Origin of the sequence: Nocardia jinanensis, assembly GCF_014645735.1 — a bacterium.
GTDB classification, from domain to species: domain Bacteria; phylum Actinomycetota; class Actinomycetes; order Mycobacteriales; family Mycobacteriaceae; genus Nocardia; species Nocardia jinanensis.
In genome coordinates, this window is sequence record NZ_BMMH01000013.1 from 1 (window position 1) to 115343 (window position 115343).

Annotated in this window: 97 protein-coding genes and 4 pseudogenes (1 of these 101 running past the window's edge); 38 read left to right on the forward strand and 63 right to left on the reverse strand. The window is 68.4% G+C overall.

Annotation, left to right across the window (positions count from 1 at the left end; all coding sequences use genetic code 11):
• Positions 1-285: 285 nt before the first annotated feature.
• The 4 genes from IEY68_RS25545 to IEY68_RS25560 all read right to left on the reverse strand — a co-directional run bounded on the left by IEY68_RS25545 (position 286) and on the right by IEY68_RS25560 (position 3649).
• Positions 286-1095 carry an ABC transporter ATP-binding protein gene (locus tag IEY68_RS25545; RefSeq protein ID WP_058856457.1) on the reverse strand — a complete coding sequence of 270 codons (810 nt, stop codon included), beginning with the start codon at positions 1093-1095 and terminating at the stop codon, positions 286-288.
• Positions 1088-1837 (reverse strand): ABC transporter permease, encoded by a 750-nt coding sequence (locus tag IEY68_RS25550; RefSeq protein WP_156426355.1) that lies wholly within the window; start codon positions 1835-1837, stop codon positions 1088-1090. The genes IEY68_RS25545 and IEY68_RS25550 overlap by 8 nt, the downstream gene beginning before the upstream one ends.
• Positions 1838-1919: 82 nt before the next feature.
• Entirely contained in the window at positions 1920-2942 is a 1023-nt protein-coding gene (locus tag IEY68_RS25555; RefSeq protein WP_058856456.1) for an ABC transporter substrate-binding protein, read from the reverse strand.
• Entirely contained in the window at positions 2939-3649 is a 711-nt protein-coding gene (locus tag IEY68_RS25560; RefSeq protein WP_058856455.1) for a TenA family protein, read from the reverse strand. Before IEY68_RS25560 ends, IEY68_RS25555 begins: the two co-directional genes overlap by 4 nt.
• Positions 3650-3970: 321 nt before the next feature.
• Here IEY68_RS25560 and IEY68_RS36965 point away from each other — a divergent pair, with 321 nt between their 5' ends.
• A complete protein-coding gene (locus IEY68_RS36965) occupies positions 3971-4612 on the forward strand; it encodes a VldE C-terminal domain-containing protein (RefSeq protein WP_058856454.1) in 642 nt (213 codons plus the stop codon).
• 155 nt (positions 4613-4767) lie between these two features.
• Here IEY68_RS36965 and IEY68_RS25570 read toward each other — a convergent pair whose 3' ends face one another.
• The 12 genes from IEY68_RS25570 to IEY68_RS25625 form a co-directional block, all read right to left on the reverse strand.
• The gene (locus IEY68_RS25570; protein ID WP_058856453.1) at positions 4768-5412 is read right to left on the reverse strand and encodes a LysE family translocator; all 645 of its coding nucleotides are present in this window, start codon (positions 5410-5412) and stop codon (positions 4768-4770) included.
• Positions 5413-5513: 101 nt separating this feature from the next.
• On the reverse strand, positions 5514-5819 hold the full coding sequence (locus IEY68_RS25575) for a gas vesicle protein K (RefSeq protein WP_058856452.1): 306 nt from the start codon (positions 5817-5819) through the stop codon (positions 5514-5516).
• Positions 5816-6007: a gas vesicle protein gene (locus IEY68_RS25580; RefSeq protein WP_058856451.1), complete on the reverse strand. Its 192-nt coding sequence runs from the start codon at positions 6005-6007 to the stop codon at positions 5816-5818. The genes IEY68_RS25575 and IEY68_RS25580 overlap by 4 nt, the downstream gene beginning before the upstream one ends.
• Positions 6004-6798 (reverse strand): GvpL/GvpF family gas vesicle protein, encoded by a 795-nt coding sequence (locus IEY68_RS25585; protein WP_058856450.1) that lies wholly within the window; start codon positions 6796-6798, stop codon positions 6004-6006. The genes IEY68_RS25580 and IEY68_RS25585 overlap by 4 nt, the downstream gene beginning before the upstream one ends.
• Positions 6795-7226, reverse strand: a complete 432-nt coding sequence (locus IEY68_RS25590; RefSeq protein ID WP_058856449.1) for a gas vesicle protein — start codon at positions 7224-7226, stop codon at positions 6795-6797. The genes IEY68_RS25585 and IEY68_RS25590 overlap by 4 nt, the downstream gene beginning before the upstream one ends.
• The gene (gene gvpO, locus IEY68_RS25595; protein ID WP_058856448.1) at positions 7223-7552 is read right to left on the reverse strand and encodes a gas vesicle protein GvpO; all 330 of its coding nucleotides are present in this window, start codon (positions 7550-7552) and stop codon (positions 7223-7225) included. The genes IEY68_RS25590 and gvpO overlap by 4 nt, the downstream gene beginning before the upstream one ends.
• On the reverse strand, positions 7549-7815 hold the full coding sequence (locus IEY68_RS25600; protein WP_058856447.1) for a gas vesicle protein GvpG: 267 nt from the start codon (positions 7813-7815) through the stop codon (positions 7549-7551). The genes gvpO and IEY68_RS25600 overlap by 4 nt, the downstream gene beginning before the upstream one ends.
• A gap of 4 nt (positions 7816-7819) precedes the next feature.
• The gene (locus IEY68_RS25605) at positions 7820-8611 is read right to left on the reverse strand and encodes a GvpL/GvpF family gas vesicle protein (RefSeq protein ID WP_058856446.1); all 792 of its coding nucleotides are present in this window, start codon (positions 8609-8611) and stop codon (positions 7820-7822) included.
• Positions 8611-9015 carry a gas vesicle protein GvpJ gene (gvpJ, locus tag IEY68_RS25610; protein ID WP_058856445.1) on the reverse strand — a complete coding sequence of 135 codons (405 nt, stop codon included), beginning with the start codon at positions 9013-9015 and terminating at the stop codon, positions 8611-8613. The genes IEY68_RS25605 and gvpJ overlap by 1 nt, the downstream gene beginning before the upstream one ends.
• Positions 9012-10253 carry an SRPBCC family protein gene (locus IEY68_RS25615; protein WP_058856480.1) on the reverse strand — a complete coding sequence of 414 codons (1242 nt, stop codon included), beginning with the start codon at positions 10251-10253 and terminating at the stop codon, positions 9012-9014. Before IEY68_RS25615 ends, gvpJ begins: the two co-directional genes overlap by 4 nt.
• Positions 10254-10258: 5 nt before the next feature.
• On the reverse strand, positions 10259-10831 hold the full coding sequence (locus IEY68_RS25620) for a hypothetical protein (protein ID WP_229718983.1): 573 nt from the start codon (positions 10829-10831) through the stop codon (positions 10259-10261).
• 391 nt (positions 10832-11222) lie between these two features.
• Complete coding sequence (locus IEY68_RS25625; RefSeq protein ID WP_082681587.1) at positions 11223-12602, reverse strand: cytochrome P450; 1380 nt, start codon at positions 12600-12602, stop codon at positions 11223-11225.
• A gap of 100 nt (positions 12603-12702) precedes the next feature.
• Between IEY68_RS25625 and IEY68_RS25630 the strand changes: the two genes are divergently transcribed.
• Positions 12703-13314, forward strand: coding sequence for a TetR/AcrR family transcriptional regulator (locus IEY68_RS25630; protein ID WP_058856443.1), 612 nt, complete (start codon positions 12703-12705; stop codon positions 13312-13314).
• Between the two features lie 28 nt (positions 13315-13342).
• On the opposite strand, the gene IEY68_RS25635 is transcribed toward IEY68_RS25630, so the two are convergent.
• Together IEY68_RS25635 and IEY68_RS25640 are read right to left on the reverse strand one after the other, a co-directional pair.
• Entirely contained in the window at positions 13343-13810 is a 468-nt protein-coding gene (locus IEY68_RS25635) for a hypothetical protein (RefSeq protein WP_058856442.1), read from the reverse strand.
• A 118-nt stretch (positions 13811-13928) separates the two neighbouring features.
• A complete protein-coding gene (locus IEY68_RS25640) occupies positions 13929-14915 on the reverse strand; it encodes an SDR family NAD(P)-dependent oxidoreductase (protein ID WP_058856441.1) in 987 nt (328 codons plus the stop codon).
• Positions 14916-15013: 98 nt separating this feature from the next.
• On the opposite strand from IEY68_RS25640, the gene IEY68_RS25645 reads away from it, so the two are divergent.
• A complete protein-coding gene (locus tag IEY68_RS25645; RefSeq protein WP_058856440.1) occupies positions 15014-15607 on the forward strand; it encodes a TetR family transcriptional regulator in 594 nt (197 codons plus the stop codon).
• Positions 15608-15635: 28 nt separating this feature from the next.
• Here IEY68_RS25645 and IEY68_RS25650 read toward each other — a convergent pair whose 3' ends face one another.
• The 6 genes from IEY68_RS25650 to IEY68_RS37175 form a co-directional block, all read right to left on the reverse strand.
• A complete protein-coding gene (locus tag IEY68_RS25650) occupies positions 15636-16397 on the reverse strand; it encodes an ABC transporter permease (RefSeq protein ID WP_229718984.1) in 762 nt (253 codons plus the stop codon).
• Positions 16394-17551 carry an ABC transporter substrate-binding protein gene (locus tag IEY68_RS25655; RefSeq protein WP_373293015.1) on the reverse strand — a complete coding sequence of 386 codons (1158 nt, stop codon included), beginning with the start codon at positions 17549-17551 and terminating at the stop codon, positions 16394-16396. Before IEY68_RS25655 ends, IEY68_RS25650 begins: the two co-directional genes overlap by 4 nt.
• On the reverse strand, positions 17545-18276 hold the full coding sequence (locus IEY68_RS25660; RefSeq protein WP_058856437.1) for an ABC transporter ATP-binding protein: 732 nt from the start codon (positions 18274-18276) through the stop codon (positions 17545-17547). The genes IEY68_RS25655 and IEY68_RS25660 overlap by 7 nt, the downstream gene beginning before the upstream one ends.
• Entirely contained in the window at positions 18252-19280 is a 1029-nt protein-coding gene (locus IEY68_RS25665; RefSeq protein ID WP_058856436.1) for an acyl-CoA dehydrogenase family protein, read from the reverse strand. The genes IEY68_RS25660 and IEY68_RS25665 overlap by 25 nt, the downstream gene beginning before the upstream one ends.
• Entirely contained in the window at positions 19277-19798 is a 522-nt protein-coding gene (locus IEY68_RS25670) for a DUF4242 domain-containing protein (RefSeq protein WP_058856435.1), read from the reverse strand. The genes IEY68_RS25665 and IEY68_RS25670 overlap by 4 nt, the downstream gene beginning before the upstream one ends.
• Positions 19799-19897: 99 nt before the next feature.
• Positions 19898-19978: a putative leader peptide gene (locus IEY68_RS37175; protein ID WP_373293016.1), complete on the reverse strand. Its 81-nt coding sequence runs from the start codon at positions 19976-19978 to the stop codon at positions 19898-19900.
• A gap of 62 nt (positions 19979-20040) precedes the next feature.
• Between IEY68_RS37175 and IEY68_RS25675 the strand changes: the two genes are divergently transcribed.
• From IEY68_RS25675 to IEY68_RS25700, 6 genes are all read left to right on the forward strand, one after another.
• Positions 20041-20634, forward strand: coding sequence for a TetR/AcrR family transcriptional regulator (locus tag IEY68_RS25675; RefSeq protein WP_082681586.1), 594 nt, complete (start codon positions 20041-20043; stop codon positions 20632-20634).
• 215 nt (positions 20635-20849) lie between these two features.
• Positions 20850-22445, forward strand: coding sequence for an AMP-dependent synthetase/ligase (locus tag IEY68_RS25680; RefSeq protein WP_058856433.1), 1596 nt, complete (start codon positions 20850-20852; stop codon positions 22443-22445).
• 55 nt (positions 22446-22500) lie between these two features.
• The gene (locus tag IEY68_RS25685; RefSeq protein WP_058856432.1) at positions 22501-23814 is read left to right on the forward strand and encodes a substrate-binding domain-containing protein; all 1314 of its coding nucleotides are present in this window, start codon (positions 22501-22503) and stop codon (positions 23812-23814) included.
• The gene (locus IEY68_RS25690) at positions 23811-24686 is read left to right on the forward strand and encodes an ABC transporter permease (RefSeq protein WP_058856431.1); all 876 of its coding nucleotides are present in this window, start codon (positions 23811-23813) and stop codon (positions 24684-24686) included. Before IEY68_RS25685 ends, IEY68_RS25690 begins: the two co-directional genes overlap by 4 nt.
• Positions 24687-24706: 20 nt before the next feature.
• Positions 24707-25510, forward strand: coding sequence for an ABC transporter ATP-binding protein (locus IEY68_RS25695; RefSeq protein WP_063916413.1), 804 nt, complete (start codon positions 24707-24709; stop codon positions 25508-25510).
• A complete protein-coding gene (locus IEY68_RS25700; RefSeq protein WP_058856429.1) occupies positions 25507-26388 on the forward strand; it encodes an ABC transporter permease in 882 nt (293 codons plus the stop codon). Before IEY68_RS25695 ends, IEY68_RS25700 begins: the two co-directional genes overlap by 4 nt.
• Positions 26389-26442: 54 nt before the next feature.
• Here the strand turns inward: IEY68_RS25700 and IEY68_RS25705 are convergent, their stop codons facing one another.
• The gene (locus tag IEY68_RS25705; protein WP_058856428.1) at positions 26443-27219 is read right to left on the reverse strand and encodes an IclR family transcriptional regulator; all 777 of its coding nucleotides are present in this window, start codon (positions 27217-27219) and stop codon (positions 26443-26445) included.
• A 231-nt stretch (positions 27220-27450) separates the two neighbouring features.
• Between IEY68_RS25705 and IEY68_RS25710 the strand changes: the two genes are divergently transcribed.
• From IEY68_RS25710 to IEY68_RS25730, 5 genes are all read left to right on the forward strand, one after another.
• Complete coding sequence (locus IEY68_RS25710; protein ID WP_058856427.1) at positions 27451-29508, forward strand: hydantoinase/oxoprolinase family protein; 2058 nt, start codon at positions 27451-27453, stop codon at positions 29506-29508.
• Entirely contained in the window at positions 29505-31238 is a 1734-nt protein-coding gene (locus tag IEY68_RS25715; protein ID WP_058856426.1) for a hydantoinase B/oxoprolinase family protein, read from the forward strand. The genes IEY68_RS25710 and IEY68_RS25715 overlap by 4 nt, the downstream gene beginning before the upstream one ends.
• Before the next feature lie 72 nt (positions 31239-31310).
• Complete coding sequence (locus IEY68_RS25720; RefSeq protein ID WP_199804989.1) at positions 31311-32657, forward strand: aminotransferase class III-fold pyridoxal phosphate-dependent enzyme; 1347 nt, start codon at positions 31311-31313, stop codon at positions 32655-32657.
• A gap of 271 nt (positions 32658-32928) precedes the next feature.
• A complete protein-coding gene (locus tag IEY68_RS25725; protein ID WP_229718986.1) occupies positions 32929-33891 on the forward strand; it encodes an endonuclease/exonuclease/phosphatase family protein in 963 nt (320 codons plus the stop codon).
• 377 nt (positions 33892-34268) lie between these two features.
• Complete coding sequence (locus IEY68_RS25730) at positions 34269-35144, forward strand: sulfurtransferase (RefSeq protein ID WP_058856424.1); 876 nt, start codon at positions 34269-34271, stop codon at positions 35142-35144.
• Between the two features lie 350 nt (positions 35145-35494).
• On the opposite strand, the gene IEY68_RS25735 is transcribed toward IEY68_RS25730, so the two are convergent.
• Positions 35495-36421: an NmrA/HSCARG family protein gene (locus IEY68_RS25735; RefSeq protein ID WP_082681584.1), complete on the reverse strand. Its 927-nt coding sequence runs from the start codon at positions 36419-36421 to the stop codon at positions 35495-35497.
• Between the two features lie 83 nt (positions 36422-36504).
• Here IEY68_RS25735 and IEY68_RS25740 point away from each other — a divergent pair, with 83 nt between their 5' ends.
• Together IEY68_RS25740 and IEY68_RS25745 are read left to right on the forward strand one after the other, a co-directional pair.
• A complete protein-coding gene (locus IEY68_RS25740; RefSeq protein ID WP_058856423.1) occupies positions 36505-37257 on the forward strand; it encodes a TetR/AcrR family transcriptional regulator in 753 nt (250 codons plus the stop codon).
• Between the two features lie 167 nt (positions 37258-37424).
• Positions 37425-37802, forward strand: coding sequence for an MmcQ/YjbR family DNA-binding protein (locus tag IEY68_RS25745; protein ID WP_058856422.1), 378 nt, complete (start codon positions 37425-37427; stop codon positions 37800-37802).
• Between the two features lie 99 nt (positions 37803-37901).
• Here IEY68_RS25745 and IEY68_RS25750 read toward each other — a convergent pair whose 3' ends face one another.
• Entirely contained in the window at positions 37902-38462 is a 561-nt protein-coding gene (locus IEY68_RS25750; RefSeq protein ID WP_058856421.1) for a TetR/AcrR family transcriptional regulator, read from the reverse strand.
• Positions 38463-38564: 102 nt separating this feature from the next.
• Between IEY68_RS25750 and IEY68_RS25755 the strand changes: the two genes are divergently transcribed.
• Positions 38565-39488: an NmrA/HSCARG family protein gene (locus IEY68_RS25755; protein WP_058856420.1), complete on the forward strand. Its 924-nt coding sequence runs from the start codon at positions 38565-38567 to the stop codon at positions 39486-39488.
• A 219-nt stretch (positions 39489-39707) separates the two neighbouring features.
• Here IEY68_RS25755 and IEY68_RS25760 read toward each other — a convergent pair whose 3' ends face one another.
• From IEY68_RS25760 to IEY68_RS25790, 7 genes are all read right to left on the reverse strand, one after another.
• Positions 39708-40505, reverse strand: a complete 798-nt coding sequence (locus tag IEY68_RS25760) for an ABC transporter ATP-binding protein (protein ID WP_058856419.1) — start codon at positions 40503-40505, stop codon at positions 39708-39710.
• Entirely contained in the window at positions 40502-41299 is a 798-nt protein-coding gene (locus IEY68_RS25765; protein WP_058856418.1) for an ATP-binding cassette domain-containing protein, read from the reverse strand. Before IEY68_RS25765 ends, IEY68_RS25760 begins: the two co-directional genes overlap by 4 nt.
• Entirely contained in the window at positions 41296-42192 is an 897-nt protein-coding gene (locus IEY68_RS25770) for an ABC transporter permease (protein WP_058856417.1), read from the reverse strand. Before IEY68_RS25770 ends, IEY68_RS25765 begins: the two co-directional genes overlap by 4 nt.
• On the reverse strand, positions 42189-43139 hold the full coding sequence (locus tag IEY68_RS25775; protein ID WP_058856416.1) for an ABC transporter permease: 951 nt from the start codon (positions 43137-43139) through the stop codon (positions 42189-42191). Before IEY68_RS25775 ends, IEY68_RS25770 begins: the two co-directional genes overlap by 4 nt.
• Positions 43140-43142: 3 nt before the next feature.
• Positions 43143-44705, reverse strand: a complete 1563-nt coding sequence (locus tag IEY68_RS25780; RefSeq protein WP_229718987.1) for an ABC transporter substrate-binding protein — start codon at positions 44703-44705, stop codon at positions 43143-43145.
• Positions 44706-45002: 297 nt separating this feature from the next.
• Positions 45003-45209, reverse strand: coding sequence for a hypothetical protein (locus IEY68_RS25785; protein WP_058856414.1), 207 nt, complete (start codon positions 45207-45209; stop codon positions 45003-45005).
• 20 nt (positions 45210-45229) lie between these two features.
• On the reverse strand, positions 45230-45928 hold the full coding sequence (locus tag IEY68_RS25790) for a nitroreductase (protein WP_082681583.1): 699 nt from the start codon (positions 45926-45928) through the stop codon (positions 45230-45232).
• A gap of 119 nt (positions 45929-46047) precedes the next feature.
• Between IEY68_RS25790 and IEY68_RS25795 the strand changes: the two genes are divergently transcribed.
• Entirely contained in the window at positions 46048-46548 is a 501-nt protein-coding gene (locus IEY68_RS25795) for a winged helix-turn-helix transcriptional regulator (RefSeq protein WP_058856475.1), read from the forward strand.
• A 145-nt stretch (positions 46549-46693) separates the two neighbouring features.
• On the opposite strand, the gene IEY68_RS25800 is transcribed toward IEY68_RS25795, so the two are convergent.
• The 9 genes from IEY68_RS25800 to IEY68_RS25840 form a co-directional block, all read right to left on the reverse strand.
• On the reverse strand, positions 46694-48181 hold the full coding sequence (locus IEY68_RS25800; protein ID WP_058856413.1) for a flavin-containing monooxygenase: 1488 nt from the start codon (positions 48179-48181) through the stop codon (positions 46694-46696).
• Complete coding sequence (locus IEY68_RS25805) at positions 48178-48627, reverse strand: PaaI family thioesterase (protein WP_082681582.1); 450 nt, start codon at positions 48625-48627, stop codon at positions 48178-48180. Before IEY68_RS25805 ends, IEY68_RS25800 begins: the two co-directional genes overlap by 4 nt.
• Before the next feature lies 1 nt (position 48628).
• Positions 48629-49774 carry an acyl-CoA dehydrogenase family protein gene (locus IEY68_RS25810; RefSeq protein ID WP_058856412.1) on the reverse strand — a complete coding sequence of 382 codons (1146 nt, stop codon included), beginning with the start codon at positions 49772-49774 and terminating at the stop codon, positions 48629-48631.
• Positions 49775-50240: 466 nt separating this feature from the next.
• Positions 50241-51893: an AMP-binding protein gene (locus IEY68_RS25815; protein ID WP_058856411.1), complete on the reverse strand. Its 1653-nt coding sequence runs from the start codon at positions 51891-51893 to the stop codon at positions 50241-50243.
• 16 nt (positions 51894-51909) lie between these two features.
• Complete coding sequence (locus IEY68_RS25820) at positions 51910-52560, reverse strand: response regulator transcription factor (RefSeq protein ID WP_156426350.1); 651 nt, start codon at positions 52558-52560, stop codon at positions 51910-51912.
• Between the two features lie 46 nt (positions 52561-52606).
• Positions 52607-59800 (reverse strand): type I polyketide synthase, encoded by a 7194-nt coding sequence (locus IEY68_RS25825; RefSeq protein WP_058856409.1) that lies wholly within the window; start codon positions 59798-59800, stop codon positions 52607-52609.
• Between the two features lie 162 nt (positions 59801-59962).
• The gene (locus IEY68_RS25830) at positions 59963-60640 is read right to left on the reverse strand and encodes an alpha/beta fold hydrolase (RefSeq protein ID WP_058856408.1); all 678 of its coding nucleotides are present in this window, start codon (positions 60638-60640) and stop codon (positions 59963-59965) included.
• 325 nt (positions 60641-60965) lie between these two features.
• Entirely contained in the window at positions 60966-70184 is a 9219-nt protein-coding gene (locus IEY68_RS25835) for a fatty acid synthase subunit beta domain-containing protein (protein ID WP_373293013.1), read from the reverse strand.
• 689 nt (positions 70185-70873) lie between these two features.
• On the reverse strand, positions 70874-71290 hold the full coding sequence (locus IEY68_RS25840; protein WP_229718990.1) for a winged helix-turn-helix transcriptional regulator: 417 nt from the start codon (positions 71288-71290) through the stop codon (positions 70874-70876).
• Positions 71291-71383: 93 nt separating this feature from the next.
• Here IEY68_RS25840 and IEY68_RS25845 point away from each other — a divergent pair, with 93 nt between their 5' ends.
• The gene (locus tag IEY68_RS25845; RefSeq protein WP_229718992.1) at positions 71384-72190 is read left to right on the forward strand and encodes an alpha/beta fold hydrolase; all 807 of its coding nucleotides are present in this window, start codon (positions 71384-71386) and stop codon (positions 72188-72190) included.
• A 404-nt stretch (positions 72191-72594) separates the two neighbouring features.
• Here IEY68_RS25845 and IEY68_RS25850 read toward each other — a convergent pair whose 3' ends face one another.
• Positions 72595-72993: a helix-turn-helix domain-containing protein gene (locus IEY68_RS25850; RefSeq protein WP_058856405.1), complete on the reverse strand. Its 399-nt coding sequence runs from the start codon at positions 72991-72993 to the stop codon at positions 72595-72597.
• A gap of 301 nt (positions 72994-73294) precedes the next feature.
• Between IEY68_RS25850 and IEY68_RS25855 the strand changes: the two genes are divergently transcribed.
• The 4 genes from IEY68_RS25855 (at position 73295) to IEY68_RS25870 (ending at position 77126) form a co-directional block, all read left to right on the forward strand.
• Complete coding sequence (locus tag IEY68_RS25855) at positions 73295-73870, forward strand: TerD family protein (RefSeq protein WP_058856403.1); 576 nt, start codon at positions 73295-73297, stop codon at positions 73868-73870.
• A 23-nt stretch (positions 73871-73893) separates the two neighbouring features.
• Positions 73894-74583: a TerD family protein gene (locus IEY68_RS25860; protein WP_058856402.1), complete on the forward strand. Its 690-nt coding sequence runs from the start codon at positions 73894-73896 to the stop codon at positions 74581-74583.
• 148 nt (positions 74584-74731) lie between these two features.
• Positions 74732-76096, forward strand: a complete 1365-nt coding sequence (locus IEY68_RS25865) for a hemolysin family protein (RefSeq protein ID WP_058856401.1) — start codon at positions 74732-74734, stop codon at positions 76094-76096.
• A complete protein-coding gene (locus tag IEY68_RS25870; RefSeq protein WP_058856400.1) occupies positions 76089-77126 on the forward strand; it encodes a hemolysin family protein in 1038 nt (345 codons plus the stop codon). Before IEY68_RS25865 ends, IEY68_RS25870 begins: the two co-directional genes overlap by 8 nt.
• Before the next feature lie 201 nt (positions 77127-77327).
• On the opposite strand, the gene IEY68_RS25875 is transcribed toward IEY68_RS25870, so the two are convergent.
• The 5 genes from IEY68_RS25875 to IEY68_RS25895 all read right to left on the reverse strand — a co-directional run bounded on the left by IEY68_RS25875 (position 77328) and on the right by IEY68_RS25895 (position 82273).
• Entirely contained in the window at positions 77328-77855 is a 528-nt protein-coding gene (locus tag IEY68_RS25875; protein ID WP_058856399.1) for a GNAT family N-acetyltransferase, read from the reverse strand.
• Positions 77856-77858: 3 nt separating this feature from the next.
• On the reverse strand, positions 77859-78839 hold the full coding sequence (locus IEY68_RS25880; protein ID WP_058856398.1) for an ABC transporter substrate-binding protein: 981 nt from the start codon (positions 78837-78839) through the stop codon (positions 77859-77861).
• A 46-nt stretch (positions 78840-78885) separates the two neighbouring features.
• Entirely contained in the window at positions 78886-79671 is a 786-nt protein-coding gene (locus IEY68_RS25885; RefSeq protein WP_058856397.1) for an amino acid ABC transporter ATP-binding protein, read from the reverse strand.
• Positions 79672-79714: 43 nt separating this feature from the next.
• Positions 79715-80671 (reverse strand): amino acid ABC transporter permease, encoded by a 957-nt coding sequence (locus tag IEY68_RS25890; protein WP_058856396.1) that lies wholly within the window; start codon positions 80669-80671, stop codon positions 79715-79717.
• Positions 80672-81130: 459 nt separating this feature from the next.
• Positions 81131-82273: a Glu/Leu/Phe/Val dehydrogenase dimerization domain-containing protein gene (locus IEY68_RS25895; protein ID WP_058856473.1), complete on the reverse strand. Its 1143-nt coding sequence runs from the start codon at positions 82271-82273 to the stop codon at positions 81131-81133.
• Between the two features lie 334 nt (positions 82274-82607).
• Here IEY68_RS25895 and IEY68_RS25900 point away from each other — a divergent pair, with 334 nt between their 5' ends.
• The 3 genes from IEY68_RS25900 (at position 82608) to IEY68_RS25910 (ending at position 85102) form a co-directional block, all read left to right on the forward strand.
• Complete coding sequence (locus IEY68_RS25900; protein WP_058856395.1) at positions 82608-83606, forward strand: LysR family transcriptional regulator; 999 nt, start codon at positions 82608-82610, stop codon at positions 83604-83606.
• Positions 83607-83727: 121 nt separating this feature from the next.
• Positions 83728-84825, forward strand: a complete 1098-nt coding sequence (locus IEY68_RS25905) for a WD40/YVTN/BNR-like repeat-containing protein (protein WP_058856394.1) — start codon at positions 83728-83730, stop codon at positions 84823-84825.
• A gap of 4 nt (positions 84826-84829) precedes the next feature.
• Positions 84830-85102: a MoaD/ThiS family protein gene (locus IEY68_RS25910; protein WP_229718993.1), complete on the forward strand. Its 273-nt coding sequence runs from the start codon at positions 84830-84832 to the stop codon at positions 85100-85102.
• A gap of 29 nt (positions 85103-85131) precedes the next feature.
• On the opposite strand, the gene mug is transcribed toward IEY68_RS25910, so the two are convergent.
• Entirely contained in the window at positions 85132-85722 is a 591-nt protein-coding gene (gene mug, locus IEY68_RS25915; RefSeq protein ID WP_058856392.1) for a G/U mismatch-specific DNA glycosylase, read from the reverse strand.
• Positions 85723-86162: 440 nt separating this feature from the next.
• On the opposite strand from mug, the gene IEY68_RS25920 reads away from it, so the two are divergent.
• A complete protein-coding gene (locus IEY68_RS25920; RefSeq protein WP_058856391.1) occupies positions 86163-86516 on the forward strand; it encodes a hypothetical protein in 354 nt (117 codons plus the stop codon).
• Between the two features lie 52 nt (positions 86517-86568).
• Here the strand turns inward: IEY68_RS25920 and car are convergent.
• Positions 86569-90083, reverse strand: a pseudogene (gene car / locus IEY68_RS25925) (carboxylic acid reductase).
• Positions 90084-90198: 115 nt separating this feature from the next.
• On the opposite strand from car, the gene IEY68_RS25930 reads away from it, so the two are divergent.
• Together IEY68_RS25930 and IEY68_RS25935 are read left to right on the forward strand one after the other, a co-directional pair.
• The gene (locus IEY68_RS25930; protein WP_189094501.1) at positions 90199-90813 is read left to right on the forward strand and encodes a TetR/AcrR family transcriptional regulator; all 615 of its coding nucleotides are present in this window, start codon (positions 90199-90201) and stop codon (positions 90811-90813) included.
• Positions 90814-91413: 600 nt separating this feature from the next.
• Positions 91414-92034, forward strand: a pseudogene (locus IEY68_RS25935) (MFS transporter); the annotation flags it as partial.
• A 62-nt stretch (positions 92035-92096) separates the two neighbouring features.
• On the opposite strand, the pseudogene IEY68_RS36435 reads toward IEY68_RS25935, so the two are convergent.
• From IEY68_RS36435 to IEY68_RS25950, 4 genes and pseudogenes are all read right to left on the reverse strand, one after another.
• Positions 92097-92264, reverse strand: a pseudogene (locus tag IEY68_RS36435) (TetR family transcriptional regulator); the annotation flags it as partial.
• Between the two features lie 331 nt (positions 92265-92595).
• Positions 92596-93000, reverse strand: a complete 405-nt coding sequence (locus tag IEY68_RS25940) for a hypothetical protein (RefSeq protein WP_058856389.1) — start codon at positions 92998-93000, stop codon at positions 92596-92598.
• 117 nt (positions 93001-93117) lie between these two features.
• The gene (locus IEY68_RS25945; protein ID WP_063000095.1) at positions 93118-93474 is read right to left on the reverse strand and encodes a hypothetical protein; all 357 of its coding nucleotides are present in this window, start codon (positions 93472-93474) and stop codon (positions 93118-93120) included.
• Positions 93475-93513: 39 nt separating this feature from the next.
• Complete coding sequence (locus tag IEY68_RS25950) at positions 93514-94317, reverse strand: peptidoglycan recognition protein family protein (protein ID WP_058856387.1); 804 nt, start codon at positions 94315-94317, stop codon at positions 93514-93516.
• A 260-nt stretch (positions 94318-94577) separates the two neighbouring features.
• On the opposite strand from IEY68_RS25950, the gene IEY68_RS25955 reads away from it, so the two are divergent.
• Positions 94578-94853 carry a helix-turn-helix domain-containing protein gene (locus IEY68_RS25955; RefSeq protein WP_189094502.1) on the forward strand — a complete coding sequence of 92 codons (276 nt, stop codon included), beginning with the start codon at positions 94578-94580 and terminating at the stop codon, positions 94851-94853.
• On the opposite strand, the gene IEY68_RS25960 is transcribed toward IEY68_RS25955, so the two are convergent.
• On the reverse strand, positions 94815-94979 hold the full coding sequence (locus tag IEY68_RS25960; protein WP_156426347.1) for a hypothetical protein: 165 nt from the start codon (positions 94977-94979) through the stop codon (positions 94815-94817). The genes IEY68_RS25955 and IEY68_RS25960 overlap by 39 nt on opposite strands.
• 988 nt (positions 94980-95967) lie before the next feature.
• Positions 95968-96435: a nitroreductase/quinone reductase family protein gene (locus IEY68_RS25965; RefSeq protein WP_058856385.1), complete on the reverse strand. Its 468-nt coding sequence runs from the start codon at positions 96433-96435 to the stop codon at positions 95968-95970.
• Positions 96436-96899: 464 nt separating this feature from the next.
• Here IEY68_RS25965 and IEY68_RS25970 point away from each other — a divergent pair, with 464 nt between their 5' ends.
• From IEY68_RS25970 to IEY68_RS25975, 3 genes and pseudogenes are all read left to right on the forward strand, one after another.
• The gene (locus IEY68_RS25970; RefSeq protein ID WP_058856384.1) at positions 96900-98939 is read left to right on the forward strand and encodes an ATP-binding protein; all 2040 of its coding nucleotides are present in this window, start codon (positions 96900-96902) and stop codon (positions 98937-98939) included.
• A pseudogene (locus IEY68_RS37180) lies at positions 98881-99258 on the forward strand (hypothetical protein); the annotation flags it as partial. The gene IEY68_RS25970 and the pseudogene IEY68_RS37180, both read left to right, overlap by 59 nt.
• Positions 99259-99436: 178 nt before the next feature.
• Entirely contained in the window at positions 99437-99640 is a 204-nt protein-coding gene (locus IEY68_RS25975; protein WP_058856383.1) for a hypothetical protein, read from the forward strand.
• A gap of 45 nt (positions 99641-99685) precedes the next feature.
• On the opposite strand, the gene IEY68_RS25980 is transcribed toward IEY68_RS25975, so the two are convergent.
• Positions 99686-100375, reverse strand: coding sequence for a YoaK family protein (locus IEY68_RS25980; protein WP_058856472.1), 690 nt, complete (start codon positions 100373-100375; stop codon positions 99686-99688).
• Positions 100376-100590: 215 nt separating this feature from the next.
• Entirely contained in the window at positions 100591-102894 is a 2304-nt protein-coding gene (locus IEY68_RS25985) for a M28 family peptidase (protein ID WP_063916411.1), read from the reverse strand.
• Positions 102895-103150: 256 nt separating this feature from the next.
• On the opposite strand from IEY68_RS25985, the gene IEY68_RS25990 reads away from it, so the two are divergent.
• Positions 103151-104362 (forward strand): LLM class flavin-dependent oxidoreductase, encoded by a 1212-nt coding sequence (locus tag IEY68_RS25990; RefSeq protein WP_058856381.1) that lies wholly within the window; start codon positions 103151-103153, stop codon positions 104360-104362.
• An 11-nt stretch (positions 104363-104373) separates the two neighbouring features.
• Positions 104374-105753: an NtaA/DmoA family FMN-dependent monooxygenase gene (locus IEY68_RS25995; RefSeq protein WP_058856380.1), complete on the forward strand. Its 1380-nt coding sequence runs from the start codon at positions 104374-104376 to the stop codon at positions 105751-105753.
• Here the strand turns inward: IEY68_RS25995 and IEY68_RS26000 are convergent.
• A complete protein-coding gene (locus tag IEY68_RS26000; protein ID WP_156426346.1) occupies positions 105723-107648 on the reverse strand; it encodes a hypothetical protein in 1926 nt (641 codons plus the stop codon). The two genes, IEY68_RS25995 and IEY68_RS26000, sit on opposite strands and share 31 nt — an antisense overlap.
• A gap of 208 nt (positions 107649-107856) precedes the next feature.
• Here IEY68_RS26000 and IEY68_RS26005 point away from each other — a divergent pair, with 208 nt between their 5' ends.
• The 3 genes from IEY68_RS26005 (at position 107857) to IEY68_RS26015 (ending at position 111091) form a co-directional block, all read left to right on the forward strand.
• Positions 107857-108669: an alpha/beta fold hydrolase gene (locus IEY68_RS26005; RefSeq protein WP_229718994.1), complete on the forward strand. Its 813-nt coding sequence runs from the start codon at positions 107857-107859 to the stop codon at positions 108667-108669.
• A complete protein-coding gene (locus tag IEY68_RS26010; protein WP_058856377.1) occupies positions 108666-109940 on the forward strand; it encodes a SpoIIE family protein phosphatase in 1275 nt (424 codons plus the stop codon). The genes IEY68_RS26005 and IEY68_RS26010 overlap by 4 nt, the downstream gene beginning before the upstream one ends.
• 71 nt (positions 109941-110011) lie before the next feature.
• Positions 110012-111091, forward strand: coding sequence for a saccharopine dehydrogenase family protein (locus tag IEY68_RS26015; protein ID WP_058856471.1), 1080 nt, complete (start codon positions 110012-110014; stop codon positions 111089-111091).
• Positions 111092-111226: 135 nt separating this feature from the next.
• Here the strand turns inward: IEY68_RS26015 and IEY68_RS26020 are convergent, their stop codons facing one another.
• The 3 genes in view from IEY68_RS26020 to betT are tightly spaced (at most 47 nt apart) and all read right to left on the reverse strand, a layout consistent with a single transcriptional unit that may run on beyond the window.
• Entirely contained in the window at positions 111227-112771 is a 1545-nt protein-coding gene (locus IEY68_RS26020; protein WP_058856470.1) for a GMC family oxidoreductase, read from the reverse strand.
• A gap of 47 nt (positions 112772-112818) precedes the next feature.
• Entirely contained in the window at positions 112819-114324 is a 1506-nt protein-coding gene (locus IEY68_RS26025) for an aldehyde dehydrogenase family protein (RefSeq protein ID WP_058856376.1), read from the reverse strand.
• Positions 114321-115343, reverse strand: the 3' portion of a protein-coding gene (gene betT, locus IEY68_RS26030; RefSeq protein ID WP_058856375.1) for a choline BCCT transporter BetT. It continues 1191 nt past the right edge of the window; only the last 1023 of its 2214 coding nucleotides appear in the window; its start codon lies off the right edge, out of view — the gene reads right to left on this strand; it ends in the stop codon at positions 114321-114323. Before betT ends, IEY68_RS26025 begins: the two co-directional genes overlap by 4 nt.

The window sequence follows — 115343 nt, forward strand, 5'->3', positions numbered from 1 at the left end:
ACGATCGGGTGTTCACCCCCACTCCGCCGGTCGCGCCCGCGGCTTGACATCTTCATTGAGACTCCTAGGAGATCTTGCGCGCCCGGAGGCGATTCTTCGGGCCTTCCGGCGGTCCGACGATTGTCTCCCTGAACCGGTCCCGGCGGGCCGGAATTCTTGCGGTGGTCCTGCCGCGGTCCGGTATGCACCGATTCCGCTGCCACCGGTGAGACCACCGCCGCCACCGAGGTCGCGGTGCAGCCGGTCGGGAATCCGCGCCAAATCCCTCGGCGCCGCGCGTGGAACTCAGGCGTCGCGCTGGGCCAGCGCGTGGCGTGCTTCTTCGTGGAGCACATCGAGCAGTTCCTGCTCCAGTGCGACGAACTCGGGAGCCGTGATCATCGACAGTTCCCGCGGCCGGGGCAGCTCGACGCACACCTCGCGGCGCACGGTGGCCGGTCGCGCAGACAGCACGATCACCCGGTCCGACAGGTACACGGCCTCACGGATGTCGTGGGTGATCATCAGCACCATCCACCGGTACCGCTGCCAGACATCCTGTAGCCACGACTGCATCTCGGTGCGGGTCAGCGAGTCGAGCGCACCGAAGGGCTCGTCGAGCAACAGCAGTTCGCGCTCCTGCACCACGGTCCGCAGCAACGCCGCCCGCTGCCGCATCCCGCCGGAGAGCTGGGACGGGCGGGCATCCTCGAAACCGGATAAACCGAAAACAGGGAAAAGTTCGCGGGCCCGGCGCCGGGCCTCCGGCTTCGCGACACCGTGCACTTGCAGGCCCAGGACGGTGTTGTCGAGGACCGTGCGCCACGGGAACAACAGATCCTTCTGCGGCATATACGCACAATGCGCCGCAGTCGGCTCCCCGTCGCTCGTGCCGAAATGGATACTGCCCGAGTCGGGGGTCTCCAGACCCGCCAGCATGTTGAAGACGGTGCTCTTGCCACAGCCGCTCGGGCCGATCACGGATACGAACTCACCCGGCTGCGCGGTGAACGACACTCCGCCCAGAACATGCCGGTCGGGGCGTCGTCGACCGGGCTGAGGGAACGATTTGACGAGGGTGTCGACAACGATGCGGTTGCCACGTGCCTCAGTCACGCCGGCTCCTGTTCTCCGCGCGTGACCACGGCGCGACGATACGTTCGATCGCGAAGGTCAGCAGGTACAGCGCGATGCTGATGAGCGCGGTCACGAGCACGGCCGCCAGTACCAGGTCGGTGCGGAAGGAGTTCTTCTGCAGGCTCATATAGATGCCGAGGCCTTCGCTGGCGCCGACGTACTCGGCGAACACGGCGCCGACAACGGCATAGGTGATCCCGATCCGCAGCGCGGTGAAGAACCGCGGGATCGCGGACGGCAAGCGCACATACCGGAAGACCTGTACGCGTGACGCGCCCATACTGCGCAGCAGCGCGCCGGCTTCCCGGTCGGCCGCGGCGAACCCCTCGATCAGCCCGATCGCCATCGGGAAGAAAGTGACGAGCGCGACGACGAGGATCTTCGGGAGCAGCCCGAACCCGAACCAGATGATCATCAACGGCGCTATCGCGATGATCGGCAAGGTCTGGGAGGCCACGAACAGCGGTACGAACGCGCGCCGCAGCCAGGGCGAGAAGTCGACCACGACGGCCAGCAGCCAGGCCAGGCTCAGCGATACCGCGAAACCGATCAGTGTCACCTGCAGGGTGGCGGCGGCATGGGTCGCGATCTCGGCACGGTGGGCCCACCCCTGCTCCACGACCCGTACGGGGGACGGCAGCAACTGTGGGCGGATCCCGCTGATCTCGACGTAGACCTGCCAGAGTGCGACGAGTACCGCCACAGTCAGGACGGACGGTATCGCCCAGCCGATCTCCGCCGCTCGGCCGGATGCGGGGCGGCCGGCGGTGTTCTGCTCGCGCGGGACACCGTGCACAGTATCGCTATGGGGCCGCGAGGAATTCATCGGTGAAATAGCTCGACCAATCCGGTTCCTCGGTGAGCGGGGCACCGTCGGGGCCGGTGAGCAGGCCCTTCTCGTACAGGAAACCGGAATTCGCTGCCCACTGTTCCCGGGTCTGGGTGCCCACCCGACCCTCGGGACTCTTCATGAACCGCTCGGCGAGCATGCGCTGGCTCTCGAACACCAGGCTCTCGTCGTTGAACGCGCCGGGGTTGGCGTCGAGGAGATCCTGGGCCGCCACATCCGGGTTGTCCGCGGCGAACTGGTACCCGCGCTGCAACGCTTGCACGAACTTGCGCGCGCGGTCCGGGTCGGCGTTCAGCCAGTCTTCGTTGGCGTCGATCACGATGGCGTACGCGTCGGGAAAGCCGAAATCGGTGTACCGGAAGTACCTCATCGGCGTGCCGTGATGCTCGGCCTCGATACCCTCCCAGGCGAGGTAGGAGACGGTGAAATCGGCTCTGCCCGAATAGACTGCTTCGTAGGCCGACGTGCCGAGAGTGACCGTCGTGAAATCACCTGTGCCGCCGTCGTTACGAATGACCTGCTGTAGCGCCTCGACCTCACCGGGGTCACCGAATCCGGCGTAGGTCTTGCCGTCCAAGTCCTTCGGCCGCGTGATATCGGTACGGTCGGCCTTCACCCCGATACCCGTCGCCCAGTGTTGCAGGGGCGCGAGCACCGACACCGTATGCGCCCCGGAAGCGCGGGCGAAGGTCGACGAATTATGGGTGCTCACGCCGAATTCCGCGTTCCCGGCATCGATAACCGTATCGACCGCGGTGTTGTTGTACGGCAGGATCTGCACGTCGAGACCGGCGTCGGCGAAGTAGCCACGCTGCTGCGCGACGAAGAAACCGGTGTGATTGGTGTTCGGAGTCCAGTCCAGCGCGAATCGGATGGTCCCGTCGCCGCCGGGGCCCGCGGTGCAGGCCGTGAGCGTGGACAGTGCCGCCACCGCCGCGACCGCGACGGCGAGGAAGCGGCGCGCTCGGCCGCTCATGCGGAGGGCCAGGGCTGGGGGTGCAGGGCGGTATCCCAGAACATCAGCTCGTACCGGGTGGCGACGGTGAACGCCGTCGCCATCGCCGCGCGATCCCGGTCGCTCGCGGCGTCGGCCGCCACATCGACCAGGGACCGGGCCGTCGCCGCGGACTCCTGGAACTCCGGGGCGCCGTAGGTGGACACCCACTGTGCGTAGGGGTGATCGGGGTCGGCCGCGAGAACCTCGGCCGCGCTCGCGGCGAGGCCGCGACCGACCTCGGCGTAGATCCAGAAGCACGGCAGCGCGGCGGCCGCACCCACGGCATACGACGCGGTCGCGGCGGTCGCGATCAGATAGGAGACATACCCCAGGCAGGCCGCCGACGGCTCCGGCTCGCCTTCCCGGGCCGGGAGGCGACTGTCGCTGAGCAGTTCGTCGTGCAGACCCGATTCGACGGCGACCGCCGTCGCGGCGGAGCCTGCCCAGAACTGCGCGGTCTGCGCGTCGGGCGACTTCGCCGAGAGGAGGGCCAGCACCTTCGAGTATCCGGCGAGGTACAGCGAATCCTGCTCCACATAGGTGCGGAACACGTCGAGCGGCAGGGTGCCGTCGCCGAGGCGGCGCAGGAACTCGAGCTCATCGATGGCGCCGCGCAGAATCTTCGTCCGATCCCAGAGGTGCTCGGTGAATCTGCCGGTGTCGGTGGTGTGCGCGCGTAGAGCCAAGACATTCCTTCGTCAGCATTACCTGGACAGGTTCTCGGGTATGTTCTCAGCCCCGCATTCGCGGAGCACCCCGTGTCAGAACGAATCCGACCATAGCAGTGGCGCGGCCCGCTGTGGCGGGCAGGTACGCCGGTGAGGGTGCGCAGGCGACGCCGGCGAGCCGGCGCACCCGGCCTCGCCCTGACGGGTGGACGGCCGACCGGCGCCGTAGGCCGACCGGCGCGACTGTGGCTTATGTGCGCCAGCCGTCGTGACTTTGCCGCGACCGTTTCGTAATCTAACAGTGATCTTGTCAGCCGAGCGTTACGAGTGGTCATCATTATGCCTGGTCAACACCGCAAACCGGCCCGCGCCAAGAAGATCGCTCCGCTGGCCGGAAGCGCGATCGCGGCGACGGCGGCGATCGCCCTGTCGATGACGGCCCGGCCCGGCCCGGCTGCTCAACCGGCCGCCGCGGCGGTCGATTCGCCCGCGATACCCGTCGGTATGGGCAAGGCCACGGAGGAACCGGCGCCGGCGACGCCCGGCGGCCTGCTACCGGTCGCCGCGGTCGATCGACCGCAGGAACCGGCCAGGTACGCGAAGCGGCACGCGCCTCCGCCGATCCCCTGCTCCACGGAACTCGCCGGCGCGCAGCCGCAGGTGGCACAGGTGGGCAACCTGATCGACAAGACGTTCGGGATCGCCGAGATCGGCGGCGCCAACGGCCGGTACGACGGCGAACACGGGGCCGGCCTGGCGCTCGATTTCATGACCTCCGATCCCGCGCGCGGCGATGCGATCGCCGACTTCGTACTGGCCAACAAGGAGCGGTTCGGTGTGTCGTATGTGATCTGGCAGCAGCGGTACAACGACGGCAGCGGCTGGTCCTACATGGAGGATCGCGGAAGCCCGACCCAGAATCACTACGACCACGTGCACGTATCCTTCGACTCGGCCGCCGATGTGCACGTGACCTGCTGATCGCGAACGACGGCTCGGCCCGTGTCGCGCGGCCCACTGTTCCGGCACGACCTGCACCGGACCGCCACACGGTTGCCCGACAGACCGATCGAACGCGGTCCCCGAATCTCGGACCTTCACCGCCCGCACCGTGCATCGGCACGGAGGCGCATCGATCAGCGTCCGGCGAACCCCTGCTCCACCGCGACCGACGCACCGAGCCCGACGATCAGCGCCCCACCCGTGCCGCCGACTGCTTCCAACCGCTTCGGCGACCGTGCGAACCAGTTGCGTGCCGCCGACGCGAGCAGCGCCCACGCGCTATCGCTCACCAGCGCGATCACCAGGAATATCGATCCCAGTACCAGCAGTTGCCACGGCAGTGAGCCCGAGGCCTTGTCGGCGAAATGCGGTAGCACTGCCGCGAAGAAGACGATCGCTTTCGGGTTCGTCACCCCGACCACCACGCTCTGCCGGAATACCCGGCGCCCACTCGCCGGTGCTATGGGCGAACCCAGTACCTCACACAGCGCCTTCCGCTCCCGGATCGCTTGGATCCCGAGATGGATCAGGTAGAGCGCGCCCGCCACTTTCACGATCGCCATGGCCGTAGCCGACGCCGCCAGGACCGCGCCCAGGCCGACCGCGACGAACAGCAGCGCGATCTGCACCCCCAGGGAGTGGCCGAGCACCGAGATCAACGCCGCCCGCCGCCCCAGGGTGAGCGCGCGACCGATGGTGAACAACACCCCCGGTCCGGGAACGACGACGATGAGCGTGGCCGCGGCCACGAAGGCGAGCAGATTGGTGGCAGGGACCATCTCCGGATTCTAAGCGCGGCTGCGTTTTACGGCTCGCCAAAATTCGTGCCGGGCCGCTCTCCCATATGCAGGCCGGCCGAACGGGATCGCCGGCCGTGCGGTCACCCGCCGGAAGGATTCTCGGGGAGCAGGGGCCCGAGCGGGCCGAGGTCGATATTGAGGTCCTCGGGGGTGAGGCCGAAATGTTCGCGCAGCTCGTCCATACGCTGTTCCAGGAGCATCAGTGTGGTGCCGATGCGTTCGACCTGATCGTCGCTCAGATCGCCGGCGTCCACGCGCCGCAGGGCCTGGCGTTCCATCAGCTGGCGCAGGAGTTCCACCAGCGTGAGGACGAGGGTGACCAGACCGCGTTCGACCGATTCGGGGTCGGTGTCGATACGCGGTGATATCCCGTCGAATTCGGTCATCGGGGTCGTTCCGGTGCGGGTCCGTACAGAGTGCTGACCGAGGAGATGAGGGCGCGCAGCGAGATCTGGACGAGGTCCACGTCGGCGATGGCGAGCTTGATATCGCCGGAAACGACCACTCCGCCGGCCAGCACCCGGTCCAGTAGGTCGACGAGCGCGATACGGCGCTCGCTGTCGACGGTGCTCACGGTGGCTCACGTTCCACGCCCGCGAACGAGTACGGGGGCCACGGGCCGGTGAGCTCGAGTCGGATACCAGGAAATTCGGCGCCGAGGCCCGCCACGATCGCGGCGAAATCGTCGGCGCGGTCGTCGTCCACCAGATAGGTGCCGTTGAGCAGCATCCAATCGCTGCGACCGCTGAGTGCCGGATCGGTCGTGGCCTGGCGCCGACCGGCCGCGGCCCGGCGACTCAAGCGCGTGTGGATCTTCTCCGCGCGATGTGCCGCATCGTTTTCCACGGTTTCCTGGGCGGACAGTTGAGCGCGACGCCGAGCCAGGTAGGCCGCACCTGTGCCTTTCCCGGAGGCGTCACCCCCGGTCCTGGCCTCTGCTACTGCCGTGGTGAGTGCGGCGCGGTCGCCGTAGGCCTTCACGCCCCACTCGGTGCGGCCGCTGACCAGCACCAGCGCCGCCTCCAGTTCCGGGCGCCGTGTGCGAAGCAGTTCCTGCACCCGCTCGTCGTCGAGGAAAACGGTGGCCAGGCGTAGGGGGGCCACGGGGCCACGGCGCACTGCGGCCGATACCACGGCGTCGTGGGCGCGGGCGGTGGCGGCGAGCCAATCCAGATCCTCCAGGTTCCGGGTCAGCGGCTGGGTTCCGAATACATCGAGGGGCACCGAGCCGACGAGCGCGGCGAGCGGTTCCACGGTCACGATGCGGACCGCTTCACCGGCTACTCCGGTGATCCCGTCGAACCCGGCCGCAGCGTCCGCGGCCGCTGTCACGGCGTACAGCCAGACACCGGTACCGCCGGTCACGGCGGTTCGCTCTCCTCGGCACCGCGCCGACCCTCGACGGCTTCGCGCGGGCTCTCCGCGACCTCGCGGCGGCTCTCCACGGCCGGACGGCGTTCGCGCCCGGCCTCGAGTTCGGCGATCCGGTCGCGCAGTTCGCGGTTCTCGAGTTCGAGGTCATGGTCCTGCTTTTCGAGCGTGCGGGCCTTGCTGTTGAGCCACGGGTCGGTTTCCCACCAATCGATTCCCACCGCCTTGGCGGTCTCCAGGGACGCGACCACCAGACGCAGTTTGATGGTGAGCAATTCGATATCGAGGAGGTTGACCTGGATATCGCCGGCGATCACCAGGCCCTTGTCGAGTACCCGCTCGAGGATATCGGCGAGGTTGGTCGACTGGTGCCCGCCGCCGTAGGGCTGGGGCTCATAGGATCCACCTCCCACCACCGTCATCGCCGGCCCCTTCCGCCGATCTCGGTGCTACCGCGCGCATAGCGGGCGACTCTGTGGTAGGCCAGCAGATTCCCGTCGAAATCGATCTCCACTTCGTAGAGCGCGAGCATATCCGCCGACGAGGGGATGCGGTGATCCTCGAGCACCTCGATCTCCACCAGCCGGCCGTCTTCGAGCGGCTCCATCGAGGTCACCCCCTCCACCGATTTCGAAGTCAGCTCGCTCAGGTGCTCGATCGCCGCTGCCGCGGCCTCCCTGGCGGTGAGAGGTCGGTCCGGATCCGGATCGACATCCGCGGCATTCTCGGTGGTCGACCTGCGACTCATGGCGACTCTCTCCTCTCACCGGGAGGTGGGAGTCCGCCGGCGGGACGCCTGATCCGGGAGAGAACTTCCCGTAATGCCCGGTCCCGCTCGTCCGCGGAGATCTCGCCGGCCGCGGCCGCTTCCTCGATCTCCTCGATATCACGCCGTACGGCGGCCGGACTGCGCCACTGCTGATCGACCTGCTCCTGGATCACTTCACCCAGCCAGACCACCCCGCGGACCGGAGCCAGCGGCAACAGGACGATCGACGACAGCAGTCCCATGTCCTCACCCCGGAGCTTCGCCGGCGGTGACGAAATCGTAGGGCGCCATCGGGCCGAGCAGGTTCAGCCGGACCCGCCCGTCCCATTCCTCGCCGAGTTCGGTCAGCGCCCGCAGCAGATCGTCCTCCCGGGACAGGTCGAGCAGTAGGGCAAGGTGGACCGCATCCTCTTCGTGAGTGGGCTGACGCTCCCGCACGGTCGGATCGAGATCGCCGAGCGCAGCCGCCACCCGGCGGGTGTCCTCGGCGCGTTTGGCCTCGATCCCTCGATTCATGATCTCGCCCAGCTCGATTCGCGCGTTCCGGGTGGCATCTTCGGATTTGTCGCGAATCTCCGCGCGCAATCGTGCCGCGTCGGCGTTCTCGTCCAGGATCTCCTGGAGCACCGTGTTCTCGGTGTAGCGTCCCCGGATCACATACTGGGCGCGGCCTTCCAGATCGTCGAGCGCGCTGCGGAACTGGTCGTGGTTGGGGGCGAGCAGCTCCTTCTCCACCGCTTCGGTATCGGTCACGACACCGCCGAATTGCAGTGGCAGCACCGGGGCGACAGCGGCCGTCCCGTCCAGCAGGCGCGCGTGCGCGGTGAGATCGTCGGGCATGCCCAGCGGGAGGTCGAGCGATACCTCGCTGACCAGGGCAGCGATATCGCCGTGCCGTACGACGGCGACGTCGGCGGGCGGGTCACCGATACCCTGGGCGTGCGGCTCCGGTTCCACATCGCCTGCCACGATGCCGTATACGTACACCCCGGTGCGCTGGTCGCGGCTGCTCTCAGAGGTGGTACTCGCGGTGGACATCAGCGCTCCTCTCGTTTGGAGGACCGTCCGGAGGTCTGGCGCTTGTCCTCCACATCACCGAGGAAGTCCTGAACCTTCTTCCCCGCCGCTTCGATGGCACCTTTCGTCTTGTGCTCGGCCGCGCCTTCGGTGACATCGCCCACGAGGTCGGTGAGTCCCTTGGGTTCGTTACTGGAGATCTCCAGACGGTTGACGGCCTCGGCGAAACGCAGATACGTGTCGACGCTGGCGACCACCACGCGGGCGTCGATGGTCACCAATTCGATGCCGACCAGAGAGACCCTGACGAACGCGTCGACGACCAGTCCTTTATCGAGGATGGTGTCGACGACTTCGGCCAGGCCGGATGAATTCGGACGGGCGACTGCGCCGCTACCGCCACCGCCCGCGGGTTCTATGGTCATGTCCGTGCTCCTCGCCTCTCGCGGGAACGGCGTGGTGCGGCGGCGCGGCGCCGGGCCCCCGAACGGCGCGCAGGCTCCGATTCGGCCTCATCCTCTGTGTCCCGCTCAGCCGAATCGTCTCCCGCCTCGCCGCTCTCCTCGTCCTCGTCCTCGTCCTCGTCCTCGTCCTCGTCCTCGTCCTCGTTTTCGTCGAGTTCGTCTCCCTCGTTGTCTTCTTCGTTGCCTTCTTCGCCTTCGTCGGGCTCCTCGCCCTCGGCAGCTTCTTCCTCCGCGCCCTCGTCCTCGGCGCTCTCCTGCTCCCTGCGCCGTGCGGTCTCGTCGTCCTCGACGACCTCGCCGTCACGGATCTCCCCGTGCCAGCCCACAACGTCGTCGGGACGCAGCACTGCCTCGGTCATGACGTAACGGTCGAAATGCTTGAGTTCCAGACGGCATCGGCGCCCGGCCGCGCGCCAGATGTTGGCAGTCTTCTCGAAGAAGCCCTGCGGGTGATATTCCAGAATCACCAGGACCCGGGTGAAATTCGGGCCCAGTTCGTGGAAGGTGACCGCGCCGTCGATATAGCCCTTGGCCCCTTTGGATCGCCAGATGATCCGCTCGAACGGCACCTGTTCGAGAATCGTGGACTCCCAGGTCCGCCGCGACCAGAACACGCGCCCGGTCCAGGAGAGTTTCTCGTCGGCGACCTGTTCGACCTGTTCCACCTTCTTCGTGAATTTGGGGAATTCCGCGAACTGGGTCCACTGGTCGTAGACGAGCTCGACTCCGGCACCGATATCGATGTGCTCGACGATGTTGGCCAGTTTGAGTTTCTTCCCCTTACCGCCCTTGCCGCCCCCGCCGGTGAGCGCATCCTTGGCAGACGACATCGTGTCCTTCACCGATTGCCCGAGTTTGCTCATTCCCGCGCTCATGGTCGCTCGCAACGGGGACGCGCCCTCGGAGAGCTTTTCGACTCCCGTCAGCGCCGCGAGCAGGTTGCCGCCCTGACCTTCGGCATATTCGTTCAACCGCCCGGCCGCACCCGACACCCCGCCGGACAGACTCGACACCGCACGTTGGGCGAGGGTTCCCGCGAGATTCTGCGCCGACTGCCGGAGCAGATCACCGGGACTCGCCTGTTCGGCGGTCTTCCGGGCCGCCGAACCGGCCGATTTCGCGGCACCGGTCGCCCGGTCGGCGGTGCCGGTGGCCGCTTTTCCGACTCCCGAGGCGGTATCGCGCAATACTTTCGCCATCGTTGTCACCGCCTCTTACGCCGCACCGGCGGCTCATCGGTATCCGACGTGGAACGACCCCGACGCGTCGCGGTCTTCTCGCTCCCCCCGGAGCCGGAGCCGGACGACCGGGTCGACGTGCGGGTACCGGACCGGGAGGTCTTGGCCGCGGTGGTTCGGCGGGCGCGCGGCCGGGGCTCGGGTTCTTCGGCTTCGTCCTCGTCCGGGGACTCGTCGAGCTCGTCGTCGGTCGCCTCGTCCGGCTCGGGCTCGGTGTCATTCTCCGCGGCGGCGGCGCGCCGGTGGCCACCGCCGTCCTCGTCCTCGTCCTCGGTCGGTACGGATGGTTGCAGCCGCTCGTTGAACGCATCGAGACGGTTGCTCGCCGCGGTCACGGCCGCCGACCGCACCGCCCCCAGCAGCTCCCCCCGCACGGTATCGGTGATCTTGGTCAGCTCCTTGGAGCCACCCAGCGTCGATGTGCCGCGTTCGAGTAGCTCACCTGCGAGCCCCGTTGATCGCTTGGACATCGCTGCGCCCGCCAGTCCCATCGCCCAGCGCATTTTGCGGGTACGACCCAGGAAATATCCGATTCCCACCCCTAACGCAATTCTTGCTCCGCCTTTCATGCTCACTCCTCGCCGTCTCGGGTACCGCTACACCTCGCAACGGGAGCGACCGAGACCAGAGACCCCAGAAATGGGACAGACCACGTTACGGTGGACGATATCCAGCGTATTCCTGGTTACCCGCAGGGTCGATAGGTATACAGGGCAAGAAACGAACACAGCGGTGAACCGGCGAGACCCGGTAGCGACCCTTTCGCCGGCGCACTCGCGGGCGGGCGCCCGCCCACACGGTCGGCCCCGATCCGCACTCCCGTGCTCCACACCGAGAAGACTCGTACTCGCGTAGAGCGGGGAGTCGCGGTTCCGCCGGGAGTCCGCAGTGGGACTTCCGCCGAATCGACGCGGGGCGGACCGCCGGCGTTCAGTTACGGATCAAGGTGATCGGCAGGCCGTCCTTGGGGAACGGGAGCGAGTGATAGTCCATCGGCGGTACGTAGCCGGGATCCACGGTCCAGTGGTACTCACGCAGCAACCGGTGCATGATCGCCTTGATCTCCAGGCCACCGAAATACATTCCGATGCATTTGTGCACACCGCCGCCGAACGGCTCCCAGGCGAACCGGTGCGATTTGTCCTCCCGGCGTCCGGGGCCGAACCGGTCGGGGTCGAACGCCAGAGGGTCGGTCCAGTAGTCCTCCATGAGATGGGTGAACTGGATACCCACGATGACGTCGGTACCGGCGGGGATCCGCACGCCCTGGACCACGGTGTCCTTCACCGCGTACCGGACCAGCACTGGGACCGGGGCCCGCAGCCGCAGCGCCTCCCGCATCACCAGATCGATGGAGACCAGACCCTCCAGTTCGGTGATCGACGGTGCCGGGCCCAGGGCGAGCGCCTCCGCGCGGCAGCGCTCCTGCCAGTCCGGGTGCTGCCCCAGGTACTGCAGGATCGTCGAAGTGGTGATGGTGGAGGTGTCGTGGGCCGCCATCATCAGGAAGATCATATGGTTCACCACGTCGTCGTCGCTGAACCGCGCACCGTCCTCATCCTCGACGTGACAGAGCACCGAGAAGATATCGTCGGTCTGCTCAGCGCGTTTGGCGGGCAGATAATGCCGGAGGAAGTCTTCGAGCACGCGGCGACCGCGGTAGGCCCGGCCCCACCGGGTGAACGGCGCGTTGACGCGGACGATCCCGGCCGCCGCCTGCACACAGGCGATGAACGCCTTGTTGATCCGGTCCATCTCGTCGCGGCCGGTGTCCTGCACACCACCCATGAAGAGGTCCGCGGCGATATCGAGGGTGAGTTGCTTGAGTTTCCAGTACGACGGAAACTCCTGACCCTCCGCCCAGCCTGCCACGCCCTGCGCTACGGCGGGGTGCAGCCGCTGGGTGTAGGCGGTCAGGCGCGGCCGGGTGAATGCTTCCTGCATGATCCGCCGGTGTCCCATGTGCTCTTCGAAGTCGATGAGCATGAGACCACGGTTGAAAAAGGGTCCGACGAGTTCGGACCAGGCCGGTTCGTTGGCGAAAGCCTTGTCCTTGTTCTGCAGTGCCGCGCCACAGGCATCGGGCCCCAGCAGCATCACCGCGTTCTTGCCGAGCGCGCGGAACGGAGCCACCGGCCCGTAGCGCTCCCAGCGGCCGCGGCACAGCGCGACCGGATCCTTCGCGTATTCCAGGACCTGCCCGAGCAGGGGCAACCCCCGGTCGTCCCGGTGCTGGACCGGTATCGGCCGCGGCTCCACCGTCCCCGTCGCAACCGCTTCTTCGCGTGGTTCCAGTGCTTCGGCCTTCATCGCTCACCTCGTGCTCATGTGGCAGTGATCACGTCAAGACTGATTCAGGAAGAGCGTCCTGTCAACCTTGGTCACGAAAGCCCTGTGGCATGCTGGGAGCGTGGCCGTGCAATCGGGGGTCTACCGGGGCGTCAGCGCGGCCGAGCGCGCCGCCGAACGCCGCGCCCGCCTCCTCGAAGCGGGCCTCACGGTATGGGCGAACCCGGACACCCGGACCACGATGACCGCCGTCTGCGCCGAGGCCGGACTCAGCGAGCGCTACTTCTACGAGAGCTTCTCCGGGCTGGACGCGCTGCTCGAGGCGGTGATGGACCGGATCGCGGCCGAGATCGAGGAGACCAGCCGGCAGGCAGCCGAACACGCCGGAGAAGATCCGGCGGCACGGGCTCAGGCGTCGATCCGCGCATTCGTCCGATTACTCCTCGACGATCCGCGCAAGGGAAGGGTCGCCATCGTGGAGTCCGTCGCGATACCGGAACTGCGCCGGCGCCGGACCGAACTCCTGCGTCACCTCGCCCACCAGTCGGCACTGGAGGCCCGCGAATTCTTCGGCCCCCGCGACCGCAGCGAGAACGCCGATGAAACCGCCGGGCTGCTGTTCGTGGGCGGTATGGCCGAACTCGTCACCGCCTGGCTGGACGGCACCCTGCGAGCCTCTGCCGACGAGATCGTCGAGGCGGCGTCCCGCGCCCTGGTCGGCCTCTACCGCTGACCGCCCACGGCACCGCAACCCGGCAAGCTCAGGCCGCGGCGGGCCGCTGATCGATCGCACGGATGGAGCTGCGAGTAGTGCGGTACGGCAGCACGAACAGATACAGCCCGGAGAACAAAAGCAGGGCGAGCGGGATCAGCGGCAAGTAGGACACCCAGAGGACCGGATCCGGGAGTGACAGTGCGGCGAAGGTCGCGAGCACCGTCACCGTGAAGGCGGCAGCCGCCCAGCGGTGCATCCGCCGAACCCGCGGGGCCGGACCGGCCTGCGGCGTCGCGATCCGCCGTGTGACGACTGCGGACCGTCTACCCGTGACGAAGTGCCGGACATAGAGGTAGAGACCGGAGAACAGCAGGACGGCGAGCGGCGGCAACGGCAGGTACGACACCCACTCCGGACCCTGTAGCGCCAGTACCGCGACCGTGACCACCACGGTCGCGGTGAACAGCAGCGCCAACACCCGGTGCGCCTGCCGGACTCGCCTGCTCCAGTTCATCGCGTCCTCCTCGGACCAGTTCGTATCCCCGGCGACCTACCGGGCGAATGTCGATGCCGATGACGCTAACGGCGGCTATGTGACCAGCGCTTCTCGATTTCTGATCACTTCGCGGGCGCTATCCGGCCGGGACCGCGCCGTCCAGTTGCGCGGCGACGAGTGCCTCGAGCTGGTCGCGGCCGGCGGTACCGAGCGCACCGCCCAGTGCCGCCGCCAATCGATCGAACGGATCCTCCAGCGGCAGCGCCTCCAGAGCCGCCGCGAGCTCCGGGATCGTCCACAGCGCGTCCTTGTCGACCTGCTCGCCGCGCTGCCACCCGTGGTTCACCGCGATCGAACCGCCCCGCACCGAGAGCACCTGGCCGGTCAGCGGACAGTCGGCGCCGACGAGGTAGGCGACCACCGGAGCCAGGGTCGCGGGATCCTTCGGGTCGAACGCGTCCGCCAACGGCACTTCGTCCATTGTCGGCACCGATTCGGTGAGCCGAGTGCGCACCATGGACGGGCTGACACAGTTGACCCGCACGCCGAGTCGCCGCAGCTCCAGGGCGTGCACCGTGGTCATCGCGGCGACTCCGGCATTGGCCGCCGCGTAGTTGGTCTGGGTGGGAAGCGGATTGAGTAGGCCGGAACCCGACGAGGTGTTGACCAGCGACCGATCGAGGCGTTCACCGGCGGCGAACCGATCACGCCAGTAGGCCGCCGCATGCCGGCTCACAGCGAAAGTTCCCTTCAGCTTCACGCCGACCACTTCGTCGAATTCGTGCTCGGCGAGCCGGTCCAGCGGCCGGTTGGCCTCGATCGCCGCGTTGTTCACCACGGCGTGCAGATCGCCGAATTCGTCCACCGCGCGGGCGATCATGGCTTCGGCGGCGGCCCAGTCGCACACACTTCCGGTATCGGCGACCGCGTTGCCGCCGCGTGCGCGGATCTCCGCGACGACGGCGGCCGCCACCGACTCGTCACCACCCGACCCGTCGATATCCACCCCGGGATCGTTGACCACGACATTGGCACCCGCCCGGGCCAGATACAGGGCCTCGGCCCGTCCGATCCCGCGCCCCGCGCCGGTCACCAGTACGGTCCGGCCGCTCAACTCACTCATCGATTCTCCTTCGTCGGCGCCGGTTCACGACCGGCTTATCTGCACTAGTGTAATAGTGCACTAGTGCAGATTCCTTCGGCAAGGGCTAGTCTGCTCGGATGGGCGAGACGACAGGGCTGCGGGACCGGAAGCGCGCGGAAACCCGGGCGGCCATCATCAGGGCCGCCACGGATCTGTTCCTCGACCGCGGTTTCACCGCGACCTCGGCGACCGATATCGCGAACGCGGCCGGTGTCTCCCGGAGGACTTTCTTCCTCTACTTCCCCGCCAAGGAAGATGTCCTCTTCCACCACCTCGAAGCACATATACAGTCCGCGGTGGGCACCCTCGACCGGCTGGGATCCGGCGCCACCCCGTGGGATTCGGTACAGGCCGCGGCACTGGCACTGGTCGACGCCTTCGATACGGCGACCGACCGCTCCGACGAACTGGCCGATGTGCGTGCCGACGTAGTGCGTAGTGCGCGCGGCATCCCCGGATCCCTCATGCTGCGGCTGCAATCCGCGTACACCAGGCTGCTCGAATCCCTTCGGGAACGGTTCGCCGACCCGGCGCTGTGGCCGGTGCTGGCGACACATCTCGGTGCCTGTCTGGGCGCGGCGGTCGCCGCCGCCGTCTCCACGCCACCGGCCGAGCGCGCCACCGCGATGCGCGCCGCGATCCGCCGCGCCGGAGCCGGTTTCGCCGAATGAGACCCCCGGGCCGAACCCGGTGCGACGATCAGCGGCGGTCGAGGATCACCCGGGACAGCGTGTCGAGCGCGTAGCCGATCACTCCGATCACCACGATCACCGCCATCACCTGGTCGTAGGCGAGCTGGTCGCGGGCATTGAGGATCTGATAGCCGAGACCGGAACGCACGCCCAGCATCTCCGCCGGGACCAGAACCACCCAGGCGATACCCAGACCGATCCGGATGCCCGTCTGCACCTGCGCGCGGACCGCGGGCAGGATCACCGCCGAGAGCCGCTCCCGCCGGGACGCCCCGAACGAACGCGCGACCAGCAGCAGCCCGGGATCGATCGCCCGGACCCCCGCCGCCGTATTCAGCACGATCGGCCAGACCGATGCCGCCGCGACGAGGAAGATCACCGGCTGATTCCCGATACCGAACAGCGCGACCGCGATCGGCGCCCAGGACAGGGGCGAGATCATCCGCAGGAACTGCACCACCGGGGCCACCGCCTCTTCGGTGGCGGCGTGCAGGCCGAGCAGCAGTCCGAGCGGGATACCGACGGTCACCGCGATCAGTAGTCCCACCAGCAGGCGCCACATGCTGACCGCGATATCCGGAAGCAGCACACCCCGGTCGAACAGTTCCCCGGCCGCGCCGGGCACATGCTGTGGTCCGAACTCGCGCAGCAGCGATTCGGGTCCGGCCACCAGGTCGGTGAGTACCCACCACACCAGCAGGGCGGCGGCGACCGCGGCGAGGCGGGGCAGCCAGGCAGCCGTACGGGGCCGGGTGTCGACGGTGTTCACGATGGGTCGATCTCCTCGATGCGGGTGAGCCGGTCGGGTAGGCCGAAGGCGGCCGGACCGCCCGCGCGGGCGAGCGCGGCACGAACGAAACGGTCGTCGACGAGTGCGTCGTGTACCCGGTCCGGGTCCAGGGCGGCCAGGAAGCGGGTATCGCCGTCGACGACGGTGTCGTGCATGGCTGCCACCAGCGCGGTGGTGAAACTCGGAAAGGGGAAGGGCTGGAATCCGATCCGCTGCGGCTGCCAGTCAGGGTGGCGGACCGGGAGCGCATCGGGATAGGTCAGCGCCTTGGTGATGGCCGGCAACGGCTGCGGCAGGTAGGCCCCCGCGAGCTGTTTCGCGGCGGCCGGACGGTCGGCACCGATGCGCAGCTGCGCTGCCACGATCGCGTCGGCGACCGCCTGCGCGGCCGCGGGGCGCCGGTCCAGCAGGTCCTGGTGCACCACCAGCGCGCAGCAGGCGTGATCACGCCACAGGTCGCCGAGGAATCGGTGGATCCGGCCGACACCGCGCAATTCGGCGACGGCATTGAACGGGTCGGCCACGGTGAAGGCGCTGATCGACCCGTTGGCCAGCGCCGGGACCATATCCGAAGGGCTCATCACGACCAGTTCCACCGTGCCCGCCGAACGTGCGGCCGCCCCACGGATCACCGGGCGTAATCCGTTCGCGCGCAGCAACTGCTGGATCACGATGTTGTGGATGGACCACCAGAACGGGATCGCGACCTGGGTCCCGGCCAGCTGCCCGAGTTCGGTGATCCCGGGCGCGACCGTCAGTGCGGAACCGTTGGTGTGGTTCCACCCCAGCACCCGCGCCGGAGCACCGAGACCGAACCGCAGCTGTACCGCCATCGGCATCAGCAAGTGCACGATATCGACCTGCCGGGTGAGGAATGCTTCGGCCAGTGCCGCCCAACTGCGGAACAGCACCGGTTCGGCAAGGTCGGCTGCCGCGGCACTGCGGTCGGCGACGAGCAGCGGCGCGGCATCGGTGATCGGCAGATAGCCGATCCGGAGTCGCTCACCGCCGGTGCCGCGCTGCCGGGCCGCCGCCCGGCCCAGGTCGGCCAGGCCGGCGAGACCCCCCGCCGCGACGAGCCCGGCACAACCACAGAGCAAGCCGCGCCGCGTGATCGATGAAGTGCTCACAATGTCACCGCCGAATCCCGGTATCGGTCGATGATCCGCTGCCGCAATCGTTCCCGCTCGTCCGCAGCACCGAGCTCGCGGAACTCCTCGCGGACCGTACCGCCCGATCCGATGAGAACGATCCGGTCGCCGAGGCGGAGAGCTTCGTCGATATCGTGAGTGACCAGCACCGTGGTGCAGCCGATCTCCCGGACCAGATCGGCCAGCCAGTCCTGGAGGTCGGCGCGGACCGCCGGATCGAGCGCGCTGAACGGTTCGTCCAGCAGCAGCAGTCGCGGCCGCACCGCCACCGCGCGGATCACCGCGACGCGCTGCGCTTGGCCGCCGGAGAGCTGATCGGGCCGCTGGTCGGCGAGACCGGCCAGGCCGAACCGGTCGAGAAGCCCATCCACGTGGTCCGGGTCGAAGCCGGCCCGGTGCCGGGCGAACCGGCCACCGAACCGGACGTTGTCCCGCACGGTGAGCCAGGGCATCAACAGTGGTTGCTGGAAGACCATACCCGTGGCCGGGTTCCCGGTTTCTCCCGTACCCCAGCTGATCTCACCGCGGTCGAGCCGGTCCAGTCCGGCCACTACGCGCAGCAATGTCGATTTACCGCTACCGCTGGCGCCGAGCACCACGAGCAATTCCTCCGCGCCGATCCGCAGATCGACTCCGTCGAGCACCGGATCGTGGCGGCCCGGATAGGTTTTGCGGGCACCCACTAGTCGTACTGCGACAGTTCCCACCGCAATTGGCCTTCCGAAGGAGATTGGACAGGGAGGAAGGCGGCTTCCCGGAACCGCCGGTTGGTATCGCAGTGCAGGGCGTAGCCCGCGCCACCGCGCAGGGTGGATTCCAAGCGGGTCGCGTCGACCGCGGTACACGCCGCGTCCAGGCGCAGGCGGATGAGGTCGGCGGGCGGAGTGGCGTGCGCGTCGGCAGTGTATTCGCGCAGACGCTGCCGCGCCGACGAGTGCCGTTCGTCGAGAGCCCGGTACTCGTCCCGGAATTGGGCGCCGAGTCCGTCCAGCCGGGCCCCCGCCTCGCGGACCGATGTCCCGGCGACACCGGTACAGAACGCGGTCTGCAACAGCAGGAACACCGGCCGGATCGTCGCGCAGAAGGCCGGAAGATCGGCGGTGACCAGTTGGTCGTCCCGCACCTCGACCCGGTCGAAGGCCAACGCGGTGGAGGCCGTCGCACCCAGCGCCAGCAGCTCGGGCGCCGAGCGTATCTCCACACCGTCGGCATCGGCGCGGACCACCCCGACCCGACCCTGCCCGTCCCCACCCTGGAACGGGAACACGATCAGCGAGTCCCGGAAGACATTGGAGGCCCAGGCGATAGGGCCGGAGACCCGGCCGTCGTCCGCCTCGTCGGCGTGCAGTGGCAGTTCGCCCAGACCCGCCAGGTGTTTGAGCGCCGCCGCCATCGCGGTGACACCGACCTGTCGGCCGGAGGCCAGTTCGTCGAGATACCGTTCGCGCACCGAACCGGTGGCGCGCCGGACGTATTCGAGAGCCATCCGCTGGGCCCACAGCGAGAATCCGGCCGCGAGACTCTCGGCCGCGACCTCTTCGATGACACCGGCGATCTCCCGGATATCGGAACCACCGAGCCCGGCCGCGAGCAGACCGCGCCCACCGACCTCGGCGATATCGGCGCGGGTGTCGGTAAGCCCCCGATCGAGATCGGCGGCGCGGCCGCGGACGAATTCGCCGACTGTACGACCGGTGACGGTGGCGGTCATATCCGCGGATCCGCCAATTCGTGCAGGCGGTCCACCGGCGTGTTCACCGCGTCGCGGGCGCGGCGCACCGCGGCCGCGTCGGGCGCGTCGTAGAAGCACAGGCATTTGGCCGTGTCCTCACGGACGTAGGTGCGCAGGAAGCTCACCTCGGGCACATCGGCGTATTTGGGAGCGTTGGCCTTCTTCCGGGCCAGATAGGTGTCCATATCGATTTCGGCGGGAATATCCCATTCGACGAGATATCCGGCGCCGGGCCGCGCGGCCTTGATCGCGTCCAGATCGGCGCCGACCAAGCGGACTTCGTGTGGACCGTCGACGGTCGCGGCGAGCAGATCCGGTGCCGGGAGCGCGGGAGCGCGACAGTCCGCGAATTCGACGATCGCGAAAATCCGGGCCGCACCGGCGGTGACCTGGGCTTCGATCAGTACTCCACCTTCTTTTTCCGCTCGCGCGCCGAATTCCTCGATGGTGCGGGCGGCAGCGCCGGTGGGCACGACTTCGTACAGGTAAAGGGACATGGGCAGCCGCCTTCCAAGGGGTGTGATCTGCGAGAGTGCGCGGCCGCGACGGCGGCCGGGAGTACGCGAACGGATCGCTACGCGGTACGCGGAGCCGGATCAGCGCCGGTGACGACAGGCAGCATTGGCCACGCGCACGAGGTCCACGTGCAGGCGGCGAGTGAGGTTGCTGCGGGTCACGGATACAGACTATCCATAGATAGAACGATCTGTCTATATCGAGAACTGGTTATGGTGGACACGTGGCCACAACAACGGAGTCCGCGGCACCGGCATCCGCCGAGCGGCGCGGCAAACCGGCGCCGGCGCAGCGCCTGCTCGATACCGCGACCACCCTGTTCGCCCGGCACGGTATCCGCGCGATCGGTATCGACCGGATCCTGGCCGAATCCGGAGTGGCCAGGGCCAGCCTGTATTCCAGCTACGGCTCCAAGGACGCGCTGGTCATCGCCTACCTCGAACACCTGGACGGCCGCGACCGCGCCCGCTGGAACGAAGCCACCGCCGAGATCTCCGATCCGGCCGATCGGATCCTCACCTTCTTCGACCTCGCGCTCGAGTCCGCGCCGGATCGCGGTTTCCGTGGCTGCCAATACGCCAATGCCGCCACCGAATTCCCGGACGAGGCGCTCGCGCCCGTGGTCGCCCATCGCCACTGGATGCTCGACACCCTTACCGAACTGCTCCGAGCCCGCCGCGCCGCCGACGCCGCCGGCCTCGCCCGCCGCATCCAATTGATCTACGACGGCGCCCTGGCCGGCTCTAAACTCGAGCACACGGTGGAACCACTACACCTCGGCCGCGCACTGGCCGCCGGGCTCATCCCGCCCGCCTGACCGCAGGCGGGATTCCGGGTCGCCACCCACCTCCGGGCGGTCCGTTCACGCACCCCACGGCGCCGAACCGCGGATCACATCACCTCCGGGTGACCGGCTGCGCCGGGAACCACGGTGTAAATCGCGGGTTACAAATGCTGCTCACGATTGTCCGGCGCGATTCGCCGCCCTAGGCTTCTACCACGTAGTAGATAACGTTTCTATCAGGTGGGAAAATGGTCAGTAGCATCCCCGCGTTGCTCGCCTCGCACATCCGGCCGGACAACAGCGCTCCCGCGCAGCGTTTCACCTCGTCGGGGCACTGGGTGCAGCGCAGCTACGCCGAACTGTGGTACCTGATCGGGTCGACAGCCGCGGCACTTCGCGCACTCGGTGTCCGGCACGGCGACCGGGTTGCGGTGCAGTTGCGGACCCGGGCCGATTGGTCGGTGATCGATCTCGCCGCGGCGACACTCGGCGCGCCGCTCGTACCGATATATCCCACGAGCGCTCCCGCCCAGGTACTCGATATCGTCGAGCGCACCAGACCTGTTCTGCTCATCGTGGACGCGTTGCACATCGTGCCCGGGCTGGACGCCGGAGGCCCGGCCGTCGTACGTGTCGGCGCCGAGGACGGCGACCTCGGTGAGTTGGCGGCTGGCGACGACACCGGTGCCGCAGCCACCCCCACCGTCGGGCCGCACGACCTGTACTCCATCTCGTTCACCTCGGGATCGGCCGGGAAGTCCAAGGGGTGCCTGCTCACCCACGGCAATTTCGCGGCGGTGGTCACCATGGCGGTAGCCGCCGAAACCCATCCCGAATACGGACTCGCGCACCGGGATATCGCGTTCGTCTTCCTTCCCCTGGCACACGCCTCGGCGCGGCTACAGCAGTTGACCACCTTCGCTGCGGGTGGCGAACTCGTCTACGGCCACGGCGACACCGCGCGGATCCTCGAGCAGATAGCCCAGACCGGACCGACCTACGTTCCCGGAATGCCGCGGCTGTTCGAGAGCGCATACCTCCGGGCGAACCGTGATCCGCTGGTACTGCGCGCGATGTTCGGTGATCGGCTGATATACGCCCTCACCGGCGGTGCGCCGATCGCACCGGAACTGCTCGCGGCCTATGCGGCCGCGGGCATCCCACTGGTCGAGGGCTACGGATCCACCGAGACCTCGACCGCCCTGACCATCGCCACACCGCATGCGAACCGTCCGGGCACGGTAGGCCGCGCGCTGCCCGGGGTAGAACTCCGGATCGCCGGCGACGGCGAGATCCTGGCGCGCGGGCCGAATATGTTCGCGGGATATCTCGACGACCCGGAAGCGACCGCGCAGGCACTGCGCGACGACTGGTTCCACACCGGTGACCTCGGCCATCTGGATTCCGACGGCTACCTCACGGTGACTGGGCGGAAGAAGAACCTCATCATCACCTCCACCGGGAAGAACGTCGCGCCCGAATACGCCGAGAACATCTTCCGGCAGACCTGTCGCCTCGACGGTGTCGTCGTGGCAGGCGACAACCGGCCGTATCTCATCGCACTGGTCCTCGCGGGCGGGCATACCGTCGACGACGACGAGCTCGCGTCCGCCGCGCGGCTGATCAATTCCGCGGTGTCACCGCCGGAGCGCATTCGCAAGATCGCGGTGGTCGACCGAGCACTGTCGCGGGCCGATGGCGAACTCACCGAGAGCGGAAAGACCGTACGGCCCACCGTCCTGGCCCATCTGCGCGGCGTGGTCGACGACATCTACCAGGGCACCGCGCCCGACTCCGTCCGCGTGATCGAGATCGTCCGGCGGCCGCTGCGCCACGCGAGCTGAAGTCCCCGGCTCCATATTCCGCCGGAAACGCATTCCCGCCCTACAGAGGAGAACGATGAAGAAGCTCTTACGTGGTCGCCTCGGCGCGTTACTCGCCGCCGCGGTCACGGTGTCGATGCTCACCGCGTGCGCGTCCGGACTCGACAGTCCCGGTAGCGGGGCCGCACCTTTCGTCCCGCCCGCCGCGGCGGCCGCGCCGGGCGAGACGATCCCGGAGGCCACGGTGAAAGCGGGATTCTCCCCCTACGGTGACGAATTGCTCGGGATCGCCGGAGTCACCCGGGGCTATTTCGACCAGGTCGGCATCTCCATCGACCCGGCGCCGCACGGCGCGCAGACCGATCTGATCGGATCGCTGACACCGCTGATCAACCAGCAGATCGAAGTGGGTTCCGGATACCTCTCGGCCATTCCGCCGCAGCTCGACAATGTGGACGATGTCGTGGGATTCGGTATCAGCGATGTGTTCTACGGCTACCGGATTCTCGCTCCGGCAGGCAAATACAAAACCCTCGACCAGATCATGAAATCGGGCCACTCCTATGAGGAGGCGGTATCGATCGTGCTGGACCAGGTGAAGGGCCACGACGTCATCCTGCGGCAGGGTGTGGCTCCTACTTTCTACAACCTCATCACCGGCACCGCGGGCGGCTCCATGACCGACTGGAACGTTCAATACCTCGGCAATCCCGATATCGTCCGGGCCGCCCAGTCCGGTCAGGCGGATTTCGTCTCGCCGACCGGGGCGGTCGAGATCGTCCGATTGCAGATGGACGGCTGGGAGCCGCTGATCGACCTGCGGCAGGTCATCGACAATATGCCGGCCGCGGATACCGTCTCGCTGCGTTCGACCTTCTCCGGCTATCTGACGACGACCGGCTACGCGGAGAAGAACTGGGACACTCTGCTGCGATTCACCAGCGTTGTGTACCGCCTGATCGACGATATGAAGGCCGATCCGGTGGGCACCGCGAAAGATTTCGTGGACTACGTCAACAGCTACACCGGGTCCGCGCTGACGGCCGAAGAGCTCGCCGCCACATTCGACGGCCTGTACGCCCTGCGTGATTTCGAATCCGCCGCCACCTTCTACGACAATGGTGACGACACGTTCAATTTCCAGAAGGTGGCGGGAGCGCAGATCGCCGAACTCGCCGCCCAGAAAGTCATCGGCGAGGGCCACCGCGCCGACCAGTTCAGTATCGCCGGCCATATCTATCACGCCCTCGCCGACTATCGCGCGAAAGCCGATACCGCCCTGGCCGCCGCACCGGACAGCGAGCTGACACGGGCGGCGAAAGCACAGTACGACGCGCGTAACTATCTCGACGCCTATCGCATGGCCGCCGCCGCGAACGATGCGTCATGACGACCACCTACCACGCCGCAGCGCCTCTGGACGCCACGGGCACATCCGGTTCCGTGGGTCGCCCCCGGCCACCGGATCGCGCCCGCCGCGGACGACAGCTGGGCAGCGCACTCGGCTGGCGGGCGCTGGGGGTGGTCGTATTCCTCGCCGGCTGGCATCTCATCGCACTGGGGGTCGCTTCCCGCGCGATCCTGCCGGGGCCGCTGGAGGTGTGGATCGATTTCACGAGCAGTTTCGCCGACGACCCCGGTCTGCGATACCTCGGTGTGCGATCACCCGGCGTGGCGATCAACCTCGTCTGGACGGTCGGCCTGGCCGTGGTGGCCTGGGCGGCCGGAAGCGTTCTCGGCGCGGCCGCGGGATTGCTCAGTTCCCGGATCCAATGGATCCGTAACGCCTGCGAACCGTTGTTCTTCGTCTTCGGCGCGGTCCCGGCACTGGTTCTGGCACCGTTCTTCCTGGTCTGGTTCGGGCAGGGGCATCTGAACAAGATGCTGCTGGTCGGCTTCTACTGTTTCGTATCGGTCGGCCTGGTCGCGCAATCCGCCGCGGCGGCGCTCCCGCCGTCGTCCGAGGAGTACGCGGCGACCCAGGGATTGAACACGCGCGCTCGGTTCCTCTACGTCCTCGTGCCGGGCACCCTGCCTTCGGTGCTGTCGGGGCTGCGTATCGCCTTGGCCACCGCCATCGCGGTTCAGGCGACCGTGGAACTGCTCGGCTCGCAGATCGGAATCGGCCGCCTCATCGCGCTACGTGCCGGGCAGGGCGATGTTTCCGGTGTTCTCGGGCTATCGATCGCCCTGGGTGTCGTGGCGATCGTCTTGGACCTCGTATTGCGCCGGGGTATTCGGGTCCTCACCCGCTGGCAGTGACGACAGGAGTGGAAAACACGATGACGACAGAACCGATCGCCACCGGCGGCACCCGCCTGGACCTGGCATTCGATATCACCGATCTCACGGTGCGCTTCGGGAAAGGCGCCGCGGCGGTGACGCCGCTGCAGAAACTTTCCCTCGAAGTCCCGGACGGCCAATTCCTGTGCATTCTGGGGCCTTCGGGCCAGGGAAAGAGCACACTGCTGCGGTGTATGGCCGGGCTCCAGGAGGCGACCTCGGGATCGATGAGGGCGGCCGGGCGCGAGGTCACCGGGCCCACCGCGAATCTGGGAATGGTGTTCCAGCAGGACGCGATTCCGCAGTGGCTGCGGGTGCGCGACAACATTTCCTTCGGGCCGCGGATGCGTAAGGTCCCCGCGCACGAATGGAAGCCGCGTGTCGAGCATTTCATCTCGGCGGTGGGCCTGTCCGGCCGGGAGAACGCCTGGCCGAAAGAGCTGTCCGGCGGGATGCGGAAGCGCGTCGCCATCGGCGCGGTCTTCGCCAACGATCCCGATATCCTGCTCATGGACGAGCCGTTCGGCTCACTCGACTATTTCACCAGGGCGACATTGCACGCCACGCTGCTGAAGCTGTGGGCCGAGACGCGCAAGACCATTGTCTTCGTCACCCACGATGTGGACGAAGCGCTGCTGCTCGCCGATCGGATCGTGGTGGTCACCGACGGAAAGATCGGCGCGGATATCGAGTTGCCGTTCGCGCGCCCCCGCGACGACGGACTCCGGATGGACCCCGAGGCCGATACGATCCGGCGCGGGCTGCTCGAGGTGCTGCGGGCGCCGGCGAGGATGCAGTCGTGACGGCGGCGGGCGCAACGCGCGGACCGGCGGCGACCCGGCGTCCGAAACTGGTGCTGCGCACCCGGGCCAGCGGATACAGCATCCTCGTCGGACTAGTGGTCGGGCTGGCGGTCTGGGAGGTGGCGGCCCGGGTGATGGCGGCGGCGAACGACCAGGCCGATCGGGTGCTGCCTTCGCTGGTGACCATCGCGCGCGAGGGTTTCACCGGGCTCGGCCACTACTACTCGGGCGGGCTGGGCGTCTCCGCGGTGGGCGACGGTGATGCCGTCTCCGCCGCGGCCGCCCTGGTCTACAACGGACTGATCACCACCGGACGGGTGGCCGCCGGACTTGTGCTCGCTGTCGCGGTCGGCATGGCCCTGGGCCTGCTGGTCGCGGCGGTGCGTCCGGTCCGGCTCGGGGTATCCGGTGTGGCCGAGTTGATGCGTATGCTGCCCGCGCTCGCGATGGCGCCCCTGTTCACGCTGTGGTTCGGTGCGACCTCGACGGCCAGTGTGGTGTTCATCGTCTTCGCCGCCGCGTTCATCGTGCTGATCGCCGTGGTCAACGCGGTGGCGAATCTGGCGCCGGAACTCACCGAGTTTCCGCGGACACTGGGTCTGTCGAACCGGTCGCTGTACTGCCGGGTGGTACTTCCCGCGATCCTGCCCGAACTACGCGGGCCGCTGATGTTCGCCGGGCTCGTCGCCTGGACGAGTGTGCTGGCCTCGGAGATGTACGGTCTGCAATCGGGTCTGGGATGGATGCTCAGCGATACGCTGCGCTTCTCCCGGATCGACCGGATGTTCGTCGTCGCGGTGGTGTTCTCGGTGCTCGCGCTGGCGACGATGAAACTCGTCGCGGTGCTCGTCGGCCGGGTCACGAGGTGGAGTCCCTGATCCGGCCACCCGGGCGGGCGCGGCCGGATATCGCACCTGCCCGGGTTCACCGGATCAGAACAGCGCCGCGCTGAGCGGCAGCCGGACACCGATCGCCGCCGCCGTCTCGCGCAATTCGGGCAGCCAGCCGAGCATGCGGTCCTGGGAAACACGGAACACCGGTGCGGAGATACACAGCGCCGCAATGGTTTCCGCTCGCCCGTTGCGCACCGGAACCGCGATCGCCCGGACACCGGGGTCGAACTCCTCGTTCGCGGTGGCGAAATCGTCCGAGCGCACCCTGTCCAGCTCCGCGGTCAACCGCGCCCGGTCGGTCACCGTGTTCGCGGTCCACGCGTCCAGGGCGACTTCGTCGAGAACCGATGCCAGACGTTCGGGATCGAGTTGGCCGAGCAGAACCTTGCCGGTCGAGGTCGCGTACAGCGGTTCGCTCTCGCCGACCGATCCGCGGATACCGACCGCGTGCTCGGTACCGATCTTCTCGATGAACAGCGCCCGGCTGTTGCTCAGCACCGAGAGCTGGACCGTCTCGCCCGTCCGGCGACTCAGTTCCCGCATGAGCGGCCGGGCGGTTTCGGCGACGGAGAGCACGCCGGAGACCTTGGTGGCCAGTTCGAAGACACGGACACCGAGACGGTAGGTCTTGTCCGACGGATCGAAACTGACGAATCCGCGTTCTGCCATCGTGTGCAGGAGCCGGTGCACCGTACTGACGGCCAGCGTCGTCGCGCGGGCGATATCGGTGGCCGTCGCGCCGCGCGGATGGTCGCCCAGGGTCTGGAGCAGGACGAGCCCCTTCGACAGCATTCCCTGTGATTCGGCGGGTGCCATGTTCCTCCTCGTGCTCGATGTCCCGATAGCGGGGACGGTTTCCGAGCTGGTTGTTCTGCAGCGAAGCCAGGCGTTCGTTCAGTGGAAAAGTATTCCGCAGTACAAGAACTTATGACACCGGAACCACTTCTTCCAGTTGACCGGCAGCAAACCCGACGCCTAATCTATTTCCATAGTACAGATTCTCTTTCCATCAGATGGAATCTCAACAGCTCGGACGAAGGGTACGACGTGAAGCGCATCGGTATCGACGCGGGCGGAACATTCACCGACGCGGTTCTCTGGGACGAGGAAACGGGCCTCGTCAGCAGCGCCAAAGTGAGCTCCCGCAGCGGCGATCCCGCGGCAGCGGTCCTCGCCGCCGCGGCCCGGGTGGTCGAACTGGCCCCGGAGAGGGAGCGCGATGATATCCGGGACCTCGTGCACGGCACGACCATCGGGACGAATCTGAGCCTGGAGCGCAACGGCCCACGTATCGCCCTGCTCACCACGCACGGCTTTCGCGATGTCCTCGAGATCGGCCGGCTCACCCGTCCCGCGCACAGCCTGTACGACCTGCTCGACACCGGCCCGGCCCCGCTCGTGGCCCGCCGGGATCGCTTCGAAGTAGCCGAACGCGTCGACCACACCGGCACAGTGGTCACCGCGCTCGACGAGGACGCCGTGCGCACCGCGATCCGCACGATCGCGGCGCGCGGAATCACCAGTGTCGCCGTCTGTTTCCTGTACTCGTACCTGAACGACACCCACGAGCGCCGCACCGCCGAGATCGTGCACGAGGTCGCACCAGATCTGGCGATCTCGCTGTCCTGCGACGTCATGCCCCAGGTACGGGAGTACGAACGAACATCGACCACCGTGCTCAACGCCTACCTCAAACCCGTCTGCGCGCCCTACCTCGCCGACCTCGGTACGCGGGTCGGGAGTTGGAGCCCGCGGATCCGGACCTGGATCATGCAGTCCAACGGCGGCGTGACCGCCCCCGACCGGGCCGCGCGGACGCCGGTCAACCTCCTGTTGTCGGGGCCGAGCGGTGGGGTCGTGGCCAGCCGGCTGATCTCCCGGCAGACCGGACTGCGCAACCTCATCACCGTCGATATGGGCGGCACCAGTTTCGACGTCTGCCTGGTCTCCGATCACGAGATCCCGCTGACGACGAACTCGTCCGCGCTGAATCTGCCCGTTCAGGTACCGACCGTCGATATCGAGACGATCGGTACCGGTGGCGGCAGTATCGCGCATATCGATTCCGGCGGGCAGTTCCTGGTCGGTCCGGCCAGCGCCGGGGCTCTTCCCGGACCCGCGGCCTACGGACGTGGGGGCGAGCAGCCCACGGTCACCGATGCCAATGTCGTACTCGGTATCCTCGCCGACGGCACGGTACTCGGCGACGATGTGGTGATCGATCGGGCCGCGGCGCTCACCGCGTGCGAACGACTCGGACGCGAACTCGGACTGTCCGGCATCGAGACCGCCCTGGGTATCCGGCGGATCAGCACGGCGGCCATGGCGGGCGCGGTGCGCGCGATGAGCGTCGGGAAGGGATACGATCCGCGCACCTTCGCGATGAACGCCTTCGGCGGCGCGGGGCCGATGCACGCCGCCGATATCGCGCGGGAACTCGCCATCCCCACCGTGGTCGTCCCGCCGGTCGCGGGGGTGCTCTCCGCCGTGGGCCTGGTCGTCTCCGATGTCGTGCACAATCACGCCGCGAGTTTCACCGGCCGGCTGGGCCCCGCGGTCGAAGCCCCACTCGCCGAGGTCTTCGCCGCGATGTCCCGGCGTGCCGCCGCGGATCTGGCCGCGGAGGGCGTGCCCGACCAGGGGCGCTCCCTGGTGCTCGAACTCGATCTGCACTACGCGGGCCAGAACACGGCGATCACCGTGCCGGTGGGAGACCCGGCCCGGCCCGGGTGGAACGCGGCGGTCGCCGAACGGTTCCATGCGATGCACGAGAAGGCCAACGGATTCCGGGTGGACAGCGAACCGATCGATATCGTCGTCGCCCGGGTCGCCGGAGTCGGCCTGCTCAGCGATGGCTCTCTACCGGCGCGCGATATCACGATGCCGACCGCGCCCGTACCCGCCGGCACACGGGACCTGATCGTCTCGGCGACAGAGACACTCGCGGTTCCCCGTTACCTGCGCGCGGAACTGCGCCCCGGCGACGTCTTCGACGACGCGGCCGTCGTCGATTCGGCCGATACGACCGTCGTCGTTCCCCCGGGATCGGTGGCACGCGTCGACGGCCACGGCAATCTCCTGATCGATCTGAAGGGCCAGCAATGACCACCACCCAGCAACCCACCCGGCTCGATCCGATCACCCTGTCGGTGCTCGATTCGGGTCTGCGCACCGCGGTGGCCGAGATGAAGGCCGTCGTACTGCGCACCGCGTACTCCAACCTGTGGCGGGAGGCCGGTGACCTCTCGTGCGGGCTGCTCGACCCCGGCGGCGATATCGTCGTGCAGGGTGTCGGCGATATCCCGATTCATCTCGCGAGCATGGCGATGTCGCTGCGCGGAATCCTGGACCGGATACCCGCCGAGACGATCCGCCCGGGCGATGTGCTCCTGCAGAACGATCCCTACCAGGGCAACAATCACATGCCGGACTTCTTCATGGCCAAGCCGATCCACTCCGAGAACCGGATCATCGGCTTCGCGGCGGTACGCGGCCACTATGTGGATATCGGCGGACCGACGCCCGGCAGCTACTACACCCTCGCCAGGGATATCCATGGTGAGGGATTGCGGATCCCGCCGGTGAAGCTCTACCGGGCGGGTGAACCCAATACCGAGATCTTCGACATCATCACGGCCAACGTCCGCAACCCGGCGGAACGGCTGGGCGATATGCGATCCCAGTACGCCGGATGCGTTGCCGCCGAGCGCCGGCTGCTCGACTACTGCGAGCGATACGGCACGGACGCGGTCGAATCGGCGATGGCCCAGGTCCTCGATATCAGCGAACAGCGGGCCCGGGCCGCGTTCACCGAGATCCCCGACGGCACCTACACATTCGAGGATGTCTGCGACGGCGACAGCTTCGACCCCGGACCGATCCTGATCAAGAGCACACTCACCGTGACGCACGACCAGGTGACGATCGATTTCACCGGTTCCGCCCCGCAATCGCGCGGCGGGATGAACAGCCCGCTCGGCGTGACACATTCGGCGACGCTGTTCGCGCTCAAGGCGATCGCCGAACCCACCAGCGCCTCGAACTCCGGATCCTATCGGCCGGTCACCATCGTGGCTCCGCACGGAACCATCGTCAATCCCGCCGAACCCGCGCCCGTCGTCTCGGGCAATCACGAGACATCCTCGCGGATCGCCGATGTGGTGCTGGGATGTCTGGCGCAAGCCGTACCCGCCCGGGTTCCGGCCGCGGGTACGGGCAGCGCCACCGTTCTGCTCGTCGGGCGGGAGAACACAGTCGACGACACCATCATGTACGAGGTACACGGGGCGGGTCAGGGGGGAAACGTCACCGCGGACGGATCACACGCCCGGCGCACCAGTATCGGCAACACCGGCAACACCCCCAACGAGCTGCTGGAGCGCGCGCATCCGGTACGCATCATCGGCTACGGGCTGACCGTGGACGGCGGTGGCGCCGGAGAACACCGCGGCGGTAACGGCATCACCCGCGAACTCGAGTTCACCGAGAACGTCACCGTCACCATCGTTTCGGACCGGGACGTCAGCGCCCCCTACGGGCTGTCCGGTGGCGCGGCGGGCGCCCGGGCACGATTCGTACTCACCGCGCCCGACGCGACGGTGACCGAACTGTCCAGTAAGACACCGCCGATCACTGTCCGCGCCGGATCGGTGCTGCGGGTCCAGTGCGCGGGCGCGGGCGGCTATGGTTCCCCGGCCGACCGCCCGCTGGCCGATATCCAGAGCGACCTCGACGACGGCTACATCACCGCTGCCGCGGCCGTCCGGGACTACGGGGTCGTGATCCGGGTGGATCCGGCACGGGCGGACGGCGAGCTCGTGGTCACCCGCCCCTGATATCCCGCCGCATCCGAGACCCTGCCGATACACCGGCAGGGCAGGTCGCGCGAAGAGAACTCGACGAAGGATATGAGCATGCACGGAATCGACGGCGGCCGTGATCGCGGCGGCAAGAACCTGATCCGGGCCGGCGGTAATTCCGGCACGACCCGTTCACCCGCGCTGGTAGGTGGCAGCGGGGTCCACCTCGAGTACTCGGACGGGACGGTCCTGCTCGACGCGTCGAATACCGGCGGGCCGCTCGGGCACGCGCATCCGGCGATGGTGGAGGCCGTCGTCGAAGCGGCCCGCTTCCCGGTGGCGACCGAGGGACAGCTGTGGGCCGAACGCGACGCGGCGGCCGACGAATTGGTCGATATCGCGTTCGCCGGAGAGACCGATTGGGTCGGTGGAGTGCGCTTCGGTCTCAGCGGTAGCGAGGTCAACGATATCGCGCTCTCGCTCGCGCAAGCCCTCACCGGGCGGGCACCGATCGTCGCCCGCGAACGCGCGTATCACGGGTTGGTCGGCCTCGCGCGCGATGTCACCCTGCAGCCGCAGTGGCACGGCGGCCTTTCCCTGATCGACGGTGGCGTGCGCGCGCCCGCGCGAACCACCGAGGTCAGAACCATCGCGGGACCCGACGGCGGCATCTGGCGGACCGCGGGCAGCACAGCACCGCGGCACCCGGACGAGCAGGAACTGGCGGCGGCTTTCCCGGGAGCCGCGGCGGTGATCATCGACTACACCCAGGGCGGGCGCTACTACGACGCGGAATACCAGGAGCGAGTGGCCGGCGCGGCGCGGGACGCCGATTGTCTGTGGATCGCCGACGAGGTGGTCACCGGGCTGGGCCGGTCGGGCAGCTGGTTCGCGTTCCAGGGCGCGTCCAGCCGGCCGGATCTGGTCACCATGGGGAAACCCCTCGCCGGGGGCGCCGCACCGGCCGGTGCGGTCGTGCTGTCGAAGCGGGTGCTCGACCTGCTACGGGCGGCGAAATGGCAGAACTACAGTACTTTTCGCGCGCATCCCACGATGATCCACGCCGTACGCGCCCATCTCCGGGTGGTGCGCGCGGAAGGACTGGTCGACCGGGCCACCGCGGGCGGGCGGCGGCTCGCGGCCGCGCTGATCGAACTCGCCGACCGGCATCGGTGTGTGGAGCGTATCGCCGGAAAGGGCCTGCACTGGACCGTGGAACTCCGTGGACCGGACTGGCACCGGTGGTTCTCCGATACCGGCACCCCCCAGCCGGCGGACCACGTGGTCGCCGCCGCCCGGTCCCACGGCGTCCAGATCGGGACCAGCGACGAGGCCGGATCCCTGTTCATCGCTCCTCCGCTGATCATCACCGACGCCGAGCTGGACCGGATCATCGAAGCACTCGACGCCGGTCTCACCGCGGCGGACGAACTCCTGTCCCGCGTAGTCGTCTGAACCGCGCCCGACGAACGAGAGCCTCGCACCGCGCCGCCGGTGCAGTGCGGGTTCGGCGTTCCGGTCCATCACCACCGCCCGGTCCGATACCGCGCGAGGCCGCCCCACCATGAAGGTCTCCGTCCCGATTCACTCGACCCTGACGCCGCCATGGCATATGGGGTGCAGATCCGGCGGCCGGGGCGGCAACAGCCGACGCGGCCGCCCGGGTAGCGCCGATTCCGGGCCGGACTATCGGCGCCGCCCCGGACCGTGTGCTTGGCTTGCGGATGTGAATTCGAAGCTGGCCCGGATCGGTGCCGATATGCTCGCCTGGTCGGCGACATTCGCCGGTGCCGCCGGGATCGGGCTGCACTTCAGCCGTTCGTCCGCGCGGTTGCTGGTCCTCGCGGCGTCCGGTGCGCCGTATCTGATGGGTTCCGCGCTCGTCGGCGCCGCCGTGTTCGCCGCCGGGCGGCGGTGGACCGGTGCCGGACTCGCGCTGTTGGTCACCGCGGCCGGGGTGGGGACGCAGCTGCCGCTGTACCGGTCCCACGGTGCTGAGGACAGCGGGCGCACGGTGACGGTGATGCAGGCCAACCTCCTGTTCGACGGAGCCGATCCGCTGGCACTGGTGGACGAGGTACGAGCACGGCGGGTCGATCTGCTGACCGTCGACGAACTCACCCCCGTCGCGGTCGAGGCGCTCGGCCGGGCCGGACTCGACGAGCTACTGCCGAATCGGTACCTCTCCCCCGGCCGAACCGCGGCCGGAACCGGAATCTGGAGCGGCTACCCGCTGTCGGACACCGTCGAATACGACGGGTACGTGCTGAATCAGCTCTCCGCGACGGCAACCGTCCCCGATATCGGACCGGTGATCGTATACGCGTTCCATCCGGTACCGCCGGTGTACGGCACCCAGGTATGGGCCGATGAGCTGTCGCGACTGGGCGAAATCCTCGAACGGTCGCCCGCGGACCGTCCGGTGATCGCCGGCGGCGATTTCAACGCGACCTACGATCACGCGCAATTCCGCGCATTGCTATCCGGCCGTTTCGGTGACGCGGCGGTACAGGCGGGCGCCGGGCATCTGGTCACCTACCCGACCGACAAGCGGTGGCCGCCACTGGTCGGAATCGATCACATCCTGGTCGCCGGTGGCCGCGCGGAGATGGTGGAGACGGTCGGCGTGCCCGGTGCGGACCACCGTGCCCTGGTGGCTCGAATCCGCCTCCCCACCGGCGACCGGTAGTGGTGGGCCCGCACCGACGAGATCCGGGACGGCAGCTCACTTCCGGCGGGTGATCTCCTGGGGCCACACCACGACTCGCAGTGTCCAGTCCAGTGCCGCCCGATGCACTGCCGTGAGCGGCACCGGCCAGCGGAACACGGTATCGGCCTCGCCGTGCTAGCGCCGCACAGCTCGGTCGATCAACTCACGCTGGCTCTTCGCGTCTCCGGTGACGAGGGCCTGTCCGAGGAGAGCGTCGAACTGGGTGCCGGTGGTATTGCTCATCGAGAATGTGGTGGTGTAGTAGTCGAGTCACTGGAACCCGCCCTTGTACTCCGTGGTCACGCAATGTAGGCGAGGGGCGGGCGGGTTCGGTCCGCAGAAGTGGAGGCTGTTCGATGACTACTCGCGCTGAGGTGTTCACCACCGCAGGTGAACTGGCGGATACGATCGCGTCCGGAGCTCCCGTGACGCTGCTCGATGTGCGCTGGCGGCTGGACCGTCCCGACGGCCGGGAGGACTACCGCGCCGGCCACCTGCCCGGCGCCGTCTATGTCGACCTCGACAGCGCGCTGTCCGATCACTCGGTAACCGGCCGCGGCCGCCATCCCCTACCCGATGGCGCGGCACTGCAACGGGATCTACGGTCCTGGGGCGTACGCGACGGCGTTCCGGTGGTGATCTACGACGACTGGAATCGCGCGGGTTCGTCGCGCGCCTGGTGGGTGCTCACCGCCGCCGGACTGCGCGATGTCCGCATACTCGACGGCGGCTTGGCGGCCTGGCGGGCGGTCGGCGGCGTCCTCGAGAACGGGGACGCGACCCCGGCTCCCGGCGACGTGACGGTCACCCGGCCCGATCTCTACGCCGGGGCCCTCGGAGTCGTGGCCGCCGAGGAGCTGTCCGATATCGTCGCGAACGGCACCCTCGTAGACGCCCGCGCACCGGAGCGGTATCGGGGCGAGAACGAACCGGTCGACCCCGTGGCCGGGCATATTCCGGGTGCCGTCAACATTCCCGCGACGGCCCTGCTCGACGAATCGGGCCGGTTCCGCCCGGACGACGAGGTCCTCGCCCGGTACCCGGGATCGGACGCGAGCTCGCCGGAACCGCTGGCCGTCTACTGCGGTTCCGGGGTGACGGCGGCGATCGCCGTCGCCGCGCTGACCGCGGCCGGGCGCGAGGCGAGCCTGTTCCCCGGGTCGTGGTCGCAGTGGAGTGCGGATGCGTCCAATCCCGTCGAGGTCGGCGAGCCGTCGGCGACCGAGGCCTGAAAGCTCGGGCCCGACCGCCGGGCCGCACGCCACGGGCCACCTGCCACACTGCTCGCACATATCGCGGCCACCACCGACCGGCTGATCGCCCAGGACCGCGTCGCGGCGCGTTCGATGCCGGTCCTCCGGCGAGTCCCGTGCGCCCCGCGCTCCGGAGGAAGCAGACGGCCGACGCGAATCAGTCCCGCCGCAACGGAAACCCGCCGCGACGCAGATTTCGACGAGCTGGTAGATGGCCGGCGCCGGGCCGACGGGTGCCGACCCGGCCCCGCCCCGGCCGGTTGGTGCCCGAGCCTCCTGGACTCCGCCCGCTCCGGCGAAGTCCAGGGTCGGATCTCTTGCGCTTCCGGCTATTTCGTCCGGCCGCCACCGGTGAGATGATCACGCAGGATGGCGGCCCCGGATTCGGCGAGCCAGTCGCCGAATGTACGCAGACCGGGGTGGATCACTCGCAGCGCTTCGATATCGGCATGCCAGCGGTGACCCTCGCGCCACCGCTTCACGACCCCGGCGATCTCGGCGCCGAGGGCAGCGGCCTCGTCGTCGGTGAGCTGCTCGTACCGCACCGCGATACCGGTGGCCTCGCTGATCGCGGCCACGGCCGCGACGGGAGTCGGCTGGTCACCGGCGAGTTCCAGTGTCCGTCCGGCGAAGCGGGACGGATCGGTGAACGCGAGCAGGGCGAATTCGGCGATATCCTCCACCGCGATGATCTGCATCGGTTCGTCCGGCGGGAACAGGTGCCGGTGCACTCCCCCGGATATCCCGTCGATCGCGGCCACCGCCAAACCGAGATAGTTCGTCATGAAGCGAACCGGGCGCAGCACCGTGGAAACGGCGACGCGGTCGCGCAGATACTGCTCGATCGCGGACTTCCCCTCCCATCCGGGCGTGGGCGCCGAGGTCGTGGCGACGGTGCTGAAGACGATCTGCCCGACTCCCGCGGCGACAGCCGCGTCGATCAGCGACCGACCCCGCGCGGCTTCGAGATCCGTATCGGATCCGGTCGGCCCGAAGGCAACCGGTGGCACTCCGAACACAGCGCCGACACCGTCCAGCGCCGGAATCAGACTGGACGGATCGTCGAGATCTCCGCGGACGAGCCGGGCGCCGGCGGCCTCCAGCGCGACCGCCGCCGGGGCATGGGTATCGCGGACCATGGCTCGTACCGGCCGTCCCGCGGTCAGCAGGCGCCGCGCGGTGGCACCGCCCTGTTGGCCGGTGGCTCCGGTGACGAGGATCGGAGCGTTGGTATCGAACGGGTTTTCGGTGGTCATGGCGTCCGTTCCGTTAGTGGTGGATACTGGCACGATCCGGAATGATCCGCCCGTTTCCGGGCCACGAACAAGGATTACGTGACATGACAGCAGCAGCGGCCCCCACGATCGGACGCGCTGATGCCCGGCGCAACCGGGATCTCGTACTTCGCACCGCGATGCGCGTATTCGCCGAGGAAGGGCCGGAGGTGTCGATCGGCCGGATCGCGCAGCGCGCGGGGGTGGGTGCCGGGACGGTGTACCGGCATTTCCCCAGCAAGGAGATCCTGGTGGAGGCGGTGCTCGCCGAACACGTCGCGGGGCTGGCCCGAGCGGCGGATCGGTGGGCCGCGCGCGCCACACCTGGTGACGCGCTGTTCGGGTTCCTACTCGAAGTCATCGAGAAATCGGCCGGTCGCACACAGATCTGCGATGCGCTCACCGCCGATCAGAACTGGCCGCACGCCTTGCTCGCGACCGCCGGACAACGCTTCGGAGAAGCACTGGAACGGCTGCTGCACAACGCGAAACAGGCTCGGGCCGTCGAGCCGGACGTACAGGTCGCCGATCTGACCGCGCTGACCGTCGGGGGTGCCGCGATATGGTCGTCGCACCGGAGCCGGACCCGGGGGGCACGGCTGGTCCGGCAGCTGCTCGATGGATTGCGGACCACGCCCGTCACGGAAGCCGGCGCATTTCGTGACAACTCTCGGCGCCATCGTCACGAAACCACTGCCGCCGCACAACTCTGCGCCGAATGCGGGGCGCGGCTACCCGCCCGCGGCACCGGCAGACCGGCCCGCTATTGCGGACCGACCTGCCGTCAACGCGGGCACCGGAGACGCGCGGCCGGCTGACCGCGACGGGTCACGATCGGTACCGTCGCGAAGAACCGCACCGACGCCGCCGGCCGCGCCGCTGTTTCGGCTTCGTGGACAACATCGGGGTTCCGGTGTCGCCCGCGGGACCCGAGATCGGATTGCGAGCAGGTGCCGCTGCCCGGCCTCCGCGCTAGGGTGACGCCATGGCCGAGACGCCGCTGACCCGGTTGCGCGCACTGTGCACTGCGCTACCCGAGACCACCGAGCGGCTCAGTCATGGCGAACCCACCTGGTTCGTCCGGGGGAAGAAGACCTTCGTCATGTTCGCCGATCACCATCACGACGATCGGCTCGGGTTCTGGTGTGCGGCGCCGCCCGGTGCCCAGGAGGCCATGGTCGCCGCCGAACCGGGTCGATTCTTCCGCCCGCCCTATGTCGGCCATCGCGGCTGGCTCGGTGTCTATCTGGACGTACCGGTCGATTGGGCGGAAATCGGCGAGATCGTCACCGACGCCTACCGTGCCGTGGCGCCGAAGACACTGGTGGCCCGGCTCGACGAACAGGATCCGGCCGACGGGTGAGACCACCCGGGCGCCCTCGACCGGCGGGTCCGTACGAGACGTCTCGGCCGGCGGTCGTCCCAGTGGCTCGGTCCGTGTCCCTGGGTCTCGGTCCGCGCGCTAGGGGCTCAGCCCGGCCACCGCGAGCCGGAAGAGCCGATCCGCCTGGGTGGCGGGATCGGGGAAATGTTCGGTGGCCAGCGCGATACCGACGATGAGCGTGATGAGATCGCCGGCGGCGGTATCCGCGGCCACCGTGCCGTCCCGGGCGGCGCGGCGAACCAGCGGCTCGACCGCTTCCCGCATGGTCGCGGCGCAAGTGTTCTCGTGTACCGGGTCCACCTCGGCGCCGTCGTAGGACAGGGCGGCCGCCAGACCGCGGGCGGAAACACAGTAGTCGACGAGATCACTCAGCCATTCCAACAGCGCGCCGCGGCTGTCGTCGGCGCCCGCCAGATCGCGAGCGCGGACGCGCAGTGCCTCGATCCGCTCGCGTGAGACGGCTTCGAGCAGCGCGTGACGGGTCGGAAAGTGCCGCCGCACCGTCGCCGATCCGACCCCGGCGGTGCGGGCGATCTGTTCCAGGGACGCCCCGGCACCGTGTGCGGCGACCTCCTCCTCCGCCACGGCGAGGATGCGGGAGTAGTTGCGTAACGCGTCGGCGCGCCGGCGGTCCGGCATGGCGTCATCATCTCCGATATTGCTAAGTGGCGGGGTCCGCCGTATTCTAGCGGAAACTAAGTGGCGGGCCCCGCCACTTAGTTCGAGCAGTAGAGGAGCACCATGTCCACAGATTCCGCACCCGTTCTGGTCACCGGCGCCACCGGCCGGCAGGGCGGCGCCACCGTCCGCGCCCTGCGCGCCGCCGAAGTTCCGGTCCGCGCCCTCGTGCGCGACCCGTCCACCACCCCGGCAGCGGCCGTCGCGGGCCTCGGCGCCGAACTGGTCACCGGCGATCTGCGCGATCGCGATTCGCTGATCCGGGCCGCGCGGGGTGCCCGCGCGGTGTTCTCGGTGCAGATGCCCGCCATCACCGCCGAGGGTTTCGATTTCGCCGGTGAGATAGCCCAGGCCACGAACCTCGTAGAAGGCGCCGCGGCCGCCGGCGTCGAGCAGTTCGTACATTCCTCGGTCACCGGCGCCGGGCAACACACCGCGACCCCCGGCTGGGCCGAGGGCCGCTGGCCCGCGGTGGCACCCTCGCTGAACGCCAAGGCCGCGATCCAGGACCGCGTCCGCGCCGCGGGATTCCCGCGTTGGACGATCCTGAAGCCGGGTTTCTTCATGGAGAATTTCCTCCCCTCCATGGCCTTTCTGTTCCCGCGCGGAATCGAAGGCGGTCTGGTGACCGTGCTCGACCCCGCGACCCGGCTGTCGCTGGTGGCGGCCGACGATATCGGCCGGGCGGCCGCCGCGGCCTTCGCCGACCCGGAACGATTCGACCGGGTGGAACTGGAACTGGCCGGTGAGCATCTGTCGATGACCGAGATCGCCGAGGTGCTGTCACGCACGTTGGGCAGGCCGCTGGCCGCGCCCGAGATGACCGAGGAACAGGCGCTCGCCGCCGGTATGCCCCCGATGGGCGCCTCGCACGAGTACCTGAACGCGGCGGGCCAGCCGGGACGCCCGGAATACGCACGGGCACTGGGGATCCCACTCACCGGCTTCGCGGAATGGGCGCGGGAGCGGATACTCCTCGACGCCTGACCGGTCCTGTCCTGCTCCGCGCGGTCGTTTCACGGGTGGTCCGGAAGTCAGCGCTCGCTGTCGAGCCCGCGAGAGTTCCGGCGGATACGACGAGCGTGTCCACCTCTCGAGGATCGAGCGCTTCGATCAGTGCCTCGCGGATATCCCGGGCGCGGTGGGTCTGTGCCGTACGGAACAGCGCCGGTAAGGCGGACAACCGGGACCTGGTGCGGGACAGATTTATTCGGGCAATACCGGTACGGCACGCAGCAGCTCGCGCGTGTAGGGGTGGCGGGGCGCGAACAGTACGGTTTCCGTGACACCGTCCTCGACGATCGCCCCTTCCCGCATCACCAGCAACCGGTCGCACAGCTGCTGCACCACACCGATATCGTGCGACACCAGGATCAGCGAGAGACCGAAACCGTCCACCAGCGACCGGACGAGGTCGATGATCTGGCCGCGCACGGTGGCGTCCAGGGCGGAAAAGGGTTCGTCGGCGACGAGCACTCCGGGATGCGGGGCGAGCGCGCGAGCGATGGCGATACGCTGCCGCTGTCCGCCGGAGAACTCGTGCGGATAGCGCCGGGCCGCATCGGGTTCCAGGCCGACGGCGACAAGGAGTTCGGTCACCCGGGTGTCGTGGTCGCCGGGGATGCGCAGGCATTCCAGCGGTTCGGCGATGGAATCCCCGACCACGGCGCGTGGGTCCAGCGAGTTCAGCGGATCCTGCGGCACCATCTGTACCTCGCGCCGGAACCAGGCGAGGCGGCGCCCGGCGACAGGCCGGCCCCGGTAGCGGACCTCGCCGCTATCGGGGCGGTCCAGGGCCAGCAGGAGCCGGAGCAGGGTCGATTTCCCGGAACCCGATTCACCGACGATGCCGAGCCGGGCACCTTCGGTCAGCGACAGATCCACCTCGCGTACGGCGTGCCGTACCGGCGCGGCACCGCGCAGGGTGGTGCGGGGCAGCCGGAAGGAACGGGACAGCCCGCTCGCTTCCACCAGCGCCGGCGCCGACACCGAATCCACCGTCATCGTCCCACCTCCGCGCTCCGCCGGAAGGACGCCGCACGCGCCAGCTCCAACAAGGTTCTCGTGTACTCGTGACCTGGCGCCCGCAGGATCTGCTCCAGATCACCCTGTTCCAGTATCCGGCCCGCACCCAGCACCAGCACCCGGCGGGCCACCTGGGCGAGGACGGCGAGATCGTGGGTGATGAACAACAGAGCGGTGCCCTGTTCGGTCACCAGATCGTCGAGCAGCGCGAGGATCTCGGACTGCACGGTGACGTCCAGGGCCGTGGTGGGCTCGTCGGCGAGCAACAGGGCCGGGCCGGTGGACACGGCCATGGCGATACCCACCCGCTGGCGCTGCCCGCCGGACAGCTGGTGCGGGTAGGCGCGCACCAGATGTTCGGGGTCCGGCAACCCCACCCGGCCGGCGAGCGCGATCGCCGCGGTGCGGGCCTGTCCGCGGGACAGTCCGCGATGCAGCCGCAGCGGTTCGGCGATCTGCGCGCCGACCCGCATCAGCGGATTCAGTGCCGACAGCGGTTCCTGGAAGATCATCGCGATGCGGTTGCCGCGCAGGGCCGACAGGTCACGATCGCCCAGCGTGAGCAGGTCCCTACCGTCGAACCGGATACGACCCTCGACCCGCGCCCCAGCGGGGAGCAGTCCCAGAACCGCCAGCGCGGTCAGCGATTTCCCGGACCCGGAGGCGGCGATGAGGCCGAGCCGCTCCCCCGCGTCCACGGTCAGATTTACCGCGTCCAGAACGGTGGTGGCACCGAACCGAACGGTCAGATTCTCGATGTCGAGCAGACTCATACGCGGGCCCCAGTTCGTATCCGCGGGTCCGTGGCCTCGCGGAGCGCGTCCCCGAGCAGGTTGAAGCCGAGTACCGTCAGCGCGACCGCGGCACCGGGCCAGACCACCAGCAGCGGACGCGCGCCGATGTAGTCCTGCTGGGTGCGCAGCAGCCCACCCCAGGACGGCGTGGACGGCGCACTGCCGTAACCGAGATAGGTCAGCGTCGCCTCGGACAATACGGCCAGCGCCATCACCAGCGACAGCTGGACGATCAGGGTCGGCGCGATATTGGGCAGCAGATGCCTGCGCACGATCCGCGCAGTCGACGCCCCGGCCGCGCGGGCGGCCAGGACATAGTCCTGGCCGGCCACCGCCGCGATCTCACCGCGTGCGACCCGGGCCACCGCGACACCGGCGCTGATCCCCACCGCGGCCACCACTGTGGCCAGGGATCCGCCGTACACCGCGGCCAGCACCATGGCCAGTATCAGTCCCGGGAAGGCGATCATCAAATCGATCACCTGGACCACCACCGAGCCCACCCAGCGGCGCGCCGATACCGCGGTGAGCGCCAGCAGCAGACCGACGACGGCGGCCACGACAGCGGAACCGACCGCGGCGAGCAGCGTGTCCCGGCTACCCGCCAGCAGCTGACTGAACTGATCGTGACCCACCCGGTCGGTGCCGAGCAGATGCCCCTGTTGCAGCGGTAACAGCCACGCGGCGCGGATATCCGTGGCGCGCGGGTCGAACGGCGTCCACCACACCGATACCAACGAGGCGAAGGCCAGTGTCGCGAGCACCGTGAGCCCGAACGCCCCCGCCGGCCGCCGCAGCAACGCCGCCAAAACCGTCCATGCCCCGTGCCTGCGCCGCGCCCAAGACCGGCGGTATACCGCGATACCACTCATACCGTGTGCCTCAGCCGGGGGTCGATGAGGCGGTGCGCGATATCGACCACCAGCCCGATCACCAGGACTGTGGCGACCAGGATCAGCAGTTCGCCCTGCACCTTTATCAGATCGCGATTACCGATATCGGTGATCAGCATGCTGCCGACCCCCGGCAGGGTGAAGACCTGTTCCACCACCACCGCCCCGACCAGCAGCGCGGCGAGCTGCAGACCGAGGATCGACACCACCGGCAGGGCGGCGTTACGGAATCCGTGCCGCACCAGCGCCCGATTCCGGGTCATTCCCTTCGCCCGAGCGGTGCGCAGGAAATCCGAATCGAGGACACCGAGTACAGCGGAACGGACGAAGCGGAGCAGTACCGCGCCTTCGGTGAGACCCAGCGCCAGCCAGGGCAACACCAGACTTCGGAACGCCTCCCCAGGATTCGCCCAGCCGTCGACCGGAAAACCCTGCGCGGGCAACCAACCCAGCGTCACCGCGAACACCAGGATCAACAGCAGCGCCGACCACAGACTCGGTATCGCGATACCGAGCTGGGACAGCGCGTTCAAGGCTCCACCGGCCGCGGTGCCGCGGCGGGTGGCCGCCCAGGTACCCAGCGGGACCGCGACCGCCAATGCGACCATGATCGCCCCCGCCGTGAGCGGTGCGGTGACCTCGAGTTTGCGTGCCAGTTCGCTGCTCACGGTGGAACCGTCGAGCTGGGACTGCCCGAAATCGCCGTTCGACACCCCACCGATCCACGACGCGTACTGCACCGGAAGCGGTCGGTCCAGTCCGAGTTCGGCGCGCAATGCCGCGAGCTGTTCCGGAGTCGCCTCGTCGCCGCCGATGGTGGTGGCCACATCGCCGGGTAGCAGCCGCAACAGCGCGAAGACCACCACGCTGGCCAGTGCCAGTGAGACCGCACCCAGTCCGGTACGGCGCACGATGTACCAGGCCACCTGTTACTTCCCGACCGCGAGCGTGCTCAGGTTGTACCGATTACTGGTCTCGTGCTGCGGCACGCCGTACACCCCGGCGCGCACCACGGTGGTGGACTGGACGAGGAACAGCCAGTCCGCGGCGGCGTCCACGGAGATCTGCCGGGCCACCTTCTTCAGCAGGGTGTCCCGGTCGGCCTCCGATGCGGCGGTGCGGGCCTCGGTGTACCACTGCCGCACCTGCGGATTGTCGTAGCCGAAGTAGTAGCCGGGCTTGGTGTAGTTGTCCAGATCGCGCGCTTCGGCGTGGTCGACCACGCTCAGCTGGAAGTCCTTACCGGAGTAGACCTTAGCCAGCCAGGTCTGGAATTCGAGCTGCCGCACGGTGACGGTGATTCCGACTTTCGCCAGATCCGACACCACGAGATCGGTGATCGCGGTCGGATAGATGCTGGGAATATCCAGCGTCAGTGCGAGGCCGTTCGCGAAACCCGCGTCGGCCAGCAGCTTCTTCGCGTTCTCCGGATCGTAGGCGTCGATTCCGGTGAGGTCCTCGTACCACGGGTCCTGCGGCGGCACATTGCTGCCGATCGCCACTCCCGCGCCGTAGGCGCCGATGAGGGCCTGCCGGTCGATGGCCTGCCGGATCGCGTGGCGCACACCGTGATTCGTGAACGGCGCCTGTCGCCCGTTGAAGGCGAGGGTGTACTTGTCGGTGGTGGTGCCGCGCAGGACGGTGAACTTGTCGTCGCCGGTGAAGGGCTGCAGCAGGGTGGGGTCGGCGGCGACCTGGATATCGGTCTGGCCCGTCGATTCGGCGTTGTTCGCGGAATTGGGGTCCTTGATGTAGTGCAGGACCACCTCGGCGACCTTCGGTTTCGCACCCCAGTATTCGTCGTTACGGGTCAGGGTGATCGAGGAACCACGGTTCCAGCCGGTCAGCCGGAACGGCCCGCTGCCGTTCGCGGTACCGCCCAGGCTCGCGAAATCGGTGCCTTTCTTGTAGACGATTCCGCCGCGCCGGGTGAGATTCGGGAGCAGCAGCGTATCGCGCTGTTTCAGCCGGATACGCACCGTGGCCGGATCCGGCGCGGTGACCTCGGCGACCGAATCCAGGATCGCGGCGTCGATGGACGACGACCCCGGCGCGATCTGCTGCTGTAGCGACCACACCGCGTCCGCGGCGGTCAGCGGCGTGCCGTCGTGGAATTTCGCATTCGTCACCAGGTGGAAGGTGTGGGTCAGACCGTCCGGTGTCTGCTCCCACGATTGCGCCAGAGCGGGCACGATCCGGCCGCCGGCGGCGGTGTCGACGCTGACCAGACCCTGGTAGACGTTGTCCAGCAGCAGTTGGTCCAGCGCGGCGCCGGCAGTGGTGAAGGTGTTGAGACTTGTGGGCTCCAAGGTGAGCCGCACATGCACCGTCGCGCCGGTGTCGAGTTGCTCATCCGGCGGGGCCGCGGCCTGCGTCGTCTGCGCACCCGAGGGCGTGATCTCGCCGCCGGTTCCACAGGCCGCGGCGAACAACGATGCCGCCACTGCCAGCGCCATGGCCGTCCAGCGGCCGTATCTCGAATTCGGGATCACCTGGTCCTCGGAATCTCTGTGTGTTCGGCGACGAAATCCACGCGGTAGATGTCGTCGCGATTCGGCGACCGCACCGAGTTCCGAACCCGGGATACCGGAAATACCAGTACTCCGGCGGGACGAGCGAGAGTTCGGCGGTCACCGCCGGATCGTATGGAACATCCCACCGGTCGTGGCACCTTTGGGTTCAACCTGAATCGAAGCGTTCCCGGTGCGATCGGTAATCGAGGGCCGCATATACGAAATGGTGCCGGGGCCCGTGCGGGCGCCCGGCACCACCTCCCGTCGTCGCCGGTTTCAGCGATACCGGCGAATCAGAGCGAACGTCGCGGCCAGGCACAGTGTGGCCGTGAACGCATAGACCCCGCGGGCCGCGAAACGGGTCCGCAGGGAGAAATCGAGATCCGGTATTCCCATTGCGTCGCCGATGATCCGGTCCAGCATCGGACCGTCCGGGATCCGCCCGGCGAACACGTGCGCGTCTGTCGAAGCCGCTGCCACCATCACCGCTCCTCTCGTGGAGCTCAGTCGGATTTCCAGGTCACGATCTCGTCGAGATCCGCACGGGCGGTACGGAAGGAGTTCACCGGGTGCTCGGTATCGGGGTAACCGAACGAGATCGCGGCGAGCACGCGGCGGGTTTCGGGGAGCCCGAAATAGTCGCGGATGAACGGGGCGTAGGAGGCGACCGAGGCCTGCGGAATGGTCGCCAGGCCCAGTGTGTGGGCGGCCAGCAGCACGGTGTTGACGAAGAGCCCGGTATCGATGGCGCCGTAGGGGCCCAGTTCGTCCTCGGTGGAGACGATCGCGACATGCGGCGCGTCGAAGAATTCGAAATTGCGGACGAATTGGCGCAACGACGCCTCCGCATCCCCTTTTCCGATGCCGAGGCTCTCGTAGAGCTGGACGCCGGATTCCTTACGCCGTTGACGGTACGGGCCGGAGAAGCCGCCGGGATGGGCGAGATCCGGGGTAGCCGCAGCGCCGGACTGCACGTGCGCCACCAGATCCCTGCGGAACCGGTCGGTGGCCGCACCCTCGGTGACGACGACCTGCCAGGGCTGGGTATTGGACCACGACGGGGTGCGCAGCGCCAGGGTCAGTAATCGTTCGATCACCTCGTGCGGAACCCGGTCCGGCAGGAACTGCCGGCAGGCCCATCGCTGGTCCAGGATCGTGCGCAGCGTCTCGTACTGATCGGTGTCGACATCGGTCGAGGTCACGGGAAGGCCCCCTCGCAATTCGGTTGTGCACTGACTGAGCAGTCTCAATTCAAGACTGACCCTAGCAGTGGTGGTCTCATTTTGGAACCGCGAAAACGGGGTTCCGTAGAATGGAAAGCGTGCGATACGAAGAACTCGCCGATTTCCCCTGTTCGATCACCCGCCCGCTGGTGGTCCTCGGGGACCGGTGGACTCTGCTGGTGCTGAAAACGGCCTTCAACGGGGTCCGGCGCTTCAACGCGTTCCAGACCACACTGGGCATCCCGCGCGGGCGGTTGCAGGATCGCCTCGACCGGCTGGTCGAGCACGAGATACTCGCCAAACAGAAAGGCGCCGACGGCACCTACGAGGAGTACCGCCTCACCCCGAAGGGTCACGACCTCTATCCGGTTCTGATCGCGTTCCGCGACTGGGGCGATCGCTATATGGCTCCGGAGGGTCCGCCGGTGCATTTCATGCACCGCGACTGCACCGGCGAGGCACATGTGACGCTGGCCTGCGACGAATGCGGCGAACACGTCACCGCCCGCGATATCGCGCCGCTGCCCGGCCCGGGGATGACCGCGGAGGTCGCCGCGAGTGCGCCCGCCCCGCGTACCGGATCGGCGCGCAGCACCTGAGCGCGCCCGCGCGAAGCGCCTGAACACATCGGCTCGCGAGGCGCCTCGGCATCGGGTTCCGGATACTCCGAACGTCCGTCCTCGCCTCCGCGGCACCTCGCGGCCGCGGGGACGAGGACGGACGCGTAGCTCCGGCTCGGGCGGGTCAGGCGGTCACCACGGACTCCACTGCTCGCAACCGGCCACCGTGGTCGTAGTCGGTCACATCGAAGCCCCTGGTGGCGCGACCGTACGACAGATGTGAACCCGGCCAGATGGGCGCGGCGGTGCCATCGCTGCTGGTGTACCAGCCGGGGCAGCTCCCCGCGTACACCGTCTTGGCCAGCCGTTCCTGCCGCCAGGCGTTGTGCCGCTCCTGGATCCGCGGCAACACGTCCAGCCAGCCGCCGGCGGAACCGATGTGCTGTAGCGCCCGGCGCACGTACCTGGCCTGGCGTTCCAGTATGTAGACGAACGAATTGGTCGTCGTACCGCCCGTACCGGGTCCCGAGATCATGAACAGGTTCGGATAACCCGAAACCGCGACACCCAGGTACGCGCGCGGCCCGGATTTCCACTCCGCCTGCAGTTTCCGGCCGTCCCGTCCGGTGATGTCGATGGGGGCCAGATACTCCTCGGTGCGGAAACCCGTGCACCACACGATCACATCCGCGTCCACCTCGCGGCCGTCCGCCAGCTTCACACCGGTGGGCGTGAGCCGGTCGACTCCTTGCCGGTGGACACCGACATGCGGGCGGTCCAGCGCCGGGTACCACTCGTCGGAGATGAGCAGCCGGTTGCAGAAGGCCGGATAGTCCGGTGTGACCGCCTTGCGCAGTTCCGGGTCGCGGATCTGACGGCGGATCTTCAGCTTCACCCAGGCATGTAGGCCGGCGCGGGCCGGGTCCAGTGATGTGAAGATCAGTGGAGCGCGATGTTCGTTCCACAGGAAGGTGAGATGGTGCTGTATCTGGGGGAATCCCGGAATACGTGCCAGTGTCCGGCCGATCCAGGTGGTCCGCCGGTCGTGCCGGTTCACCACCCAGTTCGGCGAGCGCTGCACCACGGTGAGTTCGGCGACATCGTCGACGATCGCGGGTACCAGCTGGATCGCGCTGGCGCCGCTACCGACCACCACCACCTTCTTACCGGTGAGATCCAGCGAATCGTCCCACTGCCCGGAATGGACAGTGACACCGTTGAATTCGTCGATTCCGGCCAGCTCCGGGATCTTCGGCCGGGACAGCACACCGGTCGCCGCGATCACCGCGTCGAACCAGCGGGTCGTGCCGTCGCCGAATTCCAGCAGCCATCTGTCCTCGGCGAAGGTGGCGGCGACGACCTCGGTCCCGAACTGGATCTTGCCGGTGACCCCGAACCGGTCGGCGGTCTGCTGGAGATAACCGAGTATCTCCGGCTGCCCGGCGAACCTGCGGGACCAATCCGTGCCCAGCGCATAGGAATACGCGTAGATGGAGGACGGCAGGTCGCACGCCACCCCGGGATACCGGTTGGCGTGCCACACACCGCCGAGCGATTCGGCGCGCTCGTAGACGATGTAGTCGACCCCGTTGCGTTCCAGTTCGATCGCGGCGGCCAGACCGCCGAATCCGGCCCCGATGATCGCGATCGCCGGCTGCTGTGTGGTGCTCATGCTCCCACCCCGACATTCTGCAGCCGCACCTGTCCACGCGCGATGAGCCGCTGTTGATCGTCACTCACGGTGACCTGCCAGATCTGTTGCTGCCGACCCCGGTGCACCGGGGTCGCCTCCGCGGACAGGGTCCCGGCCGTGGTCGCGCGGATGAAATCGGTGCTGTTGTGCACCCCGAGTGCCACACCGCCCGGACCGCCGGCCCTGTTCAGCCAGGTCCAGCCCGCGGTACTGGCCAGTGATTCGATGACCGCGCAGTGCACACCGCCGTGCAGCACACCGGTGGCCTGGTGCAGTAGGGGTTCGACTGCCCATTCGCCGCGGACGCGGTCGGGTGAGACCTCGGTCAGGCGTAGGCCGACGACACCGTCGAACCCCTTGGCATTGAGCTCGGTGAGATCCTCCGGCGTGGCTCGTACCGAGCTCACATCGATCGATCGGGGCATATCAGTATCCCATCCACTTGGTCACGATTTCGGCCAGAATTTCGTCGGTGCCGCCGGCGATGGAGAAAACCCGGGCGTCGCGGTAGTGCCGATTCACCTCGGTATCGCGCATATAACCGCTGCCGCCGTGCAATTGGAGTGCCGCGTCGGCCACGAACTGGGCCGCGTCGGTGGCCTGCTTCTTGGCCATGCACACCTGGGGCACCAGTGCCTCGCCGGCGTTCACCCGGACCATGACCCGGTGGGCGAATTCCCGGCTGACCTCCACGGCGCGTGCCATATCGGACAGGTTGTGCCGCACCAGCTGCCGGGCGATCAGCGGTTTCCCGAAGGTGGACCGGGCGCGGGCCCACTCCACGGCGAGATCGAGGCAGCGCTGTGCGGTGGTGTAGGCCATGACGGTCTGCGCGAGCCGTTCGCTCTCGAACAGCTCCATGATCAGCCGGAAGCCCTGGTTCTCCGGACCGACCAGATTCTCCGCCGGTACCCGGACGTCGTCGAAGGACAGTTCGGCGGTATCCGAGCAGTCCCAGCCCAGCTTGTCCAGATGCCGGGTGACCTCGAAGCCGGGCGAGCTCTTCTCGATGAGCAACAGCGAAATACCCTTGTGCCCGGCCTCGCCGGTGCGCACCGCGGCGATCACGAAATCGGACCGTACGCCGGTGCTGATAAAAGTTTTGGCGCCGTTGACCACATAGGTGTCGCCGTCACGGCGGGCGGTGGTGCGCAGATTCGCGACATCCGATCCGCCGCCGGGCTCGGTCACCCCGAGAGCGACGAGCTTCTCCCCGGCCAGGGTGGGCCGCACGAATTTGGCGATCTGGTCGGGCGTGCCGTGCGCGGCGACCGGGACCAGCGCGACGTGATGGGTGAACAGCGCCATCAGCAGTCCACTCGAGCGACCGCTGAGCACCAGTTCCTCGGCCATCACGTACCAGTCGAGGCTGTCGCCGCCGCTGCCGCCGACGGATTCGTCGAAGCCGAGCCCGAGCAGGCCCAGGTCCGCGGCCTTGCGATGCAGGTCCAGCGGGATCAGGCCGTCCTTCTCCCATCGGTCGATATTCGGCGCGATCTCCTTCTCGGCAAAGCCGCGGACCATTTCACGGAGAGCCACTCTCTCCTCGGTGGCGAAAGGATCTGATGCCATCTACTTCCCCAGCTCCCGATATATGTCGCGGGCGTGAACGAATGGCGGCCGGATCGAATTCCTCTCGATTCGATCCGTCCGCGACAATTACTCTACGGAGCCATCACTCGGGAAAATACCCCCCGATCGGGTGGGTGTAATCCGTGGACTACACAATCGAAAAGGCGCGCGAAAACAAGGAAAAGACACGGCAGAATATTGCCCGGGAATTCCGGCACCGGAATCAGATTCCGATAGATCTCGTGACCCACCGCGAGTACCGCCGGTGCCGAAACCGCGAGAATCGGCGCGGTGAGCGCTTCGATCCGATACAGCCGTCAGATCTCGGCATCGAGTTCCCCGTCCCTCCGCTGTACGGGACCCCGTCCCGCGGTGCCGCGACGACGCCCCTATCCAACGGAAAGAACCTGGGCCCGAAAGCTTTCGGCTCACCGGGAGCGCAACGGCGGGGGCGGCGGCAGAGTCGCTACGCACGGTCCGGCACGGCATCGAGTTCCTGCAGCGCACGCCGCACCACCTTTCCGGTCGCGTTGCGGGGCAACACCTCGACGAAGAGCACATCGCGGGGCACCTTGTGCCGGGCCAGGTTGGCTTTCACGTGATCGCGCACCGCCTGCGGTTCCAGCGCCGCACCCGGCGCCGCGACGATGACCGCGCGCAGGCGTTTCCCGAATTCCGGGTCGTCGACACCGACCACCGCCACATCGGCGACCCCGGGATGATCGGCGAGCAGATGCTCCACCTCGAGCGGATAGACGTTCTCGCCACCGGAGACGATCATATCGTCGTCGCGGCCGTCGACGAACAGCAGACCCTCCTCGTCGAAATGGCCGATATCGCCGGTGGACATATGGCCGTCGATAATCTGTTTGTGCCCGCCGTCGGTATATCCCTCGAAGGGCGCTCCGGTACGGACGAAGATGCGTCCCTTGGTGTTCGGTGTGTCGATGAGCCGGTCGTCGTTGTCGTAGAGCACCGCGTGCACCATCACCGGCGCCCGCCCGGCGGTACCGGGCGCTCGCCGCAGTTCCGCGGGCTGCGCGACCGTGGCGACAGCCACCTCGGTGGACCCGTACAGGTTGTAGAGGACCTCGCCGAAGGTGTCCTGCGCGCGCTGCGCCAGATGCGGGGTCAGCGTGGAACCGGCCACCACGATCGCGCGCAGCGCCGACAGGTCGTAGCGCCCGATGATCTCGGGGCCCAGATCCAGGATCCGGTGCAGCATCGTCGGCACCCCCACCAGTAGTTCGGCACGGTGTTCGGCCAGTGCGCGCACGGTGGCCTCGGCGTCGAACCGCCGCGCCAGTACCACCCGGTTGCCCAGCGCGACTCCGACCGTCCACATCCCGAACGGATAGGCGTGGAAGAGTGGGGCCGCGATCAGGATGGTGCCCCGGCGCGGAAACGGGATCCGGTCGACCAGCATCGCGCTCAGCAGCGGTGTCACCGTGGTTCGCGGGGCGCCTTTGGGAGTCCCGGTGGTACCGCTGGTCAGGATGACGAAACCGCCCGGTTGCCGGGGCGCCTCCGGGGGTGTCGTATCGGCCGCGGCGATGAGCTCGTCGATCGTCTCCGGTCGGCCCGCGAGATGATCGGGTTCGGTCCAGGTGAGGAAACGTGGCAGGTCCGCCGGCAATCCTTCCAGCCGACCGGCGAACTCGGCGTCGTGCAGTACCACCTGCGCCTGCTCCCGTTGGATCACCTCCACCAGCTGCGCCGCACCGAAACCGGTGTTCAGCATCGTCAGTCGCAGGCCCGCGCGACCGGCGGCACTGATGGTCAGCAGCAGTCCCCGGTGGTCGCGGGCCAGCACCGCCACCACCGCACCCGGGGCGAGCCCGCATGCCAGCAGGGCGTTGGCCAGTGCGTCGGACTGCTCATCGAGCTGCCGGTAGGTCAGCGGTCCCCGTTCGTCGATCACCGCCGTTCCCTCGGGCAGTTCCCGCGCGGTTTTCTTGATCAGCGACGCCTGCGCGCCGTAGCGGCGGGTATTGCCCGCCAACCGCAGCACACCGCGCGGCCGGGTCAGGTCCAGAACCCCGGTTTGTTGCAGTCGCGCATAGGCTTTCAGCTCTTCGGCGAGGAGTCCCGCCCGGCTGCGGAAACCGTCGATCGTCATATCGTTTCCCTGCTACTCACTGTCCGAGTTCCGCCCGCACCGCGGCGACCGCCGCTTCGATACGGCTGGCCACCTCGAGCTTGGCCAGAATGCGGCTGACATGTTCCTTCACGGTGTCCGGGCTGATGAACAGCCGGGACCCCACTTCACGATTCGACAGACCGTCCACGATGAGCACGAGGATCTCGCGCTCCCGTTCGGTCAGCGTCGAAAGGCGCTGACGCACCTCCGGACCCGGCCCGGGCTCCGGGCAGCGGCCGGGTGCTCGCGCGGTGACCACGACACCGGACGCCAGCACCTCCAGAGCACGCACGACCGCGTGGGCACCCCGGCCGGACGCGAGGACGGCGTCGGCGTACTCCGCATCCACCCGGGTCACGCCGGGCGGTACCAGCAGTGCGATCAGCGGCGGCCGGTTCGGTGACCGCAGCCGGGCCACCATATCCGGCAGCTCGGGCAGCGGCCCGGCCGAGGCGTCCAGGAGCACCAGATCGGGCCGCCACCGCGCCGTCCGGTCGGCCACCTCACGCCACCGGCAGGTCCCGGCCAGCGCCAGATCCCCGGCGGCGGTCACTGTCCGCTCGAAATCCCGCCGGGTGAACGGTGAGTCGGAGGCGATCACCACTGTGTGCGGTTGTGGTATCGGGGCCACCAGAACCTCCGCCACGGTGCACTCCGTACGCCGGTTCACCGTCTGCCCCGAATTCGCGTTCTCACCCTCGGTCCCCCAGCTTCTCCTGGAGGAACCGGGCCAGAGCGGCGGGAGTGGGATGTTCGAGGGTGAGGGTGACGGGTAGTTTCAGGCCGGTCGCGGCCTGGATCCGGTTGCGCAGCTCCACCGACCCGAGCGAATCCACACCGATCTCCTTGAAGGTGACCGTGCCGTGGCCGGTGCGCAATTCGGCATGGTCGACGATCTCGGCCAAATTCCGGTGGATCACCGAGAGGACCAGTGCCTCGCGCTGCTCGGGCTCGGTCGCCGAGAGCTGGGCGGCCAGATCCCCGGCGGGACCGCGGGCCGTGCCGGCCTCCGGTCGTGCCCCACGCCGCACCGGACCTGCCGTGTTACGACCCGTGATACGCGCCGGGATCACCAGGGCGCGATCGGTCCGCAACGCGGTATCGAACAGGGCCAATCCTTCCGCGGTGGACAGTGCCGCCACGCCACCGCGCTCGAGCCGGGCCCGGTCGGTGGCGGTCAGCTCGCCGGTGAGCCCACCCGGCTGCTCCCACAGGCCCCAGGCGAGCGAGGTCGCGGGCAGACCGCGATGGCGCCGGTGCGCGGCCAGCGCGTCCAAGAAGGTGTTCGCGGCGGCATAGGCGGCCTGGCCGGGCGACCCGAGAATGCCCGCCACCGAGGAGAACAGGACGAAGGCCGCCAGATCGAGTTCCGCGGTGAGTTCGTGCAGAGTCCAGGCCGGATCGACTTTGGCACCGAACGTCTGGGCCAGATGCCGGGGCGCGGTGGCGGTGAAGATCCCGTCGGCCAGCGCACCGGCGGCGTGCACGACCGCGATGAGGGGATGCGCTGCCGGAATATCGTGCAGCAGGGCGGTGACAGCGGCGCGGTCGGTGAGATCGGCCGCCACCACCCGGATCCGCGCCCCCAGGCCGGTCAGTTCGGCGGTCAGCTCGGCCACGCCGGGCGCCGCGTCGCCGGACCGGCTGACGAGTAGGAGATTCTGTATCCCGTATGCGGTCACCAGGTGCCGGGCCACCAGTTTCCCGAGGGCACCGGTTCCACCGGTGATCAGCACCGTACCGGCCGGGTCGGCGCCGGTCGGCCAGTGCTCTCCGGTCGCGACGGGCCGTGCCCGCACCGTCCGTGGTGTCAGCGCGGTGCCCGCCCGCAGGGCCAGCTGGGGTCGCCCGGTGGTGACCGCGACAGCGACCGCGGTGGATGCGGTGTCCCACTCGTCCAGATCCACCAGGATCAGGCGATCCGGGTGTTCGGACTGAGCCGACCGCAACAGGCCCCAGACCGGTGCGTGGTTCAGGTCGGGCACATCCTCGTTCTCCACGGCGGCGACAGCACGCCTGGTGAGAACGACCAGTGTGGCGTCAGGATCTGCCCGAACCAACCATTTCTGGATCGTCGCCAGCGCGGCTGTGGTGGCCGAGCGCGCGCCGCCGGGTAGCTCGCGATCCGGGCCGCGCAGCGCGAGGACGGCCTGGCCGGTGCCGCCACGTTCGGTCGCGATATCGGTCCACGCCACCGGATCCGGGTCCACGGCTTCCGGCAGCACCGCCCAGTCCTGGACGTACAGCGAGGTCGGTTCGGCGGCCGAGACCTCACCGAAGGTCAGCGATTCGATCTCGGCGACCGGAACGCCCGCGCTGTCGGCCGCGCTCACCCGCACGCGCTCGCCCGGACCGCCGTGCACCCGGACACGCAATACCGAAGCCCCCGCGGCATAGAGGGTGACCCCGGACCAGGCGAACGGCAACCGTACGGTGCCGGTATCCGGCCGTGCCCCGGCAGCCGCCGCGTGCAGCGCGGCGTCGAGCAGCGCCGGATGGATACCGTAGCCTCGCCTCGAGACCTGTTCGGGCAGCGCGATCTCCGCGAAGGTCTCGTCGCCGCGCCGCCACAGGGCGCGCAGTCCGCGGAACGCCGGACCGTACCCGTAGCCGAGGTCCGCGAGCCGCTCGTAGAAGGCCGCGGTGTCCACCGGGACGGCTTCCGGCGGCGGCCAGTCGGTGAGGTCGGCCGGTACGAGATCGGCGGCCCCGGCCAGCACACCCTCGGCGTGCGCGGTCCACGGACGGCCGGTGCCGTCGTCGAGACGCGAGTACACGGTGACGGCCCGTTCGCCGCCCGCGCCGGTGCCGCCGACACTCACCTGCACCGCCACCGCCGCATCGGCCGGCACCGGTAACGGCTCCCGCAGGATCAACTCACGGATCACCGGGCTGCCCACTTCGTCACCGGCCCTGATCACCCATTCCACGACCGCCGCTCCGGGTAGCACCGCCTGTTCTCCGACCGCGTGATCGACGAGCCAGGGCTGGGCACGGCGCGACAACCGCCCGGCCAGCACCACGCCACCGGTCTCCGGCACCGGGACGACGACGCCGAGCACCGGGTGACCGGCCGGCTCCAGGCCGAATCGGCGGACCGAGTCCCGGCGGGGCTCGGTCCAGAACGGCAACTCGTCCCACGCGTAGGTCGGCAGCACGACCCGCGCCGCCGGCTCCAGTACCCGGTCCCACACCAATTCCATTCCACCGGCGTGTAATTCGGCCAGCGCCAGGTCCAATGCGGCCGGACCGGGGCGGTCTCGGCGCAGTGAACCGACCGATACCACCTCGACCTCGGCATCCTCGGCCACCGTCTGCACCGCGGTCGCCAGCGACAGATGCGGGCTGAGTTCCACGAAATAGCGGTAGTCGTCGTCGAGCATCCGGCGCACGGTCGCGGCGAAGCGGACGGGTTCGCGCAGGTTGCGATACCAGTAGGTGGATTCGATCGGGCGCTCGGTGAACGGTTCACCCGCCACCGTGGAGTACCAGCCGATACCGTTCACGCGGGCGGTGATACCGGACAGGTCGGCGGTGAGGTTCTCGCGCAGGGACTCCACCTGTTCGGTGTGCGACGCGTAATCGACCGCCAGCAGCCGGGTGAACACCTCCTCGCGCTCCAGCTCGGCGAGCAGCTCGGTCACCGCGGCACGCTCACCCGCCACCACCGTGGCCAGCCTGCTGTTGACCGCCGCCACCGACACCCGGCCGTTCAGCCGGGTCACCAGTTCGCTCTCCGGGAGTCCGACCACCGCCATCGCACCGGTACCGGCGATCTTCGGCAACGCACGGCTGCGCAACACCACGATCGCCGCCGCGTCGGCCAGGCTCAGTGCGCCGGATACGTACGCGGCGGCCACCTCGCCCTGGCTGTGCCCGATCACGGCGTCCGGTTCGATCCCCCGGGCCCGCCACACCGCGGCCAGCGCGGACATCACCGCGAACAGCACCGGCTGCACCACATCGTCGCCGCGCAACGCCGGGGCGCCGTCGCCCCCGCGCAGCACGGCCGCCGCCGACCAGCCCGTATACCGGCGGATCGCGGCATCGATCCGGGTGAGTTCGGCCGCGAACACCGGGGATTCGTCGAGCAGATCCACAGCCATACCGGCCCACTGGGCACCCTGACCCGGGAAGACGAACGCGATCTTTCCCGACCGGACCCGGTCCGCCTCGCCCAGCGCGATATGCGGAGCGGGTAGCCCGTCTGCCAGCGCCCGCAACCCATCGGTCAGTTCGTCGCGGGTACGGGCCACGACCACACCGCGGCGCGGGAACCGAGTGCGCTCACGGACCAGTGTGCTCGCCACCGCCGGCAAAAGTAGCGCGGGGTCGGTGGAGATCCGGTCCAGCAGCCGTCGCGCCTGTCCGCGGAGAGCCGCTTCGGTGCGGGCCGACAGCGCGAAGAGGCCGGCGAAATCGGTCCCGGTCTCCCCAGCGGTATCCGCGCGCGCCACTGTCGCCGGACGCGGCGGTTCCTCCAGGATCACATGCGCGTTGGTACCGCTGATACCGAAGGCGCTCACCCCGGCTCGGCGTGGACGCGCCCCGGCGGGCCAGGCTACCGCTTCGCCCCGAAGCGCCAATCCGCTCCTCTGCCAATCCAATTGGGTGGCCGGCCGCTCGGCGTGCAGTGAGGCCGGGAGCTGCTCGTGCTGGAGTGCGAGCACCACTTTGAGTACGCCGCCGATACCCGCCGCAGCCTGGGCATGGCCGATATTGGATTTCAGCGACCCCACACCCAGCGGCCGGTCGGCGGGACGATCAGGTCCGAATACCCGGGCCAGGGCGCGGGCCTCGATCGGATCGCCCAGTGTGGTACCTGTCCCGTGCGCCTCCACGTAGTCGATATCGTGCGGGGAGAGCCGCGCCGCGGCCAGCGCCGCACGCAGCACCTTCTCCTGTGCGAGGCCGTTGGGAGCGCTCAACCCCTGGCTGCGGCCGTCCTGGTTGACAGCCGAACCCCGGAGCACGGCCAGGACCGGGTCGCCGTCGCGCAGTGCGTCGTCGAGGCGTTTGAGCACCACGAGCCCGGCACCCTCCGACCAGACGATGCCGTCGGCCTCGGCGCTGAACGGACGGCAGCGCCCCGACGGGGACAACCCGCGCAACCTGCTGAACTCGATATGCGCGCGCGGCGTCACCAGCAGGCTCACCCCGCCGGCCAGCGCAAGATCGCAGTCACCGGCCCGCACCGCCTGCGCCGCCTGGTGCAGCGCCACCAGCGATGACGAGCAGGCGGTATCGATGGTGACCGCGGGCCCCTGGAGGCCGAGGGCGTAGGCGATACGGCCGGAGGCGACGCTGGCGGCGTTACCGGTGGCCACGTAGCCGTTGAGCTGATCCGGGTCGGCACCGGCGAGGTAGCCGCTGTCGTAGAGACCCACGTAGACGCCGGTGGCGGTGCCGGTGAGCCGTCGCGGATCGATTCCGGCGCGTTCGAACGCCTCCCATGCCGTGTGCAGGAGCAGCCGTTGCTGCGGGTCCATCGCCGCCGCCTCGCGTGCGGTGATCCCGAAGAACGCGGCGTCGAAACCGTCTATACGGTCGAGGAATCCGCCCTGCAGGGTGTACGCCTTACCGAGGGCCTCCGGATCCGGATCGACGAGTCCCGCGGTGTCCCAGCGACCGGCCGGGACCGCACCGACCGCGTCGACACCGTCGGCGAGCAGGCGCCAGAAGGTATCGGGGTCGTCCGCGCCACCGGGGAACCGGCAGGCCAGCGAAACGATGGCGATCGCGTCCCCGGTGCCGTCCGCGAGAACCCCGGCCACTGGAGCGGCGACCTTCGTCTCCACCGGCCCGGGCTCCACCCCGGCCGCGATCGCCGCGCCGATCGCGGTGATGGTCGGGTGTTCGAATATCAGGCTCGGATCCACATCGGTACCGAGATGATCGGAGAGGTCGGCGGCCAGCTCCACCAGACCGCGTGAACCCAGGCCGAATTCGGCCAGGGGACGGCCGGGGTCGATCCGGGCGGGGTCGAGCGCGGTGGCCCGGGCGACCGCGTCCACCAGCCATTCACGGATGTGTCGCGCGGATACCGGAGCCGCCGATCCCGGTGAACTGTGCACAGCGGGCTCGGCCGCGACCACTCCCGGATCGGTCGCGGTGGTCTCCGGCCCGGCGGCAGTGTCCGGCCCCGCGATATCGCCCGGTCCGGCGACGGTCTCCACTCGTGCCGGCTCGCCGGCCAACGCCAGTTCACCCGCCAGATACGCCGCCTTGCTCGCGCGGCGCTCGATCTTTCCGCTGCTGGTCTTGAAGATCGAGCGCGGCTGTACCAGCGCCACACCGCTCAGGGTCAGTCCGTGCTCCACCCCGATCGCGGCGCGGATCGCGTCGGTGATCTCGGCCAGTTCGGTGGCTTCGGTGGCCTTCACCTCCGCCACCACAACCGGCAGTTCCCCCCGCTCGGCGCCGTCCACGGTGAACGCGGCGATGCAGCCGGCGCGCACGCCGGGATGCGCGTTCTCGGCCGTCAGCTCCAGATCCTGCGGATAGTGGTTGCGGCCGTCGACGATCAGCAGATCCTTGCTGCGGCCGGTGACGAAAAGATGTCCGTCCGAGACGAATCCGAGGTCACCTGTGCGCAGGAAGCCGGAGCGGCCGTCGTCCAGCTCGGCTCCGAAAGTAGCCGCGGTTTTCACCGCGTCACCCAGATACCCCTGGGCGACACTGTCTCCGCCCACCCAGATCTCGCCGACCGCACCGTCGGGTACCGCGGATTGTAATTCCGGATCGGCGATCACCACGGAAATACCTTCCGGCGGCCGCCCCGAGGAGACCCATTCCGGTTCCCCCTCGGCACCCCGGTCCAGCAGCACGGGTTCACGGTCGACGCCACCGTCCACCCCACCGGTCACCAGCAGTGTCGCTTCGGCCAGACCGTATACCGGTAGCAATGCCTCGCGCCGGAAACCGGCGGGCGCCGCGATTTCGGCGAATCGCCGTAATGTGCTCGGGCGCACCGGTTCCGCTCCGTTGAACGCCGTCCGCCACGAACTGAGGTCGAGCTCTCGCACCACTTCCGGACGCACCCGGCGAACGCACAGCTCATAACCGAAGTTGGGGCAGCCCGCAGTGTGGATCTTGTACTCCGAGATCGCCTCCAGCCACCGCTGCGGCTTCTGCACGAAATGTATGGGCGACATCAACGCCGTACTCGAGCCGAGGTAGATCGCGTGCAGCACCGGCAGGATCAGGCCCATATCGTGGTAGACGGGCAACCAGCTGACGAACCAGTCGCGACCGGCCCGCTCCGCCACGTGATCCGGTGTATGTCCCATGGCCGCCGCCAGCGCACCCTGGTTGTGCAGGAGATTGCCGTGGCTGACCATCACACCGCTGGGCGCCGAGGTCGAGCCCGAGGTGTACTGCAGGAACGCGATATCGCCCGGGTCCGCGCCGGGATCGTGCCACTGGCCGGCCAGCGCGTCGGGGATCTCCTCGGTCGCCAGCCAGGTCAGGCTCGCCAGCTGGGGCAGGCGATCGGCCACCGCGCGCAGGCTGTCGACGGTGTCCCGGGTACTGAGTACCAGATCGATATCGGCATCGGCGATCACCTGGTGCAGTCGCCGCAGCGACCGGTCGGATTCGTGGAACTGTGGCAGCGGCACCGGTACCGCCACCACATCAGCGAACAGGCAGCCGAAGAACCCGGCTATGAAGCCCAGTCCCGGCGGGTACAGCAGCAGCGCGCGCCGGCCGGACCAGCCGTCGGCCTGCAATCGCGCGGCAATCGCGCGGGCCCGCCGGCCGAGTTCGGCGTAGGTGATCTCGGAAATCGGACCGGTCAGGTCGCCGGTTTCCAGGAATCGATAGGCGCGCCGATCCGGATGCTCCGAATAGCGCGAAACTAGTAGGTCGACGAAAGATCGGTACATCCGATTGATCCTCTGCTGATCTGAAAACTCGGAAGGGCACGCGGAGGCAGCGCCGGCGCGTGATTATCGCCGCCGGTACATCCGCAATAGACGAACGGAATCCCGATAGATCCGGAAATGCCGGACGAAACTCGTGTTCGACCGGTCGCGCATTTCGGTGGATCAATCCCAGTTGACCATTATTTTGTGCAGCAGATCCGCGAGAATTTCCGGGTTGCTGCGCATTATCTCGTGGTCGGTGAAAATGCTGTAGGTCTCCCATGCGGGGTCCGCGGACAGGCGCTCGTAGGTTTCGGCGAACGGAGTGCCGCGCCAGGCGCTGGCATAGATGTAGGCGTGCTGGATCCACGGTGCCGGATCGCCGGCCCGGCTGGCCTGCAACAGTGACGCCACCGGATGTGGCGCCGAGCGCGGATCCGCGCCGGGCGGTGGGAGCAGGGCACGGCCGTCGGCGGCCGAAAGCGCGCCGAAACCCTCCCGCAGCAGGTCGTTGAGCAGCATCCAGCAGGATTCGCCCGGCTCCGGCAGGAAGGCGTCCACATAGATCGCGCCCCGACAGCGTTCGGGCAGCGCGGCGCACACCCCGCGCAGCACCATGCCGCCGTAGCTGTGCGCACAGACCACGAGGTCGTCGAGCCCCTGTTCGGTGACGAAGGAGACGACGTCGGCGATATGGTCATCGAGATTCACCGGCCCGGGCCGCCGGGCACCCGGGTCGGACTCGAGGCCGCTCAGCGTCACCGGAAACACCTGGTGCCCGTCGCTGCCGAGACGTTCGGCAACTTCCTCGTAAACCCATTCGCCTTCGAAGCTGCCCGGAATGAGTAGCGCTGTGCTCATAAATCGTTCACCCCCGATTCTCAAAGGTACAGCGGTGATTGCGATCCGCCGGCCGGGGCCGGCTCCACACCTTCGGGGAATATCGATGCTCCTGCGCATCCTCGATCGCGAATTCTTATGTTCGAATCGTAGCGGAAGCAGACCCGCGGGAACCCCCCCAACCGGGTGATAAATTCACAGAATCATTCGCCCGCAGCATATCACGGGGGAAATCGGCAGATTTAGAAACACCATAATCAATAAAAATTACCCACCGGAGCGGTGCCACGGCACAGCCCACCGAACGGTCACGACGGGTACCCGCACCGCCCCGGCGCGCGCGGCCTCAGACGCGGTACATGCCGTCTTCGGCCAGACGGGCGCCACGCGACAGCAGCACCCGGGCCTCCAGATCGCGGATCTCCGCCGCCGGAGTACCGTCCGCGCCCAGCCTGCGGTCCGCGGGCTTCTCGTACAGCGGTGCGCCACCGCACATCGCCTCGGTGAACCGGCGGCGGCCCAGTAGGATCCGCTCCTCGGCGCGACGCTGATAGTCCTGCCTGATATCCACCGGGATCGCTTGTACGAAGGCCTCCGGATGCACCACCGCGATCAGGCACGACACATGTCCGAAACCGAGACTGGTGAGCAGACCGGCCTTGAGCGGCAACGTATTTCCGAACCGCAACGGGTGACGCGGCCACACCAGATGCCGATGGTGGGCCAGTACATCGTCGACACAGTCGAGACTGCGGTTCGGCGGAATCACACCTTCGGCCAGCACCTGGCACAGACCGATGAGCTGGAAAGCGGCGGCCCCGCCTTTCGCGTGACCGGTGAGCGTTTTCTGCGAGACGACGAACAACGGGTTCCCGTCGGCCCGCCCGAGCGCCGCGGCCAGCCGCTCGTGCAGCTCGGATTCGTTGGGATCGTTGGCCGTGGTGGAGGTGTCGTGTTTGGACAGCACCGCGATATCGTCCGCGGTGACGCCGAGGCCGCGCAGATTCACCGCGAGCTCCGAATCGTCTCCCCCGAGCCCGGCCGCGAGTGCGCCGATCCCGGGTGCCGGGATGGAGGTGTGCACACCATCGCCGAACGATTGCGCGTACGCCACCACACCGAGCACCGGCAGCCCGAGGTCCAGGGCGATATCACCGCGGGTCAGCAGAACCGTTCCCCCGCCCTGCGACTCGACGAAGCCGGCGCGGCGCCGGTCGTTGGCCCGGGAGAAACGGCGGTCGGCGATACCCCGGGCGGACAGCGCCGCCGAATCCGCGGTGGCCGACATATCCGCGAACCCGGCGATCGACTCCACACCCAGATCGTCGGCGCCGCCGGCGACCACGAAATCGGCTTTGCCGAATCGGATCTTGTCGTAGCCCTCCTCCACCGACACGGCCGCGGTGGCGCAGGCGCCCACCGGATGGATCATCGATCCGTAGCTGCCGATATAGGACTGCACGACATGCGCGGCAGTCACATTGAGCAGGGTCTCCTGCAGGATGTCGTTGGGCCGCTCCTCGCCGAGCAGCAGATCGACATAGCTGGAACGCAGCGACTGCAGGGCGCCCAGGCCCGTACCCATGGTGTTGGCTACCCGCGCCGGATGCACCCAGCGCAACAACTCGGCCGGGGCGAACCCGGATCCGATGAAGGCGTCGACCGTGGTGACGATATTCCAGACCGCGAGCCGGTCCAGCGAGGCGGTCATATCGGCGGAGACACCCCAGCGGGTGGGGTCGAATCCGGTAGGGATCTGGCCACCGACGGTGCGGGACATCTCGATCCGGCGCGGCACCCGGACCTCGGTGCCCGCCCGGCGGGTCACCGTCCAGTCCGTCGAACCGGGTACCGAGGCGACCACCGTATTCGCCCCGTCGGCGGCGGCGAAGGCGCGCGCCTCGGCTTCACCGCCCACGGTGAAGGTCATATCCTTCTCGAGGAACACCGAGGCCAGCAGCGGCGCGGTGTTCTCGCGCAGAGCTCCCTCGTCCGCATAGCGCCGGATACCGGTACGAGCCAGGACCGTATCGTGGTAGCGGTCGGCGATCTCCGCTTCCGGCACCGGTTCCCCGGTACCGGTGTCGTACCAGCCGGGTGCGGGTTCGTTCTCCCAAGTGACCAGCCCGACGGTCCAGGCCAGCTCGAGGACACCGGCTGCCGACAAACGATCGGAGACCTCCATTTCGAAGCGGGTCCGCGCGGAACCGTAGGGACCGAGTTCACCGGCCCCGACGATCACGACCATCTCGCTGGGATCCACGCCCACCGGGCGCCACTCGGGGACCGGCAGTGCCGAGCTGCCGGTGGGCGGCGCCGGCAGTGCCGCGATCACCGGCGGTGAATTCGAGTCGGCGTCTCCGGTCGCTTCCGCCCCGGATCGCGCGGCCAGGGCCGGTAGGTCCAGGCGGGCCCCGGCCAGGCCGCCGGTCAGATCGATCCGGTGTGGTCCCGTCGCGGTGACCGCCCGGGCCCGGGCCGAGCACCATTTGAGCAGTTCGTTCGCCATTTCGGCGGCCGACCAGGTCTGCACACCCAGTTCTTCGACCGCGTCGACCAGTGGATCGTTGCCGCCCATCAAGCCGGTACCGCGCACCCAGCCGATCAGCGCGTGCACCAGGGTGACCCGGCCCGGCCACGACTTCTCCACACGCCATTTGGCGACCACCGCGTCGAGCGCCGCCTTGGCCTCGCCGTACGCGCCGTCACCGCCGAACATCCCTCGGTTGGGTGAACCGGGCAGCACCACATGAAGTTTCGCGTCCACGTCGGTATCGGCGCCGAGCTTCGACAGGCCGCCGATGAGCCGTTCCACCGACCACAGCAGCACGCGCATCTCGACCTCGGCACGCGCACCGGCGTCGGCGAGATCACCGGCGACACGGGGTGCGGCGAAGGGCAGCAGCAGGGTCGGGGTCAGCGCCGGTTTGACCACCGTGGAGGTGCCGCCCGCGGTTTCGGTCTGCGGGTTCGCGATCCATTCGATCAGTGCGTCCACGTCACGATAGGACGCCAGGTTCGCGGGGACCACCCACAGTGCGGCCCCGGTCCGCGCGTGCCGGCGGTAGAAGTCGCGGTAGAAACCCAGCCGGTCGTCGTCGAGGCGCGAGGTCGTCGCGATGACTGTCGCCCCGCCGGCCAGGAGATCGGCGACGACGGCGGCGGCGATGGAACCCTCACTCGCACCGGTCACCACGGCGATATCGGCGGCGTACTCACCGGTTTCGGTGGAGTAGGCCAGCCCCGCGATCTGCTCGTAGATCTCCGCCAGCGCGACCCGATCTCGGTCCGCGGCGAGGTCCCGCCACCACAGTGCCTGCGCAGCGACGGTTTCCCCGGCGCCGGCGAAACTCGCCGGTGTGATCGTCTCGGGTTCGGCCGTCCAGAATCGGGCGAGGTCCTCCCGCGTGGCGGCCCACCGGTCATCCAGCCGGACCGCACGACGCGCGTCGAAAGCCGGCGCCACCAGCCGCGGCCAGTCCGTGCCGAGTTCCGCCGAGACCGCCTCGACGACCGCCGAATCATCGGCCCCTTCGGGCACATCCGGCTGCTCACCCAGACCGAGCTGATCGAGCACTACCCGGGCCGCCGAGGCGAGTACACCGTCGGGTCCGGTGATCCGCTCCGCGAACTCGCCGAGCGCGGCGGCATCGACGGTGGCACCCGAGCCGGATCCGGCCGACGGCCGAGCCACCGCGACACCGTGCCGGGCGGCGACGGCCTGCACAGCGGCATCGATCACGGTATCCACCGCGGTCGCGTCCGACAGCGCGCCGGAGACGAGCGCGCCGAGGTCTCCGCCCCGGACGCTGGCACCCTCGCGCGTGCCCAGCGCCACCTCGGCCATGATGTGACCGGCCCAGCCGTCACCGAGCCCCCAGACGGTCCGCACTCGCTCGCCGATCGCCGCGGGCCGCCGACCCGAGGGACCGAATACTTTGCGCAGGTGGTCGTTCAGCCAATCGGTGAGCACCGGACCGAAGGGGCGGTAGGTACGGGCGAGTCTGCGCACGGTCGCCGCGAGCGCGGTCGTATCCGCGTCCGCCGCGCCGTCGATCGCCCCGACCGACAGTTCCGCGGCCAGATCGACCAGGAGCTGGTTACGCCGCGAGGACACACCGTCGCACAGGCCCTCGATGGTGTCGGCCGGGCCTATCTGATCGGTTCGCAGTTTGGTCCACAGCCCGATGAGCACGGTGGTCGCGTCGGCCGCCGTGAACGGGATATCGTCCGGCCGGGGGCCGTCCGCCGGCGCGGTGGGCGGTACCGCCGGCGCGGTGGTGGCCACCGAGGCGGTATCGGGCCGGGCGCTATCGGACAGACCGGTGCCGGCCACGGAGTCTTCGACCTCTTCGACGTCTATATCGGTCGCGTAGACCGTCGCCGGCTCACGCTCGATATTGAGCACCTCGACGATCTCGGTGAATTCCGGAAGCCGCAGAGTCCGGGCGGCCAGGTTTGCCAGGGTCGGCGCGGTACCGAGGCCGATCTCGACGAACCGCTGCACGCCCAGCCCGCCACGTACGGTGTCGGTGAACAGCAGGTCCTGGGTCTCGATCCAGCGCACCGGGCTGGCGAACTGCCAGGCCAGTAGTTCGATCAGGACGGTCCGGCACAGCGGCACGGGCCGCGCCGCCCAGGTGTCGTAATCGGCGAGCACCGCCTCCAGGGGTTCGGAGGGCACCAGATCCGCGATCTCCCGCAGGAAATCGCGTTCCAGCGAGAACGGCCGGGGCACCAGGTTCGGGATGTAACGGCCGATCAGGACTTCCGGCCGCGGTTCGGCGGGCAGCAGCTCGGACAGTTTCTCCCGGAAATCCGCGACCCCGGCGCGCAGCACCCGCGAGTGGAACGGCACATCGACACCGGGTATCCGGACGAAGGCCCGCTCACCGCGATGGCGCATCCGGCGTTTCTCGATCTCGACCTCCAAGGCGCGCAGCCCCGCCAGGGTGCCCGCGACCGAGTACTGCGCGTCCCGCAGATTCAAGTTCACGACCTCGACGAATTCACCGCTGAGTTCGCCGATCCCCTCGACGAACGCGACCACGTTCCGGTCGCTCAGGCCGATCTGCGAAGGCCGGATCGCTACCATCCCGTAGTCGCTGCGGCCGGCCCCATCCCGCGGTATCAACTGATCCATCGCCTGCCCGCGCTGGAAGACGATCTCCAGCAGGGTTTCCAGCGGCAGCACCTCGGCCACCGCCGCCAATGCGACGTACTCGCCCAGCGAATGCCCGGCCAGCAGCGCACCGTCCACATACGCCCCGGCCTCGCGCAGCTCGGCGATCTGTGCCACACCGAGCGTCGCCAGCGATGCCTGGGTGAACTGGGTCAGATGCAGTACACCCTCCGGATGGCGGTATTCGATACCACCCGCCCGCAGCGATATCGGGTTGTCCCGGACAACGGCCAGAATGGAGAAGCCCAGCGCGCGGCGGGTATGCGCATCCGCCCGCTCCCACACCTGCCGGGCAGCACGCGAACGGGTCATCGCGTCCAACCCCATCCCCTGCCTTTGGATGCCCTGACCTGGGAAGGCGTATACCGTTCTCGGCGGGGCGAGACGTCCGGATGCCTGCATCACCACGTCGTCGCCGACCCGGCAGGTCACCTCGACGATCTCCGCGCCGGCGTCCACCGCGATCCGCTCGGCCCGGACAGCGATGGAATCACCGGGACGCACCATGCCCAGGAACCGCGCGGTCCATGCCGTGATCGTGCGGGCGACCGCCGACTCCTCGGGGTCCACTGCCGATACCGCGTACTGGCCGACAGCCGACAGCCACATACCGTGCACGATCACTCCGCCCAGGCCTGCCAGCGCCGCCACGGCGTCGCTGGTGTGGATCGGATTGTGGTCCCCGGACATCTCGGCGAACGCCGCCATGCTCAGCGGTGCCACCACGGTCAGTTCCCGCCGCCGCTTACGCGGGGTCTCGCGTCCGGCCTCGCCCACCGAGCCGGCCGCCCGCGGCGGATCGGCCGGCGTGCCGGGACCGACGCGGCCGCGGATCGCGAACCGTTCGGTGAGCGTCGCGAACACCGGGCCGTCCAGACCGGTACCGATATCGTCGAGCATCGCGCCGATCGTCACCCGCACCTCGACGAGCCGCCCCAGGTCGGTATCGACGACCTCACCGGATTCGGCGCGCACCGTCAGAACACTGATGGCCGCGGGCCATTCACCCAGTAGCCGCACCTGATGATCGAGGTGCACCAGGTCCAGCAGACCCTCGATCACCGCGCTCGCCCCGGGGCCGCGCGTCGATCCGAGTACCGCGAACACCGCCGGCCAGCAGGCACCGACCAGCACGTCGGGAGCCACCCGTCCGAGGGTGCTCAGCGAGTCCGGCAGTCCGGCGCCCACCACACCCGCGTGATCGGCGAGGACACCCGGTGTCCACGCCAGATTCAGGTGCGCGACCCGGCGCCCGTCGATCTCCCGCACCTCCGGGAGCGCACCACCGGCGGCCACACCGAGCAGCTCCGACATCGCGGATTCGGCTTCCTCCGCACTGATCACGGGTGCGCCCCCGGTGCGCGCGGACGCCGGCACACCGATTCCGATGCGCAGCCGGGCACCGGGCGCCAGCGGCACACTCAATTCGACCCGGTCGGGCGAGATCTGCGCGAGAGTCGCTCCGGTCGGCTCGTGGCGGAGTGCACCCTCGGGCCCGGCACCCCACTCCCGCGGAGCGCCCAGTCGATGCACCGGGTTGGCCGCCAGCCGTCCGGCCCAGAACACATCCGGTGAGCCGAGCACGATATCCACCGCGGCGCGCCCGGTTGCCGCCCGGCGCCGCGCGGGGACCGGTGCCGGAGTCGCTCCGGCCGCCAGTACGGCCTCGGTCGTGGCCCTTTCGAAACGATCGAGCAGTGCGCCGACCGGTTCGTCGACGCGGGTTATCCCGGCGACCGCGACAGGCCCCGGGATCACGCACACCTGATCGGCGGAGTAGCGGGGGTCGTGCGCCTGCCACAGCGAATCCGAACGCCACCAGCGCCGCACGTCGGCATCCACAACCGGTACGAAGTTCACCGGTTTACCCGGCGTCCGGCACAGCGCGACGAAGAAACTCACATCCGCCGGATGCAGGACCACGGTCTCGGCCGCCGGATATTCCGCCACGAGCGCGGCCACCGCGTCACCGGGCCGGTCCAGCGGGCCGGGCTCGGCGAACAGGGTCGGGATCGGACCCCGGTCGGCCGGGTGCAGCCGCGCCTCGGCACGCTGCAGCATCTCGGCGAATCGGTCGCGCCATGAGCCGTCGAGCCAGGGCGATTCCCAGTCCGCGGGTGTTCCGACGGCCAGGTCGACATAGCGACGGAGCCACTGCGCATAGGTCATCTCGCCGATATCACCGAAATACGGTTTCGCCGTCCCGTTCAACGCGGCGACGATCTCCGCGCGGCGGGCCGCGACGGCGGCCGCGTCCCCGGCCACCTCGTCCAGCAGCCGCCCGGTACGCGAGGCGGTGTTGTCGATCTCGTGGATAGCGGCGCCCAGCTGGCTTCGGCCCGAGGCCATTCCGCCCGCGGCGGTACCGGCCGCCACCCAGTCGGGAGTGCCCGGTGTATCCACCAGCAGTTGTTTCACCTCCGGCGAGGTGGTGGCCTCCGCGGCGGCCATGGCGGCGGTGCCGACCAGCACGCCGTCCAGCGGCATCGCCGGATACCCGTGCTGCCGGGACCAGGCGCCGGTGAGATAGTCCGACGCCCGCACCGGAGTACCGATCCCGCCACCGGCACAGATCACGATATTCGCGCGCAACCGCAACTCGGCGTAGGTCTCCAGCAATAGATCGTCGAGGTCCTCCCAGGAGTGGTGCCCGCCCGCGCGGCCGCCCTCGATATGCACGATGATCGGTTGCTGCGGCACCTCGTTCGCGATACGCACCACCTCGCGGATCTGTGCGACGGTACCCGGTTTGAAGGCGATATACGGGATTCCGGCCTCGTTCAGCTCCTCGATCAGGGCCACCGCGGCATCGAGTTCGGGTACTCCGGCGGTGACCACCACACCGTCGATGGGCGCGCCCGCCGCACGGGCCTTCTGCACCAGGCGTTTACCGCCGAGCTGCAACGACCACAGGTACGGGTCCAGGAACAGCGAATTGAACTGCACCGCCCGGCCCGGTTCGAGCAGTGTCCGCAGCTCGCTCACCCGGTCGGCGAAGATCTGCTCGGTGACCTGCCCGCCGCCTGCCAGCTCGGCCCAGTGCCCCGCATTGGCTGCCGCCGCGACGATCCCGGCGTCGACCGTGGTGGGAGTCATTCCCGCCAGCAGAATCGGGGAACGACCGGTCAGCCGGGTGAAGGCCGTTTCGGTCACGGTGCGGCCGTCGGGCAGCGTCACCGGTCGCGGTGCGAACTCGCTCCATGTCGGCGCGATGCGCGGCGCCGCACCGGGAGTCAGCAGATTTCGCTGACCCGGCCGGGTCAGCGCGGGCACGATCCCGATCCCCGAGCCCCGCAACGACGGAGCGGTCAACCGCGTCAGCAGATCACCGGGGCCGATATCGAGCACCCAGCGCGCGCCCGCCGCGGCCACTTCGTCCACCGAGGCGACCCAGTCCACCGGGTCCACCAGGATCTGCCGGGCCGACCGGCGGGTCACCGCGACGTCCAGTCCGCATTTCCCGGCCCATTCCGCGGCCAGCTCCACGGCCTCCACCAGGGCCGGATGGTGGAAGGCCAGTTCGATCGGCAGCCTTTCGAACACCGGCGCGCGGAAGGCCGGGCCTGGGTCGCCGTTCTCACGTGCCCGGGTCCGCTCGCCGGCGAGGTCGGCGAATCGCCGCTCGACCCGGTCCAGCTGCCCGGCGGGACCGGAGAGCACCGCCTGCCGTCGCGCATTGCGGATCGAGACGACCACCGCGGCCGCGGGTGCCACCTCCGCCGAGACCTCGGCCGACACAGCATCCAACTGTCGCGGGTCGACCTGGGATACCGCCACCATCGTGGAACGCTCGCCGTCGGCGACCAGGCCGAGTCGCCGTCCCACCTGCGCGCCGGCCGCGCCTATCAACTGCGCGATCGCCAGCAATTCGATATCGCTGTCGTTCCCGCGATCCGCGGCGGCGGCCACCGCCAGCACACCCTGCGAATGGCCCGCCACCGCTACCGGCGGTATCCGGGTGAGATCCAGACCCACCCGGTGCAGGGCCCGCAGTCCGGCGAGCTGGGTCAGCAGGACACCCGGTAGGGAGACGGCTGTCGAGCGCAACACCGCGGCCGAGGGACGCGCCCCGGCCTCCCCGCCCGAGCCCGCCACCGACCAGCCGATCGGATCGAACCCACGAGGTCGCGCCACGACCAGTTGCGCGGCCACCGGTGCCAGTGCGCTCGCGGCCCGGGCCACCAGGGCGGCCATCTCGTCGGTCGCGGCGTGGTCGTCGCACACCTCCGCGAAAGCCTCCAGCCACGGCGCCCCCTGCCCGCCGAATGCCAGGGCGTAGGGTTCGCCGGCCGAGATTCGTTCGAGTAGCGGAATACCGGCGCGGCGGTCGATTTCGCCATTTACATTTCGCAGGCCCGGAACGGAGCTGTCTTCGATCGTCACGGCGTTTACTTTCTCTCGATAGAGTGGTCCGGAATAATCGAGATTCAGCGGATCGGGAAGGCGTTCACGAGTTCCCTGTCCGTATCCTCGGATCAGTGGCTCCTGCGGTCCCACCGCCGAGCCGACGTCCACTTCATCGTGAGATTCACACGTGCACAGAGGAATTGACTGTGCACACCCGGGACCGCGATCGTGCCGACGATCCAAATCGTATCGAAGATCGGTCCGCGGCCATCCCCCCGATCGGGTACTCATTCGTGGCGATCCACCGTTCACATATCCGCAACACGAATGGCTTCGGTTAGGAACTTCACAATTAAATCTATTGCGCCCGGGGCACCGAGAATATGGCCGTCTGCGTGGCGTTCGCCCCGGTCGGCGGAGTCACCGGTTGACTGTGCCGTTGCGGCACGGTTCTCACTGTCCGTACCGGCGCATCCGCGGTGGCGGATCCGGGACGCGACGGCTGGGAAGCTTTCACCACCCTTGCCCCGAGTTTCGGCTCGGGACAGGCCAGCGAGATCAGCGTCATGCTGAAGAAACTCGGCGCCTGATACGACCGGCGGCGACACCGAGCCGACCTCGTCGCCGGCGACCTCACCGACCGGATTGTAGGCCTGATCGAGATCCGAGACCGGGACATTCTCGCTCCGGTCTCCTCGCCGTAACCGCTTGTGCGCCCGGCGGTCTCACCGCGCCCCGGGTTCGGCGGCCCGGTGGGCACTGATCTCCGGCATATGGGTTTCGGCCCAGTCCCGTAGCGCGGCCAGCCGCGATTCGAGCGAGAGCCCGAGTGCGGTGAGTCCGTAGTGGACCTGTGGTGGGACAGTGGTTTCGACGTGCCGGGTCACGAGGCCATCGGCCACCAGTGCCTGCAATGTCTGCGACAACATCTTCTGTGAGACGCCGGGCATCCGCTTGCGCAGTGCGGCGAATCGCACAGTACGCGGACTGTCCTCGGCCAGCACCTTGACAACCATCGAAACCCATTTGGTGCCGAGCCGGTCGAGAAGCTGCCGGGTCGGGCAGTCCGGAGCGAACAGATCACCACGCCGGGCGGTCACTCCGGAGTTACCGGGTTTCCGCGAAGTGCCGTCTTGTTGCACTCGTCCCCACTTTCCTATGGTGATGTGGTCACTAGAGGTTACCCAGAAGGCGGCGTGCGCATCGAGACACGACCACAGACAGTCCGGAAAACGGTGAATTCCGTCGAACTCGCCGTGACGGTCGCCGGCTCGGGCCCGGGACTGGTCCTGCTGCACGGGTGGCCGCACACCCGGCGGGTATGGGAGAGGGTGATTGCGGCGCTGGCCCGCGACCATCGGGTGATCGCACCGGACCTGCGCGGTCTCGGTGACAGCGCCCGCCCGGCCACCGGCTACGACGCGGCGACGCTCGCCGGCGATATCGCGGGCCTGCTCGACGGTTTCGACCTCCCCGATGCCTCGGTGATGGCGCTGGACGCCTCGGTGCCCGCCGCGTTCCTCTTCGCGATGCGGCATCCCGAGCGGGTGCGCCGCCTGGTGCTGATGGAATCGCTGCTCACGCCGCTGCCCGGCGCGGAGGAATTCCTCGCCGCGGGACCCCCGTGGTGGTTCGGCTTCCACGCGGTGCCCGGTCTCGCGGAGAAGGTCCTGGTGGGCCACGAAGCCGCATACATCGGCTGGTTCCTCGAGGCCGGCACCACCGGTCCCGATCGCATTCCGGCCGATCTCCGCGCGGCTTTCGTGCGCGCGTACACCGGAGCAGCAGCGCTGCGCGGCGGTTTCTCCTACTACCGCGCGATGCCCGAGAACGCGCGCCTGATCGCCGCCGCGACCGCGGCCTCCCGGCTGCGGGTACCGACGCTGGCCCTGGGCGCCGGTAGTGTGGGATCCGCGCTGCACCGGCAGCTGAGTACGGTCGCCGACGATCTGATCGGCCGCGTGATCCCGGATTGTGGCCACATCATTCCACTCGACCGCCCCGAGGCCCTGCTCGCCGAGGTCGTCCCCTTCCTGCGCTGACGAACAACCGCCGCCGACGGCCGACGGCCGTCATTGCAGACGGCCGGGCGATGACCGAGATGTTCGGCATCGCTTCTGGCACAAGCGCATCGTCCGCGCCGGCGTGAACACCCCCTGAAGCCCTGTGCGCGAACCCACCCGAACTGGTCATCGGCGCCGACGAGATCTGCTTCCTCGATTTCGGACCGATCTTCGCCGAATGGGAAGCGGATTTCGGGCGCACCTATGTGCTCGGCGACGATCCGGCCGAACCGGCCCTGCGCGACGCACTGGAACCGCTGTGGCGACAGGCTCGCGACCGGTCGTCGAGCGGGCCGCCGCACAGGGGTGGGCATTCACCGCCCCCATCGCCGGCCATCTCCTGCACATACGCCCGCCCGCGTAGCGCACACCGCGGGCGTGGTTCACAGGATCGGGATATCGGGCGGTATTTGCAGGGCGACGGTGATCAACGAGTGGATGCGGGCGCTGATCACCGTCAGTAGGCCGTGTATCTCGGCCGGCGCGGTCTCCACGGCGGTATGCAGGAGTTGCAGGTCGTCGTCGATACGCTGGAGAACCCGGCCGATATCGCCGGGGCCGGCGGTCAGCGCGGCGGCGATCTCCTCCAGGGGCAACCCCTGCGCCTCCAGCCGGCGGATCAGGTGGACGCGGGTGATATCGGCGGCGTCGTAGAGCCGGTAATTCCCGGTGGTCCGTTCGGCCGGGGTGAGCAGGCCGAGGCCGGTGTAATAGTCGATCGTTCGCGCGCTGACCTCGGCGCGGGCAGCGAACTCACCGATCCTGAGCAGGGACGCGGGCACTGGTCACCTCTCTTCTGCCGACGACAACCATACAGTGGTGCGTGCTAGTGTCGGATATATGTCCGCATATGGGACTCGGCAAATACGCAGCGCCGCCGGCACCGGACGGCCGGCGGGACGAATCGCCTGCGCATGCTGATCCGCTTCGGCCGGAACACGATTCGGGCAACCTTCGCGCACACCCGGTGTGGCCGGGCGGTGCCCGAGTACCGTCGGCCGATACGACCCGTGTCGCCTGGGCTCGCCGGACGACCGCGTATCCGGACAGTCGACGAACTCTCGAGAATCAGGAGAACCCGGAATGAGTGTCAGTCTCGCCAAGGGCGGCAATGTCTCGTTGTCCAAGCAGGCGCCGAACCTGACCGCGGTGGCGGTCGGCCTCGGATGGGACGTGCGATCGACCACAGGCTCGGATTTCGATCTGGATGCCAGCGCCATCGCGACCGGTCAGGATCATAAAGTGGTCTCCGACCAGCATTTCGTGTTCTACAACAACCTGCGTTCCCCCGAAGGCAGCATCGAGCACACCGGCGACAATCTCACCGGCGAAGGTGAAGGCGATGATGAGGTGATCACCGTCGACCTCGCGGCCACACCACCGACGATCACCAATATCTTCTTCCCCGTCTCGATCCACGACGCCGATGCCCGGCAGCAGTCGTTCGGCCAGGTACGCAACGCGTTCATCCGCGTGGTGGACCGGGCGAACGGTACGGAGCTGGCCCGCTACGACCTGAGCGAGGACGCCTCGACCGAGACCGCGATGGTGTTCGGCGAGTTGTACCGCAGCGGTGCGGAATGGAAGTTCCGCGCCATCGGGCAGGGCTACGCCTCCGGTCTGGCCGGGATCGCCCGGGACTACGGCGTGAACGTCTGACCGGGCTGCCACAGAGACAGCTGATGGGAATCGACTACACCAAGAAATCCGCGCCGTCCGGCCCGCCTCCTGCGGGCGGCGGCCCTGCGGCCGGTCCGAACAAACTCACCCTGACCAAGGCCGACCGCCGGGTCGACCTCACCAAAAGCGGTGAGCGCCAAGGCGTGATGCGGGTGAACCTGAACTGGACGAACCCCGAGCCGGTCCAGAAGAAACCCGGATTCTTCGCCAAACTGCTCGGTGCCGGCGGCGGCATCGATCTGGACCTGGGCTGCCTCTACGAACTCGCCGACGGCTCCAAGGGCGTCATCCAGGCACTGGGCAGGAGCTACGGCGACGCGCACAAGCCCCCGTTCATCGCGCTGGACCGTGACGACCGCACCGGCGCGGTGACCGGTGGGGAGAACCTGCACATCAACCTCGCCGATCCCGCCGCGTTCCGCCGGATCCTGATCTTCGCCATGATCTACGAGGGTGCGGCGAACTGGGCGGCAGTCGACGGGGTGGTCACCATGTACCCGACCTCCGGGCCGCAGATCGAGGTGCGGCTGGATTCCGCCGTCGACGGGGCTCGTATCTGCGCGGTCGCGCTGCTGACCGATACCGGTGGCGGCCTGACCGTACAACGCGAGGTCGAATACATCAGCGGTGGCCAGGCCGATCTCGATCGCGCCTACCAGTGGGGTATCCGCTGGGCGGCGGGCCGCAAGTAGCGCGACCGCCCACCCCGACAACCGATCGACCCGTACCCGCTCCCCGGCAGAGAGAGCTCATGAGACGCGCATCGCGCAAAAGAAAATATCGACAACCCGGTTCGACCACTGACGACCGCCCTCCCCGAGTACCCAGCGGGGTGCGGCCGTGCTGATCGTCGCGAACATCGTCGCGGGTATCGGCATCGTCGTACTCATCACCGCGTTCACGGGATATTTCGTCGCCCAGGAGTTCGCCTTCATGGCCGTGGATCGCTCGCGGCTCAAAGCACGGGCGACCGCTGGCGACAAGGCTGCCGGCCGGGCGCTACGAGTCACTCGGCGAACCTCGTTCATGCTGTCCGGTGCGCAGCTCGGCATCACGGTGACCGGCCTTCTCGTCGGATATGTCGCGGAACCGCTCATCGGGCGCGGGCTGGGCGAGCTGCTGGGCGGCGCCGGGGTGCCCACTGCGGTCGGAGTGGGTGTCGGCGCGGTGCTGGCGATCGTGTTCTCCACCCTGGTGCAGATGTTGTTCGGTGAGTTGGTGCCGAAGAACCTCGCCATCGCCCGCCCCGAGCCGGTGGCCCGCCGGCTCGCGGCCTCGACGACCCTGTATCTGAAGGTGTTCGGGTGGTTGATCCGATTGTTCGACCAGTCGTCGAATGTGTTGCTGCGCGCCCTGCGTATCGAGCCGGTCCATGATGTCGAGCATTCGGCCACACCCCGCGATCTCGAGCATATCGTCGCGGCATCCCGTGATTCCGGGGAACTGCCCGCCGAGTTGTCGACGCTGCTCGATCGCATCCTCGACTTCCCGACCAGCACCGCCGAGCACGCCATGATCCCGCGCGCGCGGGTCGACACCGTGCATATCGACGATCCGGTGCGCGATGTACTCGCCCGGATGCGCACCGGCCATACCCGATACCCGGTCGTCGGCGACAGCAGCGACGATCTGCGTGGCGTGGTCCACCTCCACGATCTCCTCGACGGCGAACCCACCGGCACCACGGCCACCCGGCTACGGCCCGCGGTCCTGGTACCGGAATCGCTGCCGCTGCCCGAGCTGGTGGACCGGCTGGGCGCCGAAAACGAGGAGATGGCGCTCGTCGTCGACGAATACGGTGGTTTCGCCGGCATCGTCACGGTCGAGGATATCGCCGAGGAACTGGTCGGTGAGATCGCCGACGAACACGACCCGGGTACAACCGCGGATATCGTCGCCGAGGGCGACGGCTGGCTGGTGGCCGGCGGGGTACACCTCGACGAGGCCGAACGCCGCCTCGAGCTGACCCTGCCCAGCGGGGATCACGAAACCCTCGCCGGACTGGTCATCAGCGCCTTCGGTGGACTTCCCGAGGTCGGCGACCGGGTCCGCATCGCGCTGCGCACCGATGTCGCCGGCTTCCTCGACGATCCGGCACGGCCGGCGCCCACACTGGTCGCGGAGGTGCGCCGCGTCGACAAACATGTGCCCGCGTCGGTGTTCCTCACCGTCCGGACCGAATCGGAGGACAGCGGCGATGAGTAACCCCTGGGTCGTCGCGGCGGTCACGATCGGGTTGATCGCCGCGAGTGCCTTCTTCGTCGCGGTCGAGTTCGCGCTCATCGCCGCCCGCCGCCACCGGCTCGAAGACGCCGCCGCGACCAGTAGCGCCGCCCGCGCGGCACTGCGCAGTTCCTCGGAACTGTCGGTGCTGCTGGCGGGCTCCCAGCTCGGCATCACGGTCTGCACCCTCGCGCTCGGGGCGGTCACCAAACCCGCCGTACACCACTGGATCACACCGCTGTTCGAAGGGTTCGGTGCCCCGCTCTGGGCCGCCGATGTCATCGGGTTCGTCCTCGCACTGATCGTGGTGACGTTCCTGCATCTCGTCGTCGGTGAGATGGCGCCCAAGTCCTGGGCGATCGCGCACCCGGAGAAATCGGCCACGATCCTGGCCGTCCCGATGCGGGCCTTCATGTGGTTCACCCGTCCGCTGCTCACCGCACTCAACAGCGCCGCCAATCGGTGCCTGCGCGCGGTCGGCGTCACACCGGTCGACGAGGTCGACGCCGGGCAGGATCCCGCCGCGCTGCGCCATCTCGTCGAGCACTCCGCGACCGCGGGTACCCTCGACGAGCGCTACCACGGCAACCTCATCAGCGCCCTGGAACTGGAACAACTCACCGTCGCCGATATCGTCCGCCCCGACTCCCACCCCAGTGCCGTCGCCCCGGACGCCGGACCGCGGGCCATCCAAGCGATCTCCCGCGAGACCGGGCACCTGCGCCTGCTGGTCCGCGACGGCGACCGGATCGACGGTGTCCTGCATGTCCGCGACAGCCTGCAGGCCGACCCGGAGACCACCGCGCACCGGCTCATGCGTCCGGTACTGACTCTGGATACCACGACGAAGGTGTACGAAGCACTGCAGACCATGCGCGAAACCCGTAGTCATCTGGCCGTCGTCAGTGCCCCGGACGGGACGGCACCGGTCGGACTGATCACCATCACCGACGTCCTCCAGCGCCTCCTGCCCCGGACGGCCACCGAGCAGACACGGACCACGCCCCACTGACGTACCGATTCCGAGAACACCTCGGCCGAACGCCCGGCCGAGGTGGAAGCGAGGCCGAGCCGCCCGGATGCGGTCGCTACCCACTGCGCTTTCGGCGGTCCGTCTATGGTTGCCCGGTCCCGCGCGGAAGGACGGGTTGGCACCGGGCTCGAACCGATCCCGGCTCGCCGCAATTCACCGGTGCACCCACGGCGGCCGGCATCAGGGATTCCTCGCGTACGCCCCCGCGTCACCGGCGCGGCCCGGTCCCGCCGGCGCGCTGTCCAAAAACTTCTCGAACGGGTGCAGCCGACCGATCCCGACCTCGATATCACGTGCCAACGCGGTGTACCCGGCGGCGTTGTAGAGCGCGACAGCCTCGGGCTGACGCGGCCCGGTGGTGAGGTAGATACGCCGGTATCCGCGCCGGGCGATCTCGGCCTCCAGTTCCGCGAGGACGAACCGGCCCAGGCCGCGCCGCCGGTGCTCACGTGCGGTCCAGATACGTTTCAGTTCGGCGGTCGTGGTGTCGTAGCGCCGGAACGCCCCTCCCGCGACCGGTTGCTCGTTCTCGACCACCACCAGCAACGCGCCGTCCGGTGGGGCGAATTCCGTTGCGGGATAGGATGTCAGATCGTCCCGCACCTCATCGGCGGTGCCGCCGTACCGGGTGCTGTATTCGACAGCCAGTTCGGCCAGTAGGGGTGCGGCGAGTGGGTCGTCCTGGGCGACGAGACAGCTGTGGCGCACGGATCAGGCTCCCGGCTTCGGTAGTCCCGGCGGGTTGACCCGAGACCGCGTCACGACCTCGCTCTGCAGTCCCCAGCGGTCGATGACCTTCTGATAGATACCGTTGTCGATGGCGTACTGCAGCGCCTCGTGCACCGCGGCGATCAGTCCGTTGTCCTTTTTGGTGGCCACCGCGATCTCGGCCTGTAGCGCCTCCCCGGCCCCCGACAGGGTCGTGGCGATCTTCGTATCGCCGGAGGTCGCCGAATGGTAGACAGCGACCGGGTTCGGTCCGAGATACCCGTCGATACGGCGTGAGGACAGTGCCAGATAGTAGTCGGTGGCCTGCTGGTAGTAGGCGATATCGATGGCGGGCAGGCCTTCGGCGATATTGCTCTCGTTCCATTCGACCAGCAGCTGCTCCTGGTTGGTTCCGCTGCCGACGCCGATACGCTTACCCGCCAGCGACTTGCGGTCGGTATAGGTCCAGTCGTCGTCTTTCGGCACCTCCAGCGCGATATTGTCGAGCCGGTAGGTGGCGAAATCGTACTTCTCCTTACGTTCCTCGGTCACGGTGACATTGGAGATGAACGCGTCGACTTCACCGGAATCGATCTTCACGAAATTCTGTGACCAGTCGGCGGCCAGCGCCTCGAGCCGCAGCCCGAGAATATCGGCGACCAGATAGGCGAAATCGATCTCGGAACCGACGAGTGTCCGATCGTCGGTGGCATGGAACCGCAGCGGCGGGCCGGTGGTGGCCGAACCGGTGACCACGAAGGTGCCCCTGTCCCGGATCGCCTGCGGAACCTTCGCGGCGATGGCGTCGACCTTGTCGCTGCGAACCCGGGTGGGCTGTTCCGGGGACAGGTCGAAAACCTGTCCGTCGGCGGTGCGGACCTCGTTGCCGACCTCGCCACCGCCACCACAGGCAGTCGTCACCAGCGCCAAGGTGGTGAGCACGGCGGCCAGGACGGCACGCCGACCGGTTCGGGCAGAACCCATGATGTGTCCTCTACTTCCGGGATCGGTGATTCGTCGCGGGTGCTGTTCAGAGCACGTGCGCCAGAAAGGCTTTGGTGCGCGCATGATCAGGATCGTCGAGCACCTTGTGCGGGGGCCCCTGCTCGACGATGCGGCCCGCGTCCAGCAGCACGACGGTGTCGGCGACCTCTCTCGCGAACCCGACCTCGTGGGTGACGATCACCAGTGTCGCGCCGTCGCGGGCCAGACCACGGATGGCGTCGAGCACCTCGCCGACGAGTTCGGGATCCAGCGCCGAGGTGGGCTCGTCGAAGAGGATCACTTTCGGCCGCAACGCCAGTGCCCGGGCGATGGCGACGCGCTGCTGTTGCCCACCGGAGAGCTGACGAGGATAGGCATCGGCCCGGTCGGCCAGCCCGACCCGTTCCAGCAGATCGGCCGCGGCCGACTCCGCCTCGTCCCGACGGCGGCCCTGGGCGGCGATCGGCGCCAGCGCCACGTTCTCGAGTGCCGTGAGGTGCGGGAACAGATTGAAGTTCTGGAAGACGAAACCGATCCGGGAACGCTGCCGCAGGATCTCCCGCTCGTGCAGTTCGTGTAATTTATCGCCCTTGCGGCGGTAGCCGACGAGTTCGCCGCCCACCCGAACGGTGCCGGCGTCCACCTTCTCCAGATGATTGATGATGCGCAGCAGGGTCGATTTCCCCGATCCGGACGGACCGACGATAACGGTCACCTCGCCGGGTCGCACCGCGAGATCTACGCCACGCAACACTTCCGCACCGGCATAGGATTTACGGATACCGCGTAGTTCGATCGCGTATTCGGACGGCTCGACAGCTTTTCCGGTCATTTCCACTCCCCTGGTTCGACACCGGACACCGCAGGCCGCCGCCTCATCGCCGCTCCGCGGTGATCTCGGTGATCTTCCGGCGGATCCGCTGCACCGGCGTCGGCGGTAGTTCACGCTCGCTGCCCTTGGCGAAATATCGTTCGATGTAATACTGCGCGACGGTCAGGATCGTGGTCAGCACGATGTACCACACCGTGGCGACCATCAGCAACGGCACGACCCGCCCGTTGCGGCCGAAGATCACCTGCACCTGGTAGAAGAGTTCGGCAATCGCCATCACCGAAACGATCGAGGTGCCCTTGAAGAGACTGATCACCTCGTTGACGGCATTCGGCAGGATGCCGCGCATCGCCTGCGGCGCGATGATCGTGCAGAACTGGCGCCGCCACGGCAGACCCAGCGATTTCGCCGCCTCCACCTGACCGGGGTCCACGGAGATGATGCCGGCCCGGATGATCTCCGCGGCGTAGGCGGCCTGGTGGAGGGCCAAGCCGATGACGGCGGCACCGAATCCGCTGATCACGCCGTTCACATCGAAACTGACGAACGCGGGACCGAACGGTACGCCGATCGAGAATGTCCGGTAGAGGTAGGCGAGATTGAACCAGAACAGCAATTGCACGATCAGCGGGATCGAGCGGAACGCCCAGACATAGGTCCACGAGATGACCTGCAGGACAGGGTTGTGCGACAGCCGCGCGATCGCCAGCCAGACGCCGAGTACGAAACCGAAGAGAGTGCCGTAGAGGGTGAGTTCCACCGTCACCCGCAGGGCCTTCAGCACCACGTCGGCGGTGAAGTACTGGACGAAGGTCGGCCAGTCCCATCCTGGATTGGTCACGAGTCCGTGCCCGAACTGAGCGACCAGCACCAGCGCGACCGCCGAGATCACCCAGCGCCAGGGATGCCGGCGGCGCGCAATCGGCAGTGCGGTCTCGTCGGCGACCACGGTTTTCGCCTCGGAGGGGTCGGCGTCGTCGACCGCTGCGACTGTGTTCATGGAACGATCAATCCTCCATCGGCACCGGTCGTGGTGCCGATCCCGGTATCCGGGGTTCGCTACCGGCTCACGGAACCGGCCCCCTGACGCTTCGGACAGTAGGGACAAATGTAGGGAGATCCTGAATCGTTGTCGCCGTTCATGTTCAGCGTGAGTTCAACCGGGACGACGAAGTCGCTCACGGCTCGTCATCGCCGGGCGTGGTGGTTCGTGCCACCGTGCCGGTCGATCACGGGGAACAGCGGCTGTTCCGTCGCCGGCCGCGCCGTAGCTCACCCGGGACAATGATGCACACAGCGACCGACTGCACGAAATGAGCTGCGCCAGAAGGCTGTCGGCCACGAAAGGACAGACCGGTCGCGGGACCGGATTCGTCCGCGGTCGGGGCGGCGGCCGGCGCGCACCCGGCCGCCGGACGTTCGGCGATCGGGTGCGCGCACGGGTTCCCGCGGTCCGCGATCAGGGAATGCGGACCGGGCCGGTGAGCGGCGACGGTTCGTCGGCCCAGCGATGTCCGGTCTCGCGCGGGGTGAAGCCCTGGTCGGCCCAGGCCGCCAGCAGTAGCGCGACCTTGCTGTGCATGACGGCGCGCAGCCGATCGAACGAGTTCTGCGGATTGTCGTCCACTTCGCCGAGCAGCAACCACCAGGCCCAGGCCACCGCCCCGGCATTCGCGACGAAGTCCGGAAGCACCGGCACACCACGGGCGGCGAGCATGGCCTCGGCCTCCGGTGTGGTGGCGGCGTTCGCGGCCTCGACGACGATACGTGCCCGGATATCGAACGAATTGTCCGGCGTGATCGCGTAGGAGATCGCCGCCGGAACCAGGATATCGACGTCGGCGGACAGGATCGCGGCACGCGGCAGCCGCTCGATCCCCTCCGGCAGACGGGAGCGGTCGATCTCCCCGTAGCCGTCGCGCAGGTCCAGTAGTGCGGGGATATCCAGGCCGTCGGCACAGTGCAGGGTCCCGGCGGCGTCGGCCACGGTGGTGACCTTGATCCCGGCCTCGTACAGGTAGTAGGCGGCCGCCCCGCCCATGGTGCCGACACCCTGGATCGCGACAGTCGTCTCCGCGGGTACCTGCCCCCACCAGACCGCGGTGGCCAGACATGCGTGCGCCACCCCGTAGCCGCCGATCACATCGCCCAGCAGAAACCCGCCACCGACGGCCGCGTTCAGTCCGCCGCGGACCCGTTCCAGGGTCGCGGCCGGATCGTCGGCACGCCGGATCGCGGCGTGGTAGCTCTGTCCCAGGCCGAGCTTCTCGAAGACCTCGTCGATCAGGTGCTGCGGGACCCCCAGGTCCTCCGCGGTCACCCAGTGCGAGTCGATCCACGGGCGCATGGCCTCGCAGAACCGCTCCAGCACCTCGACGGCGCGCGGATCCTTCGGGTCGAAATCGATCCCGCCCTTCGCTCCGCCCACCGGCAGCTCGAAGGTAGCGGTCTTGTTGGCCATACCCCGCGCCAGATCCTCGACCTCGGTCACCGTGCAGCCCGCTCGCATACGGGTACCGCCGGTGGCCAGGCCGCCGCGCAGCGTGTGCACGACAAGGTATCCGACCGCGCCGGTGAGCGAATCCGTCCAGTGCAGACGCATATACGGTTCGGAACGACGGACCGCGGGGGTGGTGGCCACCTCCGACGGAAGGGCCGGAACCGCGGGAACAGCCTGTGTGGTGACCTGTGCGGCACTGCCGGCCGGGTCCTGCATCATCGTCATGGCGAACCACCTCCTCTTCGTCTTCGGGCCGGAGACACCATCACCCAAGGAGAATCGCCGGGACACGTAATCTCCTGCTCGGACCACGTCGTCCCCGGCCGATGGCTCGATTCCGGTGCCACAAGCGTGCATTCACAGCAGTCGGTCCGTCTATTTACGGTTCGTTGACGGCGGTGTTCAGCGTTGCTGCACAACGCTTAGGCTCGATGACATGGACCTGTCGTTGGCCCGGCTACGAATGTTGCGCGAGCTGCATCGGCGCGGCACGGTCACAGCGGCCGCCACCGCGCTGCACTACACCGCCTCGGCGGTGTCGCAGCAGCTCGCGCAATTGGAGCGCGATGTGGGCACCCGGCTGTTCGAGCGGCGGGGGCGCCGCTTGCAACTCACCGACCTCGGGGTGCTGCTGGCCGAGCACGCCGAGGAGATCCTCGCCTCGGTCGAGCGCGCGACCCAGGCACTCGAGGATGCCGGTGAGACGATGACGGCCAAGCTCACCGCCGGTGTCTGGGCGTCGGTGGCCTCCGGCCTGCTGCCCGAGGCACTCACCGCCCTCGCCCGCACTCACCCCGGCATCTCGGTACGCACGCGCGAACTCGCGCCGGAGGCGACCGCCGCGGCGGTACGCGACGGCGCACTCGATCTCTCGTTCGTTCTCGACTACTCGAACTACCCGATGACCTGGGACAGCGGCCTGGAACGCGCAGTCATCGCGGTCGAGCGGATCCACGCCGCCGTGCCGCCCGGGGCGGTGCCGACGGCCAGTGTGACCCTGGCCGAGCTGGCCGATCATCCGTGGATCCTCGCGCCCGCGCGATCGCATTTCGGGCATGCCGCCCGGCTGGCGTTCCAATCGGCCGGACTCCAACTGCGGATCGACCACGAGGTGGAAGAGCAGGCGACCGCGATGGCGATGGTGGCGGCGGGGCTCGGTGTCACGCTCGTCTCCGACCTCGGCCTGGCGCTGCGTCCGCCCGGGGTGGATATCGTCGCGCTCGGCGATGTGCTCACCCGGACCGTATCGCTGGCCTACCGCACGAATACCGCGCGGCGGGCGGCGCTGCTGCTCGTCGTGGACGCGATCCGGACCACCGCGGCGGAGAAGGGTCTGGGCGCCGATGCCGCGCTGCCGGCCACCACCGACGTGGAATCCGTTCCGCCCCATGCCGGAACGTTCGGCCCCGCGGGCAACAGCTCGGGGCTCGGCTGATCATCGCGACCGTCACCGCCGCGGGCACGAGACGCCGCGCCCGGCGCGTTCCGGTACACGCGGTCGTGGTCGCGAGTACGCTCGCACGCGTCGGCGTGGCGGTGACACCTGGAGGTCGGCGATGGATGTTCTACTCGGAATCGGGACGCGCAAGGGGTTGTTCCTGGCGCGCAGCGCGGACGGCCGGTCGAACTGGGAGGTGAGCCCACCGCAGTTCGCAGTGGCCGATGTGAAGGCATTGGCGATCGATACCCGGCGGTCGCGGCCACGAGTGCTCGCCGGAGTGCTGGACAGCCATTTCGGTCCGACCCTGGTGACCAGCGATGACCTCGGCGAGACGTGGAGCGAACCGGACGACGCACCGCTGGCCTTCCCCGCCGATACCGAGGCGGCGATACAGGGCGTCTGGCAGATCGCGCCCGCGACCGCATCCGAACCGGATGTGGTGTACGCGGGTGTCGAGCCGTCGGCTCTGTTCCGTTCCTCCGACGGTGGGCGGACGTTCGAACTGGTCAGGGGTCTGTGGGAGCATCCGCACCGCACAGAATGGATGCCGGGCGGCGGCGGCCTCGCGCTGCACACGGTCATTCCACATCCGGCGGACACGCGGCGGATCACCGTCGCCATCTCCACCGGTGGCGTCTATCAGACGGCCGACGGCGGAGCATCCTGGAAACCGGCGAACAAGGGCGTCACGGCCGATTTCATGCCGGGTGAGCTGCCGGAGTGGGGACAGTGCGTGCACAAGGTCGCCATGGACGCGGGCACGCCGAGCACGATGTATCTGCAGAACCACGGCGGCGTGTTCCGGACCACCGACGACGGCGCGAGCTGGCAGTCCATCGACGGCGGATTGCCGGCGTCCAACTTCGGTTTCCCGATCGTCGCGCACCCGCGACGTCCCGGTGTGATCTATACGTTTCCGCTGGTCGCGGATATGGAACGGTTCCGCTTCCCACCGGCGGCCGAATGCGCGGTCTACCGCAGTACCGATGCCGGTGAGACCTGGTCCGCGCAGACCGACGGGCTGCCGCGGGTGCCGTTCTGGGCGTCCGTGATGCGCGATGCCATGTGCTCCGACGACGCCGATCCGACGGGGATCTACTTCGGCACCCGTAACGGTGAGGTCTACTGCAGCGCCGACGAGGGCGAGCGCTGGGAGCTGGTGGCCGACAAACTCCCGGATGTGCTGTGTGTGCGCGCCCGGGTCATCGGATAACACTGTGGCCCGCGTACGCCTGCCGTCCGCGCTGCGGACCTACGTCGGCGGCGAGAAGGAACTCGATGTCGACGGCGCGACCCTGTGCGAGGTACTCGACGTGCTGCGCGAGCGCTCGCCCGCGCTGGAACGCCGCCTCCGCGACGAGAGCGGCGTACTACGCCGCTACGTGAACTTCTACGTCGACGGCGACGAATGCCGGACCCTGCGTGGTTCGGAAACACCGCTCGGCGCCGGCACGGAGGTCATGATCATTCCGTCGGTCGCCGGCGGGTGAGGCGGCCGGTCCGGGAGGTGGCGCCGAGTTCACCCGCCCGCTCGTTCCCGGCCGGCGGGAGCACGATCCGCCGCTTCGCGAAGGCTGCGGAATTCGGCGGCCAAACCGTCCAGCGTGTAGTGGGCGTTGAGACCACTGGGGTTGGGCAGCACCCAGACTTCAGTGCCATCCAGTGCATCGGGCCGGCGTCCGACGGTGGTGCGCGGCCGGCCGAACGCGGTCCGATAGGCGCCCAGGCCGAGGACGGCGAGGATTCGCGGCCGGTACCGGGCCACCCGTTCGACCAGAGCTCGGCCACCGTCGCGCAGTTCCTCCTTGGTCAGCTCGTCCGCCTTCGCGGTCGTACGAGGTACGACATTCGTGATCCCCAGTCCCAGCGCGAGCAGGTCGCCCTGTTCGTCCGGCCGGAACAGCCGCGGTGTGAATCCCGATCGGAAGAGCGCCGGCCAGAAGCGGTTTCCGGGCCGGGCGAAATGATGTCCGGTCGCCCCCGACCACAGCCCGGGATTGATTCCACAGAACAGCACCCGCAGATCCGGCGCGAGCACATCGGGAATGGTCGTTCCCGCAGCAGCAGCCAGGTCGGCCGGTGTGGGACGGTGCGCAGCGGATCGTGCCATCCGCCCAGTCTGCCAGTGGCCGGACAACGAGCCGGTCTGTCGAATCGATGGCGGCGCGGACCGCGAGCGGCGAATACGCCCGGCATTCCCGCGTGCTGGATATTCTCCAGAGCGGCCTGCAACTGCGCGGGATCGAGTGAATTCGTCACGACAGGTGTCCTCGCGTATGCAACCAGGTGGCGGTCCGAGCCAGGCGTCCGCATCGATGGCACCAGACCGGGCCCTCACTATCCACCGGCCGGTCACGCCCCGTATCGGAAGAATGTTCCCCGGATCCGACGGCGGTTCGCCGACCGCGCCGGCGAGTGTTGCGAACCGAGCGGTTGCCTTACGGCCCGCCCAGGCGCGATCATCGATGAGACGCTCGACGGCACCGGCCCGTCCGAGGCACCGGCGCCATCGAGAACCGGTAGTTCTCGACCACGAGAGGACCGTGTGCCATGCCTTCCCGTAGTAAGGCGGCCAGTGCCGGCCGGGTAGCTCCCCCGATCGCCACCCCGGCGGAACCGGCGGACCGGCCCGCCGCGCGGGCCGCACCCGCGGCCACCCTCAACCTGCCCTATCTCAGCGCCGAGGTGGCGATCCCGGGTCCGGGCATCAACGTGAAGGCCGGGCCGGTCGAGTTCGCGCTGCCGACGCGCTACCTCTACTACGGCGGACTCGGTGTGCTCACCGTCGCCGGCGCGGTCGAATTGCCTGTGGCCGGTGCGCTGGCGGCGGCGGGACTGATCGTCGACCGTCTGCGCAGACCGTCGGGCGACGAGCCCGCGAATACCGGCGCGGCGTCGCAGTAGTACACAAGGCGGACCGCGTAGACCGGACTCGCTGTCCGGCCGCTCGGACAGGTCACAGCAGTCCCAGCAACTCGAGGTCGGTCGCGTACTTGACGATGATCTCCGGCGTCACATGCGGAATATCTTTGGCCGAACCTATCTCCGCGCCCCGCACCGCCGTCCGGAACCGTTCGGTCGGCGCGATCGAGCCGTGTATCACCTGTTGCGGTTTCCGGTAGTTGTCCAGCAGCGGTAGCAGCGAGTAGCGGCGCTGCCGGTCCGGCAGCGCACGTACGGCGGTCTCGAAACGCTGCAACCAGGTGTCGTATCCGGATATCCGCTCGATGGGACGGCCGGCCTCGATCAACCAGTCGACGTAGGTGTCCAGCGAGATCCCGTCGTCGTACGGGTTCATCACGTGATAGGTCCGGAATCCGCTCGCGGCTCGGGCGCCGAGCGTGGCCACCGCCTCGGCGATGAAGCCGACCGGGAGCCCGTCGTAATGGGCCCGTTGCCGCCGGCCGTCGGGATCGAGTTCGTAGAAGGAGCCGGGTGCCGTTCCGGTGGCTTCCAGGCTCAGCATCAGCCGGGTGAACATATCGGGAAGGTTGAGCTGGCCCGCGTATCCGATATCGGCCAGGATCATATCGCAGCGGAACACCGTGACCGGTAGGCCGCACAAGTCGCTGGTCTCCCTGAGCAGCACCTCACCTGCCCATTTGCTATTCGAGTACCCGTTGGCGTAGCCGCCGTCGACCGACCGGTCCGGGCTGATCACCCGGATATCGGCATCCTCGGTGAACGCGGCCCGACCGATCTGATCACTCACACCGATGGTCGAGATATATGTGTAGGGCTTCTGCTTCGTCGTCAGTGCCAGGCGGATCAGTTCAGCGGTGCCCACGACATTGGGACCGAACAACTCGCTGTAGGGCAGGACGTGATTGACCAGTGCGGCCGGATCCACGATCGCGTCGACCGTATCCGCCAGCCGCTGCCAGGTGGCGTGGTCCAGTCCGAGGTCGGCCGCGCTCTTGTCACCGGCGACGACTTCGAGATGACCTGCGGCGGTCTCCCGGTAGCGGGCCGACAGTTCCGGGTCGCCCGTATCGAAGATTCCGTCCAGTCGCGCCCGTGCCGCCGCGTCGTCCCGGGCACGCACCAGGCAGATCAGCGTGCCGCCGGAGCGGGCCAGGCGTTCCAGCCATTCGAGCGCCAGGTACCGGCCCAGGAAACCGGTCGCGCCGGTCAACAGGACGGTCCGTGGCGTCGCGCCGGGGCCCGGTAGGTTCGGTGCGGCCGCGATCGTGCCGGGGTCGAGGAACTTGTCGAGCGTCAGATCACGGGCGTGCACCTCGGTGGCTCCCGCCCCGTGCACCGCGGCGAACGTCGGCCGCCGAGCGCCGCCGCGCTGTTCTTCGAGATAGTCGGCGAGGGCCCGGAGGTCGGTGGCCGGGCTGATGATGAAACCCACCGGTACATCGATATCGAAGATCTCCCGCAACAGCTGCGCGAAGGTCAGCGCCGACAATGAGTCGCCGCCCAGATCGGTGAAATGCGCGTCCGGGCGCATATCGCCCGTCGCCGCGCCCAGCAGCGCACCCGCCGCGCGGACGACGGTCTCCAGCACCGGCCGGTCCACACTGCGGTGCAGCGCGCGCAACTCGCCGGCCTCGGCCTCGGCCAGGTCGGTGTACAGCTGCTCGAGCCGGGAGCCGTAACGCTGCTTCAGATTCGGCCGGGCGAGTTTGCGGATCCCGGTGAGCAGACCGTTCTCCGGGCTGAACGGCTGCGTCTCGACGAGGAAGTCGCGCGGGATCTCGTAGGACTGCAGACCGGCCGATTTCGCGACCTCGTGCAGTGATCCGGCGATCAGCGGTTTCAACGCCCCCGTATCGCCGCCGGTTCGCTCCCACGCGGCTTCGGTCGGCACCACCACCGCCAGCGGATAGGACCGCGTGCTGTTGCCGTAGATATAGATCTGACGGACCAGCGGGCTCTCGGTGAACGCCGCTTCCACTTTCGACACCGTCACGAATTCGCCCTGGGACAGTTTCAACACGAAGCTGCGCCGATCGAGGTACACGAGTTGATCGGCGCCGACCTCGGCGAAGATATCGCCGGTGTGGTACCAGCCGTCGGCGTCGAACACTTCGGCCGTCGCATCCGGGCGCCGATAGTAGCCCGGGATCAACGCCTCGGATCGGATCAGCAGCTCCCCTCTCGGGTACGGCCGGTCGGTGCGGAAGTAACCGAGATCCCCGACGTCCTCGAGCCGGTAGTCGACCACCGGTGGCCGACGGACCCGGCCGTCGACGGCGATACTCCCGGCCTCGGTGGACCCGTAACCGTCGACGAGGTGCAGATCGAGGAAGGATTCGACCCATGTCCGCAGCTCCGGCGAGATCGGCGCCGAACCCGTCGTGGCCGCGAGGAAACGCCCGCCCAGCAGATTCCGGCCGAGGTCGGCCGTCACCGCGGCTTCGGCCCCGGCCCGGGCGGCTCCGTCGGCGATCCGGCGTTGCACATCGCTGCGGAACCGCTGGAACAGCATCTCCCAGATCCGGGGAACGAAGGCGAGCTGGGTGGGCCGGACCAGGGCCAGATCGTCCAACAGGGTCGACAGGTCGCTCCGGGCCGCGAAGAAGACGGTGCCGCCACGGGCCAGCGCGGTGTAGAGGATCGCACGGCCCATGATGTGACTCATCGGCATGAAGCCGAGCGCGATGGCCGGCTCGGCACCACGCTGACCCCACCGCTCGCTGGTCGACGCCCGCCATTGGTCGGCCACCAGCCGCTCGGTGATCATGGCGCCCTTCGGCGCTCCGGTACTACCGGAGGTGTAGATGAGCAGCGCGAGCGGATCCGATTCACCGGCGGGCGGCACGCGCGCGGGGGGCAGCGCGGCCCCGCGGGTCATGACATCGGCCAGGTCCTCCACCGTCACCGGCTCATCCGCGCCGGCCAGTCGTGCCACGGCGGACTCGAAGAGCGCGCGCTGATCGTCGACCTGTGGATGATAGTCGAATACGATCAGCCGCACCGGACCGGCGGTGCGCGCCAGCTCGACGGCCGCCGCGAGATGATCGATGCTCGACGCGATCACGGTGGGCCGGGTTTCGGCGACGACCGGCCGCAGTTGCGCGGCCGTCGCGCTGGCCTGCAACGGCACGGCTACCGCGGCCAGCCGCGTCAGCGCCATATCGACGAGGGCGTAGTCGACACTCGCGAATCCCAGCACACAGATGCGGTCACCCGGCCGCACCGAGTCATCGGCGAGCGCCGCGGCGAGCGCACCGGCACGGTCCCAGGCCTCGCGATAGGTGAGGGTGTCGAAATGAGGCCGCAGTTCCGCCGAGGTGCGTCCGGTGCGCGAGTCGGTGACGAACTCGACCGCGCGCTGACCGATCGCGGGACGCTGTGCGTAACCCTCCATCACGACCTGGGCGACCTCGAACGGACGCAGTCCGGGTTTCTCCGCTCGCGCGGTGACATCCGGATCGGGCCGGGCGCGGCGAACTGCCGGTCGGTGCGGTACAACTCCGCGATGCGGTGTTGGAGCCGGGACTCGCGCGTATCGGTCGACATCGGACTCACCTTCGAAACTCGGGGTTCGAAACTCGTAGGTGGCACTCTCGAGTGTCATATGACACTCTCAAGTGTCGGAGCGGCGCCGCGGCGCGTCAAGGAGAGAGCGAGGAAAGTGACCGGTACCACTGACCAGCACAGTTCCGCTCGGCCGGGAAGGACGCGAGCCACCACCGAAGCGATCGTCGATGCCGCGCGGCACGCGATGCACGAGCACGGCCTGGATGTCACCGTCGGCGAGATCGCGACCCTGGCCGGAGTCGGCCGCCGCACCGTGTTCCGCCACTTCACCACCCGGGAGAACCTGATCCAGGCCGCCATCGCGGCGGGCTTCGCCGACTTCTCCGGATCCCTCCCCCACTACGACGGCACCGAATGGCAGCGCTGGCTGGCCGAGCTGGTACTCCAGGTGCACCGCCGGACCACCGAGGCCGGACGGATCATCTGGCATCTGCGCACCCGCCGGCTCCCGCCCGGCCTCGCCGCGGCCCACGACGAACAGCTGCTGGCATTGCATCAGCTGTTCACCACCATCACCGGGACGGTATGGGAGGTGGCGGGCGGCACGGGCACCCCGCCGGAACAGCTGCGCCGGACCGTCGCCGCACATCTGAGCCCGCTGTTCACCCAGGCCGTACTGCTCGATGCCGAGGGCACTCCGGAGTTCGCCGCCGATATCGCCACCACCGCCATCGTCGCGACGCTGAATCGGCTGCTCGACGTCCGGTGAAAACCCGCGGCCGGGATCGGGCGGCCCGGCCCTCACCCTAGGCGCGGGCCGCGCGGCGGTCACCGTCGTGCCGACCGGGACCAATCGGCGTCCAGGGCTCGGACAGCACGCACCGGCGGTTCGGGCGTCGCCGAGTGGATGATGAGTCGAGTTCAGAGCTTCGGTCTCGCTGACGGCGAGGTAATCCAGCTCGCCCGTATTCGCTCCGCCCCGGAACGCGGGACGGCCGCATAACTCCGCGCGACCCGTCCGTAGAACCGTAATACCCACCGTGACCACCGATTTCCATCCCACCTACGATTTCGTACCGGTCCGCGGACGTCTCACCCGCGAATCCGACGTGCGACGGAAAGAGGCCCGGTATGACATCGATCGCGGCGTCCGCCATTCCGGAGTCGCCGTGGACCGGCTTGTTCAGCAACGCGAGCGTCGTGGGCGGGCAGTCCTTCCGCTCGTGCTCGACGCTCGTCGAAGTCGCGGCACTCGCCGAACCCGGACCGGCCGTCGAGATCCGAGCGCAGGGGTTTCCTCCCCACCACCGCGCCCCGGTCCGACCTATCGATCAGGCGCCCAGCACCGACTATCTCCCAGGACGCCACCGTGAGCGGACCCGCCACAGCCCTCTCCGCGAGCACCGTCACTCGCCCCAACTGGGTCGTACTCGCCCTGACCTTCCTCGCTGTCGTACTCGACAGCTACGACACCATCGCCTTGGGTCTCTCGATACCCGCGCTCTCCGAAGGATGGGGTGCCTCCGCGTCGCATTTCACCCCGGCGCTCTCGCTCACCAGCCTCGGCGTGGCAGTGGGGCATATCGCGGTCGGCCGGTCGGCCGCTCGTTTCGGGAGCAAGCGCGTCATCCTCGCCGCCGGAGTCGTGTTCACCGTGGGCTCGTCGCTGACCGCGGGGGCGCCCTCCATCTGGAAGCTGACCGTGCTGCGCTTCGCCACCGGTCTCGGTCTCGGCGCGGTGATGCCCGCTGCCGTCGCCCACGCGACCGTCCTCAATCCCCCACGGTTGCGGCAGTCCATCGCGGTGTTCGTGACGATGGGAATCTCCCTCGGCGCGCTGCTCGCCGGCATCCTCGGCAGCCGGCTCGTCGGGGCCTACGGCTGGCAGTCGGTGTTCATCGCCGGTGCACTGGCCTCGGCCGTCCTGTTCCCGCTGCTGTGGCTGGGTCTGCCGGATCCGACGCCGCCGACTACTTCGGTCTGCCCCGCGACCGAACAGTGATCATGGGTTCCCAGATCGAAGTCTGATGGGGCGTACCGCCGTTCCCGACGTCAGTTCCCGACGTCAGTTCTCGACCTGGATCGAGCCTGCGCCCGCACCGAAAGATCGTCCTGGGCAGCGATCGCGGCACCCATCCATCGCCGGAGGTAGGCGCGCAGTTGGTCCTGGGTGCGTGGCGCATTGCCCGGGGAGACAAAGAACGAGTGCATCGCCCGAAGGGCTCGTACAGGGCCGAGCCCTGGTGGTGCGGGCCCTCGGCCCGCCTGGGCAGGCGGGCATCACCGACCCGACATGCGGATATCCATCGAACATTTCGGACAAGACGACAACGAAACGTCGCCGGGCAATCGCCCGGCGACGTTCGGTCGGGAAACCGGCATCCCACAAGCGCCTCTCGGCGAGTGGTCGCTCTCAGCGACGATATAGATGCGGCCCGGGGCTGTCCGGATGCCGGCAGGGTCTACAACCGAGCGGGCAGACGAACTATTCCCGCGACGCGGGCGACCGTGGCGCCGGAGCTCCCGTGCACCCGGCGGCCGGCCGGCCCGGCTATCCGACTCCGAAGGAGTCCGATTCGCCGTAATAGGTCGAGGACTTCTCGACGCTCCCGCCGTCGCTGTCGCGCGCTTTGATACCCACCGTGACCACGACCCGGTCACCGTGGTCACCGGCGCCGAGATCGGTGGCGACGGAGCGGATCGCGGGCCCCCCGGCACAGGTCAGGTCGGTGACGGCGCCCTTCCCTACCCGGCTGGTGGTGGCGTTGGTGAGGTCGACAGTGATGGCCGCTGTCGCGCCGCTGGGGCAGTCGTAGGCGACGATCACCGAATGGTCGGCATGAACCACCTTGAATACGCCGACATTGGCATCTATCCGCTGCTGTCCGGCGTGCGCGACCGACGCCGGCGCCGCTACCGCGGCCGCCAATGCGAACGCCGTGGAAATCTTCCTCACGAACCGCTCCCTCTCTCGGTGACACCGATGATTCGTACGGAAGTGTTATAGCAATAGCCGATCAATTTTCGGGACAAGGAGTTCCGGGGCGTTGCCCCCGGGCGTGGCCTCGGAGCATCACCCCGGTGCCGAGCCGGTCATTCGAATCTCCCCCGGTTCGAGCGGCGGCGGGGGCGGCACATCGACCCCCAGATCCAGCAGCGAAGACCGGACCACGATGTCCCAGCTGGCGTGCTGGGGCGCGGCGAGCCGGCAGCGCCGTTCCGCATCGGCGACCAACCGACGATGCGCTTCCAATTCGGCCGTCATCGCGGCGAGCTGCCGCGACAGCGGTTCGACCATCTGGGCGGCCGCCCGGGTCAGTACCGCCACAGCATCGGCACGGCGTTTGCGTCTGTTGAAGATCCCCGCCACGAAAACCCCACCGATGCCGGTGACCAGGCCACCGAGGACAGATGCCACTTCGCCGATCATGCTGTCCTCCCTACTGCGGCAGGCTCGTCGCACCCTTCCTCAGGCGCGCTCGTCGGTAGCGGGGTCACGGAATCCGGGGATCTTCAGCGCCGCGCCGATCACACCGAGCGCTTCGGCGGTCGTACGGTCGCCCAGGAAATCCCAGCCGGGGAAATCCGCCCCGCGGGCGGTTCCGGCGCCGGAGAGCTGGTCCAAGGCCAGCCCGACATGTTTGTCCAGATAATGCAGCAGCGTCCCGACCGTGACCTGCTCACCGTGATAATTGGTGATCTTTTCTTCCAAGAACGCCATATCGCCACCTCTTCCGTCTAGAAGTGCCTGGACGTCCCGGCGGAAGGCGTTCATATCTATCCCCGCCGGGTCGATCTTTCCTTCACTGGAGTATTCGCGGTGCGCGACGCAATCGCCCGCGCCGCGACCGATACGCCGCAGCAGCGCGGCGCACCCTCGCTTGTAGGCATCGAGCTGGGCGGGAGTCCAATCCCACGGCGGCGTGCCACGCGATACGGCTTCGATACCGATGGTGTGATAGTTCGCGTTGTCGGTCGGCCAGCCGGGCCAGCTACCGCGCCCGGCGTGCCAGCAGACACCGACGGCGATCACCCGGTAGGTGCCGTCTTTTTCCAGCACCAGTTGCGCCAGCGGACCCGGCAGTCCGGCGCGGCCGTCCTGGACGACACGCCAGTCGTTCGGACCGCCCCCGGCCGTGTGATGACACAGCACTCCACGAATATCGAGAAAATCGCCGTGCCCGCGTTCGCGCCAGCCTTCGTGTTCGATCACCGCCAGACCGGCGCCGCGCAGCACATCGGCCAGCCATACCGGATCTCCGTTCCAGCCCATCGGGTCCTCCTGTCCCCGTACCGATCGCCGACGCCCCGGACTATGGCCCGCGCGCCGGAATCACACAGCCGGAGCTTTGGGGCGTGAACTGCGGTGATAGTCATCCGCTCTACCCCACCGTAGTCCTAATTTGGTCCCTTTACAACCTCTTTTGGTCTCTAAAGGACCCCGTTTAGTCAGTGCACGGCCGGTAGCGACCAAGCCGACGCGAAACTATCGGGCACTTGATTCAGAACCTGCCCGATCCCAGAATGGTCGACATGAATGCGACGCCCGCGGAGTCGGAGGAAGCGACCACCGAGGAGGCACGACTGGACGCGGCGTTGGGCGCGGAAGTGCGCGCCATGCGGGCGCGGCGCGGCTGGAGCCAGGAAGTCCTGGCCGAGAAGACCGGCTACAACAAAAAGACCATCCTCCGGCTCGAGCGCGGAGAGCGGGCGATGACGATGGCGCAGATGTACAAGATCTGCCGGGCGTTCGGTATCCGGCCGAGTGAACTAGTCGGCGCCGCGGAGAAAGAAATCGGCATCCAGTAACGGGGACGGGTCGATACCGCGCCGACGCGCCTCGACGACGAACGCCGATACGGTCCGCGTGGTGCGATCATCGTCCAGGTAATCCGCCATCGTCACGGTGGGGCGGTCCGGAGCTTCGTTGCCCATGGGCGTTTCCAGTTCTGCCCGATCCACGCTCGCGAGGTGTTCCCGCATCCCCGCGGAGCCCGACAGTTCCAACTCGACCCGCGCGGGCCGACATGGTGCAGCTGGGCGAATTCGCCGTGCCGGATCAGCGGAAACGTCTGCGGAAGTGGGGAGTCGACGCGGCACACTTCCCTCGTCCGCTGTATCCGTGGCCGACCCGATCGCGTGAACCCCGCACTCTCGGAACAATCTCGATATTCATACCGACACCTTCCAGCTACCCGACCCCTGCCTCGGGCTCGTAGCCGGAGCCCGATGCCGAGTGTAATTATTTTCGCGCTCCGCGCCTAGGTCCCGAAGGATCCGAAGGCCAACGCGTTTCATGTTCGGGAAGCCGCGATACCCACGAACCGGCCTGGTCACACGGGTTGTCACCATCCGAGATCGGATCACGGGTACGGGGTCGGCAACCGGCGTGTGCCCCCGGCCGGATCCGCAGCAACCATCCGACGCGCGGTGAGCCGGCCCGCCGAACAGCCGGTCGCGCAACGACAGTCGGATGCACCTCCGGCCGGGCACGGAGGGCACGCCGGTCCCCGGCCGCGGGCGCAATGATCGAGAACGCCGGGCGCCCGGGACGGGCCGGAGGGCCGGGAGAACAAGTGCGGCCACCCTGCCGACCGGCGCAGTGAATGCGGCGGCGGCAAAGGCCGCGTTACCACCAGCGCATCCGGAGTCTCGACCACTGCGCCGCGAGTTCAGGGCTGCCCGGGTGAGCCGGAGTACTCCCATCGCATCCGGCCGGGTGCCGCGCGCTCAACAGGATGCCTCCGGGCGCGAAGTGGACTGCCCATGCGGCCGCCCGCGTGTTTCGCCGTCCCGGGTGAGCGGCTTCGGCGCCCACCCGCGCGTTTCGTATGCACCGGGTCGCGCGGCCCCGAAAGCATTGTCCGTATCCGGGTGGAGAATTCGCCGGACGAGCGGATCACACGAGCGATCGTGTTCGGCGCTACCCCGGCTCCAGCACGACCACCGGCGTGTCATGCGAGCGCAGGGCCGTATTCCGTTCGAAATCAGCACCACCCCAGCCCTTGTAGAACGGAAACTCCGCCCACAGGCGCTCGCGTTCGCCACCGGTGGCTTCCCGGCCGCGCAGCCGGACCACACCGTCGACGGTATCGGCCTCGACAGACGGGGATGCCTGCAGGTTCAGCCACCAAGCGGGCGATGGATCGGCCCAGCCGTTCATAGCCAGGGTCACGTAATTGCCGCCGTCCCGGAAATAGCCGAGAATGACCGCGCGCTCCCGTCCCGTCCGCCGCCCACGCGTCCGCAAGCGCAACATTCCCATGCGGCCGTGGTACTCGGGGCGCACCAGTCCCCGTTTGGTGGTGCGATAGAAAAGGCGGTGGCCCGCCCAGAAGGACTCGACGAACCAGCGCGGGGGAACGAAGGGCTTCTTCGACCGACCGGACATATTCTCTCGCTCTCGGGCCGGGGCCCGGCCGGCGACAGCCCGGCAGCACCGTGGGCTCAGACTAACCCGACGGCGCCGGCAGGGTAAAGACTCAGCCCGGCCCGGCACCGCCCCACCGGCGATAACCGGCATCCGGGTCGAGGCGGGCAGCGACGCAGACCGGTCAGGACAGGACCGACCGTCATTCGCCCTTTGGACGAACCCCCCGGTAATCGGTGGCGTAGACCCACGCAGCCGAACGGAGGAGCACTACTGGATGAATCACCCGGCGCGGCCCGGAATGGTGTTCACCGCCGAATTTCTCGGCACTTCCCGGTGGATTCCCCTCACGCTTCGTCGAATACCGTCGGATTTTCGTGCCGTTATGCATTCGTCGTTTGCTATTCGGCCGGTGGTCAACCCCGGCAAGGACTCTGGACAGTAGCGGGCCGCGAAACGAAACGCCCAGGGCGATCGGAGCTCATATGGACGATCGATATACCGACCGGCCCAAATACACCATGAGGATCAGCCGCCTGACCATCGACAAACTCGGTATACGGTTGTACGATCGGGTTTCGGCGGTACTCGCGGAACTGATCGCCAATTCCTATGACGCGGATGCGACGCGGGTCGAGGTCTCGTTGCCGTGGGGCGTCACGCTTGCGGGTACGGTGCGGGCGGCCGAGCACGATCCGTACCGAATCATCGTGCGGGACAACGGCCACGGTATGACCGCGGACGAGATGAACGACCACTATCTGCGAGTCGGCTCCGACCGGCGGCACCGCAACGGTAGCGATCTGTCCCGGGGCCTGGAACGACCGGTGATGGGCCGCAAGGGCATCGGGAAACTCGCCGCGTTCGGGATCTGCCGCACGATCGAGGTGATCTCGGTGGGCGGTACCGAATCCGAACAGGGACCCGGCGGCTGGCCTGTCGCGAATATCGTGATGAACCTCGACGAGATGCTCTCCGATACCGAGCGCGACTACCATCCCCGGCCCGGCCCGCTCGACGGCACGTTCGACACCCGTCGCGGGACCACTGTCGTACTCAGCGATTTCCTGCGCAAGCGAGTCGCCTCCGGTGGCGAACTCAGTCGTCAAATGGCCGCGCGCTTCGGGCTGGAGCGCAGCGACTGGCAGGTGGAGGTCCACAACAGTATCGCCGCCGCGGACCAGCCGAGGAATTTCCTGCTCCGTGATCTGGCCATCGATGTCATGGAGGAAACACGGATCGACGTCGCCGACCGGCCGGTCGAGGTCGGCGAGCGGTTCCTGCCGGTCGCGGGCTGGGTCGCCTACGCGAAACACCCTTACCGTGACGACGCCATGGCCGGGGTCCGGATCTATGCTCGCGGCAAACTGGTGGCCCAGACCCGCGATTTCGGAATCGTCGCCGGATTCACCGGGGAGTTCAAATTGCGTTCGTACCTCGTCGGTGCGGTTCACGTGGAGTGGCTGGACGAGGAAGAGGATCTGGTGCGTTCGGATCGCCAGGACATCATCTGGAATTCCGAACGCGGCGAGGCCTTCTCGGTATGGGGACGAAATCTGATCCGTGAACTCGGGCGGCTCGGTGAGAACTCGGTGAAGCGCCGCGTCTGGGAGGAATTCGTCGCCCGCTCGGGTATCCACTCGACGCTGCAGACGATCGCACCGCAGGATCGGGTGTTTCGCAAATCGGTGATCGACGCCGCGCGGATCCTGGTGGACAACAAAGACCGTGCCGCGCTGGAAGATCAGAACCATATCGACAGCCTGGTGCGGCTGGCACTATCGCTCGGGCCACAGCGCAGTCTGCTGGAAACACTGAAGGAGGTCGCCGAGGATACCGGCAACCGGCTCGACATCGTTGTCGCGCTGTTCGAGACGGCGCGTGTCGCGGAGGTGTACTCGCTCGGCCAGATCGCGTCGGAGCGGGTGGCTGTGGTGAACCGGCTGCAGAACCTCATCGACGACCGGCGTTCCTTGGAACGGCCGTTCCAGGAGTTGATCGAACGTGCACCGTGGCTGCTCGCACCGGAGTGGACCCCGCTGGGTATGAACGAATCACTCAAACGTGTACGTGCCGCCTTCGAACGCTGGTATCTCCAGCAGACCGGAGCGTCTCTGGTCACCACCGCTATCGGCAGCGAGAAACGCGAACCCGATTTCGTGCTGCTGCACGATTCGGGTGAGTTGTGGATCGTGGAGATCAAGCGGATGGACTACCGCCTCACCGACGAGGAGTACAGCCGCGCCGTGAACTACCTGTACATGCTCGAAACGTTTCTCGACGAGAACCCGCGCATCGGCGAACAGTTCCCGCGCCGCAGACTCACCTTCATAGTGGACCATATCGACCGGCTGCGTCCTGCCTCGCTGTCGTCGCTGCGCAACGATATCCGGATCGATCGGCGTACCTGGCGTGAACTCCTCGACTCCACCCTGCGCGCGCATCGCGATTTCCTCGATCGTGTGGATGCCATGCGCCTCGGTGAAGCCGGGGACATCTCGGCCCCAGGCGCCACCGCCGGATGAACCAGGGAGCGAGCAGCGTCGCCTCGGGGGCGCTGCGCCGACCCCCCTGCCCGTTCCACTGACCCCGGCCGGCCTGCTGCGCCACCGTGGCGGATACCGCCGCCTCACCGAGATCGCGCCTCGCGGCCGCGCGGACGCGACCTGGCTCCAGCGGCTGGCCGAATCCGTCGCCGGCCCCGACGGTCTGCTTCCGCACCCCGGGGCGCGGCTGGTCGCCTACGACCCGCGCCGCGGCGAACGCATCGTATTCGGCGCGCCCGGCGCTCCACCGGCGCACGCGGGTGCGGTGCTGCGCGCGTCGTGGGTGGTACCGGGCTGGATGCCCCCGGTGCTGATCAGCGGGCGGTACTACGTGGACGGCGGCGCCGCGTCCACGGCATCGGTCGATCTGATCGGCGCCGACGAGGCCGAGGAGATCTACGTGATCGCCCCTATGGCCTCCGCCGACGGCGCCCGGCGTCGGTGGCCTCGCCGAGCAGCAACTACTGCGGAATCCGATGTCGGCGGTGCTCCGACGCGAGATCGACGAGGTCCGCGCATGTGGCCGGACCGTCGTCGCGATCACGCCGGGGCGCGACGATATGCGTGGGCTGGGCTGGAATTTCCTGAGCAGGGATCACCGGCGGGCCGCCTTCGAATCGGCGCGGGTCCACGCGCCCGAAGCGGTTCGGCGCGCGCTCGATCCGATCGGTTCCCGGTGATTCATTTGGGGCTTCCCCGAAGCGCGCGCCGACCGGATCTGCCGGTCACTCCGCGAGCGGTCCGTGCCGATCCAGATGTAGATAGGTGTAGCCGGTGACGATCAGGCAGACCACGGTGGCCGCGATCAGCATGGCCCAGCCCGCGACGAGCAGACTCAGCAGTCCACCGGCCAGCGCCCCGAGCACGAAACTCGCGTAGAGGAGGAAGTATCCGAGCCAGTCCGCGAAATCACCGCCGCTGGCATGACGTTCGATCCCCTGCCCCAGCTTGACCAGGGTGCCGGTCACATAGCTCAGCGGTACCGACACTTCGTCGTTCGCGAGGAACGAGGTGTTGAGGGCTCCGACGCCGAACGCGACGAAAAGGATGGGAACGAAATCGATATCGTTCGGGTTCGCCCCGTACAGGAGCAGATCCGTGCCTGCCGCGACCGCCAGACACACAGTGGTCAGCAGCGTCGGCCCGTGTGGATGCCTGGCCCAGTAGCGGCGGCGGCACCAGGAGGCGACCACGACCCCGGCCACGAACGCGGCGATCAATCCCAGGGCAGCCGCCGCCATATCGGACTCATCGTGGAAGTATCCGAGGACCGCGCGCTCGGTGTTGCCCGTCATGAACGTGACGAAATACCCCGCGGTGTGGGTGAACGCCGCAGCGCCGATGAGTCCGGCAAGTCCCGCGAGCACCCACGACAACCTCGCGTCGGCATCGAACACTGCCGTCCTGCGAGACATATCCGGTTTCGGCACAGGCCGGATCCTTCCAAGCGTGATATACACACTCCGGCCGATGGGCCGGCGAGTTGCGGACGAGCACTCGGGAGGTCAACAGGTGCCACCGTAACGCTCCCTCGCCGGGCACCCGGCCGACCACGGCCGATTCGCTGTGTCGCAGTCCCGGTGGGGAGCGGGTCGGGTGTCCGGTGCACAACGAAGCGATCCGTCCCCGGTCAGAGTTCGAACGTGCTCGTCACTGCGATCAGTTCGCCGTCGTCCCGGATCGAGGCCACCGTGTCGTCGGGACGGGGCCGGAAGCCGGGAGCGGCAGCGAGGTCGTGGGTTTCATCGATGGCGGTCACCCGGATCCGGTCGGCGCCGGGTGTGCGCACCGTGATGTCGATACCCCCGGCCGGTAGATCGCGGAACCTGATCTCCCCCGGCCAGGTATCGGCCCGCACGCCGGTGACGGCGAGTTCGACCGGCGCCGCGCCCGGGACAGCGGCTACCACCCGGTCGATACGGTGGTCGATGCGCAGTACCAGGGAGGTCGCCGCGCGCGGGGATCGCACACGCATCGTGACGGTGTCACCGTCGCGATGGCGCGCCTCGATGGTCGGACCCGGTAGCGCCATCGGCTCGGCCGGACCGGTCCACCGCGTGCCACGGGCGTACCCGGGCGAGAGACGTGAATCGTCGGTGTTCCGCAGGAATTCGCGGGACCAGTCTGCCGGCTCGGGGTCACTGCTCACCCAGCTCGCTTCGCCGGTATCGGCGTTCAGCACGTAGGCGAGGTGGGCACGCCCGGGGTGCTGGGCGTCGAAGGTATCCACGACCGTGCCCGCACCGATCAACGATATCGTCGCGACCACCGCCGTCACCGGCACCGCGACGGCGACCCGGCGGCGCGCGGTGATCGCGGGCAGCACCAACTCGATCAATGGCAGCACCATCAACCCGAACAACGCCGCACCCGCCGCCGCGGCCCCGCCGGAAGCCAGCCCCACCCCGTCGGCCAAGTTGCCGACCAGCGGTGCCAGCAACGCGGCGGCTGGCAGGGATGCCACCGTGAACACGGTCACCGGCCACAGGCTCCACCGCACCGGCAGCAGCGCCACCAGCGCGCCCAGCGCCGCGCACAACGCCGGCAACGCGAACAGGAACGACATACCGGGCGCCACTACCGCGCACACCACCCCCAGGACCGCCGGCCACACCCACGCGCCGACCGCCGGCGCTACCGCCCCCAGTCGGCCCCGCACCAGCGGGTACCAACCCAGCACCGATACCGCGGCCAGCGCGACGAGAGCGCACTGGTAGGCCAGGGGACGATGCAATAATCCGCCCATCTGCTCGTAGGCGGGACGCAGCCACACCAGCGCCCGCCACAGCGCCTGCCCGAGCAGTGCCGACGCGCCCAACGGCACCGCCACCGCGACCGCGGCCGGCAGTATCTGCCGGAACCCCGCCGCCCCCCGGCGGCGCACCACGATCGCGACCGCGACAACCATCGATACGGCCAGTAGTGAGATAGGCAGGACCAGCGCGTTCGAATAGGTGATCATGACGCCGGCGAGCCGGAAATAGGTGGCGTCGTGGTCGGATCTCGTCTCGGCCAGATCGCTGTCGCCCAGTGCACGGGCGAGGTGGAGCATATTCTCGCCATGATGTTGCAAGCTGTCCGGATCCAGATTGGCGATGGTGTCCCCGGCCGTGTGGTAATAGGACGGGTTCTCGATGTAGGCGAAGTTGAGTCCGGTGAAGCCGGCTTCTGCCAGCGCCGTGAAATCAGTGGAGTTCGGCATCGCCCGATACACCTCGACGAGCGACGAGTCACCTCTGGGATGGGGTACGGCGTCGGCGAACAGCGAGACCAGCGCGGCGTTGTCCACCGAGGTCTCGAACATCAGCGACGGCCCGCTGACACCGCGCGCCTCCCAGTTGAGCACTACCCCGCCCGCCGGTGGGTGATACCGAGTGAAGGCGTCGGCGCCGAGCAGGCCGTCTTCTTCTCCGTCGGTGAACAGCAATACGAGATCGTTGCGCAGACCGCCCTGCCCGGCGATCATCGCGCCGACCTCCAGCATGGCCGCCACCGCGGCCCCGTCGTCGGAGGCGCCCGGACCCGTAGCGGCGGAATCGTAGTGGGCGACCAGCAGGACCGTCCCCGTGGAGTCGCGGCCGGGCAGTGTGGCGATCACATTGTCGATCCGGCCGAACGTCGCGACTCCTTCCGACGCCCGGGCACCGACTCCGCGCTGGGTTCGCACCGAGAAACCGGCCGACTCCAGCCGACCGGTGATGTATTCCCGGGCCCGGTCGCTCGCCGGACTACCCAGCGGACGCGGCTCGGTCGCGAACCGGTTCAGGTGGGTCATGGCACGTTCGGCGCTGAACCGGTCGGCCACCGAGGCCGGGACCGGCTGCGGGCCGCGTCCTTCGGCGACCACTGTGACCGCTGCCGCGGCCATCAGCACGAACAGGGCTATCAGCCCCGCGACCACCCGGTGTGGGGACTCGATCAGTCTCGCGATCACGATGCGACACTATGCGCCCGTATTTCGCCGGGCTCGAACTGATCCCAATCGTTGACAGTTCCGGCGGACCCGGGCCACCGGCCACCGATACCGCGCGCGGTAAGCGCCCGGCCACCAATTATGGGCGTGCGAGCCCGGACCACGCCGATCGCTGCGGAATCGGGTCGGGCCGGACGCTCCCCCGGCCCGGCGCCGCGCCGCACGAACTCCGCGTTGACCTGTACACCACTCGCGTACGCACAGGAAACGGGAGACGATGGCACCGAAATTACATCTCGGCGTGGCGCTCGACGGTGCGGGCCGGCATCCGGCCGCATGGCGGGAGCCGAATTCCCGGCCGGCCGAACTCTTCGGCCCCGGATACTGGACCGACTTGGCCGCGACGGCCCAGCGCGGTCTGCTCGACTTCCTGACCATCGACGACAGTCTCGCGGTCCCCGGAGACCGCCGGGCACCGGCCGACGGTGCCCTCGACCGCGTTCGGGCCAGGATCGACGCCCATCTGATCGCCGCACGACTCGCGCCGGTCACCCGGCACATCGGTCTCGTACCGACCGTGACCACGACCCACACCGAACCGTTCCATGTCTCGAAATCGATTGCGACGCTGGATCACACCTCACGTGGCCGGGCGGGCTGGCAGGTCAGGGTATCGGGCACCGCGGAAGAAGCCGCGCATTTCGGACGCCGCCCGTTACGCGAGCTCACCGCCGCCGAACTGGCGGAAGTCCGGGCCACCGGCACTTTCCCCGGCTTCGTGCACGACCGGTTCGAGGAGGCCGCGGACGCTGTGGAAGTGGTCCGGCGGCTGTGGGACAGCTGGGAGGACGACGCCGAGATCCGCGATGTGGCCACTCGGCGTTTCATCGACCGCGACAAATTGCACCACATCGATTTCCAGGGCAGCTATTTCAGCGTCCGCGGGCCGTCGATCACACCGCGGCCACCGCAGGGCCAGCCGGTGGTCACCGCCCTCGCGCACGCACCGCTGATATACGAATTCGCCGCTCGCAGCGCGGATCTGGTATTCGTCACGCCCACTGGTGAAGTCGGTCCCGCGACCGTACTCGGGCAGGTCGCCGAGGCCGCGGCGAAGGTGGGCCGCACGGGCGAGCCGCTGCGGGTCTACGCGGACCTCGAAGTCTTCCTCGACACCGCCGCGGCGACCGGACCGCAGCGTCTGGCACGTCTGAACGAGACGGCCGGGATCGAACACTCCTCCGACGCGACCGTTTTCGCGGGAAGTGCCGACGAACTCGCCGAACTGCTCGTCGACTGGAGCGGTCAGGGAATCGATGGTTTCCGCTTACGGCCCGGGGTCGCGGTCGACGATCTGACCGCCATCACCGAAGGCCTCGTTCCCGCTTTACAGCACCGCGGCGTCTTCCGCACGGGCTACCCGGACGGATCGCTGCGCGCGCTGCTCGGTCTACCCACCACCGTCCCCAACCGCTACGCGACCGCCTGAGCGAGGTCATCATGAGCACTCCCCGTAAGCAGGTCATCCTGGGCGCCTACCTCGGTGGCGTCAATCACCACACCGCGTGGTGGCATCCCGAAGCCGGTAGCCAGATCGATTTCGGCAGTTTCGAACACACCGCGCGCACCGCCGAGCGCGGCAAATTCGATTTCTTCTTCCTCGCCGAGGGACTCGCGCTGCGCGAACGCGCGGGCGAGATCTTCGATCAGGACATCATCGGCCGCCCCGATACGTTGACGGTGCTGGCCTCGCTGGCCGCGGTCACCGAGCATCTCGGTTTGGCGGGCACGATCAACACGACCTTCAACGAGCCCTACGAGCTGGCTCGCCAGTTCGCCAGTCTCGATCACCTCTCCGGAGGGCGTGCCGCCTGGAATGTGGTGACCTCCTTCGACGCGTTCACCGGCCAGAACTTCCGGCGGGGCGGATTCCTCGACCCCGCCGACCGCTACGTGCGGGCCGAGGAGACGTTGAACGCGGTACGCGCGCTGTGGGACTCGTGGGCGGCCGATGATCTGGTCGCGGACAAGGAGTCCGGCCGGTACCTCGCCCGCCCGGAGGCCGGTGCCTTCGCTTTCCACGGCGCACAATTCGATATCTCGGGTCGGTTCACCGTCCCGCGCAGTCCACAGGGCAGACCGGTGATCCTGCAGGCCGGTGTCTCTCCGCAAGGCCGTGATTTCGCGGCCGCGAACGCCGATGCGATCTTCTCCCCCTACGGCAAGCTGCCGGAAGCCGCGGAGTTCTACCGCGATATCAAGGCGCGAGCCGTGGCGGCGGGCCGTGCGGCCGACGATATCAAGATCCTGCCCTCGGCGAGTTTCGTGCTCGGCGAGACGGAGGACGAGGCCCTGGAGAAGTACCACACCGTCCGCGACGAACAGGTCACCGGCCAGACCGCGCTGATCCTGCTCGAGCAGATCTGGAACCGTGACCTGTCCGGCTACGACCCGGACGGACCGGTACCGGCTATCGACCCCGATCCCGACGGCACGCCGATCATCCAGGGCCGCGCGTTTCTCCATCAGGATCGCTTCGCCACCGCACAGCGTCTGCGCGAGGTCGCCGAGGCGAAGAAACTCACGCTGCGCGAAGTGGTGATCGATCAATTCGAACGCGGGCCGCTCGTCGGAACCCCGGCCCGGGTCGCCGCACAGATCGATACCTTCGTCCAGGACAACGGTTCGGATGGTTTCATCCTCGGCTCCCATCTCGTGCCGTGGGGACTGGACGAATTCGTCGACAAGGTGGTCCCGCTGTTGCAGGACCGCGGCGTACTGCGCACCGAGTACACCGGTACCACCCTGCGCGACAATCTGGGCCTGCGTCGCGCGCACTCGCGCGCGGATCAGGCCGAGGTCTCCTCCGGTCTGGCCTGAGCCATCTTCAGCAACGCTCCGTGCAGCGTAACCGCCTGTTCACCCGCGCGTTTGCCCCGCAACTCGAACTCGGCGAAACCCTCGATCAGCGCACGGCGAGGGTCCAGCAGGCCGCCCCCGATATTCGGGCCTCCGCTGAGGGAACCGGCCATCAGGATCCGCCAGGCTTCCTGGCGGGCCCGGTAGCCGCCCACCTCGTCGAGAGCGGCGGCGAACGCGCGGATCACCGCCGTGTACACCGGACGGTCGGTGCCACCGGATCGGCGGAAGCGTCTTCTGGTCTGCCCGGGACCGGGTTCGCGAGCCCCGGCCAATTCGGACTGCTCCAAGGTGATCCACACCTGCGGCAGGACGCCCAGGCCCGATTCGGTCGCCTCCTTACGTTCCCGGCGGATCGTGTCCTCGCGTTGTTCGGCGACTTCGATGCCGTACAGCGGGATCGTGTATTTCCCGAACAGGTCGTCCAGGGCGGCGGCGATCTCGTGGACGATATCGGTATCGACCCCGGCCGTCTCGAACCCGCGATCTTCCAGGCCGTGTTTGCGGGCCATCTCCCGCACCAGCAGGGTCACGCCGGGATCCTTGTCCCGCCGTGCCCCCGGCAGCACGGTCAGCCCCTCGGAATCCGGTGCGGGTTCCGGCTCGGCCGCCGGTGGTTCGGGCACACGCGGATCAGCCACCAGTTTCAGCGGCACGGATGTCGAAGAGCGCTGCGCCGGGTCGGCACCCGCCGCGCGGGCCGACCTCCGCTGCCCGATGGACTCCGCGGTCGGCCGCGCTTCTTCGTCGATCAACAGCGACAGTTCCGGCGGCGATTCGCCCGCCTGCGGGACGGGCGAGGGCGCACGCGCGGGTGACCGGATCTCCTCGCGCTGCGCGGCGATACGTGGCATCTCGGGCGGATTGCCCGGTACGTCGACAACGCTCCGGGTCGACGGAGGCTCGGAATACGGCTCGACCGGCTCCCGCGCCGCCGCCCCGGACGACCCGACAGCGGCCGGGGCAGCTCTGTCCGCATTATCCGAGGTCGTGCGCCGGTCCCGAGCCGACGACGCCACGGGTGCGATGCCGGCGATCGCATCGAACAGGAATTCGGGCAACGCGACACCGCGACCCGATGCGGCGGATCCATTCGACTCGTTCCCACCCGAGACGATCGGCGGTACGCCCCCGGTATCGGCGAGCGGCGGGGCAGCCCCGGTATCGACGAGCTTCGGGGGGCGCCGGTTCTCACGGGACGGGCCGGGCGGCTCCGCGGCCATCTTCGGCGGCGGTCCGAGCGAAGGGGCGGGCGGGCACAGCGCGGCCTGCCCCTCACCTGCCGCGCCGGCGATCCCGTATGAGAACGGACCGGGTAGCGATTCGGCGGGACGCGGCGCCTCCGAGGGGCGCGCGGTTTCAGCTGTCCGCGCGGCGACCGCGGGCGCCACCGTGTCGGGCATCGTGGACTGCGCAGCAGACGGCGGCGGGGCAGACGGCGGCGCAGCAGACGGTAGCGGGGCAGACGGTGGTAAGGCGGCCTGCCCGGTTGCCTTCGCGGAGGGAGGAAGTGGGGGTGCGGGGGTGGCGGTGGCCTCGGGCGCGCCGGCCCGCCCGGAGAAGGAAGCGGTCGCCCGTTTCCGCGCCCATGGAGTCGCGGCCGGTGTCCGTACGGCCGGTGAAGCGGTCGGTGCCTGTTCGCCGCCGGCACCGCGATTCTCTACCGGTACACCGGGAGCGAGGGCCCCGATCCGCTCGGGAGTCGTAGCGGTGACGCTCCGCTCCGAGATCCGCTCGGCCGAGGCTATGGCGGCCTTCAACTCGCCGGTGACCCGAGAGGCCTCGGCGATCAGCTTCTCCAGTGTCGATACCAGTGCGCGTAATTCGGCCGCGTCCACCGCAGGGCTCTGGCTCACAGATGTCTCCGCAAATCGTCACAGCAGCCGGACCGGACCGTGTACCGGTTCGGCCCGCATCAACGGTTTGACACGCACTGACATGAAAACAGTTTCTAATGTCGCGGGTCGACGCGCGAGCCACCGCGGCTCTCCCGGCTGGGAAGATCCCGGGCCGGCGGCGACGACGTGCACAATGCGGCGGTCCTACTTCTGCGAGGATGGGTCAGTGGTCGATGTGCTGAACAGGAATCGTGTGGTGGTAACGGGTCGCGCCGGAGCGCCCGTCGTGGTACTCGCGCACGGGTTCGGCTGCGATCAGGGGCTTTGGCGTCTGGTGACGCCGCTGCTCGCGGAGCAGTTCGGCGTCGTCCTGTTCGATCACGTGGGTTCGGGGGCCTCGGACCTCTCGGCGTGGGAGCCGGACCGGTATTCGACGATGGAAGGCTACGCCGAGGACATCCGGCAGGTGTGCCGGACGGTCGGCCTGGGTCCGGTGGTGCTGGTCGGGCATTCGGTGGCGGCGTCGATGGCCGTACTGGCCGCCAACGCGGAGCCGGAGCTCTTCCGAGGCCTGGTGCTGCTGGCGCCGAGTCCTCGTTTCACCGACGACCCGGCGACCGGGTACCGAGGCGGTTTCAGTGCCGGCGATATCGACGAACTGCTCGAATCGCTGGACGCGAACTACCTGGGGTGGTCGGGAGCTATGGCGCCGGTGATCATGGGGAATCCGCAACAGCCGGAGCTGGCGCAGGAGCTGGAGACCACGTTCTGCCGCAACGATCCGGAGATCGCGCGGGTCTTCGCGCGGGTGACCTTTCTGTCCGACAACCGCGACGATCTCTCGGCGGTGCAGGTACCGACGCTGGTGGCGCAGTGCTCCACCGATGCGATCGCCCCGCGCGAGGTCGGCGAGTTCGTTCATTCCCGCATACCCGGGAGCCGGCTGGTGACCCTTGCCGCGACCGGCCACTGCCCGCAGCTGGCGGCTCCCGAGGAGACCGCCGCCGCGATCACCGGCTTCGTGCGCGACCTACCATGATGGGGTGCCGCGCGGGTGGTCCGGACCCGGAGCGTTCCGAGCTCGAGCCGGATGATCCGGAGCAGCGCGCGGAGTTCACCGCCCTGTTGGAGGACGACGTCGAGGATCTGTACGAGAATGCCCCCTGCGGCTATCTGTCCACACTGCTGGACGGGCGGATCGCCAAGATCAACACGACCTTGCTGAACTGGCTCGGTTACCGGCGCGAGGACCTGGTCGGCCGGCGCTATTTCAGCGATCTGCTCACCGTCGGCGGTCGTCTCTACCACGAAACGCATTTCGCGCCGCTGCTGCGGATGCAGGGCCATATCAGCGGGATCGCACTCGAACTCCGCGCGAGCGACGGCTCGAGGCTGCCGGTACTCGTGACCTCCACGGTGAAGACCGGCGCGGACGGGGAACCGCTGCTCATCCGCACCACTGTGTTCGACGCCCGCGAACGGCGCGCCTACGAGACCGAACTGTTGCGGGCCCGCCGCGAGGCCGACCGGGAACGCGACCGTGTGCAACGGTTGAACGCGACCCTGCAGCGCACGCTGCTGCCCGCGGCCCTCGAGCCGGTTCCGGGAGCCGATGTCGCCGCGCACTACCACGCCGCCTCTCCCGACGAGGTCGGCGGCGATTTCTACGACCTGTTCCCCATTTCGACCGGAACCTGGGGTTTCTTTCTCGGTGACGTCTGCGGTAAGGGCGCTCTCGCGGCCACGATCACTTCCCTCGTCCGGTACACGCTGCGCGCCGCCGCCGTCTACGACTCCGACCCCACCGCGGTCCTGCGACATCTCAACACCACCATGGTGCGCGATCACCGCGCCGGGCACCCACGCTTCTGCACCGTGCTCTACGGCCGGTTGACCCTCGCCGAAGGCGCCGGCGGGCCCCACGCCACTGTCACACTGGCCTCCGGTGGACATCCGCCCGCCCTGCTGCTGCGTGCCGACGGCACAGCCGATTACCTGCACACTCCCGGGGGGCAACTGGTCGGCGTGTTTCCCGATGCCGCTGTCGCGACCGTGACCCTCACCCTGGAACCCGGTGACACGCTGCTGCTGTACACCGACGGACTCACCGAAGCTCGCACCGCCGAGGGGTTCTACGGGGAGTCCGAACTCCTGGAGTTCGCCCGCGTTCTGGCTCCGGAGTCGGCCACCGGCACCGTCACAGCGGTCTCCGGACTGCTCGACGCCCTCGGCACCGGTGTCACCGACGACACCGCGTTGCTGGCCCTGCACCTGCCGGAGCGGGATCGGTCCCGCGCCCGTGCCGAGTGAACGACCCGGCCGCCACCACGAACTCCAATCACATCCAGCTCGACCGACGAACAGTCAAGGAGATACCAGCGATGCCGAAAATCGTAGTGTTCGGGGCCACCGGCTACACCGGCCGCTTGATCGCCGAGGCCCTGGTCGCCCACGATGCCGCACCCGTACTGGCCGCGCGCAACGCCGGCGCGCTGGAGAAGCTGGCCGCGGACGTCGGTGGAGCGGAGACCGCGGTCGCCGATGTGACCGATCCGGACTCGGTACGCGCGCTGCTGGGACGCGGCGATGTCCTGGTCACCACGGTGGGTCCCTTCCTGCGATACGGCGGCCCCGCGCTGGCAGCCGCCGTCGCGGCGGGGGCACACTATTTCGACTCCACCGGAGAAGGCCCGTTCATCCGCACGGTCTTCGACCACGACGAGCAGGCACGCAAAGCGGGCGTCGGGCTGCTCACCGCGTTCGGGTTCGACTATGTGCCGGGCAACCTGGCCGCGGGTCTCGCGTTGCGCGAAGCGCCCGGAGCCGTACGCGCTGATATCGGTTACTTCATCGCCGCCCCCGGCATCAGCGGCGGCACGCGCGCGTCCATGGCGGGCATGCTGTTCGAGAACGGTTTCGCCCTGCGCGACGGCCGGGTCGTCCCCGAGCGGACAGCCGCACGGGTCCGCGGTTTCGACGTCGCGGGCCGGGAGCGCACGGGAGCGTCGGTGCCGGGTTCGGAACATCTCACCCTCACCCGGTCCTATCCGCAACTGCGGTACGCCGACGTCTACCTCGGTCTGCCCGCGGTGGCGGCACACGGTCTACAGGCCACCTCGTTGCTCGCCGGCGCGGTCGCCCGGGTGACCCCGGTGAAGCGACTGGCCGAGGCGGCGCTGACCCGTCTCGTCAAAGGATCGACCGGCGGCCCGGCACCCACCGCACGCGCCCGCACCCGGACCTGGGCGGTCGCCGAAGCATCCGACGACACCGGCAACGTCCTGGCGTCGGTGACGCTCACCGCCGGCGACCCCTACGGCTTCACCGCGGCGATCCTCGCCTGGGGTGCGCGGACCGCGCTCGACGGCGGCCTGCGCGGTACCGGGGCACTGGGCCCGGTCGACGCCTTCGGCCTCGACCTGCTGTCCGCCGGCGCGGCCGAAGCCGGACTGACCCGGTAACCGGCGGACGTTCTGAGCCTGCGGACCCTTCCGGCCCTGGCCGATCTCACCTCCCTCTCGTACCAGGGATGTACCGTGATCCACCTCTACGCGGCGCTCTGAGCGGAGCCGAGCAGGCCCGCACCCCACCGGCGACTACCGGGCGGCGACCAATTCGGCGCAGCGCTCGCCGACCAGCATCACCGTGAGGTTCGGGTTCACGGTGGTGAGCTCGGGGAACACCGAGGCGTCGGCCACACGCAGGCCGTCGACGCCCTTCACCCGCAGCTCCGGGTCCAGCGGGCTCATGGGGTCGTCGGCGGCGCCCATCCGCACTGTTCCGGCCGGGTGGTAGACGGTGTTGTGGGTGCGGCGGATGTAATCGGCCAATCGAGTGTCCGCCTGTATATCGGAGCCCGGGTACAGCTCACGGGCCACCCAGCCGGAAAGCGGTGCGGCCGAGGCTATTTCGCGAGCCTTTCGGATACCCGCGATCATCACACGCAGATCGTGACCTTCGGGATCGGTGAAGTAACGCGGGTCGACCCGGGGCTTGTCGCGGAAGTCGCGCGAACGCAGTCGGACCGTGCCGCGGGAGCGGGCGTGGGTGACGTTCGGCGTAAGGCAGAAGGTGTCCTCCGCGGTCGGGTACCCCTGCCGCAGCGTGTGCATATCGAACGGCACACTGCCGTAGTGCATCATCAGGTCCGGGCGGTCCAGCCCGTCCACGGTCGGCGTGAAGATGCCGGCCTCCCACCATTGAGTGGAGCTGCGCACCATCGGCCGAGTCGTCTCGAAACCGATGACGCCCTCCGGGTGGTCTTGCAGATGAGCGCCGACGCCCGGGGAGTCGACGAGCACGTCGATGCCGTGCTGTCGCAGGTGATCCGCGGGTCCGATGCCCGACAGCATGAGCAGCTTCGGCGAATCGATGGCGCCGGCGGAGACGATGATCTCGCGGGCGGCCGAGATCCGGGTGCGGCCGAAAGCATTGTCGGTGATATCGACTCCGATCGCCCGCCCACCGGAGACGATGATCCGCTTCGCCCACGAGCCGGTCCGAAGGGTGAGATTCGGCCGGTCGAGGTACGGGTGCAGATAGCTCACCGACGAAGACGATCGGGTGCCGTCGGCGCGACGGTTGATCTGGAAGAAGTTGGCACCGTTGACGACGGTTCGTCCCGCATTGAATTCGGCGCGGGGGATTCCGATGGCTTCGCAGGAGTCGAGCAGCGCTACCCCGCACGGATCGTCGGGCGCGACGGTCATGATGTGGACGGGCCCGCTGCGGCCGTGATGGTCGCCGGGGGCATCGTTGGTCTCGATCAGGGAATACAGCCGATAGACGGCGTCCGCGCCCCAGCCCGCGCAGCCGTGGTCGTTTTCCCACGAGTCGAGGTCTTCACGCGGAGCCCAGAACGCGATGCAGCTGTTGTGGGAGGAACATCCACCGAGCACTTTCGCGCGGGCGTGGCGCATGAACGAGTTGCCGTTCTCCTGCGGCTCGATGAGGTAGTCCCAGTCGTAGCCCGATTCGAGCAGCTCCATCCACCGGTCGAGCCGCAGCACGGCTTCGTTGCCGACGTCGGTGGGCCCGGCCTCGAGCAGGCAGACCGTCACCGAGGGATCCTGCGACAACCGCGCCGCGACAACCGCGCCGGCGGACCCGCCGCCGACGATCACGTAGTCGTACTCGCTCACTTCTGCTCCCTTCGAGTGGATCGCGGAATCGACCGGGCCCGCCGTGGTCACCGTGCGTCGGCGAACCATCCGGTGACACCCGGCCGGAGGTTCTCGTACACATGCTTGGTTTCGCGGTACTCGTGCAGGCCGGACGACCCCAGCTCACGGCCGATACCGGAACGGCCGTAGCCGCCCCATTCGGCCTGCGGCAGGTACGGTCCGAAGTCGTTGATCCAGACGGTGCCGTGCCGCAGCCGGGCGGCGATGCGGCGGGCGCGCGCGGTATCCGACGACCACACCGCACCGGCGAGGCCGTAGTCGGTGTCATTGGCGATGACGACGGCCTCGTCCTCGGTGCGGAACGTCTCGACGGTGACGGTCGGCCCGAACCCCTCGTCGTGAACGCAGGCCATCTCGCGGGTGGCGCCGTCGATAACGGTCGGCAGGTAGAAGTAGCCGCCGTCCAGATTCCCGGCGCCCCGGTCGCCGGTCGCGAACGCTCCGCCGGTCCGGATGATCGCGCCGTCGGCACGGGCCTGCTCGACATAGGCGTGCACTTTATCGCGGTGCGCGGCGGAGATGAGCGGTCCGGTCTCGGTGCCCGCGGCGTCGGGGAGCCCGATCCGGATCTGTTCGGCCCGCCGCACCAGTTCATCGACGAACCGGTCGTGCGCCGACTCCTCGATGACCAGCCTGGCCCCGGCCGAGCAGACCTGGCCGGAATGCAGGAACGCCGCGTTCAAAGCGTTGTCGACGGCGGCGGCGAGCCTGTCGTCGGTATCGCAGGCATCGGCGAAGATCACATTCGGATTCTTGCCGCCGAGCTCGAGCGCCACCTTCTTGACGGTCGCCGCCGCCTCGCGGGCGATGACCCGGCCGGTGGCGAGACCGCCGGTGAAGGAGACGAGGTCGACATCGCGATGGGCCGACAGCGGTGCGCCGGCGACGGCGCCGGCGCCGAGCACGAGGTTGGCCACACCGGGCGGCACGCCGAGGTCGTGGAGTACCGACAGCAGCAGAATCGAGGTGTGCGGTGTCAGCTCCGACGGTTTGAGGACGAACGTATTGCCCGCGGCCAGCGCCGGCGCGACCTTCCACGCCGCCTGGAGCAGCGGGTAGTTCCACGGGGTGATGAGCCCGCATACGCCGATCGGTTCGTAGACGATCCGGGAGTCGATATCAGGCGAGCCGGCGTCGACGATACGGCCGGGATCCTCGGCCGCGAGCTTGCCGAAATATCTGAAGCAGTTCGCGATATCGGACATATCGATATCCGATTCGTACGGCCGTTTTCCGGTATCGCCGGTTTCGGCCCGGACGAACTCCGCGCGCCGGGCGTCGATCGCGCCGGCGACCTTCAGCAGTAGGTCGCCCCGCTCCGAGGCCGAGGTCTGCCGCCAGGGGCCCGCGTCGAAGGCGCGGCGGGCGGCAGCGATGGCCGCCGCGGTATCGGCGGCATCCGCTTCGGCGACGACACCCACGACGGAATTGTCCGCAGGACACCTGATCTCACGCACCGTGCCGGACGCCGCGGCCCGCCAGGTGCCGTCGATGTACAGAGTCGCGCTCATGTGGTTGGTTTCCCTTCGGGATCGCTGTCGGTGACGTCGGTGCCGCCAGGTTTCGGCTCGTGCTGTTCGCTCGCCGAGCGTCGCAGGTAGAGATAGCCGAGATGGCTTTCGTACTGATCGAGAATGTCGCCGATGATCTGCTCGCGGCCGTAGCTGTTGAGCGAGTATCCCTGTGACCCCTCCGCGAGATACACCTCGCAGCGGAAATAGCGGTCGCCGGAACGTTGCGCGAGTACCGCGTAGGTCGGCGTCGGGGCCGATATCGGGCACACCCGGTATTCGAACCGGGGCTCATTCGCTTGATCGACGAGCAGCCGTGGTGCGGGAAGACCTTCGCTGCGGCCGGATTCGTCGAGCGTCGCGGTGACACCCATGGTGCCGAATTCGCCGGTGACCTCCCGCATCGCCGGTACGACGGTGTTGGTGACGAACCTCCGCGTCGCCGCCGGGCCGGGATAGTGGACTGTGGCGAGCAGCCTGCGGCGCCAGCCGCCGTGTTCGGCCGGTCCGCGACCGGCCGCCAACGCCTTGGGCAGCGTCGTGCGGTAGCTGTCGCGCTTATAGGACTCGTTGCGCACCGCGCGCAGCAGCGCGATACCGATGAGCGCGAGCACGAACGAGAACGGCAGGCCCATGATGATCGTGGCGTTCTGCAGGGTGGTGATAGAGCCCTCCGCGCCCGCGAACAGCATCGACAGGGTGAGCAGACCGATCGCCAGTGCCCAGAAGATGCGCGTGCTCTGCGCGCAGTCGGCCATCGGATCGGGCAGTTTCGATGTGAAATTGCCCATGACCAGCGCACCCGAGTCGGCGCTCGTCGTGTAGAACAGCAGGCCGGTCAGGGTGGCGACGCCGAGCAGCAGCGGTGCGCCGGGATACTGTTCGAGCAGCGAATAGAAGCCTACTTCGGCCCGTGCGGCCGTCGTCTCGGCGAATTCCCGGTCGTGCCGGGCCACGTTCAGCGCGCTGTTCCCGAAGATGGAGATCCACAGCAGGATGAAGCTGAACGGCACCACGAG

Coding starts and splice junctions, on each gene's coding strand:
- IEY68_RS25555 (WP_058856456.1), bottom strand. CDS start 2,942: ATGAGCGGCCGAGCGCGCCGCTTCCTCGCCGTCGCGGTCGCGGCGGTG.
- IEY68_RS36965 (WP_058856454.1), top strand. CDS start 3,971: ATGCCTGGTCAACACCGCAAACCGGCCCGCGCCAAGAAGATCGCTCCG.
- IEY68_RS25570 (WP_058856453.1), bottom strand. CDS start 5,412: ATGGTCCCTGCCACCAATCTGCTCGCCTTCGTGGCCGCGGCCACGCTC.
- IEY68_RS25575 (WP_058856452.1), bottom strand. CDS start 5,819: ATGACCGAATTCGACGGGATATCACCGCGTATCGACACCGACCCCGAA.
- IEY68_RS25590 (WP_058856449.1), bottom strand. CDS start 7,226: ATGACGGTGGTGGGAGGTGGATCCTATGAGCCCCAGCCCTACGGCGGC.
- gvpO (WP_058856448.1), bottom strand. CDS start 7,552: ATGAGTCGCAGGTCGACCACCGAGAATGCCGCGGATGTCGATCCGGAT.
- IEY68_RS25600 (WP_058856447.1), bottom strand. CDS start 7,815: ATGGGACTGCTGTCGTCGATCGTCCTGTTGCCGCTGGCTCCGGTCCGC.
- IEY68_RS25605 (WP_058856446.1), bottom strand. CDS start 8,611: ATGTCCACCGCGAGTACCACCTCTGAGAGCAGCCGCGACCAGCGCACC.
- gvpJ (WP_058856445.1), bottom strand. CDS start 9,015: ATGACCATAGAACCCGCGGGCGGTGGCGGTAGCGGCGCAGTCGCCCGT.
- IEY68_RS25615 (WP_058856480.1), bottom strand. CDS start 10,253: ATGGCGAAAGTATTGCGCGATACCGCCTCGGGAGTCGGAAAAGCGGCC.
- IEY68_RS25625 (WP_082681587.1), bottom strand. CDS start 12,602: ATGAAGGCCGAAGCACTGGAACCACGCGAAGAAGCGGTTGCGACGGGG.
- IEY68_RS25635 (WP_058856442.1), bottom strand. CDS start 13,810: ATGAACTGGAGCAGGCGAGTCCGGCAGGCGCACCGGGTGTTGGCGCTG.
- IEY68_RS25640 (WP_058856441.1), bottom strand. CDS start 14,915: ATGAGTGAGTTGAGCGGCCGGACCGTACTGGTGACCGGCGCGGGGCGC.
- IEY68_RS25645 (WP_058856440.1), top strand. CDS start 15,014: ATGGGCGAGACGACAGGGCTGCGGGACCGGAAGCGCGCGGAAACCCGG.
- IEY68_RS25665 (WP_058856436.1), bottom strand. CDS start 19,280: ATGACCGCCACCGTCACCGGTCGTACAGTCGGCGAATTCGTCCGCGGC.
- IEY68_RS25670 (WP_058856435.1), bottom strand. CDS start 19,798: ATGTCCCTTTACCTGTACGAAGTCGTGCCCACCGGCGCTGCCGCCCGC.
- IEY68_RS25680 (WP_058856433.1), top strand. CDS start 20,850: ATGGTCAGTAGCATCCCCGCGTTGCTCGCCTCGCACATCCGGCCGGAC.
- IEY68_RS25685 (WP_058856432.1), top strand. CDS start 22,501: ATGAAGAAGCTCTTACGTGGTCGCCTCGGCGCGTTACTCGCCGCCGCG.
- IEY68_RS25690 (WP_058856431.1), top strand. CDS start 23,811: ATGACGACCACCTACCACGCCGCAGCGCCTCTGGACGCCACGGGCACA.
- IEY68_RS25695 (WP_063916413.1), top strand. CDS start 24,707: ATGACGACAGAACCGATCGCCACCGGCGGCACCCGCCTGGACCTGGCA.
- IEY68_RS25705 (WP_058856428.1), bottom strand. CDS start 27,219: ATGGCACCCGCCGAATCACAGGGAATGCTGTCGAAGGGGCTCGTCCTG.
- IEY68_RS25715 (WP_058856426.1), top strand. CDS start 29,505: ATGACCACCACCCAGCAACCCACCCGGCTCGATCCGATCACCCTGTCG.
- IEY68_RS25720 (WP_199804989.1), top strand. CDS start 31,311: ATGAGCATGCACGGAATCGACGGCGGCCGTGATCGCGGCGGCAAGAAC.
- IEY68_RS25730 (WP_058856424.1), top strand. CDS start 34,269: ATGACTACTCGCGCTGAGGTGTTCACCACCGCAGGTGAACTGGCGGAT.
- IEY68_RS25735 (WP_082681584.1), bottom strand. CDS start 36,421: ATGACCACCGAAAACCCGTTCGATACCAACGCTCCGATCCTCGTCACC.
- IEY68_RS25740 (WP_058856423.1), top strand. CDS start 36,505: ATGACAGCAGCAGCGGCCCCCACGATCGGACGCGCTGATGCCCGGCGC.
- IEY68_RS25745 (WP_058856422.1), top strand. CDS start 37,425: ATGGCCGAGACGCCGCTGACCCGGTTGCGCGCACTGTGCACTGCGCTA.
- IEY68_RS25750 (WP_058856421.1), bottom strand. CDS start 38,462: ATGCCGGACCGCCGGCGCGCCGACGCGTTACGCAACTACTCCCGCATC.
- IEY68_RS25755 (WP_058856420.1), top strand. CDS start 38,565: ATGTCCACAGATTCCGCACCCGTTCTGGTCACCGGCGCCACCGGCCGG.
- IEY68_RS25760 (WP_058856419.1), bottom strand. CDS start 40,505: ATGACGGTGGATTCGGTGTCGGCGCCGGCGCTGGTGGAAGCGAGCGGG.
- IEY68_RS25765 (WP_058856418.1), bottom strand. CDS start 41,299: ATGAGTCTGCTCGACATCGAGAATCTGACCGTTCGGTTCGGTGCCACC.
- IEY68_RS25770 (WP_058856417.1), bottom strand. CDS start 42,192: ATGAGTGGTATCGCGGTATACCGCCGGTCTTGGGCGCGGCGCAGGCAC.
- IEY68_RS25785 (WP_058856414.1), bottom strand. CDS start 45,209: ATGGTGGCAGCGGCTTCGACAGACGCGCACGTGTTCGCCGGGCGGATC.
- IEY68_RS25800 (WP_058856413.1), bottom strand. CDS start 48,181: ATGAGCACCACACAGCAGCCGGCGATCGCGATCATCGGGGCCGGATTC.
- IEY68_RS25805 (WP_082681582.1), bottom strand. CDS start 48,627: ATGCCCCGATCGATCGATGTGAGCTCGGTACGAGCCACGCCGGAGGAT.
- IEY68_RS25810 (WP_058856412.1), bottom strand. CDS start 49,774: ATGGCATCAGATCCTTTCGCCACCGAGGAGAGAGTGGCTCTCCGTGAA.
- IEY68_RS25815 (WP_058856411.1), bottom strand. CDS start 51,893: ATGACGATCGACGGTTTCCGCAGCCGGGCGGGACTCCTCGCCGAAGAG.
- IEY68_RS25825 (WP_058856409.1), bottom strand. CDS start 59,800: ATGTACCGATCTTTCGTCGACCTACTAGTTTCGCGCTATTCGGAGCAT.
- IEY68_RS25830 (WP_058856408.1), bottom strand. CDS start 60,640: ATGAGCACAGCGCTACTCATTCCGGGCAGCTTCGAAGGCGAATGGGTT.
- IEY68_RS25855 (WP_058856403.1), top strand. CDS start 73,295: ATGAGTGTCAGTCTCGCCAAGGGCGGCAATGTCTCGTTGTCCAAGCAG.
- IEY68_RS25860 (WP_058856402.1), top strand. CDS start 73,894: ATGGGAATCGACTACACCAAGAAATCCGCGCCGTCCGGCCCGCCTCCT.
- IEY68_RS25870 (WP_058856400.1), top strand. CDS start 76,089: ATGAGTAACCCCTGGGTCGTCGCGGCGGTCACGATCGGGTTGATCGCC.
- IEY68_RS25880 (WP_058856398.1), bottom strand. CDS start 78,839: ATGGGTTCTGCCCGAACCGGTCGGCGTGCCGTCCTGGCCGCCGTGCTC.
- IEY68_RS25885 (WP_058856397.1), bottom strand. CDS start 79,671: ATGACCGGAAAAGCTGTCGAGCCGTCCGAATACGCGATCGAACTACGC.
- IEY68_RS25890 (WP_058856396.1), bottom strand. CDS start 80,671: ATGAACACAGTCGCAGCGGTCGACGACGCCGACCCCTCCGAGGCGAAA.
- IEY68_RS25895 (WP_058856473.1), bottom strand. CDS start 82,273: ATGCGTCTGCACTGGACGGATTCGCTCACCGGCGCGGTCGGATACCTT.
- IEY68_RS25900 (WP_058856395.1), top strand. CDS start 82,608: ATGGACCTGTCGTTGGCCCGGCTACGAATGTTGCGCGAGCTGCATCGG.
- IEY68_RS25905 (WP_058856394.1), top strand. CDS start 83,728: ATGGATGTTCTACTCGGAATCGGGACGCGCAAGGGGTTGTTCCTGGCG.
- mug (WP_058856392.1), bottom strand. CDS start 85,722: ATGGCACGATCCGCTGCGCACCGTCCCACACCGGCCGACCTGGCTGCT.
- IEY68_RS25920 (WP_058856391.1), top strand. CDS start 86,163: ATGCCTTCCCGTAGTAAGGCGGCCAGTGCCGGCCGGGTAGCTCCCCCG.
- IEY68_RS25945 (WP_063000095.1), bottom strand. CDS start 93,474: ATGATCGGCGAAGTGGCATCTGTCCTCGGTGGCCTGGTCACCGGCATC.
- IEY68_RS25950 (WP_058856387.1), bottom strand. CDS start 94,317: ATGGGCTGGAACGGAGATCCGGTATGGCTGGCCGATGTGCTGCGCGGC.
- IEY68_RS25955 (WP_189094502.1), top strand. CDS start 94,578: ATGAATGCGACGCCCGCGGAGTCGGAGGAAGCGACCACCGAGGAGGCA.
- IEY68_RS25960 (WP_156426347.1), bottom strand. CDS start 94,979: ATGGGCAACGAAGCTCCGGACCGCCCCACCGTGACGATGGCGGATTAC.
- IEY68_RS25965 (WP_058856385.1), bottom strand. CDS start 96,435: ATGTCCGGTCGGTCGAAGAAGCCCTTCGTTCCCCCGCGCTGGTTCGTC.
- IEY68_RS25970 (WP_058856384.1), top strand. CDS start 96,900: ATGGACGATCGATATACCGACCGGCCCAAATACACCATGAGGATCAGC.
- IEY68_RS25975 (WP_058856383.1), top strand. CDS start 99,437: ATGTCGGCGGTGCTCCGACGCGAGATCGACGAGGTCCGCGCATGTGGC.
- IEY68_RS25980 (WP_058856472.1), bottom strand. CDS start 100,375: ATGTCTCGCAGGACGGCAGTGTTCGATGCCGACGCGAGGTTGTCGTGG.
- IEY68_RS25990 (WP_058856381.1), top strand. CDS start 103,151: ATGGCACCGAAATTACATCTCGGCGTGGCGCTCGACGGTGCGGGCCGG.
- IEY68_RS25995 (WP_058856380.1), top strand. CDS start 104,374: ATGAGCACTCCCCGTAAGCAGGTCATCCTGGGCGCCTACCTCGGTGGC.
- IEY68_RS26010 (WP_058856377.1), top strand. CDS start 108,666: ATGATGGGGTGCCGCGCGGGTGGTCCGGACCCGGAGCGTTCCGAGCTC.
- IEY68_RS26015 (WP_058856471.1), top strand. CDS start 110,012: ATGCCGAAAATCGTAGTGTTCGGGGCCACCGGCTACACCGGCCGCTTG.
- IEY68_RS26025 (WP_058856376.1), bottom strand. CDS start 114,324: ATGAGCGCGACTCTGTACATCGACGGCACCTGGCGGGCCGCGGCGTCC.